At 68.3% G+C, this 113085-nt stretch carries 102 protein-coding genes and 2 pseudogenes (2 of these 104 only partly in view); 62 read left to right on the forward strand and 42 right to left on the reverse strand.

The annotated features are described in order from the left end of the window. The 3 genes from AC1Z3W_RS34910 to AC1Z3W_RS34920 all read left to right on the forward strand — a co-directional run. Positions 1 to 808: the 3' portion of a biotin--[acetyl-CoA-carboxylase] ligase gene (locus tag AC1Z3W_RS34910; RefSeq protein WP_057928559.1), read on the forward strand. 113 nt of this gene lie to the left of the window's left edge; only the last 808 of its 921 coding nucleotides appear in the window; the start codon falls outside the window, past its left edge; the stop codon is at positions 806 to 808. After that, on the forward strand, positions 805 to 1593 hold the full coding sequence (locus AC1Z3W_RS34915; RefSeq protein WP_057928560.1) for a type III pantothenate kinase: 789 nt from the start codon (positions 805 to 807) through the stop codon (positions 1591 to 1593). The genes AC1Z3W_RS34910 and AC1Z3W_RS34915 overlap by 4 nt, the downstream gene beginning before the upstream one ends. A gap of 226 nt (positions 1594 to 1819) precedes the next feature. Beyond that, positions 1820 to 2062, forward strand: a complete 243-nt coding sequence (locus AC1Z3W_RS34920; protein ID WP_057928561.1) for a hypothetical protein — start codon at positions 1820 to 1822, stop codon at positions 2060 to 2062. Between the two features lie 16 nt (positions 2063 to 2078). Here AC1Z3W_RS34920 and rfaE2 read toward each other — a convergent pair whose 3' ends face one another. The 6 genes from rfaE2 to AC1Z3W_RS34950 form a co-directional block, all read right to left on the reverse strand. Next, positions 2079 to 2564, reverse strand: coding sequence for a D-glycero-beta-D-manno-heptose 1-phosphate adenylyltransferase (rfaE2, locus tag AC1Z3W_RS34925; protein ID WP_057928562.1), 486 nt, complete (start codon positions 2562 to 2564; stop codon positions 2079 to 2081). A gap of 146 nt (positions 2565 to 2710) precedes the next feature. Beyond that, a complete protein-coding gene (locus AC1Z3W_RS34930) occupies positions 2711 to 3589 on the reverse strand; it encodes a ferritin family protein (protein WP_014895903.1) in 879 nt (292 codons plus the stop codon). A gap of 493 nt (positions 3590 to 4082) precedes the next feature. Beyond that, positions 4083 to 5309, reverse strand: a complete 1227-nt coding sequence (locus AC1Z3W_RS34935; RefSeq protein WP_057928563.1) for a patatin-like phospholipase family protein — start codon at positions 5307 to 5309, stop codon at positions 4083 to 4085. A gap of 24 nt (positions 5310 to 5333) precedes the next feature. Continuing rightward, entirely contained in the window at positions 5334 to 6101 is a 768-nt protein-coding gene (locus tag AC1Z3W_RS34940) for a PhaM family polyhydroxyalkanoate granule multifunctional regulatory protein (protein WP_124834281.1), read from the reverse strand. Positions 6102 to 6180: 79 nt separating this feature from the next. Further along, complete coding sequence (locus tag AC1Z3W_RS34945) at positions 6181 to 7008, reverse strand: enoyl-CoA hydratase/isomerase family protein (protein ID WP_483509421.1); 828 nt, start codon at positions 7006 to 7008, stop codon at positions 6181 to 6183. A 121-nt stretch (positions 7009 to 7129) separates the two neighbouring features. After that, positions 7130 to 8122, reverse strand: coding sequence for a fumarylacetoacetate hydrolase family protein (locus tag AC1Z3W_RS34950; protein WP_124834283.1), 993 nt, complete (start codon positions 8120 to 8122; stop codon positions 7130 to 7132). Between the two features lie 126 nt (positions 8123 to 8248). On the opposite strand from AC1Z3W_RS34950, the gene AC1Z3W_RS34955 reads away from it, so the two are divergent. The 5 genes from AC1Z3W_RS34955 to metH all read left to right on the forward strand — a co-directional run bounded on the left by AC1Z3W_RS34955 (position 8249) and on the right by metH (position 15175). Next, on the forward strand, positions 8249 to 9124 hold the full coding sequence (locus tag AC1Z3W_RS34955) for an IclR family transcriptional regulator (protein WP_057928567.1): 876 nt from the start codon (positions 8249 to 8251) through the stop codon (positions 9122 to 9124). 148 nt (positions 9125 to 9272) lie between these two features. Beyond that, entirely contained in the window at positions 9273 to 10562 is a 1290-nt protein-coding gene (locus AC1Z3W_RS34960; RefSeq protein ID WP_483509422.1) for a DUF3108 domain-containing protein, read from the forward strand. A 258-nt stretch (positions 10563 to 10820) separates the two neighbouring features. Then, complete coding sequence (locus AC1Z3W_RS34965; protein ID WP_006477667.1) at positions 10821 to 11078, forward strand: BTH_I0359 family protein; 258 nt, start codon at positions 10821 to 10823, stop codon at positions 11076 to 11078. A gap of 265 nt (positions 11079 to 11343) precedes the next feature. Next, a complete protein-coding gene (locus AC1Z3W_RS34970; RefSeq protein ID WP_057928569.1) occupies positions 11344 to 12411 on the forward strand; it encodes a homocysteine S-methyltransferase family protein in 1068 nt (355 codons plus the stop codon). A gap of 46 nt (positions 12412 to 12457) precedes the next feature. Beyond that, positions 12458 to 15175, forward strand: coding sequence for a methionine synthase (gene metH / locus AC1Z3W_RS34975; RefSeq protein ID WP_185734523.1), 2718 nt, complete (start codon positions 12458 to 12460; stop codon positions 15173 to 15175). Positions 15176 to 15291: 116 nt separating this feature from the next. On the opposite strand, the gene AC1Z3W_RS34980 is transcribed toward metH, so the two are convergent. Continuing rightward, positions 15292 to 15615, reverse strand: coding sequence for a DUF1840 domain-containing protein (locus AC1Z3W_RS34980; RefSeq protein ID WP_057928571.1), 324 nt, complete (start codon positions 15613 to 15615; stop codon positions 15292 to 15294). Between the two features lie 201 nt (positions 15616 to 15816). Here AC1Z3W_RS34980 and argS point away from each other — a divergent pair, with 201 nt between their 5' ends. The 5 genes from argS to AC1Z3W_RS35005 all read left to right on the forward strand — a co-directional run bounded on the left by argS (position 15817) and on the right by AC1Z3W_RS35005 (position 22102). Then, positions 15817 to 17598 carry an arginine--tRNA ligase gene (argS, locus tag AC1Z3W_RS34985; RefSeq protein ID WP_483509423.1) on the forward strand — a complete coding sequence of 594 codons (1782 nt, stop codon included), beginning with the start codon at positions 15817 to 15819 and terminating at the stop codon, positions 17596 to 17598. Positions 17599 to 17706: 108 nt separating this feature from the next. Then, positions 17707 to 18597 carry an SPOR domain-containing protein gene (locus tag AC1Z3W_RS34990; RefSeq protein ID WP_124834286.1) on the forward strand — a complete coding sequence of 297 codons (891 nt, stop codon included), beginning with the start codon at positions 17707 to 17709 and terminating at the stop codon, positions 18595 to 18597. A gap of 69 nt (positions 18598 to 18666) precedes the next feature. Continuing rightward, entirely contained in the window at positions 18667 to 19308 is a 642-nt protein-coding gene (locus AC1Z3W_RS34995) for a thiol:disulfide interchange protein DsbA/DsbL (protein ID WP_124834287.1), read from the forward strand. Between the two features lie 19 nt (positions 19309 to 19327). Further along, positions 19328 to 20101, forward strand: a complete 774-nt coding sequence (locus AC1Z3W_RS35000; protein ID WP_483509424.1) for an SDR family oxidoreductase — start codon at positions 19328 to 19330, stop codon at positions 20099 to 20101. 405 nt (positions 20102 to 20506) lie between these two features. After that, the gene (locus tag AC1Z3W_RS35005) at positions 20507 to 22102 is read left to right on the forward strand and encodes an ABC transporter substrate-binding protein (RefSeq protein WP_124834288.1); all 1596 of its coding nucleotides are present in this window, start codon (positions 20507 to 20509) and stop codon (positions 22100 to 22102) included. Between the two features lie 123 nt (positions 22103 to 22225). On the opposite strand, the gene AC1Z3W_RS35010 is transcribed toward AC1Z3W_RS35005, so the two are convergent. The 3 genes from AC1Z3W_RS35010 to AC1Z3W_RS35020 all read right to left on the reverse strand — a co-directional run bounded on the left by AC1Z3W_RS35010 (position 22226) and on the right by AC1Z3W_RS35020 (position 25444). Beyond that, the gene (locus AC1Z3W_RS35010) at positions 22226 to 22480 is read right to left on the reverse strand and encodes a DUF6429 family protein (protein WP_175826183.1); all 255 of its coding nucleotides are present in this window, start codon (positions 22478 to 22480) and stop codon (positions 22226 to 22228) included. 29 nt (positions 22481 to 22509) lie between these two features. Further along, complete coding sequence (locus AC1Z3W_RS35015; protein WP_483509425.1) at positions 22510 to 24294, reverse strand: SWIM zinc finger family protein; 1785 nt, start codon at positions 24292 to 24294, stop codon at positions 22510 to 22512. A 73-nt stretch (positions 24295 to 24367) separates the two neighbouring features. Then, positions 24368 to 25444, reverse strand: coding sequence for an MBL fold metallo-hydrolase (locus tag AC1Z3W_RS35020; RefSeq protein WP_483509426.1), 1077 nt, complete (start codon positions 25442 to 25444; stop codon positions 24368 to 24370). 341 nt (positions 25445 to 25785) lie between these two features. Here AC1Z3W_RS35020 and aceK point away from each other — a divergent pair, with 341 nt between their 5' ends. The 9 genes from aceK (at position 25786) to bioB (ending at position 36038) form a co-directional block, all read left to right on the forward strand. Continuing rightward, positions 25786 to 27612: a bifunctional isocitrate dehydrogenase kinase/phosphatase gene (gene aceK, locus AC1Z3W_RS35025; protein WP_175826166.1), complete on the forward strand. Its 1827-nt coding sequence runs from the start codon at positions 25786 to 25788 to the stop codon at positions 27610 to 27612. Between the two features lie 67 nt (positions 27613 to 27679). Further along, a complete protein-coding gene (gene can, locus AC1Z3W_RS35030) occupies positions 27680 to 28447 on the forward strand; it encodes a carbonate dehydratase (RefSeq protein ID WP_057928582.1) in 768 nt (255 codons plus the stop codon). Between the two features lie 200 nt (positions 28448 to 28647). Further along, the gene (locus tag AC1Z3W_RS35035) at positions 28648 to 29325 is read left to right on the forward strand and encodes an SDR family oxidoreductase (protein ID WP_057928639.1); all 678 of its coding nucleotides are present in this window, start codon (positions 28648 to 28650) and stop codon (positions 29323 to 29325) included. Positions 29326 to 29364: 39 nt separating this feature from the next. After that, positions 29365 to 29802, forward strand: coding sequence for a YchJ family protein (locus AC1Z3W_RS35040; RefSeq protein ID WP_057928583.1), 438 nt, complete (start codon positions 29365 to 29367; stop codon positions 29800 to 29802). A 107-nt stretch (positions 29803 to 29909) separates the two neighbouring features. Next, positions 29910 to 31175, forward strand: coding sequence for a dienelactone hydrolase family protein (locus tag AC1Z3W_RS35045; protein WP_124835482.1), 1266 nt, complete (start codon positions 29910 to 29912; stop codon positions 31173 to 31175). A gap of 536 nt (positions 31176 to 31711) precedes the next feature. Beyond that, positions 31712 to 33058: an adenosylmethionine--8-amino-7-oxononanoate transaminase gene (bioA, locus tag AC1Z3W_RS35050; RefSeq protein WP_483509427.1), complete on the forward strand. Its 1347-nt coding sequence runs from the start codon at positions 31712 to 31714 to the stop codon at positions 33056 to 33058. After that, a complete protein-coding gene (gene bioF, locus AC1Z3W_RS35055) occupies positions 33055 to 34266 on the forward strand; it encodes an 8-amino-7-oxononanoate synthase (protein ID WP_175826168.1) in 1212 nt (403 codons plus the stop codon). The genes bioA and bioF overlap by 4 nt, the downstream gene beginning before the upstream one ends. Then, the gene (gene bioD, locus AC1Z3W_RS35060; RefSeq protein ID WP_124835486.1) at positions 34263 to 34982 is read left to right on the forward strand and encodes a dethiobiotin synthase; all 720 of its coding nucleotides are present in this window, start codon (positions 34263 to 34265) and stop codon (positions 34980 to 34982) included. Before bioF ends, bioD begins: the two co-directional genes overlap by 4 nt. A gap of 36 nt (positions 34983 to 35018) precedes the next feature. Continuing rightward, entirely contained in the window at positions 35019 to 36038 is a 1020-nt protein-coding gene (gene bioB / locus AC1Z3W_RS35065; protein WP_124835487.1) for a biotin synthase BioB, read from the forward strand. A 183-nt stretch (positions 36039 to 36221) separates the two neighbouring features. On the opposite strand, the gene AC1Z3W_RS35070 is transcribed toward bioB, so the two are convergent. Together AC1Z3W_RS35070 and AC1Z3W_RS35075 are read right to left on the reverse strand one after the other, a co-directional pair. After that, positions 36222 to 36947, reverse strand: coding sequence for a copper homeostasis protein CutC (locus AC1Z3W_RS35070; protein ID WP_057928589.1), 726 nt, complete (start codon positions 36945 to 36947; stop codon positions 36222 to 36224). Positions 36948 to 37023: 76 nt separating this feature from the next. After that, on the reverse strand, positions 37024 to 38310 hold the full coding sequence (locus AC1Z3W_RS35075) for a sensor domain-containing phosphodiesterase (protein WP_057928590.1): 1287 nt from the start codon (positions 38308 to 38310) through the stop codon (positions 37024 to 37026). Positions 38311 to 38601: 291 nt separating this feature from the next. Here AC1Z3W_RS35075 and AC1Z3W_RS35080 point away from each other — a divergent pair, with 291 nt between their 5' ends. Beyond that, positions 38602 to 40269: a Na+/H+ antiporter gene (locus AC1Z3W_RS35080; protein ID WP_175826170.1), complete on the forward strand. Its 1668-nt coding sequence runs from the start codon at positions 38602 to 38604 to the stop codon at positions 40267 to 40269. 90 nt (positions 40270 to 40359) lie between these two features. Here AC1Z3W_RS35080 and AC1Z3W_RS35085 read toward each other — a convergent pair whose 3' ends face one another. Together AC1Z3W_RS35085 and AC1Z3W_RS35090 are read right to left on the reverse strand one after the other, a co-directional pair. Beyond that, the gene (locus AC1Z3W_RS35085) at positions 40360 to 43932 is read right to left on the reverse strand and encodes an indolepyruvate ferredoxin oxidoreductase family protein (protein WP_483509428.1); all 3573 of its coding nucleotides are present in this window, start codon (positions 43930 to 43932) and stop codon (positions 40360 to 40362) included. Between the two features lie 1839 nt (positions 43933 to 45771). Continuing rightward, positions 45772 to 46329 carry a sugar O-acetyltransferase gene (locus AC1Z3W_RS35090; RefSeq protein WP_124835491.1) on the reverse strand — a complete coding sequence of 186 codons (558 nt, stop codon included), beginning with the start codon at positions 46327 to 46329 and terminating at the stop codon, positions 45772 to 45774. A 478-nt stretch (positions 46330 to 46807) separates the two neighbouring features. On the opposite strand from AC1Z3W_RS35090, the gene AC1Z3W_RS35095 reads away from it, so the two are divergent. Continuing rightward, a complete protein-coding gene (locus AC1Z3W_RS35095; RefSeq protein ID WP_057928595.1) occupies positions 46808 to 47422 on the forward strand; it encodes a glutathione S-transferase family protein in 615 nt (204 codons plus the stop codon). An 82-nt stretch (positions 47423 to 47504) separates the two neighbouring features. Here the strand turns inward: AC1Z3W_RS35095 and AC1Z3W_RS35100 are convergent, their stop codons facing one another. Both AC1Z3W_RS35100 and AC1Z3W_RS35105 read right to left on the reverse strand, forming a co-directional pair. Next, positions 47505 to 48473, reverse strand: a complete 969-nt coding sequence (locus AC1Z3W_RS35100) for an ion channel (RefSeq protein ID WP_483509429.1) — start codon at positions 48471 to 48473, stop codon at positions 47505 to 47507. Positions 48474 to 48639: 166 nt separating this feature from the next. Next, a complete protein-coding gene (locus AC1Z3W_RS35105; protein ID WP_483509430.1) occupies positions 48640 to 49659 on the reverse strand; it encodes a sulfate ABC transporter substrate-binding protein in 1020 nt (339 codons plus the stop codon). A gap of 452 nt (positions 49660 to 50111) precedes the next feature. On the opposite strand from AC1Z3W_RS35105, the gene dapA reads away from it, so the two are divergent. Then, positions 50112 to 51005, forward strand: a complete 894-nt coding sequence (dapA, locus tag AC1Z3W_RS35110) for a 4-hydroxy-tetrahydrodipicolinate synthase (RefSeq protein ID WP_483509431.1) — start codon at positions 50112 to 50114, stop codon at positions 51003 to 51005. A gap of 53 nt (positions 51006 to 51058) precedes the next feature. Here dapA and AC1Z3W_RS35115 read toward each other — a convergent pair whose 3' ends face one another. The 3 genes from AC1Z3W_RS35115 to AC1Z3W_RS35125 form a co-directional block, all read right to left on the reverse strand. Further along, positions 51059 to 51439, reverse strand: a complete 381-nt coding sequence (locus AC1Z3W_RS35115) for a type II toxin-antitoxin system VapC family toxin (protein ID WP_057928599.1) — start codon at positions 51437 to 51439, stop codon at positions 51059 to 51061. Further along, a complete protein-coding gene (locus AC1Z3W_RS35120) occupies positions 51439 to 51648 on the reverse strand; it encodes a hypothetical protein (protein ID WP_057928600.1) in 210 nt (69 codons plus the stop codon). Before AC1Z3W_RS35120 ends, AC1Z3W_RS35115 begins: the two co-directional genes overlap by 1 nt. Positions 51649 to 51758: 110 nt before the next feature. Beyond that, positions 51759 to 52805, reverse strand: coding sequence for a LysR substrate-binding domain-containing protein (locus tag AC1Z3W_RS35125; RefSeq protein ID WP_483509640.1), 1047 nt, complete (start codon positions 52803 to 52805; stop codon positions 51759 to 51761). 107 nt (positions 52806 to 52912) lie between these two features. On the opposite strand from AC1Z3W_RS35125, the gene AC1Z3W_RS35130 reads away from it, so the two are divergent. Next, a complete protein-coding gene (locus AC1Z3W_RS35130) occupies positions 52913 to 54169 on the forward strand; it encodes an MFS transporter (RefSeq protein WP_483509432.1) in 1257 nt (418 codons plus the stop codon). Between the two features lie 145 nt (positions 54170 to 54314). Here the strand turns inward: AC1Z3W_RS35130 and AC1Z3W_RS35135 are convergent, their stop codons facing one another. Next, the gene (locus AC1Z3W_RS35135) at positions 54315 to 54953 is read right to left on the reverse strand and encodes a glutathione S-transferase family protein (RefSeq protein WP_057928603.1); all 639 of its coding nucleotides are present in this window, start codon (positions 54951 to 54953) and stop codon (positions 54315 to 54317) included. Positions 54954 to 55065: 112 nt separating this feature from the next. Here AC1Z3W_RS35135 and AC1Z3W_RS35140 point away from each other — a divergent pair, with 112 nt between their 5' ends. The 3 genes from AC1Z3W_RS35140 to AC1Z3W_RS35150 all read left to right on the forward strand — a co-directional run bounded on the left by AC1Z3W_RS35140 (position 55066) and on the right by AC1Z3W_RS35150 (position 58586). Beyond that, positions 55066 to 55986: a LysR substrate-binding domain-containing protein gene (locus AC1Z3W_RS35140; protein ID WP_057928604.1), complete on the forward strand. Its 921-nt coding sequence runs from the start codon at positions 55066 to 55068 to the stop codon at positions 55984 to 55986. A gap of 147 nt (positions 55987 to 56133) precedes the next feature. Then, the gene (locus tag AC1Z3W_RS35145) at positions 56134 to 56415 is read left to right on the forward strand and encodes a hypothetical protein (protein WP_483509433.1); all 282 of its coding nucleotides are present in this window, start codon (positions 56134 to 56136) and stop codon (positions 56413 to 56415) included. Positions 56416 to 56465: 50 nt separating this feature from the next. After that, positions 56466 to 58586, forward strand: coding sequence for a phosphocholine-specific phospholipase C (locus AC1Z3W_RS35150; RefSeq protein WP_483509434.1), 2121 nt, complete (start codon positions 56466 to 56468; stop codon positions 58584 to 58586). Positions 58587 to 58640: 54 nt separating this feature from the next. Here AC1Z3W_RS35150 and AC1Z3W_RS35155 read toward each other — a convergent pair whose 3' ends face one another. Beyond that, the gene (locus AC1Z3W_RS35155) at positions 58641 to 59264 is read right to left on the reverse strand and encodes an RBBP9/YdeN family alpha/beta hydrolase (RefSeq protein ID WP_057928607.1); all 624 of its coding nucleotides are present in this window, start codon (positions 59262 to 59264) and stop codon (positions 58641 to 58643) included. A 283-nt stretch (positions 59265 to 59547) separates the two neighbouring features. Between AC1Z3W_RS35155 and AC1Z3W_RS35160 the strand changes: the two genes are divergently transcribed. The 5 genes from AC1Z3W_RS35160 to AC1Z3W_RS35180 are packed head-to-tail and all read left to right on the forward strand — an operon-like array spanning position 59548 to position 62626. After that, complete coding sequence (locus AC1Z3W_RS35160) at positions 59548 to 59985, forward strand: VOC family protein (RefSeq protein WP_175826173.1); 438 nt, start codon at positions 59548 to 59550, stop codon at positions 59983 to 59985. Between the two features lie 4 nt (positions 59986 to 59989). Beyond that, entirely contained in the window at positions 59990 to 60931 is a 942-nt protein-coding gene (locus AC1Z3W_RS35165) for a 2-hydroxyacid dehydrogenase (RefSeq protein ID WP_175826174.1), read from the forward strand. Between the two features lie 30 nt (positions 60932 to 60961). Continuing rightward, on the forward strand, positions 60962 to 61894 hold the full coding sequence (locus tag AC1Z3W_RS35170; RefSeq protein ID WP_483509435.1) for a hydroxymethylglutaryl-CoA lyase: 933 nt from the start codon (positions 60962 to 60964) through the stop codon (positions 61892 to 61894). Between the two features lie 22 nt (positions 61895 to 61916). Further along, on the forward strand, positions 61917 to 62423 hold the full coding sequence (locus AC1Z3W_RS35175) for a YbaK/EbsC family protein (RefSeq protein WP_057928611.1): 507 nt from the start codon (positions 61917 to 61919) through the stop codon (positions 62421 to 62423). Next, positions 62420 to 62626 (forward strand): DUF1289 domain-containing protein, encoded by a 207-nt coding sequence (locus AC1Z3W_RS35180; RefSeq protein ID WP_057928612.1) that lies wholly within the window; start codon positions 62420 to 62422, stop codon positions 62624 to 62626. The genes AC1Z3W_RS35175 and AC1Z3W_RS35180 overlap by 4 nt, the downstream gene beginning before the upstream one ends. A gap of 245 nt (positions 62627 to 62871) precedes the next feature. Here AC1Z3W_RS35180 and AC1Z3W_RS35185 read toward each other — a convergent pair whose 3' ends face one another. Further along, on the reverse strand, positions 62872 to 63774 hold the full coding sequence (locus tag AC1Z3W_RS35185; RefSeq protein ID WP_057928613.1) for a DMT family transporter: 903 nt from the start codon (positions 63772 to 63774) through the stop codon (positions 62872 to 62874). A gap of 113 nt (positions 63775 to 63887) precedes the next feature. Between AC1Z3W_RS35185 and AC1Z3W_RS35190 the strand changes: the two genes are divergently transcribed. Further along, positions 63888 to 64379: an Lrp/AsnC family transcriptional regulator gene (locus tag AC1Z3W_RS35190; protein ID WP_057928614.1), complete on the forward strand. Its 492-nt coding sequence runs from the start codon at positions 63888 to 63890 to the stop codon at positions 64377 to 64379. A gap of 36 nt (positions 64380 to 64415) precedes the next feature. Here AC1Z3W_RS35190 and AC1Z3W_RS35195 read toward each other — a convergent pair whose 3' ends face one another. Continuing rightward, positions 64416 to 65312, reverse strand: coding sequence for an alpha/beta fold hydrolase (locus AC1Z3W_RS35195; RefSeq protein WP_483509436.1), 897 nt, complete (start codon positions 65310 to 65312; stop codon positions 64416 to 64418). Positions 65313 to 65591: 279 nt separating this feature from the next. Between AC1Z3W_RS35195 and AC1Z3W_RS35200 the strand changes: the two genes are divergently transcribed. Continuing rightward, positions 65592 to 66551: an NAD(P)H-dependent flavin oxidoreductase gene (locus AC1Z3W_RS35200; RefSeq protein WP_175826177.1), complete on the forward strand. Its 960-nt coding sequence runs from the start codon at positions 65592 to 65594 to the stop codon at positions 66549 to 66551. A 112-nt stretch (positions 66552 to 66663) separates the two neighbouring features. Here the strand turns inward: AC1Z3W_RS35200 and AC1Z3W_RS35205 are convergent, their stop codons facing one another. The 3 genes from AC1Z3W_RS35205 to AC1Z3W_RS35215 form a co-directional block, all read right to left on the reverse strand. Beyond that, positions 66664 to 67626: a LysR family transcriptional regulator gene (locus tag AC1Z3W_RS35205; RefSeq protein ID WP_057928617.1), complete on the reverse strand. Its 963-nt coding sequence runs from the start codon at positions 67624 to 67626 to the stop codon at positions 66664 to 66666. 172 nt (positions 67627 to 67798) lie between these two features. Further along, entirely contained in the window at positions 67799 to 68875 is a 1077-nt protein-coding gene (locus AC1Z3W_RS35210; RefSeq protein ID WP_057928618.1) for a porin, read from the reverse strand. Between the two features lie 367 nt (positions 68876 to 69242). Continuing rightward, positions 69243 to 69755 carry a peptide-binding protein gene (locus tag AC1Z3W_RS35215; RefSeq protein ID WP_124835506.1) on the reverse strand — a complete coding sequence of 171 codons (513 nt, stop codon included), beginning with the start codon at positions 69753 to 69755 and terminating at the stop codon, positions 69243 to 69245. Positions 69756 to 70100: 345 nt separating this feature from the next. On the opposite strand from AC1Z3W_RS35215, the gene AC1Z3W_RS35220 reads away from it, so the two are divergent. The 6 genes from AC1Z3W_RS35220 (at position 70101) to AC1Z3W_RS35245 (ending at position 77209) form a co-directional block, all read left to right on the forward strand. Then, complete coding sequence (locus AC1Z3W_RS35220) at positions 70101 to 71144, forward strand: bile acid:sodium symporter family protein (protein WP_057928619.1); 1044 nt, start codon at positions 70101 to 70103, stop codon at positions 71142 to 71144. Positions 71145 to 71480: 336 nt separating this feature from the next. Continuing rightward, the gene (locus AC1Z3W_RS35225) at positions 71481 to 73319 is read left to right on the forward strand and encodes an EAL domain-containing protein (RefSeq protein WP_483509437.1); all 1839 of its coding nucleotides are present in this window, start codon (positions 71481 to 71483) and stop codon (positions 73317 to 73319) included. A 368-nt stretch (positions 73320 to 73687) separates the two neighbouring features. Further along, positions 73688 to 74707: a LacI family DNA-binding transcriptional regulator gene (locus tag AC1Z3W_RS35230; RefSeq protein WP_057928621.1), complete on the forward strand. Its 1020-nt coding sequence runs from the start codon at positions 73688 to 73690 to the stop codon at positions 74705 to 74707. After that, a complete protein-coding gene (locus tag AC1Z3W_RS35235) occupies positions 74704 to 75984 on the forward strand; it encodes an AGE family epimerase/isomerase (protein ID WP_057928622.1) in 1281 nt (426 codons plus the stop codon). The genes AC1Z3W_RS35230 and AC1Z3W_RS35235 overlap by 4 nt, the downstream gene beginning before the upstream one ends. Beyond that, positions 75981 to 76889: a carbohydrate kinase family protein gene (locus AC1Z3W_RS35240; protein ID WP_483509438.1), complete on the forward strand. Its 909-nt coding sequence runs from the start codon at positions 75981 to 75983 to the stop codon at positions 76887 to 76889. Before AC1Z3W_RS35235 ends, AC1Z3W_RS35240 begins: the two co-directional genes overlap by 4 nt. Before the next feature lie 98 nt (positions 76890 to 76987). Beyond that, entirely contained in the window at positions 76988 to 77209 is a 222-nt protein-coding gene (locus tag AC1Z3W_RS35245; RefSeq protein WP_057928624.1) for a hypothetical protein, read from the forward strand. Between the two features lie 57 nt (positions 77210 to 77266). Here the strand turns inward: AC1Z3W_RS35245 and AC1Z3W_RS35250 are convergent, their stop codons facing one another. Together AC1Z3W_RS35250 and AC1Z3W_RS35255 are read right to left on the reverse strand one after the other, a co-directional pair. Continuing rightward, on the reverse strand, positions 77267 to 77461 hold the full coding sequence (locus AC1Z3W_RS35250; RefSeq protein ID WP_057928625.1) for a DUF2905 domain-containing protein: 195 nt from the start codon (positions 77459 to 77461) through the stop codon (positions 77267 to 77269). 11 nt (positions 77462 to 77472) lie between these two features. Beyond that, a complete protein-coding gene (locus AC1Z3W_RS35255; RefSeq protein WP_483509439.1) occupies positions 77473 to 78663 on the reverse strand; it encodes a class I SAM-dependent methyltransferase in 1191 nt (396 codons plus the stop codon). Between the two features lie 13 nt (positions 78664 to 78676). Here AC1Z3W_RS35255 and AC1Z3W_RS35260 point away from each other — a divergent pair, with 13 nt between their 5' ends. From AC1Z3W_RS35260 to AC1Z3W_RS35290, 7 genes are all read left to right on the forward strand, one after another. Further along, positions 78677 to 79420: an SDR family oxidoreductase gene (locus AC1Z3W_RS35260; protein WP_057928627.1), complete on the forward strand. Its 744-nt coding sequence runs from the start codon at positions 78677 to 78679 to the stop codon at positions 79418 to 79420. A gap of 76 nt (positions 79421 to 79496) precedes the next feature. Further along, on the forward strand, positions 79497 to 79895 hold the full coding sequence (locus AC1Z3W_RS35265; RefSeq protein WP_057928628.1) for a dihydroneopterin aldolase: 399 nt from the start codon (positions 79497 to 79499) through the stop codon (positions 79893 to 79895). Next, positions 79892 to 80887, forward strand: coding sequence for a tRNA 2-thiocytidine(32) synthetase TtcA (ttcA, locus tag AC1Z3W_RS35270; RefSeq protein ID WP_124835503.1), 996 nt, complete (start codon positions 79892 to 79894; stop codon positions 80885 to 80887). The genes AC1Z3W_RS35265 and ttcA overlap by 4 nt, the downstream gene beginning before the upstream one ends. Positions 80888 to 81020: 133 nt before the next feature. Beyond that, positions 81021 to 82382 (forward strand): bifunctional UDP-N-acetylglucosamine diphosphorylase/glucosamine-1-phosphate N-acetyltransferase GlmU, encoded by a 1362-nt coding sequence (gene glmU, locus AC1Z3W_RS35275; protein WP_057928630.1) that lies wholly within the window; start codon positions 81021 to 81023, stop codon positions 82380 to 82382. 54 nt (positions 82383 to 82436) lie between these two features. Continuing rightward, the gene (gene glmS / locus AC1Z3W_RS35280; protein WP_175826181.1) at positions 82437 to 84254 is read left to right on the forward strand and encodes a glutamine--fructose-6-phosphate transaminase (isomerizing); all 1818 of its coding nucleotides are present in this window, start codon (positions 82437 to 82439) and stop codon (positions 84252 to 84254) included. 50 nt (positions 84255 to 84304) lie between these two features. Beyond that, entirely contained in the window at positions 84305 to 84775 is a 471-nt protein-coding gene (locus tag AC1Z3W_RS35285) for a hypothetical protein (protein ID WP_124835840.1), read from the forward strand. Further along, entirely contained in the window at positions 84775 to 84993 is a 219-nt protein-coding gene (locus AC1Z3W_RS35290) for a hypothetical protein (RefSeq protein WP_124835841.1), read from the forward strand. Before AC1Z3W_RS35285 ends, AC1Z3W_RS35290 begins: the two co-directional genes overlap by 1 nt. Before the next feature lie 86 nt (positions 84994 to 85079). Here AC1Z3W_RS35290 and AC1Z3W_RS35295 read toward each other — a convergent pair whose 3' ends face one another. Beyond that, positions 85080 to 85916: an FTR1 family iron permease gene (locus AC1Z3W_RS35295; protein ID WP_057924518.1), complete on the reverse strand. Its 837-nt coding sequence runs from the start codon at positions 85914 to 85916 to the stop codon at positions 85080 to 85082. Positions 85917 to 85928: 12 nt separating this feature from the next. Then, positions 85929 to 86261, reverse strand: coding sequence for a cupredoxin domain-containing protein (locus AC1Z3W_RS35300; RefSeq protein ID WP_057924519.1), 333 nt, complete (start codon positions 86259 to 86261; stop codon positions 85929 to 85931). Positions 86262 to 86589: 328 nt separating this feature from the next. Here AC1Z3W_RS35300 and AC1Z3W_RS35305 point away from each other — a divergent pair, with 328 nt between their 5' ends. After that, a complete protein-coding gene (locus tag AC1Z3W_RS35305) occupies positions 86590 to 86790 on the forward strand; it encodes a heavy-metal-associated domain-containing protein (RefSeq protein ID WP_006754615.1) in 201 nt (66 codons plus the stop codon). A gap of 49 nt (positions 86791 to 86839) precedes the next feature. On the opposite strand, the gene AC1Z3W_RS35310 is transcribed toward AC1Z3W_RS35305, so the two are convergent. Beyond that, positions 86840 to 88330 carry an aldehyde dehydrogenase gene (locus AC1Z3W_RS35310; RefSeq protein WP_124835842.1) on the reverse strand — a complete coding sequence of 497 codons (1491 nt, stop codon included), beginning with the start codon at positions 88328 to 88330 and terminating at the stop codon, positions 86840 to 86842. Positions 88331 to 88419: 89 nt separating this feature from the next. After that, positions 88420 to 88971, reverse strand: coding sequence for a cupin domain-containing protein (locus AC1Z3W_RS35315; RefSeq protein WP_124835843.1), 552 nt, complete (start codon positions 88969 to 88971; stop codon positions 88420 to 88422). A 459-nt stretch (positions 88972 to 89430) separates the two neighbouring features. On the opposite strand from AC1Z3W_RS35315, the gene AC1Z3W_RS35320 reads away from it, so the two are divergent. The 11 genes from AC1Z3W_RS35320 (at position 89431) to AC1Z3W_RS35370 (ending at position 102299) form a co-directional block, all read left to right on the forward strand. Next, a complete protein-coding gene (locus AC1Z3W_RS35320; RefSeq protein WP_006402789.1) occupies positions 89431 to 89613 on the forward strand; it encodes a hypothetical protein in 183 nt (60 codons plus the stop codon). Positions 89614 to 89897: 284 nt separating this feature from the next. Continuing rightward, a complete protein-coding gene (locus tag AC1Z3W_RS35325) occupies positions 89898 to 90683 on the forward strand; it encodes a gamma-glutamyl-gamma-aminobutyrate hydrolase family protein (RefSeq protein ID WP_057924521.1) in 786 nt (261 codons plus the stop codon). A 29-nt stretch (positions 90684 to 90712) separates the two neighbouring features. Then, complete coding sequence (locus tag AC1Z3W_RS35330; RefSeq protein WP_057924815.1) at positions 90713 to 92050, forward strand: glutamine synthetase family protein; 1338 nt, start codon at positions 90713 to 90715, stop codon at positions 92048 to 92050. A 38-nt stretch (positions 92051 to 92088) separates the two neighbouring features. Continuing rightward, positions 92089 to 93516 (forward strand): aspartate aminotransferase family protein, encoded by a 1428-nt coding sequence (locus tag AC1Z3W_RS35335; protein ID WP_483509440.1) that lies wholly within the window; start codon positions 92089 to 92091, stop codon positions 93514 to 93516. Positions 93517 to 93578: 62 nt separating this feature from the next. Continuing rightward, the gene (locus AC1Z3W_RS35340; protein ID WP_057924522.1) at positions 93579 to 94697 is read left to right on the forward strand and encodes a polyamine ABC transporter substrate-binding protein; all 1119 of its coding nucleotides are present in this window, start codon (positions 93579 to 93581) and stop codon (positions 94695 to 94697) included. Positions 94698 to 94887: 190 nt separating this feature from the next. Next, the gene (locus tag AC1Z3W_RS35345) at positions 94888 to 96042 is read left to right on the forward strand and encodes an ABC transporter ATP-binding protein (protein WP_124833804.1); all 1155 of its coding nucleotides are present in this window, start codon (positions 94888 to 94890) and stop codon (positions 96040 to 96042) included. A 10-nt stretch (positions 96043 to 96052) separates the two neighbouring features. After that, entirely contained in the window at positions 96053 to 97039 is a 987-nt protein-coding gene (locus tag AC1Z3W_RS35350) for an ABC transporter permease subunit (RefSeq protein WP_057924816.1), read from the forward strand. Further along, on the forward strand, positions 97036 to 97875 hold the full coding sequence (locus AC1Z3W_RS35355) for an ABC transporter permease subunit (RefSeq protein WP_057924524.1): 840 nt from the start codon (positions 97036 to 97038) through the stop codon (positions 97873 to 97875). Before AC1Z3W_RS35350 ends, AC1Z3W_RS35355 begins: the two co-directional genes overlap by 4 nt. A 102-nt stretch (positions 97876 to 97977) precedes the next feature. Next, complete coding sequence (locus AC1Z3W_RS35360) at positions 97978 to 99555, forward strand: DUF3138 family protein (RefSeq protein WP_124833803.1); 1578 nt, start codon at positions 97978 to 97980, stop codon at positions 99553 to 99555. A gap of 112 nt (positions 99556 to 99667) precedes the next feature. Continuing rightward, entirely contained in the window at positions 99668 to 100972 is a 1305-nt protein-coding gene (locus tag AC1Z3W_RS35365; protein WP_483509441.1) for an NAD(P)/FAD-dependent oxidoreductase, read from the forward strand. 25 nt (positions 100973 to 100997) lie between these two features. Beyond that, positions 100998 to 102299 (forward strand): NAD(P)/FAD-dependent oxidoreductase, encoded by a 1302-nt coding sequence (locus AC1Z3W_RS35370; protein WP_124833801.1) that lies wholly within the window; start codon positions 100998 to 101000, stop codon positions 102297 to 102299. An 85-nt stretch (positions 102300 to 102384) separates the two neighbouring features. On the opposite strand, the gene gor is transcribed toward AC1Z3W_RS35370, so the two are convergent. The 6 genes from gor to AC1Z3W_RS35400 form a co-directional block, all read right to left on the reverse strand. Continuing rightward, positions 102385 to 103740, reverse strand: a complete 1356-nt coding sequence (gene gor / locus AC1Z3W_RS35375) for a glutathione-disulfide reductase (protein WP_057924528.1) — start codon at positions 103738 to 103740, stop codon at positions 102385 to 102387. 248 nt (positions 103741 to 103988) lie between these two features. Next, positions 103989 to 104213 (reverse strand): hypothetical protein, encoded by a 225-nt coding sequence (locus AC1Z3W_RS35380; protein WP_057924529.1) that lies wholly within the window; start codon positions 104211 to 104213, stop codon positions 103989 to 103991. A 379-nt stretch (positions 104214 to 104592) separates the two neighbouring features. Then, positions 104593 to 105714, reverse strand: a complete 1122-nt coding sequence (locus tag AC1Z3W_RS35385; protein WP_057924530.1) for a porin — start codon at positions 105712 to 105714, stop codon at positions 104593 to 104595. A gap of 257 nt (positions 105715 to 105971) precedes the next feature. Beyond that, positions 105972 to 106727, reverse strand: coding sequence for a YoaK family protein (locus AC1Z3W_RS35390; RefSeq protein ID WP_483509442.1), 756 nt, complete (start codon positions 106725 to 106727; stop codon positions 105972 to 105974). A 58-nt stretch (positions 106728 to 106785) separates the two neighbouring features. Then, positions 106786 to 107313, reverse strand: coding sequence for a chromate transporter (locus tag AC1Z3W_RS35395; protein ID WP_483509443.1), 528 nt, complete (start codon positions 107311 to 107313; stop codon positions 106786 to 106788). After that, complete coding sequence (locus AC1Z3W_RS35400; protein WP_124833798.1) at positions 107310 to 107924, reverse strand: chromate transporter; 615 nt, start codon at positions 107922 to 107924, stop codon at positions 107310 to 107312. Before AC1Z3W_RS35400 ends, AC1Z3W_RS35395 begins: the two co-directional genes overlap by 4 nt. A 96-nt stretch (positions 107925 to 108020) precedes the next feature. On the opposite strand from AC1Z3W_RS35400, the gene AC1Z3W_RS35405 reads away from it, so the two are divergent. Continuing rightward, positions 108021 to 108905: a transcriptional regulator GcvA gene (locus AC1Z3W_RS35405; protein ID WP_483509444.1), complete on the forward strand. Its 885-nt coding sequence runs from the start codon at positions 108021 to 108023 to the stop codon at positions 108903 to 108905. Positions 108906 to 108944: 39 nt separating this feature from the next. Here AC1Z3W_RS35405 and AC1Z3W_RS35410 read toward each other — a convergent pair whose 3' ends face one another. The 4 genes and pseudogenes from AC1Z3W_RS35410 to flgK all read right to left on the reverse strand — a co-directional run. Further along, entirely contained in the window at positions 108945 to 110249 is a 1305-nt protein-coding gene (locus AC1Z3W_RS35410; RefSeq protein WP_057924535.1) for a solute carrier family 23 protein, read from the reverse strand. A gap of 240 nt (positions 110250 to 110489) precedes the next feature. Beyond that, a complete protein-coding gene (gene flgL / locus AC1Z3W_RS35415; RefSeq protein WP_057924536.1) occupies positions 110490 to 111725 on the reverse strand; it encodes a flagellar hook-associated protein FlgL in 1236 nt (411 codons plus the stop codon). A 17-nt stretch (positions 111726 to 111742) separates the two neighbouring features. Then, positions 111743 to 112135 (reverse strand): annotated as a pseudogene (locus AC1Z3W_RS35420) (flagellar basal body rod C-terminal domain-containing protein); the annotation flags it as partial. Between the two features lie 174 nt (positions 112136 to 112309). Next, a pseudogene (gene flgK, locus AC1Z3W_RS35425) lies at positions 112310 to 113085 on the reverse strand (flagellar hook-associated protein FlgK) (its annotated part continues 592 nt past the right edge of the window); the annotation flags it as partial.

The following is a 113085-nucleotide window of genomic DNA, read 5'->3' on the forward strand; positions in this document are numbered from 1 at the left end:
CGCCGCCACCGGCTCGACCAACGCCGACGTTGCCGCCCGCCTGAAGGCGCTGCCGCGCACCGCGAACGCGTTGCCCGCGCCGCTCGTGCGCGTCGCGTTCGAGCAGACGGCCGGCCGCGGCCGGCAAGGCCGCCCGTGGTTCGCGCAGCCCGGCAACGCGCTGCTGTGCTCGGTCGGCTGCATCGTGCCGCGCCCCGTCGACGCACTCGGCGGCCTCAGCATCGCGATCGGCGTCGCGCTCGCGGAAGGGCTCGCCGCGCTGCCGCTCGATGCCCGCACGCGCGTCGCGCTGAAATGGCCGAACGACCTGCTGCTGACGGCCACGGACAACGGCACGCCGCACATCGTCGGCAAGCTTGCCGGGATCCTGATCGAAACCGTGTGGAGCACCGCCGACGCGACCGCCGTCGTGATCGGCTTCGGCATCAACGTGCGCGGCGCGGAAGCCGTCGCCGCGCAAGTCGACGCGCTGCGCGCGCGCGAAGCGACGCTCGCGAGCGGGCTGCCGCCCGCGGCACTGTCGGCCGCGTGCGCATCCGCCAACCTCACCGATACGCTCGCCGCCGCACTGAACGCGCTCACCCCTGCACTCGCGCGGTTCGGCACCGACGGACTCGCGCCGTTCCTGCCGCGCTGGCATGCGCTGCACGCGTACGCGGGACGCGAAGTCGTACTGCTCGAACAGGGCGTCGAACGCGTGCGCGGCATCGCGACGGGCATCGACGCGACCGGCCAGCTGCTGCTCGATACGCCCGATGGCATGCAGGCGATCGCGGCTGGCGACGTGTCGCTGCGCGAAGCGCAATGAGCGAACCGCATCTGCTGATCGACGCTGGCAACAGCCGGATCAAGTGGGCGCTCGCCGACGTGCGGCGAACGCTCGTCGAGACCGGCGCGTTCGGCCATACGCGCGACGGCGGCGCCGATCCCGACTGGTCGGCCCTGCCGCGCCCTCATGGCGCATGGATCTCGAACGTCGCGGGTGTCGACGTGGCCGCACGGCTCGACGCGCTGCTCGACGCCCGTTGGCCGGGCCTGCCGCGCACGACGATCCGCTCGCGGCCCGCGCAATGCGGCGTGACGAACGGCTACACGACGCCCGAGCAGCTCGGCAGCGATCGCTGGGCCGGCCTGATCGGCGCACGGGCGGCGTTTCCGGGCGAGCATCTGCTGATCGCGACATTCGGCACGGCGACGACGCTCGAAGCGCTGCGCGCGGACGGCCGTTTCACCGGCGGGCTGATCGCGCCGGGCTGGGCGCTGATGATGCGCGCACTCGGCACGCACACCGCGCAGCTGCCGACGCTGACCACCGACATCGCGAGCGGGCTGCTCGCGCTCGCTCAGGCCGAGCCGTTCCAGGTCGATACGCCGCGCTCGCTGTCGGCGGGCTGCCTGTATGCGCAGGCGGGGCTGATCGAGCGCGCATGGCGCGATCTCGGCGATGCGTGGCAGGCGCCCGTGCGGCTCGTGCTGGCGGGCGGGGCGGCGGACGACGTCGCGCGCGCGCTGACGCTGCCGCATACGCGGCACGACGCACTGATCCTGTCCGGGCTGGCGTTGATTGCCGCCGACGCGGCGGCGCAGGATTGACGGAAACCGGCCGGCATCGCGCCGGCCGCGTCGACGGATGCCCGGCTGCGGGCTTCGTCACGGGAAGGATGGAAAACGGGCGCCGCGGCTTGTGCCCACGCAGACAGCCGGCCGCACACGCGGCCCGGCCGTCCGCGAACGGTCGCCGGCTGCCACGACAACGTCCGCCATGCGGCCGGCCCGACTGAACGGCGGAACGACTGAACCACGACGAGGAGTGTCGACGATGCTGCGCTGGCTGATCGCTGTTCTCTTTCTCGCGAACCTGCTCGCGTTCGTGGCAGTGCGCGGCGTGTTCGGGCCGCTGCCGGCGGCCGGCCCGCGCGAGCCGGGCGTGCTGTCGCGGCAGGTGCGGCCCGATGCGCTACATGCGATGCCGCTCGCGCAGGCGGCCGATCAGCCCGTGATCGGCGCTCCGATCGCCGCGCCGGCCGTCACGGCCGAGCCGCTCGCGGCATCCGCGCCCTGACGGCGCGGCACGCGCATCACGACTGCTGCGCGCGCACCTTCTTCAGCAGCGCGGTGGTCGAGCGGTCGTGCTCGAACGGGATCGCGAGCGCACGACCGCCCCAGCCGCGCACGATGGCCGATTCCGGCAGCACGTCCATGTCGTAGTCGCCCCCCTTCACGAGAATGTCCGGACGGACGGCCTCGATCAGCGATACCGGCGTCTGTTCCTCGAACTTCACGACCCAGTCGACGCTCTCCAGCGCCGCGAGCAGCGCCATCCGGTCGTCCTCGCGGTTGATCGGACGGTCGTCGCCCTTGCCGAGCATGCGCACCGACGCGTCGCTGTTCACGCCAACGATCAGGCACGCGCCGAGCGCCTTCGCATCGGCAAGATACGTGACGTGGCCACGGTGCAGGATGTCAAACACGCCGTTCGTGAACACGACGGGCGAAGGCAGCGAAGCGCGCAGGGCAACCAGGGCGTCGCGGGTGATCAGCTTGCGTTCGAAGGTAGCGGACATGATGGGGATCGGATGACGTGAGCGGCGCGACGGAACACGGCGGCGCCAGATAAAAAGCCCGCCGGGTCGCCGGGCGGGCTTCATGCAGGTTCACTGCGACGATCGCAACCGGCGGAGCGTCACGCCGGCTGCGCTGCCGCGCGGCCTCAGGCCGGTTGCGCGGCCGACGACGGTCCGCTTTCGGACTGCAGGCGGCCGGTGACTTCCTTGCGATAGCGATTCAGCTCCTGTGCGGTCGCGAACGTGCGTTCGAACAGGATCGACAGGTTGTGCAGGATCCGCTCGACGACCTTCTTTTCCCACTCGCCGTCAAAGCGGATCTGCTCGTCGAGCCAGCGCTCGAGCCATTCCGGATCGGGCAGGCGCGACTGCACGGTGTCGCGCGGGAACAGCGCCTGGTTCACGTGCAGGTTGGTCGGGTGCAGCGGCTTCTCGGTGCGGCGCGCCGACGCCATCAGTACGCCGATCTTCGCGAACGCCGCACGCGCGACGTCGCCGCAGTTGTTCAGCGCTTTCTTCATGTAGCGCAGGTAAGCGCCGCCATGACGCGCTTCGTCGCGCGAGATCGTTTCGTAGATCTGCTTGATGACCGGCTCCGTGTGCCAGTCGGCCGCGCAGCGATACCAGTGGTTCAGGCGGATCTCGCCGCAGAAGTGCAGCATCAGCGTCTCGAGCGGCGGCGCGGGATCGAACTGGAAGCGCACCGCGTGCAGCTCTTCCTCGGTCGGCACCATTTCCGGCCGGAAGCGGCGCAGGTATTCCATCAGCACGAGCGAATGCTTCTGCTCTTCGAAGAACCACACGCTCATGAACGCGGAAAAGTCGCTGTCGTGCTGGTTGTCGCGCAGGAACATTTCCGTCGCGGGCAGCGCCGACCATTCTGTGATCGCGTTCATCTTGATCGTCTTCGCCTGCTCGTCGGTGAGCAGCGAAGCGTCGAACTTGTCCCACGGAATGTCCTTCTCCATGTCCCAGCGGACAGCTTCGAGCGACCTGTAAAGTTCCGGATAAAGCATGGTGTTCATGATGGTCCCACCCCTGTTCTGCGCAATGCGACTTCTCTAAACGTGACTGTTGCCGCGTAGGCGCGCGAGCGCGCTTTTTGCAGCCAAGACTTTAATTTTACGCGTGAATCCAGCCCCCGGACGCAGATTCCTCGTCCGGCAGCCGGGCGGCCGCGCCGCCGCCTTGAAGCACGCCGCGGCCCCGCTCCGCTCGAACGGAACCGGCCGCGCGTGCCTGATGTGGGGGCCGGCGCAGGCCGGCTCGGTGGCGAGCCCGCCCGGCGCCGCGCGGTTCCCGGATGGGTCCCGTGCGGCAGCCGGACCGGCGGGCTGCTCGATATGGTGTATACGGCGGCGGCCATGATATCACGCGCGCATGACGGTTCCGAGACGCGGAGCCGGTCGCGCGCCGCCCACGACGGTGCGGCGATCGGTCGCGGGCGGCCGTCGCGAAAACGCAACCAATCTGTAAGCCGCCGCCGTCTCAGGGCTGCTTCGGGCGCGGCGGCCAGCGTCAGACCCGTATTTCGCCGGCCGCGCGGCCGCCATCCGGCGGCGTGCCGGCCGCCGTCGCGCTGCCGCCGTCGGCCCGCGCGATCCAGTCCGCCAGCGTGTCGCGCTGCGCGCGCCCGTCGCGATAGCCGAGTTCGATCAGTTCGCGCGTGAACGCTTCCTCGAACAGCAGGTAGCTCGCGAACGACGCGCCGGCCGGCTGGCTGCCGCCGATCGCGCCGAGCAGCCCGCGCATCGTCGCCGGCATCTGCTTCAGGTGTTTCGCGGCGATCAGCTCGATGCGCTCGGACGGCGCGATCGCGAGCACGTCGACGTGCCGCCAGCCGCTGTCCACTTCGACCTGGTGCGGCAAGTGCTCGATCATCCGGTTGATGTGCTCGATCCGCTCGATGTCCGCGCCGATCGAGTCGAGAAACACGCTCGCGAGCACCTGCTGGCCGATCTGCGCGAGCGTCGGATAACCGCGCGCGCGCCCCGACCCGTTCGCGGCGGGAATCTCGGGGCGCGGATCGGCCGCGCCGATCACGACGATCCGGTCCGCGCCGAAGTGGATCGCCGGCGACAGCGGCGCGACCTGCCGGATCGACCCGTCGCCGAAGTACTCGATCTGCCCGTCGAGCACGAGCGGCACGGCCGGGAACACGAACGGAATGGCCGACGATGCGAGCAGGTGCGACGCCGACAGGTCGACGAGCCGCGCGGTGCGCTGCGCGCGCCGCCAGGCCTGGATCGGTTCGGCGGCCTGGTAGAAGGTCAGGTGCCGGCCGCTCGAATAGCTGAGCGCCGTGATCGAGAGCGCGTGCAGCAGGCGGCTCTCGAGCATCTGCTCGATCCGGTGGAAGCTCAGCTCGCGCTGCAGCAGGTGCGCGAGCGGCGCGTTGTCGAGCAGCCCACGCGGCGAACGGCGCGCCGCCCAGCCGAAGCTCATCGTCGCGAGCCAGCGTGCGCCCGCCGCCGCGATGCCGAGCCAGTCGGTGCGATACACGTAGTCCGCGCGCAGCGGCTCCCAGAATTCGAGCAGACGCCGCACGCCGTGCGAAAAATCGTCCGCGTGGCTCGCGATCGACGTCGCATTGATCGCGCCGGCCGACGAGCCGCATACGACCGAAAACGGCACCGTATGCCGGTACGGATCGGCCTCGCGCGAGATCTCGGCCAGCGCCTTCAGCACGCCGACCTGGTAGGCGGCGCGTGCGCCGCCCCCCATCAGAACGAGCGCGAGCCGCATGATCGACCTGCTATCCGGTTCGCGTCACGTCGAGCGCTTCGGCGGACGCGTTTCGGGCGACGAAGCGGCTGCCGCACGCGCCGCGGCCGAACCGGCCGGCTTCGCACGCTTCGCGGCCGCCTTGCGCGGCGCGGCGGCCGCGGCTGCGGCCGGTGCGGGCTGTTCCGCTCGCGCCGGCGCGGCGGCCTGAGCGGGCGGCGCATCGCCCGGCGCCGCGGACTGCGCGCCCGGCTGCGTCATCGCAAGGCTCGCGAGCTGGTTGAACTGCGCCTGCAGCAGGCCCCACCAGCCGGCCGGGTCGAACGCCTGTTGCGCGGCGTCGCCTGCCGGCGGCGCGTCCGCTGCGGCAGCGGCTGCCGCGGCGTCCGGCGCTTGCCGCACGTCGGCGCGCGGCGCGGCAGCCGCTTGCGCGGCCGCGACCGCGGCTTCCTCGGCGGCCGACATCGAGCTCTGCGCGAACGCGCCGAACGCGCGCAGCGTCGCGAGCGTCGCGCGCTGCACCTCGAGCGCCTGGATCGCGGACTGCAGCATCCCGAGATTGAGCTTGAGCCACTGCTCGACCGCGCGCAGATCGGTGATCCGCTTGTCGAGCTCCTCGACGCTCGTGAGTGGCGCCATCATGTCGGACATGCTCGACAGCGACGGCGGCAGCCCCGACGCAGCGCCGGGAAACGACGCCATCCCGCCGAACGGCGACATCCGCATCATGTCCCACATCCGGTCGAGCATGTCGGCAGGTTTGAAACCGGCAAAGCCGGCGAAAGGATTGGAGCCGGAGGCATCGGTCGTCATACGGGCATCCTGGTTGACTGGGTGAGCGAAGCGGCCGGCGCGGGTCGCGCGGCCGCCTCTGGTTCGATCATAGCGCGCGTCAGAACGGTGCGTCGCCGGGGAAGTCGGGCGGGCGCCGCTCGCGCAGCGAGCGGATGCCTTCCTGCACATCGGGCCCCGAGAAGCCCATGAATTCGAGCGCGAGCGACGTATCGAACGTCGGCCCGGCGCTGCGCAGCCAGTTGTTCAGCGCGTACTTGGTCCAGCGGATCGCCGACTGCGATCCGTGCGCGAGCCGCTCGGCCACTTCGTACGCCTTCGGCAGCAGGTCGGCCGGCTCGACCGCGAGCGACACGAGGCCGATCCGCTCGGCCTCCTCGCCGCTCACCGGTTCGCACAACAACAGGTAGTACTTCGCCTTCGCCATCCCGCACAACAGCGGCCATACGATCGCCGCATGATCGCCGGCCGCGACGCCGAGCCGCGTATGGCCGTCGATGATGCGCGCATCCTTCGCGGCGATCGAGATGTCGGCGAGCAGCCCGGCGACGAGCCCCGCGCCGACGGCCGGGCCGTGCATCGCGGACACGATCGGCTTGCTGCAGTTGATCACGTTGTAGACGAGATCGCGCGCCTCGCGCCACACGCGGGCGCGCACGTCGAAATCGTTGGCCATCGCCTCGACGAGCGCGAGATCGCCGCCCGCCGAAAAGCCCCTGCCCTCGCCGCGGATCACCGCGACGCGCGTGTCGGGATCGCGATCGACGTCGCGCCAGATGTCGGCGAGCTCGCGATGCATGCGCTCGTTCGCGGTTGCAAGGCCGCTGCGGTTCGCGCCCTCGCCGCTCATCACGATGTCGAGCACGCCATGATCGCGGCGCGTCACCTTCAGTGCTTCGTAACCGCCGTATGCGGCGAGATCGGACATGCGCAGCTCCCGGGTTCCTGAAATGTTTGAATCGAGTGTAGCCAAGCCCGCGCGGGCAAACATCAGGCGAAACCCGGCGCGCGGGCCGGGACCGGGCTTCGCGCCGGGTTTCGCGGATGCGTCAGGCCGTGCCCTCGGGCGGCGCGACCGACTGCTCGATCGCACCGAAGATCGACTTGCCGGCCGCGTCGAACATCTCGATGCGCACGGTGTCGCCGTAGCGCATGAACTCGGTCTGCGGCGCGCCGTGCTCGATCGTCTCGAGGCAGCGCTTCTCGGCGATGCAGCAGTAGCCGCGCTTCGCATCCTTGTTCGACACGGTGCCCGAGCCGACGATCGCGCCGGCACGCAGGTTGCGCGTCTTCGCCGCATGCGCGATCAACTGGCCGAAGTGGAACACCATGTCGGTGCCCGCGTCGGGCTGGCCGACCTTCCTGCCGTTCCAGTGGACGATCATCGGCCGGTGCACGCGACCTTCGCGCCATTCGTCGCCGAGCTCGTCGAGCGTCACCGCGACCGGTGCGAACGCGGTGGCCGGCTTGCTCTGGAAGAAGCCGAAACCCTTCGCGAGCTCGGCCGGAATCAGGTTGCGCAACGACACGTCGTTCACGAGCGTGACGAGCCGCACAGCCTTCAGCGCGTCGTCGGGCGTTGCGCTCATCGGCACGTCGCCGGTGATCACCGCGACCTCGGCCTCGAAGTCGATGCCCCATTCCTCGGACGGGCACACGATGTCGTCGCGCGCGCCGAGGAAGTCGTCGCTGCCGCCCTGGTACATCAGCGGATCGGTCCAGAACTCCGGCGGCATCTCGGCGCCGCGCGCGCGGCGCACGAGCTCGACGTGATTCACGTACGCGGAGCCGTCGGCCCACTGGAACGCGCGCGGCAGCGGCGCCATGCAGTTCGCCGGATCGAACGCGAACGCGTTGCGCGCGCGGCCGTGGTTCAGCGCGTCGTACAGGTCGCGCAGTTGCGGCGCGTAGAACGCCCAGTCGTCGAGGACGCGCTGCAGCGTCGGCGCGATCGCATCGGCGATCGCCGCGGTGTGCAGGTCGCGCGACACGACGATCAGCTGGCCGTCGCGCGTGCCGTCCTTCAGCGATGCAAGTTTCATGGGGTATCTGCCGTTGTAGTGACGATGGAGGGAATCTATTTTACGATGGTGAATCCGTGCGGCGCGCCACGATCGTGCGTACCGTTTTCGTCCCGACCCTTGCCGCCTTGTCGCGCCCCGTTGCCCATGCCCGCCAGCCCGCTTCCCGACGACGATCTCGCTGATTCCGACACCGACGACACCGGCTCCGGCGAGCACGGCGAAGGCGGCGAGAAGCTGCGCTCCGGCATCCAGTCGATCGAGGTCGGCTTCCGCCTGCTCGACGTGCTGACGAGCGAGCCGCGCGCGATGATGCTGCGCGACCTCGCGCAGCGTGCGGGCATGAGCCCTGCGAAGGCGCACCGCTACCTGGTCAGCTTCTCGCGGCTCGGCGTCGTGTCGCAGGATCCCGTGTCGGGCCGCTACGAACTCGGCGGTTTCGCGCTGCAGATGGGGCTCGCGCGGCTCGCGCGCGTCGACGGCGTGAAGCTCGCGCGGATCGCGCTGACCGAGTTGCGCGACCGCCTCGACCAGACGGTCGGCATCGCGGTGTGGGGCAACCAGGGCCCGACGCTCGTGCACTGGATGGAATCGAGCCATCCGGCGAAGGCGTCGCTGAAGCTCGGCGACGTGATGCCGCTGCTCGGCTCCGCGACGGGCCTGCTGTTCGCCGCGTACCTGCCGCGCAGCAAGACCGCGGCGATGCTCGAACGCGAGCTCGCCGATACGCGCCGCTCGCCGCATCACGGCGGCCCGCGCACGCTCGACGAGGTCGATGCGGTGCTCGCCGACGTGCGCGCGCATCAGGCCGCGCGCGTCGAGGGGATGCTGCTGCCGACGATTCACGCGTTCTGCATGCCGGTGTTCGATGCGGTCGGCGAACTCGCGCTCGCGATCGTCGCGCTCGGCCAGGAAGGCATGTTCGACATCGCGTGGGGCGGCGAGATGGACACCGCGCTGCGTGCCTGCGCGCAGAAACTGTCTTACGAACTCGGCTATAGTCCGGACGCGCGCGACGCCTGACACGCAAGGCCCGCGATACCCCGTGCGACACCCGTGCAGAACCCGCGCGATGCACCGCGAACGCGCGGCGCAACCGGTGGTCCGATGGTTGTGACGTGCGTTGCGCACGACCCGCCACGACCGCCTCCAACCCTGTTCCGTTTCGCCGATGCCGCCTGCCGACACCCGTTCTCGTCACGCCCTGCCCCGCCATTGGCGGCGCGCGGGCGTCGCGCTCGTCGTCGTGCTGGTACTGCACGCGCTCGCGGCGTTGTGGCTGACGCGCAACCGCGAATCGTTCACGCCGCCCCCGCCCGCCGAGATACCGGTGCAGATCGAGCTGCTGAAGCCGCAGCCGATCGAGCGCCAGCCCGCGCCGAAACCGGCCGAGCATCCGGCCGAGCCCGCGCCGGCGAAGCCGGCCCCAGCCGCACCGAAGCCAGCCCCAAAGCCCGCACCGAAGCCCGCGCCGTCGCCCGAGCCCGTCCTCACGTCGACGCAGACGGCCGAGCACGGCGAGCCGCCGCCGGCCGCGGCCTCGGCCGCGAGCGGCACGGCAGACGCATCGGGCGCGCACGCGGCATCGGCCGGCGGCGCCAGCGGTGCCGCGACGCCGGGCCCCGCGACGAGCGGCGTGAAGTTCGCGGCGCCGCCGTCCGGCGACCTGCAGTACGACACGTTCTACAACGGGATGCAGAACATGATCGGCACGATCCACTGGCGCACCGACGGACGCACCTACGACCTGTCGGTGTCGATGCCCGTGCCGTTCGTCGGCCCGTTCACGTACCGCAGCGAAGGCCGCATCGATGCATTCGGCGTCGCGCCCGACCGGTATGTGGAAAAGCGCGGCAAGCGCCCCGAGGACATCGCGATCTTCAACCGCGAGATCCGCCAGATCGTCTTCACGCGCACGCCGAACAATGCGCTGCTGCCCGACGGCGTACAGGATCGCTTCAGCATGCTGATGCAGTTGTCGGGGCTCTTGCGCGGCAATCCGTCCGCATACAAGCCGGGCGTCACGCAACAGTTCTTCGTGATCGACAACAACAGCGGCGAGACCTGGCCGATCACGGTGATCGGCGACGAGGACGTGCAAACGCAGGCCGGCATCGTCCGCGCACGCCATTTCATGCGGCTGCCGCGTCGCGACGGCGACACGCGCCGCATCGACATGTGGCTCGCGCCGTCGCTCGGCTGGCTGCCCGCGCGGCTCGTGCAGACGGAACCGAGCGGCGCGCAGATCGAGCTGCTGTGGCACGGCCGGCTCGCTCCGCCGAACGCACCGGCCGACGGCGCGACCGAAGGCGAAGGCGCAACCAACACGCCCGCCAGCGCGCCGGCTGCCGTCGCACCGGCCGCCGAGTCGGCACAACCTGCACAACCTGCACAACCGGCCGACGTGCAACCGTCCGTGCCCGCGGCTGCACCGCCGGCATCGTCGCCGTCCGCGCCGTGACGATCGGCAAATCGGCAATTTCGACCGATTAAAGCTTCTGCCAAAATGGCCGATGACACTCTTTAACAACTATTTTTAACAACTATTTCGGTACACCGGATCACAATAAGAAACGTTTGATAGACATCGGCTTCTAACCCGATACACCCCACGCAAACGGGAGAACGGGGTGTGCAGCGCAAGCCCCTTGAAACCGGCAAGGCCTGCCCCACCTACGGGACAACAAGGCCAGATGCCACTGCGAAGAGGAGTGCCGCCATGCAAATGATCTACAACAGCCCCAACTACTGCGTCGTCGAATTTGCGCCGCAGGCCGGCCACCATCTGATGAATGCCGGCGGATACGAAATCGTCGACAAGAACGCGCAGCGCGAGATCTTCATCGATGGCGAGCTCGCCGAGCGATTCCGTGCGCACGTGAAACAGCTGATCGAGGATGAACCGTCGCTCGACGAGGTGGATGAATTCCTCGGACAGTTCGACAGCCTGATGATGATGCCCGTCGTCCTGCACTGACGACGCCCGGCCCGGCGCATCGCCGGGCCATTCGCCGCGCGCTGGCGCGGCCCCGCGAGCACTCCGATCCAAGCCCCCGTCCGGTTCGCCGGGCGGGGGTTTTCGTTTGGTGCGGCCCGTGCACGGCCGGGCGCGCCTTCGTGGTGCGGACAACGCTCGCCCGCACGCCTCGCGCCGGCACCGCTGCCCGCCCCGCGCGAGGCCGGGCGGCGCACCGGCGCACCGGCTACAATGGCGGTTTTCCCGTCTTCGCCGGTCTTCCGCCATGTCTGCGACTCCTCTCGCCGCTCCCGCCCCGCTCGACGCGTCCTACACGCGCGGCGCCGAACTGCCCGCGCTGCTGAAATCGCGCATCCTGATCCTCGATGGCGCGATGGGCACGATGATCCAGCGCTACAAGCTCGACGAGGCCGCGTATCGCGGCGAGCGCTTCAAGGACTTCCCGCGCGACATCAAGGGCAACAACGAGCTGCTGTCGCTCACGCAGCCGCAGATCATCAGCGAAATCCACGACCAGTACTTCGCGGCCGGCGCGGACATCGTCGAAACCAACACGTTCGGCGCGACGACGGTCGCGCAGGCCGACTACGGGATGGAAGACCTCGTCGTCGAGATGAACGTCGAATCGGCGCGGCTCGCGCGCGAATCGGCCGCCCGCTACGCGACGCCTGACAAACCGCGCTTCGTCGCGGGCGCGATCGGGCCGACGCCGAAGACGGCGAGCATCTCGCCGGACGTCAACGACCCGGGCGCGCGCAACGTCACGTTCGACGAGTTGCGCGACGCGTATTACCAGCAGGCGAAGGCGTTGCTCGACGGCGGCGTCGACCTGTTCCTCGTCGAGACGATCTTCGACACGCTGAACGCGAAGGCCGCGCTCTTCGCGCTCGACGAGCTGTTCGAGGACACCGGCGAGCGCCTGCCGATCATGATCTCGGGCACCGTGACCGACGCCTCGGGCCGCATCCTGTCGGGCCAGACGGTCGAGGCGTTCTGGAATTCGCTGCGCCACGCGAAGCCGCTCACGTTCGGCCTGAACTGCGCGCTCGGCGCGGCGCTGATGCGCCCGTACATCGCCGAGCTCGCGAAGCTGTGCGACACCTACGTGTCGTGCTACCCGAACGCGGGCCTGCCGAACCCGATGAGCGACACCGGTTTCGACGAGACGCCGGACGTCACGTCGGGCCTCTTGAAGGAATTCGCGCAAGCCGGGCTCGTGAACCTCGCGGGCGGCTGCTGCGGCACGACGCCCGAGCACATCGCCGAGATCGCGAAGGCGCTCGCCGACGTGAAACCGCGCCGCTGGCCGAGCCAGTACAGCGACGCCGCCTGACCGACCGCCCCAACGCCCGCCCTACCTCACACGAATTCGCACCGCCATGACCGATCACATGATGCGCCTTGCCGGCCTCGAGCCGTTCAACGTCACGTCCGGGACGCTCTTCATCAACGTCGGTGAACGCACCAACGTCACCGGCTCGAAGGCGTTCGCGCGGATGATCCTCAACGGCCAGTTCGACGAGGCGCTCGCCGTCGCGCGCCAGCAGGTCGAGAACGGCGCGCAGGTGATCGACATCAACATGGACGAGGCGATGCTCGATTCGAAGGCGGCGATGGTGCGCTTCCTGAACCTGATCGCGTCCGAGCCTGACATCGCGCGCGTGCCGATCATGATCGACTCGTCGAAGTGGGACGTGATCGAGGCCGGCCTCAAGTGCGTGCAGGGCAAGGCGATCGTGAACTCGATCTCGCTGAAGGAAGGCGAGGAAGCGTTCCGCCACCACGCGAACCTGATCCGCCGCTACGGCGCGGCCGCGGTCGTGATGGCGTTCGACGAGACGGGCCAGGCCGATACCTACGCGCGCAAGACCGAGATCTGCAAGCGCTCGTACGACTTCCTCGTGAACGAAGTCGGCTTCCCGCCGGAAGACATCATCTTCGACCCGAACATCTTCGCGGTCGCGACCGGCATCGAGGAGCACAACAACTACGCGGTCGACTTCATCGAGGCGACCCGCTGGATCAAGCAGAACCTGCCGTACGCGAAGGTGAGCGGCGGCGTGTCGAACGTATCGTTCTCGTTCCGCGGCAACGACCCGGTGCGCGAGGCGATCCACACCGTGTTCCTGTACCACGCGATCCAGGCGGGGATGGACATGGGCATCGTGAACGCGGGCCAGCTCGGCGTGTATGCCGACCTCGACGCGGAGCTGCGCGAGCGCGTCGAGGACGTGATCCTGAACCGCCGCGACGATTCCACCGACCGGCTCCTCGAAATCGCCGACAAGTTCAAGGCGGGTGGCGCGAAGAAGGAAGAGAACCTCGAGTGGCGCAACCAGCCGGTCGAGAAGCGGCTCTCGCACGCGCTCGTGCACGGCATCACGAACTTCATCGTCGAGGATACGGAAGAGGTGCGCGCGAAGATCGCCGCGGCCGGCGGCCGCCCGATCAACGTGATCGAAGGCCCGCTGATGGACGGGATGAACATCGTCGGCGACCTGTTCGGCCAGGGCAAGATGTTCCTGCCGCAGGTCGTGAAGTCGGCGCGCGTGATGAAGCAGGCGGTCGCGCACCTGATCCCGTTCATCGAGGAAGAAAAGCGCCTGCTCGCGGAAGCGGGCGGCGACGTGCGCGCGAAGGGCAAGATCGTCATCGCGACCGTGAAGGGCGACGTGCACGACATCGGCAAGAACATCGTGTCGGTCGTGCTCCAGTGCAACAACTTCGAAGTGGTCAACATGGGCGTGATGGTCCCGTGCAACGAGATCCTCGCGAAGGCGAAGGTCGAGGGCGCGGACATCATCGGGCTGTCGGGCCTCATTACGCCGAGCCTCGAGGAAATGGCGTACGTCGCGTCCGAAATGCAGCGCGACGACTACTTCCGCGTGAAGAAGATCCCGCTCCTGATCGGCGGCGCGACGACCTCGCGCGTGCACACGGCCGTGAAGATCGCACCGCACTACGAAGGCCCGGTCGTCTACGTGCCGGACGCATCGCGCTCGGTGTCGGTCGCATCGAACCTGCTGTCTGACGAAGGCGCGGCGAAGTACCTCGACGAGCTGAAGTCCGATTACGAACGGATCCGCGACCAGCACGCGAACCGCAAGGCGCAGCCGATGGTCACGCTCGCCGAGGCGCGTGCGAACAAGACGAAGGTCGACTGGGCGAGCTACCAGCCCGTGAAGCCGAAGTTCATCGGCCGCCGCGTGTTCAAGAACTACGACCTGAACGAGCTCGCGAACTACATCGACTGGGGCCCGTTCTTCCAGACCTGGGATCTCGCGGGTCCGTACCCGGCGATCCTGAACGACGAGATCGTCGGCGAATCGGCGCGGCGCGTGTTCTCCGACGCGAAGTCGATGCTCGCGCGCCTGATCCAGGGCCGCTGGCTGACCGCGAACGGCGTGATTTCGCTGCTGCCGGCGAACACGGTCAACGACGACGACATCGAGATCTACACCGACGACTCTCGCTCGGAAGTGCTGCTCACGTGGCGCAACCTGCGCCAGCAGAGCGTGCGCCCGGTGGTCGACGGCGTGATGCGCCCGAACCGCTCGCTCGCCGACTTCATCGCACCGAAGGAATCGGGCATCGCCGACTACATCGGGATGTTCGCGGTCACGGCCGGCTTGGGCGTCGACGTGAAGGAAAAACAGTTCGAAGCCGACCACGACGACTACAGCGCGATCATGCTGAAGGCGCTCGCGGACCGCTTCGCGGAAGCGTTCGCCGAAGCGATGCACGCGCGCGTGCGGCGCGAGCTGTGGGGCTACGCGAGCGGCGAGACGCTCGACAACGATGCGCTGATCGCGGAAAAGTACGCGGGCATCCGCCCGGCGCCCGGCTACCCGGCCTGCCCCGACCACCTGGTGAAGCGCGACATGTTCGATGCGCTGCACGCGGACGAGATCGGGATGAGCGTAACCGATTCGCTGGCGATGCTGCCGGCCGCGAGCGTGTCGGGCTTCTATCTCGCGCATCCGGACAGCCGGTATTTCTCGGTCGGCAAAATCGGGCAGGATCAGCTCGAGGACTATGCGCAGCGGATGGCGCTGTCGCTCGACGACGCGCGCCGCGCGCTCGCACCGCAACTCTGATCCCGGAGCTGCGGCCTGCCGTCTTTTTGATCAGACAAAATAAAAAAGCCCGCATCGAGCGGGCTTTTTCGTTTGCCTTTGCAAGCTTGCGATCTGCGTCGGCCGGGCAACGAAGCTCAGAACCCCCAGTGCACGTCGGCCTCGCCGGCCTTCGCTTCGCGCAGCATCGTGAGGAAGGGTGCGACGCGCTGCGCCAGGCTCGGCGGCACTTCGTGGTGCGCGTGTTCGGCGTCATCCTCGTGGAAATGGCCGGCGTGCTCGGCACGCTCCTGCTTCGCCTGCGCGACGGCGCCTTCCAGCTTCGCGATCGCGTGGTCCAGTTCGTCGTGCGTAATGACACCGCGCTCGCCCAGCTGCTTGCCGACGAGGCCCAGCACGTATACGGCGAAATCCTTCAGCACGTCGAGATCCTGTGCCGCCTTGCTCTTGAACGTAATCATGACAATTCCCTTTTCATCTTGTTGTGCCTGCGCGGCGCGGTTGGGGGGACGCCGGCAGACCGGCGTCCGGCCTCGCGGACGCGGGGCGCCTGAGCGGCATATTAGCACCTGTTAAAATTCTGCGATCCCTGAAACGCGCGCTTAAAAAGCGCGCCGGCCGGCCGGCGTTTCCGGCCGCCACCAACGAAGCCTTCTACCAGCATGCTGCCAGCACACAAACAGACCCTCGAAGCCCTGCTCGCGGATAGCGTCACGCAGGTCGCACACGCGCTGAAAGGCGCCGACGCAGCGTTCGTCGCCCCGGCCATCACGCTGGAGCGCCCGAAGGTCGCCGCGCACGGCGACGTCGCGTGCAACGTCGCGATGCAGCTCGCCAAGCCGCTCGGCGCGAACCCGCGCCAGCTCGCCGAGAAGATCGTCGCCGCCCTCACGGCCCAGCCGGCCGCGCAAGGCCTCGTTGACGCGGCCGAAATCGCCGGCCCCGGCTTCATCAACCTGCGCCTGACGGCCGCCGCGAAGCAGGCGGTGATCGCCGCCGTGTTCGACCAGGGCCGCGCGTTCGGCACGTCGGATCGCGAAAAGGGCAAGCAGGTGCTGCTCGAATTCGTGTCGGCCAACCCGACCGGCCCGCTGCACGTCGGCCACGGCCGCCAGGCGGCGCTCGGCGACGTGCTCGCGAACGTGATCGCGAGCCAGGGCTACGCGGTGCATCGCGAGTTCTACTACAACGACGCGGGCGTGCAGATCGGCAACCTCGCGATCTCGACGCAGGCGCGCGCGCGCGGCCTGAAGCCGGGCGACGCGGGCTGGCCGGAAGCCGCATACAACGGCGAATACATCGCCGACATCGCACGCGACTACCTGAACCGCGAAACGGTCGCAGCAAAGGACGGCGAGCCGGTCACCGGCGCGGGCGACATCGAGAATCTCGATGCGATCCGCAAGTTCGCGGTCGCGTACCTGCGTCACGAGCAGGACATGGACCTGCAGGCGTTCGGCGTGAAATTCGACCAGTACTACCTCGAGTCGTCGCTGTACAGCGAAGGCCGGGTCGAGAAGACGGTCGACGCGCTGATCAAGGCCGGCATGACCTACGAGCAGGACGGCGCGCTGTGGCTGCGCACGACCGACGAAGGCGACGACAAGGATCGCGTGATGCGCAAGTCGGACGGCACGTACACGTACTTCGTGCCGGACGTCGCGTATCACGTGACGAAATGGGAGCGCGGCTTCACGCAGGTGATCAACATCCAGGGCTCGGACCACCACGGCACGATCGCGCGCGTGCGCGCGGGCCTGCAGGGCCTGCACATCGGCATCCCGAAGGGCTATCCCGACTACGTGCTGCACAAGATGGTCACCGTGATGCGCGACGGCCAGGAAGTGAAGCTGTCGAAGCGCGCAGGCAGCTACGTGACGGTGCGCGACCTGATCGAATGGTCGGGCGGCGCGGTGCCGGGCCAGGAAGCGGCCCCCGACCTGATCGACGAGGCGACCATCACGCGCGGCCGCGACGCGGTCCGGTTCTTCCTGATCTCCCGCAAGGCCGACACCGAATTCGTGTTCGACATCGACCTCGCGCTGAAACAGAACGACGAGAACCCGGTCTATTACGTACAGTACGCGCATGCACGGATCTGCTCGGTGCTCAACGAACTGAAGTCGCGCTACAACGTCGAGGCCGCGCAGCTGCCGGGCGCCGACCTGTCGCAGCTCACGAGCCCGCAGGCCGTGTCGCTGATGCAGAAGCTCGCCGAGTATCCGGACATGCTCACGCACGCGGCGAACGAACTCGCGCCGCACGCGGTTGCGTTCTACCTGCGCGATCTCGCTGGTGAATTCCACTCGTTCTACAATGCGGAGCGCGTGCTGGTCGACGACGAAGCACCGCGCAATGCGCGCGCCGCGCTCCTCGCCGCGACCCGGCAGGTGCTCGAGAATGGTCTGGCGGTGCTCGGGGTGTCCGCGCCCGCCAAGATGTAAGCAGCCCGGACCGGGCAGCGAATGGCCGCGGTAGGCGCGCCTGCCTTCGGGTGCCCGCCGCCGGATGCCGCGGCCTTTTCACGATTCTTTTTGCAGGTGACTCAAGCAATGGCACAACCACGCCGAACTTCGAAGCAATCGAAACAAGCCGGAGGGACATTTCTTGGAATCGTGCTGGGCCTGATCGTCGGCCTCGCGATCGCGGTGGTGGTGGCGCTCTACATCACGCGTTCGCCGTCGCCGTTCGTGTCGAAGGTCGCGCCGCCGCCGGCCGACAACGGCGCAAGCCAGCCGCAGCAGTTCGACCCGAACCGTGCGCTGCAGGGCAAGACGCCCGGCCAGCCGGTGCCGCAGGCCGCGCAGCCCGCGCCGCCCAATACCGCGCCCGGCCAGGCCGCGAACCAGACCCAGGGCGGCCTGCTGCCCGAACCGCAGATCGTCGAAGTGCCGCCGTCGGGCAACGCGAACGGCTCCAGCGGCTCGAGCAACACCACCGCATCGAACAATGCGTCGTCGGGCAACGGCGTCGCCGTCGCGCCGAAGCCGGCCGACAACACGCCGCCGCCGAAGAAGACGCAACAGGCGCAGCAACAGCAGCAAGGCGGCGAGGACGACCTCGCGCGCTTCGCCGCGCAGAAGCAGGCGCAGCAGGCTGCCGCGCAGAAACAGCAGCAACAGCAACTGGCCATGAACACGCCGAAGCAGTCGCCGTCCGCGACGTCCGCCGCGGCAGCGAAGCCGCCGACCGCGAACGATGCGAACACCGGCTACTTCCTGCAGGTCGGCGCGTACAAAACGGAAGGCGACGCCGAGCAGCAGCGCGCGCGCCTCGGCTTCCAGGGCTTCGAGTCGAAGGTGTCGAAGCGCGATGTCAGCGGTGTGACCTATTTCCGCGTGCGCGTCGGCCCGTTCTCGAAATTCGAGGATATGAACTCGGCCCGTCAGCGCCTGTCCGATGCAGGTGTCGACACGGCGGTGATCCGTTTCACGAAGCAGTAAGCAACCGGCCGCGCCCACGCAGAACCCGTTACGTTTCGTAACCCGAGCAACTGATTCGACGTCTACAACATGAAAAAACTGCTTAGCACGCTCCTTCTGTCCCTGGGCCTGGCCGCTGCCGGCTTCGCCCAGGCGTCGCCTGCCGCACCGGTGTCCGGCAAGGACTTCGAGGTGATGAAGTCGCCGCAGCCGGTGTCCGCGCCGGCCGGCAAGGTCGAGGTCATCGAATTCTTCTGGTACGGCTGCCCGCACTGCTACGAATTCGAGCCGACGATCGAGGCCTGGGTGAAGAAGCAGGGCAACAACATCGACTTCAAGCGCGTGCCGGTCGCCTTCCGCGATGATTTCATCCCGCACTCGAAGCTGTACTACGCAGTGTCCGCGCTCGGCATCTCGGAGAAGGTCACGCCGGCGATCTTCAACGCGATCCACAAGCAGAAGAACTACCTGCTGACGCCGCAGGCGCAGGCCGACTTCCTGGCGACGCAGGGCGTCGACAAGAAGCAGTTCATGGACGCGTACAACTCGTTCAGCGTTCAGGGCCAGGTGAAGCAATCGGCCGAGCTGCTGAAGAACTACGCGATCGACGGCGTGCCGACGGTCATCGTCCAGGGCAAGTACAAGACGGGCCCGGCTTACACGAACAGCATCGCGGGCACCGCTCAGGTGCTCGACTACCTCGTGAAGCAGGTTCAGGACAAGAAGCTCTGACCCCCGCCCGCGCGCCGGCATGACTACTCCGCTGAAGGTCTTCATCACCGGCGCGTCGAGCGGCCTCGGCCTCGCGATGGCCGAGGAATACGCCCGCCAGGGCGCCACGCTCGCCCTCGGCGCGCGCCGCACCGATGCGCTCGATGCGTTCGCGCGGCGCTTCCCCAAGCTGTCCATCTCCATCTATTCCGCCGACGTGCGCGACGCCGATGCGCTGGCCACAGCCGCCGCGTCGTTCATCGCCGCGCACGGCTGCCCCGACGTCGTGATCGCGAACGCGGGCATCAGCCAGGGCGCCGTCACGGGCCAGGGTGATCTCGCCACGTTCCGTGACGTGATGGACATCAACTACTACGGGATGGTCGCGACATTCGAGCCGTTCGTCGGCCCGATGACGGCCGCGCGCCACGGCACGCTGGTCGGCGTCGCGAGCGTCGCCGGCGTGCGCGGGCTGCCCGGTTCCGGCGCGTACAGCGCGTCGAAATCGGCCGCGATCAAGTATCTCGAGGCGCTGCGCGTCGAACTGCGCCCGGCCGGCGTCGGCGTCGTGACGATCGCGCCCGGCTACATCCGCACGCCGATGACCGCGCACAACCCGTACCGGATGCCGTTCCTGATGGACGCCGACCGCTTCGCGGCCCGCGCCGCGCGTGCGATTGCGCGGCAGCACGCGTTCCGCGTGATTCCGTGGCAGATGGGCGTCGTCGCGAAGGTGCTGCACGTGCTGCCGCGCTGGCTCTACGACCGCCTGTTCGAGAAGGCGCCGCGCAAGCCGAAGGCCGGCGCGCACTGAGTTCGCCGGGCGTCCGGCGCGCTTCTCGCGCCGGGCCCGTGCTTCATCCGCGTCGCAGCCGCACGGCTTTCTTCGTTTCAGCCGCCCCCTCGCCACTCGCCGCGCGTCGCTGTTGCGGCTGCCCTGCCAAGCCATCGCGCCCGCCGATGCGCGTTGCCCCCGCTGCCTTCACAACCGCCCGCCGTCCGACCTCCGTCGCCGCCGTCCCTCGCGCCACTGCCGCCCCAGCACGCATTCCGTCGCGAACGCAGCCGTTTATCGCTCAATTCACTGTGTTCCGGCGCCTTTTTCCACGTGCCGCTCGCTTTGACGGTATCCTATTCGCCAGCCGCGCCTGCCCCGTCCCCTACCGGGCCGCGCCCGCACCCGACACCCGGCATAAATCACAAGTCAGTGGGAGAACCCATGCACGTCAAGCTGTTCGCCGCGGCTGCGCTCGCCGCCGCCCTCGCCGCTCCCGGCCTCGTCGTCGCCAAGCCGCTCACCGTCTGCACGGAATCGAGCCCGGACGGCTTCGACGTCGTGCAGTACAACTCGCTGGTCACCACCAACGCATCGGCCGACGTGATCTTCAACACGCTCGTGTCGTACGACGAAGCCGCGAAGAAGGTCGTGCCCGCGCTCGCCGACAAATGGGAGGCAAGCGCCGACGGCCTCACGTACACGTTCCACCTGCGCCCGAACGTCGCGTTCCAGACCACCGACTACTTCAAGCCGGGCCGCTCGCTGAACGCGGACGACGTCGTGTTCACGTTCTCGCGGATGCTCGACGATGCGAACCCGTGGCACAAGGTGGCCGGCGCGAGCGGCTTTCCGCACGCGCAGTCGATGGGCCTCGTGAAGCTGGTGAAGTCGGTCACGAAAGTCGACGACAACACGGTGAAGTTCGTGCTGAACGAGCCGAACGCGACGTTCGTGCCGATCCTGACGATGGGCTTCGCGTCGATCTACTCGGCCGAATACGCGGACCAGCTGCTGAAGGCCGGCAAGCAGGTCGACCTGAACGCGAAGCCGATCGGCACCGGCCCGTTCGTGCTGAAGAGCTACACGAAGGACGCGCTGATCCGCTACGACGTGAACCCGACCTACTGGGGCACGAAGCCGAAGGTCGACCGGCTGATCTACGCGATCACGCCCGACCCGTCGGTGCGCATGCAGAAGGTAAAGGCCGGCGAATGCCAGATCGCGCTGTCGCCGAAGCCGCAGGACGTGCTCGCCGCGAAGGGCGAAAGCGCGCTGAAGGTCGTGCAGACGCCCGCGTTCATGACCGCATTCGTCGCGCTGAACACGCAGAAGAAACCGCTCGACAACGAGAAGGTGCGCGAGGCGCTGAACTTCGCGTTCGATCGCGCGACCTACCTGAAGGTCGTGTTCGACAACACGGCGACGGCCGCGAACAACCCGTATCCGCCGAACACGTGGAGCTACGCGAAGGATATCGCGCCGTATGCGTACGATCCCGCGAAGGCGAAGCAACTGCTCGCGCAGGCCGGTTTCCCGAACGGCTTCTCGACGACGATCTGGACGCGCCCGACGGGCAGCGTGCTGAACCCGAACCCGAAGGCCGGCGCGGAACTGCTGCAGGCCGACCTCGCGAAGATCGGCGTGAAGGCCGAGGTGAAGGTGATCGAATGGGGCGAGCTGATCAAGCAGGCGAAGCTCGGCCAGCATGACATGCTGTTCATGGGCTGGGCCGGCGACAACGGTGATCCGGATAACTACCTGTCGCCGCTGTTCAGCTGCAACGCGGTGAAGTCGGGCATCAACTTCGCGCGCTTTTGCGACGCGCAGCTCGACAAGCTGATCGCCGACGGCAAGTCGACCGCCGACCAGGGCAAGCGCGCGAAGCTGTATGAATCGGCGCAGAAGATCATCCATGATCAGGCGCTGTGGATTCCGCTCGGCTACCCGACCGCGGCGGCGCTCACGCGAGCGAACGTGAGCGGCTATCGCGTCAGCCCGTTCGGCCGCCAGAACTTCACGGCCGTCTCCGTGCAGTAACCGCGCATGGCGCGCAAGCGACGGCACGCTCGCCCGTCGCTTGCGGCCCGCGCGTCGCGCTGCATCACGTTTCCCAAAGGCAGCGCGACGGGTGGCGTGACGAACCCGTCGCGTGATTGGCGCTTACGATCGCTCCTCCGTTCGCGCGCCGCCCGAATCGACGAATTGCTGCCTGAAGAGCCGCGCCGCTTCCCGCAAGCCTTCATCCGTCGGGATGATGGATTTCGTCTTGTTGATCGGGTCGCCGATCAGACCGCGCTGGTGCAACCGATTCAGCACGTCCCAATCAAAGCTTTTCCATGCGCGATTGCCGTCATGCAGCGTCAAATGCAAGAGCGCGAGCACGGCATCGTCGACTGCCTGCAGATCGATATGCATTTCCATGCCCCCTCTCCTTGTCAGCCGGATCACGCGCGGAGCTTCTCGAGCAGCTTGATGAAATTGCGCTTCGCACGGTAGGTCTTGCGAATCTCTTCGAGTTCGACGTCGAATACCGCCTGCTGGCGATGCGCAGCCCGCAGCGCGCAAATTTCGCGCACGACGCCGAACGCCTCGTCGTATCGCGCACTACCCGCGCCATGGCCGAGCGCGAACGGCAGATATCGGTGATACAGCGCGATCGCGTCCTCAGGATGCGTCCTCGCCCGCGTAGCGGCCACCGTCGGCCACACGAGGGTTTCGACCGGGCCGCCCTGAAACGCGTCCCACGCTGCGTCGTCGTCCCGCTCCGCGAGCAAGAGTTTCACCAACTCGGTGCGCGGCGACGGCTCCCAGCGCCGCGCACCGGTGCCGGCCTCCCCCGGCGCTTCGCGCTTGCGGGCAAGAGACTGCAGATGGGAAATCGCGCATGCCTTCACGGTAGCGTCTCGTTTCGTCCGCTTTGCAACCTTCATCAATGCATGGAATGCGTCGGCCGTCGGATGAACCGCGAAGCGCTCCCATGCGAGTGCGTCCGCCCGATCGAACGCGCGCCGCCGCAAATGCTCGTCGATGCAGAAGCCCATCAGCCGATCGTCGTGCCGGTCCTTCATCTCGCGCATTCCGCGTTCGGCCCACGCCAGCCGTTCGTCGAAACGTCCGTGCTCCGCGCACAGTTCCGCGATCTGCGCATACCGGTACGACGCCGATAAGTCCCGTGACCAGATGTGTATCAGCGCGTCGACGTCGCCGTCGTGTTTCGCGAGCGCCTCCATCGCATGCTCGAGATTGTGGCGCACCATGTTATGCGCGTACTCGTCGCGCTTGTTCAGCGGCCGCGCGGGCAGCACGGCCCAACTTTCCTCGACGCGCTCCCGATAGCGGCCCAATCCCGCGTCGCCCAGCACCTCCGTGTAGGCCGGCAGTACATCGCTGAACGTATCCCACTGGCCGGCGGTCTGCAGGCGAAACAGTCGGTCCGCCAGCTTCACCGGATCCGGCCGTGTCTGAAGGCATGCATCGAGGTGCAGCGCAGCCAATTCGCCGATTCCAGGTGCAACGCTGCCGTCCGAGTCATCGATCTGTTCGAGGCTCGCTTCCGCGTCGGCAATCGCGAGTTCGGCCAGTTCGACGACCCGCACGGCATGGGGACCGGCCAGCTGCTGCCGCAGCATGTCCGCGAGCTCGAACAGCTGTTCTCCAAACACGTGCGCCTCGCTCCAGCCGAGCGGCCGCGACACGCGGGCCATTTGCCGGACGGCGGCGCGCAGACTCGTGATGTCACCGGCCTGCGCCGCACGCGCGTCGAACAGCAGCCTGTCGCGCAACGATCGGTCGCGCGCGGCCACGTCGAGCAGCCAGCGGCGCAGCGCCTGCTCGTCGAGCGTCTCCAGGTGGTCGCGAATCAACTCCGCGTGCGTCTTGCGCTTGCGCCGCGGCCGCGCGGGCTCGCGTTCCTCGTCGTGGAAAACCTCGTCGCCGCTGTTCTCCAGCCATGACAACGCAACCGCCACCGCATGCTTGCAAAACGCTCCGTCGTCACCGACCGGGCAATTGCATGCATAGTGCAGCATATCGTCGTTGCCGACCGCGAATTCGACGTGATAGCGATACGTGCCGCGCACGGCCGCCGACAGCTCGCCGTCGCGCTCGATCAGCCGCGAAACCGCGCCATCGCGATAGTAGGCTCGACCGCGCTCGAAGGATTTCGCGTCGGTCAGCGCCCGGATCGCCGAGAGCGTGATGAGGTCGGAGAGACTGACATTGCGTGGCATGAATCGTGGCGTACGGGGTGATTGCAACGGAAACGACGGCGATGCTCCGTCGCGCACTCGGCGGCTGGAGCGGTCAGGCCCGCGCGTAGCGAATCACGCCGTCGTCGCCCTGCTCGCGCACGAGCTCGCCCGCCAGCCACAGCAGGTTCAGGTGGGCGAGCGCCTCGCCGAGCGCGAACGTCATCTGATGGATGTCGAGCTCGCGGCGGCGGAACATGATCGGCACGATGTCGGCCGCGCTGGCCGGCTTTTCCGCGCACGCGGTACGCACTTCGTCGAGCCGCGCGTCGTGGTGCGCGCGCAGTTGCGCGATGCGCGTGCGCACGCCGCGGAACGGCTTGCCGTGCGACGGCAGCACGAGCGTGTCGGGCGCCATCGTCTCGTAGCGGCCGAGCGATTCCAGGTACAGCGCGAGCGGGTTCGCCTCCGGTTCGAGATCGAATACGGATACGTTGGTCGAGATGCGCGGCAGCACCATGTCGCCGGAGATCAGCACGCCGTCCGCTTCGCTGTAGAGCGCGCAATGCTCAGGCGAATGGCCGTAGCCGGTGACGACGCGCCACGTGCGCGCGCCGATCGTCACCGCGTCGCCTTCGCGCAGGCGCCGGTAGCGCGGCGGCACGGCCGGCACGAGATCCGAGTAGTAGCTGCGGCGGCTGCGCAGCTTGTCGAGCGCGACCGGGTCGGTCAGGCCGTGGCGCGCGAAGTGATCGGCCGCAGCCGCGCCGCCGGCGTTCGAGCCGTTGCCGGCCGCCATCAGGCAGCCGAACATGTATTCGCCGAGCGTCATCCACAGCCGCACGTTCCAGCGGCCCTGGTCGCCGCCTTCGCACAGCCAGTTCGCCAAGCCGAAGTGATCGGGGTGGCAGTGCGTGACGAGCACGCGCAGCACCGGCAGCCCGTCGAGATGCCGGTCGAAGATCTGTTCCCAGTGCGTACGGATTGCGTCCGACGAGATCCCGCAGTCGACGATCGTCCAGCCGGCCTGTCCGTCGATCTCGTCGCGCAGCAGCCAGAGGTTGATGTGATCGAGCGAAAACGGCAGCGGCATGCGCAGCCAGTGCACGCCGGGCGCGACCTCGAACGTGTCGCCCGCGGCGGGCAGCGTGTCGGCGAAGGGATAGTCGAGTTGGTGTTCCAGTGCGTTCATCGGTGGGGTGTCTCGTCGTTATCGGTGCAAATGCCGGTGCAAATGCGGGCGCGCGTGCGGATGCGCAAGCGCGCGGGCGGCAGGCCGCGGCGGGCATCGCGTCGATTCTATCGCCGTCGCGCGAAGCGCGTGCCCGGCAGGCATCGGTCGGTCAAAAAAAGTTCGTGTCAGAATCGGTTCCGTACCCATATCTTTACGCGAAGATGCACCGAACGGCATGCAACGGTGAACAACCCGCGCATTGACGGCACTCGGTGCCAAACCCCGAAAGTCATTGAAACGCCGACTTGGGCGCTAGAATGGCGAGTGCTTACAGTCCCTCTCGAACGAGCCTGCACGCGATGAATCACTTCCCCAAACTGCTGTCGTCACAGATCGGTTTCGACGTCGCGCAGACGATGCTCGAATACTTCGACCGCCACTACCGGATCTTCCGGGAAGCCGCGGTCGAGGCGAAGACGCTATACGAGCGCACCGACTGGCACGGGTTGCAGCGGCTGGCGCGCGAGCGGATCACATCGTACGACGATCGCGTGCAGGAATGCGTCGAAGTGCTGGAGGACGAATACGACGCGGAGAACATCGACGACGAGGTGTGGCAGCAGATCAAGCTGCATTACATCGGCCTGCTCACGTCGCACCGCCAGCCCGAGTGCGCGGAAACGTTCTTCAATTCGGTGTGCTGCAAGATCCTGCACCGCTCGTATTTCAGCAACGATTTCATCTTCGTGCGGCCCGCGATCTCGACCGAATACCTCGAGAACGACGAGCCGGCGGCGAAGCCGACCTATCGCGCGTACTATCCGGGCACCGACGGGCTCGCGGCCACGCTCGAGCGCATCGTCACGAACTTCCAGCTCGAGCCGCCGTTCGAGGACCTCACGCGCGACACCGGCTGCGTGATGCAGGCGATCACGGACGAATTCGGCCAGTTCGAAGAAGCGCCGAATTTCCAGATCCATGTGCTCTCGTCGCTGTTCTTCCGCAACAAGAGCGCGTACATCGTCGGCCGCATCATCAACGCCGATCGCGTGCTGCCGTTCGCGGTGCCGATCCGGCACGTGCGCCCCGGCCTGCTCGCGCTCGACACGGTGCTGCTGCGCCGCGACCTGCTGCAGATCATCTTCAGCTTCTCGCACTCGTACTTCCTCGTCGACATGGGCGTGCCGTCCGCGTATGTGGACTTCCTCTGCACGATCATGCCGGGCAAGCCGAAAGCCGAGATCTACACGTCGGTCGGCCTGCAGAAGCAGGGCAAGAACCTGTTCTACCGCGACCTGCTGCATCACCTGTCACATTCGAGCGACCGCTTCATCATCGCACCCGGGATCAAGGGTCTCGTGATGCTCGTGTTCACGCTGCCGTCGTTCCCGTACGTGTTCAAGATCATCAAGGATCACTTCCCGCCGCCGAAGGAAACGACGCGCGCGCAGATCATGGAGAAGTACCAGCTCGTGAAGCGCCACGATCGTCTCGGGCGGATGGCCGACACGCTCGAGTATTCGAGCGTCGCGCTGCCGATCTCGCGGCTCGACCATGCGCTCGTGCGCGAGCTGGAGAAGGAGGTGCCGTCGCTGCTCGAATACGAGGACGGCAACCTCGTGATCAAGCACCTGTACATCGAGCGCCGGATGACGCCGCTCAACCTGTACCTGCAGAACGGCAGCGACGCGGACGTCGAGCATGGCGTGAAGGAATACGGCAACGCGGTGAAGGAGCTGATGAAGGCGAACATCTTCCCCGGCGACATGCTGTACAAGAACTTCGGCGTCACGCGCCACGGCCGCGTCGTGTTCTACGACTACGACGAGATCGAGTACCTGACCGACTGCAACGTGCGGCGCGTGCCGCCGCCGCGCAACGAGGAAGACGAACTGTCCGGCGAACCGTGGTATACCGTCGGCCCGCACGACATCTTTCCGGAAACCTACGGACCGTTCCTGCTCGGCGACCCGCGCGTGCGGACGGTCTTCATGAAGCATCACGCGGACTTTTTCGAGCCTGCGCTGTGGCAGGCCAGCAAGGACAAGCTGCTGCAGGGCGAGTTGCCCGATTTTTACCCGTACGACGTGTCGCTTCGTTTCAGCGTGCGCTACCCCGCGCGCTTCGACGCGACACCGGACGCCGACGCCGACGACGGCGCAGGCGACGCGCAGCGCGCCGCCTGACGCACGACCGGATCCGATCGAATCGAACCCGTTATCGACCCGCTTTCCGCCAACGGAATCCACACCGATGAATACCCAAGACAATCCGCTTTCGCACCTGTTCGACAACAACGACGCCTGGGTCAAGCGCCAGCTCGCCGACGATCCCGATTTCTTCGCGCGTCTCGCCGACCAGCAGGCGCCGGAATATCTGTGGATCGGCTGCTCGGATTCGCGCGTGCCTGCGAACCAGATCATCGGCCTGCCGCCGGGCGAAGTGTTCGTGCACCGTAACATCGCGAACGTCGTCGTGCACAGCGACCTGAATTGCCTGTCGGTGATCCAGTTCGCGGTCGACATCCTGCGCGTGAAGCACATCATGGTCGTCGGCCATTACGGCTGCTCGGGCGTGAACGCCGCGCTGCACAACCGCCGCGTCGGCCTCGCCGACAACTGGCTGCACCACGTGCAGGACGTGCGCGAACGCCACGCGGCGCTGCTCGACGAATGGCCGGTCGGCGAAGCCCGCTATCGCCGCCTGATCGAGCTGAACTCGATCGAGCAGGTCGTCAACGTGTGCCGCACGACGATCGTCAACGACGCGTGGGCGCGCGGCCAGTCGCTCACCGTGCACGGGCTCGTGTACGGCGTGCACGACGGGCGGATGCGCAACCTCGGGATGTCCGTGTCGAGCTTCGACGCGCTCGGCGAAACCTACAAGCGCTGCGTCGCGGCACTGACCGCGCGCGGCCAGCATGCGCCCGACAACGACATGGTCGCGGCGGATGCCGCGCGGCTCGAAGGCGTCGCGCAGGCGGTCGCCGACACGCTGAAGCCGTGCGGCGACGCGAAGTAACCGGCACCCACGCCGACGCGGCGCGCCGCACGCGCGCCGCGCGCCACCGGCCGAACACGCATCATGACGCCGGGCCGCGCCGCCAGCGTCGCATCGCCCGACCGATACGCTGCACGCATGCGGTAGCGCGACGACGGGCATCGAACTGATCTGACACCGGCACTGCCGCGACGGCAGTGCAACGCAAAGGAGCGGCGAACATGAAAACCGTACTGATCGTCGGCGCATCGCGCGGCTTGGGGCGCGAATTCGTCCGGCAATACCGGCGCGACGGCTGGAACGTGATCGCGACCGCGCGCGACGACGCGTCGCTCGCCGCGCTGCGCGAACTCGGCGCCCACGCGCATGCGCTCGACATCGCGCAGCCCGAACAGATCGCGGCGCTCGGCTGGAAGCTCGACGGCGAACGGCTCGACGCGGCCGTGCTCGTGTCGGGCGTGTACGGGCCGCGCACCGAAGGGGTCGAAACGATCAGCGCGGAGGATTTCGACGCGGTGATGCATACGAACGTGCGCGGGCCGATGCAGCTGCTGCCGATCCTGCTGCCGCTCGTCGAGGACGCGCGCGGCGTGCTGGCCGTCGTCTCGAGCCGGATGGGCAGCATCGCGGAGGCGACCGGCACGACCGGCTGGCTGTACCGCGCGAGCAAGGCTGCGCTGAACGACGTGCTGCGCATCGCGTCGCTGCAGACGCGCCACGCCGCATGCATCTCGCTGCATCCCGGCTGGGTGCGCACCGACATGGGCGGCGCGCAGGCCGCGATCGATCCGGAAACCAGCGTGGCCGGCATGCGCCGCGTGATCGCCGAAGCCGGCGCGGACATGTCGCAGGCCAACGGCCGTTTCTTCCAGTACGACGGTGTCGAGTTGAGCTGGTAAGCCGGCATGACAATTCGGCGTCGTTAATTCACGATTCGCATGATTTTGAACCGACCTGACGCGTGCCCGTGCGGCGGCGCGTCCCCCGTTCCTGCCGGCAAGGCCCCGCCACCGCGCTATGCGGCGTGCTGCGGCCGCTTCATCGACGGCGGCGAAGCCGCACCGACCGCGCTCGAGTTGATGCGCTCCCGGTATAGCGCATACGTGCTCGGCGCGACCGACTACCTGCGCGCGACCTGGGACGCGCGCACCTGCCCGGCCGATCTCGATGCCGACCCGAATGCGCCCGACGCGCCGCGCTGGCTCGGCCTCGCGGTCAAACGCCACGCGCCGCTCGACGAACGGCACGCGGAGGTCGAATTCGTGGCCCGCTACAAGGTCGGCGGGCGCGCGTACCGGCTCCACGAGACGAGTCGCTTCACTCGCGACGAGCACGGTTTCTGGCGCTATGTCGACGGCGATGTAAGTGAGCGCTGACAAATAGTTGCTGTGTCAGACGCCGGGTAATTCCCGCATTGCACAACCTGAATTTGTCGGGCTAGGATGGCCGTCAGATTAGTCATGTTGCATGGCAGGGCTTACGAATGGCGTTCACGTTCAGCAAGGTATTGGTGGGATGGATGGCGGCGTGCGCGCTGTCGGCCGCTCAGGCCGGTACGCCGCCGAACGCAAATGTCGGCGCAGCCGCGGCCGGCGGCTCGCTCGCGCATGCCGAGCGCTTCGATTACGGCAATTCGGGCCTCCCGCAGGTCGCCGCGAACCTCAACGAGCAAATCATCAGCATTCCGGCCGATGCTTCGGGCTCCGTGATGCTCGAGGCCACGCTGTTCAAGCCGAACGGCCCCGGCCCGTTTCCGCTCGTCGTCTTCAACCACGGCAAGAACACCGGCGATCTCCATCTGCAGCCGCGCAGCCGGCCGCTCGCGTTCGCGCGTGAATTCGTGCGCCGCGGCTACGCGGTGATCGCGCCGAACCGCCAGGGCTTCGCCGGGTCGGGCGGCACGTACCAGCAGGAAGGCTGCAACGTCGGCAAGAACGGCCTCGCGCAGGCCGCCGACGTCGCCGCGACGGTCCGCTACATGTCGCGTCAGTCGTACGTCGATGCGTCGCACATCGTCGTCGCCGGCACGTCGCACGGCGGCCTCGTGTCGGTCGCGTACGGCACCGAAGCGGCGCCCGGCGTGCGCGGCATCATCAACTTCTCCGGCGGGCTGCGCCAGGACCTCTGCGACGGCTGGCAGCGCAATCTCGTCGACGCGTTCGACCAGTACGGCGCGCATACGGCCGTGCGCTCGCTGTGGCTGTACGGCGACAACGATTCGGTGTGGACGCCCGCGCTCGTCGCGCAGATGCACGACGCGTACGTGTCGCACGGCACGCAGGCGCAGTTCATCGACTTCGGCCGCTACAAGGACGACGCGCACCGGCTGATCGTCGATCGGGACGGCGTGCCCGTATGGTGGCCGGCCGTGCATGCGTTCCTCGCGGAACTGAACCTGCCGACCTCGGTGCGTTATGCGGTCGCGAACCCGCACGAACCGAATGCGACCGGCTACGCGTCGATCGATGCGGTCGACGCGGTGCCGTTCCTCGACGAGGCCGGCCGCGAAGGCTATCGCCGCTTCCTGAGCCAGCATCCGAGCCGCGCGTTCGCGGTGTCCGCCGAAGGCGCGTGGTCGTGGGCCGAAGGCGGCGACGATCCGATGGCGCTCGCGCTCGACAACTGCACGAAGCAGGCCGCGGGCGCATGCCGGCTGTACGCGGTCAACGACCGCGTCGTGTGGAACGCGAACGCGACGCAGACGGCCGACAACGGCGACGCCGATACGCGCGCGCTGGCTTCACGCTGACGCGCGGGTCGCGACGCCCGGAGCGGGTGCTTCCCGCCCCCCTTCTCCTCTCCCTTTCCTGAACGCTCGCGCGGCCCGCAGCGGCGTTCGCATGCGCGTTCACCGGGTCATGCGAGCTGTCGAAGCGCGCCCCGCTCACGACGCCCCTGAAGCCTTTTCCCGGCGCCCTTCCTGATCCTCGGCCGCGCCCGATTCCGCACACCATTCGCTGCTCGCCGCATCCGTTGCGTCGCGCCTCGCGCCCCCTTTTCCTTTCCGCCCCGATTTTTGACCCGCGCACGCCCCACGGCCCGACGATTTTTTTCTGTCGGGGGGTGTCACTCGAACGTCGTCATCTGCGGTCATTTCGATGCATCTGGCGCGTACCGTTCCGAGCACCCCGGATCTGCGCCGAACTCCCGTCCGACAAGGCTTTGCGGCGTTTGTAACCGGTAGTGCAACGTGCGGCGGAACACGCTAATCTCACCGCGTTTCCCGTCTGTCGCCGCGCGGCATCCCGTCCGATGCCCGCCGCCGTTTTACCCCCCGGAGTTGCCTTGAGTACGCCAGCCACCGACGACTGGGTCGCGCGCAGCCTGCGCGCGGTCTGGCATCCCTGCACCCAGATGAAGCACCACGAGCGCTTGCCGCTCATCCCCGTCGCGCGCGGCGCGGGCGTATGGCTGTACGATCGCGACGGCCGCCGCTACTTCGATGCGATCAGCTCGTGGTGGGTGAACCTGTTCGGCCATGCGAACCCGGACATCAACGCGGCACTGAAGGACCAGCTCGACACGCTCGAGCACGCGATGCTCGCCGGCTGCACGCACGAGCCGGCGATCGAACTCGCCGAGCGGCTGCATGCGCTCACCGCGCGCACGCTCGGCCATGCGTTCTTCGCGTCGGACGGCGCGTCGGCGGTCGAGATCGCGCTGAAGATGAGCTTCCACGCGTGGCGCAACCGCGGCCGCTCGGACAAGCGCGAATTCGTATGCGTCGCGAACAGCTACCACGGCGAGACCATCGGCGCGCTCGGCGTGACCGACGTCGCGCTGTTCAAGGATGCGTACGACCCGCTGATCCGCAACGCGCACGTGGTCGCGTCGCCCGATGCGCGCGGCGCGCTGCCGGGCGAGACGGCCGCCGATGTCGCGGGCCGCGCGCTCGACGATGTGCGGCGCCTGTTCGCCGAACGCGCGGACCGGATCGCCGCGCTGATCGTCGAGCCGCTCGTGCAATGCGCGGCCGGCATGGCGATGCACGATCCGTCGTACGTGCGCGGGCTGCGCGCGCTGTGCGACGAGTTCGACGTGCACCTGATCGCCGACGAGATCGCGGTCGGCTGCGGCCGCACCGGCACCTTCTTCGCGTGCGAGCAGGCCGGCGTCTGGCCCGATTTCCTGTGCCTGTCGAAGGGCATCAGCGGCGGCTACCTGCCGCTGTCGCTCGTGCTCACGCGCGACGACGTGTTCGCGGCGTTCTACGACGACGACACGACGCGCGGCTTCCTGCATTCGCACTCGTACACCGGCAACCCGCTCGCGTGCCGCGCGGCGGTCGCGACGCTCGACCTGTTCGCGCGCGACGACGTGCTCGCCGGCAACGCGCGCAAATCGGCCGCGATGCGCGCCGCGCTCGCGCCGCTCGACGCGCACCCGCAGGTGCGCCACCTGCGCGAGCGCGGCACGCTGTTCGCCTTCGACGTCGCGCTCGACGGCGACGCGGCGCGCGGCTTCTCGCGGCGCTTCTTCGAGCGCGCGCTCGAACGCGAACTGCTGCTGCGCCCGATCGGCACGACCGTGTACCTGATGCCGCCGTACGTGATGAGCGATGACGACATCGCATGGCTCGCGCAACGCACGCGCGACACGCTGGATGCGACGCTCGCCGAGGGGGTGCGATGAAACGATCCTCGCCTGAAACGACCACGCCGCTGCTCGACACGCTGCAGCGCGGCTTAGCCGAACTCGATGCGCAGGGGCTGCGCCGCGTGCGCCGCACCGCCGACACCGCGTGCGACGCGCACATGCGCGTCGACGGCCGCGACATCGTCGGCTTCGCGAGCAACGACTATCTCGGCCTCGCCGCGCATCCGGCGCTCGTCGCCGCGTTCGCCGAAGGTGCGCAGCGCTACGGCTCCGGCAGCGGCGGCTCGCATCTGCTGGGCGGCCATTCGCGTGCGCACGCGACGCTCGAGGACGAGCTCGCCGGCTTCGCGGGCGGCTTCTCCGACGCGCCGCGCGCGCTGTACTTCAGCACCGGCTACATGGCGAACCTCGCCGCGATGACGGCGCTGACGGCCAGGCACGCGACGATCTTCTCCGATGCGCTGAACCACGCGTCGCTGATCGACGGAATCCGGCTGTCGCGCGCGAACGTGCAGGTCTACCCGCATGCGGACATGGCCGCGCTTGCCGCGCTGCTCGACGCGTCCGACGCCGACACGAAACTGATCGTCAGCGACACCGTGTTCAGCATGGACGGCGACATCGCGCCGCTCGCCGAACTCGTCGCGCTGGCCGAGCGCCACGGCGCGTGGCTCGTCGTCGACGACGCGCACGGCTTCGGCGTGCTCGGCCCGCAGGGTCGCGGCGCGCTCGCGGCCGCCGCGCTGCGCTCGCCGAACCTGATCTACGTCGGCACGCTCGGCAAGGCCGCCGGCGTCGCGGGCGCATTCGTCGTCGCGCACAAGACCGTGATCGAATGGATGATCCAGCGTGCGCGCAGCTACATCTTCACGACGGCCGCGCCGCCGGCCGTCGCGCATGCGGTATCGGCGAGCCTGAAGGTGATCGGCGGCGACGAAGGCGATGCGCGACGCGCGCACCTCGCCGCGCTGATCGAGCGCACGCGCACGCTGCTGCGCACGACGCGCTGGCAACCAGTCGACTCGCACACGGCCGTGCAGCCGCTCGTGATCGGCAGCAACGACGCGACGCTCGCAGCGATGCGTTCGCTCGATGCGCACGGCCTGTGGGTACCGGCGATCCGGCCGCCGACGGTGCCCGTCGGCACGTCGCGGCTGCGGATCTCGCTGTCGGCCGCGCATTCGTTCGACGATCTCGCGCGGCTCGAAGCCGCACTGATCGAAGCCAGCGAGGCAGCAGCATGACCGCCCCGCTTTCCCTGTTCGTCACCGGCACCGACACCGAGATCGGCAAGACCTTCGTGTCGGCCGCGATGCTGCACGGCTTCGCGCGGCACGGCCTGCGTGCGGCTGCGCTGAAACCCGTCGCCGCCGGCGCGTATGAACGCGACGGCGTCTGGCGCAACGAGGACGCCGACCAGCTCGACGCGGCCGCGAACGTCGTGCTGCCGCCCGAGCTGCGCACGCCGTTCCTGCTGAAGGCGCCCGCCGCCCCGCACATCGTCGCCGCGCAGGAAGGCGTGACGCTCGACATCGACACGATCGTCGCAAGCCACCGCGAAGCGCTGACGCGTGCGGACGTCGTCGTCGTCGAAGGCGTCGGCGGCTTTCGCGTACCGCTCACCGACACGCAGGACACGGCCGATCTCGCGGTCGCGCTCGGCCTGCCCGTCGTGCTCGTCGTCGGCGTGCGGCTCGGCTGCATCAGCCACGCGCTGCTGACGGCCGACGCGATTCGCCAGCGCGGCCTCACGCTCGCCGGATGGGTCGCGAACCACGTCGACCCGGCCATGTCGTACGCCGACGAGAACGTCGCGACGATCCGCGACTGGCTCGCGCGCGAGCATCGCGCCCCGCTCCTCGGCCGCATCGCGCACCTGCGCCCGGCCGCCCCCGAATCCGCCGCGGCGATGCTCGACATCGCCGCGCTCGTCGATACGCTGCGTCGCGCGCAGCATTGACGCCCCGATCCCCGCATTCACGACAGGAAAACCACCATGACCCAAGCCCAGACCGCCGCCGTGCAACCCGACGCGATCCCCGTGGCCGCTCCGGCGCCGCAGCGCTGGCGCGTTGCCGACGTCGTCGCGCTGTTCGAGCTGCCGTTCAACGACCTGATGTTCCGCGCGCAGCAGGTGCATCGCGAGCATTTCGACGCGAACGCGGTGCAGCTGTCGACGCTGCTGTCGATCAAGACGGGCGGCTGCGAGGAGGATTGCGGCTACTGCTCGCAGTCGTCGCACCATGAAACGGGCCTGAAGGCCGAGAAGCTGATGGACGTCGACGCGGTGCTCGACGCGGCGCGCGCGGCGAAGGCGAACGGCGCGAGCCGCTTCTGCATGGGCGCCGCATGGCGCAACCCGAAGGAGCGCCACATGCCGGCGCTGACCGAGATGGTGCGCGGCGTGAAGGAGCTGGGCCTCGAGACCTGCATGACGCTCGGCATGCTCGAGGACGAGCAGGCGCAGCAACTCGCCACTGCGGGCCTCGACTACTACAACCACAACCTCGACACGTCGCCGGAGTTCTACGGCCAGGTGATCTCGACGCGCACGTACCAGGATCGTCTCGACACGCTCGACCGCGTGCGCGATGCGGGCATCAACGTGTGCTGCGGCGGCATCATCGGGATGGGCGAATCGCGCCGCGAACGCGCGGGCCTGATCTCGCAGCTCGCGAACCTGAACCCGTATCCGGAATCGGTCCCGATCAACAACCTCGTCGCGATCGAAGGCACGCCGCTCGAAGGCACCGCGCCGCTCGACCCGTTCGAGTTCGTGCGCACGATCGCGGTCGCGCGCATCACGATGCCGAAGGCCGTCGTGCGCCTGTCGGCCGGCCGCGAGCAGCTCGACGACGCAATGCAGGCAATGTGCTTCCTCGCAGGCGCGAACTCGATGTTCTACGGCGACCAGCTGCTGACGACGAGCAACCCGCAAACGCAGCGCGACCGCGCACTGTTCGAGCGCCTCGGCATCCGCGCGAGCCAGGCCGACGCACTGGCGGAGAACGCGTAAGCGGCGCTATCGCACTCAGCGTGCAAACGAAAAAGCCGGGGCGTGCCCCGGCTTTTTTTCGCCCGATCGTCTGCGCCGGGTTGCGCTGCGCGTTGCGAATCGCGATCTTCCCGGCGCGCCAGCACACGCCGCCGAGCCCATCGATCGCGTCCGCGCCGGCGCGCGGCTGCTTCAGCGTGCGCGTCACACGTGCGCCGCCGCGCCGTCGAGCGCCGCGCGCACGCGCTCGACGCGCGGTCCGTCGACGGGTGCCAGCACCTCGCCGCGCGGCCGCACACCCGAGCCGAAATGCACCGCGCGCACGCCAGTCGCGCGAACGAAATCGCCGACCGCATCGATCGTGAGCCCCGAGCCGGCCAGCACCGTGCAGGTCGAGCCGGCCGCCTGCCGCACCAGCCGCGTGATCGTCGCGACGGCGTCGAGCACCGACGGATGGCCGCCCGACGTCAGCACCGACGTGACGGCCGGCACGCGCAGCAGCGCGTCGAACGCGGCGTTGAGGTCGCGCGACACGTCGAACGCGCGATGGAACGTCAGGTCGCGCCCGCCCGCGGCGGCGGCGATGCGCTCGAGCGCGGCGAGATCGACGTCGCCGCGCGCATCGAGTGCCCCGAACACGACACCGTTCGCACCGGCCGCGACGGCCGCGCGCACGTCGCGCTCGATCACGCGCAGGTCGTCGGCGTCGTAGACGAACGAGCGGCTGTGTGGGCGCACGATCACGTTGACCGGAATCGGCACGGCGGCCACGACGGCCTCGATCAGGCCGGCGCTCGGCGTGAGCCCGCCTTCGGTGATCGCGGTCACGAGCTCGAGGCGGTCGGCGCCCGCGCGGGCGGCGGCCTTCGCGTCGCCGACGGTCGTGGCGATCACCTCGAGGAGGACGGAGGATGCGGCGGTTCGGTTCATCGGCGGCTCGCGAATCGTCAGGACAATTCGCGCATCCTAGTCGAGCGCCGTGAACGGCGCCAGCACGACGCCCGCGCTATGCGCCGTCGGCCTCCTCGTCCGTCCAGTCGATATCGCCGCACAGCACGTGCTGCGCATCGCCGATGCGCACGGCCACCGACAGCGTCACGCACGGCTGCGCCTCGTTGATCGACAGGTATGGGCGCGTCACCTGCACGCGCCCGGGCTCGGCGATCGCCGTGCGGAAATACGGCCGGCGCAGCCAGTTCGCGCCCTGCGCATCCGACAGCGGCGAGAAGCGCGCCTCGGCGAGCGCGCGGTCCGCCCGCAGCACGACGTTGCGGCCCGCCTGGCGGCCCCGCGCGTCGAGCAGGAAGCAGCGCGCGGCGGCGTCGAGCGCGAGGAAATTCCAGCACACCTCGTCGAGCGGCTCGCCGGCCGCCAGCCGCTCGGCCGCGCGCTCGAACGCACGCAGGTACGGGGCGAGCCGCTGCGTGTCGCGCCGCTCGCGCGCTTCGGTCTGCTCACGAAAGCGTTCGGTCAGCTCGCCGATGCAGCCGGTCGCCGTCGCGCTGTCGGGCAGCCCGGGCGCCGGCCGGCCGAAGAAATAGCCCTGCACGAAATCGGCCTCGCACGACAGCGCGATCTGCGCGTCGTGCTCGGTCTCGATCCCTTCGACGAGCACGAGCTTGCCGGCCTCGTGCAGCAGCGTGACGAGCCCGTGAAGGATCGCGGTGAGCCCCGTGCGGTGCGCCGCGTGGGACAGCATGATCCGGTCGAGCTTCACGATGTCCGGGTTCAGCTGCCAGATCCGCTCGAGATTCGAGTGGCCGGCACCGAAATCGTCGAGCGCGATCAGGAAGCCCTGCGCGCGGAATTCCCGCACGGCGTCGGCGAGCCGCTCGACGTCGTCGGCGCGCTGTTCGAGCACTTCGAGCACGATGCGGCGCGGCGGCATGCCGATCCGCTTCAGGTTCGCGAGCAGCGCGGCGGCCTGGAACGGATCGGTGAGCACGCCCGGATGCACGTTGAGGAACAGCCACTCGCGCTCGGCGCCGAGCAACGCGAAGTTCTCGAGATGCAGCGCCTGCGCGAGCCGGTCGAGCTGCAGCAGCTCGCCCCGGCGCGCGGCCTCGCCGAACACGTCGAGCGGCGACACCGCGCGGTCGAGCGCGTCATGCGCGCGCAACAGCGCCTCGTAGCCCACCGCACGCTGGTGCGACAGGCTGAAGATCGGCTGGAATACGGTCGTGAGCGTCAGGTCGCGGTGCCGCGTCACCAGGCGTTCGAGGCCGGAGCTCATCTCCCGCTCGAAACGATACGGCGACGCGGTGGCCGGGCGCTCCTGCTGCACGATCGTCATGGCTCCCTCCTGGTGGTGCGGCCGAACGCGGCGGGTGTTCGGGATGGCGCGCGCAATGTCATGTTCGAATCCTCGGATGTCCGGCCAGTGCCGGACGGTACGCAAGCATCAAGCAAGCTCCGTGCAAGGGCTGAACACCTGCGCCGCGCCAACGTGCAGCACCGCCGCACCAGCGTGGCGCAGACACCACGCACCGTTTGCGTGCATACGCACCGGCGCACTCGAGCGCAGCCGTCGCGCCGTCACGCTAAACTCCGGACGATCGTTTCATTCTCCACAATTGCCGTATCGATGGAAATCGTCTTCACAGTCCTGATCCTGCTGCTCGCCGTCGCGCTGTCCGGCGCGGTCACGCGCCTGCTGCCGTTGCGGCTTCCGCTGCCGCTCATGCAGATCGCGTTCGGCGCGATGCTCGCGTGGCCGAAGCTGAACCTGCACGTCACGTTCGATCCCGAAATCTTCATGCTGCTGTTCATTCCGCCGCTGCTGTTCGCGGACGGCTGGCGGATTCCGAAACGCGAGCTGTACCTGCAGCGCCGCGCGATCCTGATGCTCGCGTTCGGACTCGTGTTCATGACGGTACTCGCGGTCGGTTACTTCGCGCACTGGCTGATACCCGAGTTGCCGCTGCCCATCGCGTTCGCGCTCGCGGCCGTGCTGTCGCCCACCGACGCGGTCGCGCTGTCGGGCATCGCCGGCCGTGGCAGGATTCCGCCGCAGCTGATGCACATCCTCGAAGGCGAGGCGCTGATGAACGACGCGTCGGGCCTCGTCGCGCTGAAATTCGCGGTCGCGGCTGCGCTCACGGGCATGTTCTCGCTGCGCGACGCGTCGATCACGTTCGTGATCGTCGCCGCCGGCGGGCTGGCGACGGGCGCGATCGTGGCGTGGCTGTTCAGCGCGCTGTCGACGCGCTTCCTGAATGCCGAGCAGGAAGGCGATCCGGCTCCCGGCATCGTGATGACGCTGCTCGTGCCGTTCGCCGCCTATCTGTTCGCCGAGCACCTCGACCTGTCGGGCGTGCTCGCGGCCGTGTCGGCCGGGATGATGATGAACTACACGAGCTTCTCCCGCAAAAGCACCGTCGCATCGCGCGTGCGGGCCGAAAGCACGTGGGCGCTGATCGAGTTCGTGTTCAACGGCATGGTGTTCATCATGCTCGGGCTGCAGCTGCCGCACATCATCGGCCGCGCGCTGGTCGACGCACACCGCACGAGCGACGCGCTCGTCGGCCGGATGATCTTCAACGTATGCGCGATGATGCTCGCGCTGTATGCGATCCGCTTCCTGTGGGTCTGGCTGCTGCGCCGGATCGCGAGCCGCCGCGCCGCGCGCCACGGCCTCGCGGGCACGATGGCCGGCGTGCGCACGATCGCGGTGATGACGGTGGGCGGCGTGCGCGGCGCGGTCACGCTCGCGGGCGTGCTGTCGATCCCCGTCGCGCTGTCCGACGGCGCGCCGCTGCCCGGGCGCGACACCGCGATCTTCGTCGCATCGGCGGTGATTCTCGGTTCGCTGGTCGTCGCGGTGATCGGCCTGCCGCTGCTGCTGCGCGGCGTGCGCTCGACGCGCAACCCGCTCGCCGACGAGGAGCGCACCGCGCGCGCGGCCGCCGCGCAGGCCGCGATCCGCGCGATCGACTCGTCGCACGACGCGATCTCGGCCGATCTCGACGAATCGGGCGCCGCACGCTGCGCGGACATCTCCGCGCGCGTGATGGACCATTATCGCCGCCGCCTCGCCGCGCTCGCCGAGGACGGCCCGACGCCGCGCGCGCAAGCGAAGCAGACCGAAACGATGGAACTGCAGATGCGGATCGCGGCGGTGCGCGCGGAACGTTCGGTGCTCTATCGGCTGCGCAGCGAAAGCAGGATTTCCGACGAGACGCTGACGAAGCTGATCCGCGAGATCGACCTGTCGGAAACGGCGCTGTCGACGCGCAAGAAAGGGATCATCTGAGCGGCTGCGCCGCGCTGCGATGGCACGGCTTCCCGATGAAAAAACGGCGACGCGCGGGCGTCGCCGTTTTCACATCCGCGCGTGTTCGCGTTACTTCGCGACGACGACCGGAATGCCCTTCAGCATCCCCGCGCCCTTCATCTCGTCGAGCGCGTGCTGCACGGCCGCGCTCGTCGCCGCGTCGATGCCGAGTTGCAGCGCGAGCTCGCGTTCCGCACGCTTCACGCCCGCGAGGTTGCGCACCTTCACGTGACCGAAGCCGCGCACGCGGGCGTGCAGGTCGGCCAGCTGCGTGACCTGCGCAGCATTGCCGGCGGTCGTCGCCGCGAGCGCGCGCGTGAGCGTCGTCTCGTAGTCGTCCGCGAGCGCGCGCTCCATCCTGCGCTCGGCCGTGCGGCCGAACGGATCGAGCCACGTGCCGCGCAGGCTGCGCACGCGCGCGAGCGTGCCGAGCACCGGCCACATCCACTGGCCGAACACGCGCTTCTTCGGCGCGCCGCCATCGCTGCCAGCCTTCGCGACCGTCGGCGGCGCAAGGTTGAACTTCACGCGATAGTCCTGCCCCGGCACGCCTTCGAACTGCGCTTCGAGCGCCGTGCGGAACGCGCCGTCCGCATACAGCCGCGCCACCTCGTATTCGTCCTTCACCGCGAGCAGCCGGTAGAACGTCGTCGCGACCGCGCGTGTCAGCGCATCGTCGCCCTTCGCGCGCGCCGCGTTCACCAGCGCCCGGTAGCGCTCGACGTAGCGCGCGCCGCCGTATGCGTCGAGCCGCGTTTCGCGATCGGCGACGAGTTCGGCGAGCGTCTGCGGCGCGACCGGCGCGGCCGCCGTATGGCGTGCGTTCCACAATGCATCGAGGCCCGCCGCGTCGCCGGCCGCCATCCGGCCGATCGCGAACGCGAGCTTGTTCATCGGCACCGCGACGTTGTTCAGCTCGATCGCGCGCATCATCGCGGCGTGCGACACCGGCACGAGGCCAAGCTGCCACGCGTAGCCGAGCATCAGGATGTTCGCGCCGATCGAGTCGCCGAGGAATTTCGCGGCGAGCGCCTGCGCGTCGCAGCTCGACAGGTAGCCGTCGCCGGCCGCGTGATGCATCTTCTCGAGCAGCGCATCCGCGTGCAGGTCCGCGTCGGGGTTCTGCACGAACGACGCGTTCGGGATCCGGTGCGTATTGACGACGATGCGCGTACGCTCGTGACGCACCGTCTGCAGTGCCTCGGCGCTGGCGCCGACGACCATGTCGCACGCGAGCAGCACGTCGGCCTGCTGCGTGTCGATGCGCACCTGGTTCAGCCACCGGTCGCTCGACGCGATCCGCACGAACGACAGCACCGAGCCGCCCTTCTGCGCAAAGCCCATGAAGTCGAGCACCGACGCACTCTTGCCTTCGAGGTGCGCGGCCATGCTGATCAGCGCGCCAACCGTCACGACGCCCGTGCCACCGACACCCGTCACGAGCATGTCGTACGGCGCCGCGTCGAGATGCGTCGCCGGCACCGGCAGCGCGTCGACGCGCACGGCGAGCGCCGCCTCGTCGAATGCCGCGCCCGCGGCCTTCTTCAGCGCCGCGCCTTCGACCGTCACGAAGCTCGGGCAGAAGCCGTTCACGCACGAGTAGTCCTTGTTGCACGACGACTGGTCGATGCGGCGCTTGCGGCCGAGCGGCGTTTCGAGCGGCTCGACCGACAGGCAGTTCGACTGCACGCCGCAGTCGCCGCAGCCTTCGCACACCGCGTCGTTGATGAACAGGCGCTTGTCCGGGTCGGGGAACTCGCCCTTCTTGCGGCGGCGGCGCTTCTCGGCCGCACAGGTCTGGTCGTAGATCAGCACGGTGACACCCGGCGTCTCGCGCAGCTCGCGCTGCACCGTGTCGAGTTCGCTGCGGTGATGGAACGTCGTGCCGGGCGGGAACTGCCCGTGATGGCCTTCGTACTTCTCCGGTTCGTCGGACACCACGACGAAGCGCGACACGCCTTCCGCCTCGACCTGCCGCGCGATCTGCGGCACCGAGATGCTGCCGTCGACCGGCTGGCCGCCCGTCATCGCGACCGCATCGTTGTAGAGGATCTTGTACGTGATGTTCGTCTTCGCGGCGACCGCCTGGCGGATCGCGAGGATGCCCGAGTGGAAGTAGGTGCCGTCGCCGAGGTTCTGGAACACGTGCTTCGTGTTGGTGAACATCGCGTGCGCGGCCCAATCGACGCCCTCGCCGCCCATCTGGATCAGGCCCGTCGTATCGCGCTCCATCCACGACGCCATGAAGTGGCAGCCGATGCCGGCCTGCGCGATCGAGCCTTCCGGCACCTTCGTCGACGTGTTGTGCGGGCAGCCCGAGCAGAAGTACGGCGTGCGCTTCACCGCGTCGGCTTCGTTCGACAGGATTTGCGGCGCGACGAGATCGACGACGCGTTCGCGGCGATCGAGTGCCGGCTTGTGCCGCGCAAGCCATTCGGCGAACACCGGCAGGATCCGCGACGGGCGCAGTTCGCCGAGCTCGGACAGCAGGCACGCGCCCGCCGCATCGTGCTTGCCGAGCACGCGCGGGCGCGCGCCGTCCGCGCGGTTGTACAGGTAGTCCTTGATCTGCTGCTCGATGACGGAGCCCTTCTCCTCGATCACGAGCACTTCCGCCAGCCCGTCGACGAAGGTCTCGATGCGTGTCATCTCGAGCGGGTACGACAGGCCGACCTTGTAGATCCGTATGCCGGCCGCATCGAGATCGGCGACCGTCAGGTCGAGACGGCGCAGCGCTTCCATCAGGTCCAGGTGCGCCTTGCCGCAGGTGACGATCCCGACGTTCGCCTGCGCGCTCGGCGCGATCCACTTGTCGATGCTGTTGGTGCGCGCGAAATGGCGCACCGCGTCGAGCTTCGCGGCGAGGCGCGCCTCGATCGTGAGGCTCGGCAGGTCGGGCCAGCGATTGTGCAGGCCGCCCGCCGGCGGCGTGAAACCTGCCGGCGCCGGCCATTGCGTCTGCAGCGCGTCGAGGTCGACGGTCGAGCCCGACTCGACGGTCTCCGAGATCGCCTTGAAGCCGACCCATGCGCCCGAGTAGCGCGACAGCGCCCAGCCGTACAGGCCGAACTCGAGCATGTCCGCGATGTTCGACGGGTTCACGACCGGCATGTGCCACGCGATCATCGCGAAGTCGCTCTGATGCGGCATCGAAGACGACACGCAGCCATGGTCGTCGCCCGCTACCACCAGCACGCCGCCGTGCGGCGACGAACCGTACGCGTTGCCGTGCTTCAGCGCGTCGCCGGCGCGGTCGACGCCGGGACCCTTGCCGTACCACATCGCGTACACGCCATCGACGGTGCGTTCGGGGTCGGCTTCCACGCGCTGCGTGCCGAGCACCGCGGTGCCGCCGAGTTCCTCGTTGATCGCGGGCAGGAAGCGCACGCTGCTGCCGTCGAGCAGTTTCTTCGCCTTCCACAGCTGCTGGTCGACCATGCCGAGCGGCGAGCCGCGGTAGCCGCTGACGAAGCCGGCGGTGTTGAGCCCCTGCGCGGTGTCGGACGCGCGCTGCATCAGCAGCAGGCGGACCAGCGCCTGCGTGCCGGTCAGGAAGATCCGGCCGCGCGTGGCGGTCAGGTTGTCGGTCAGGCGGTAGTCGGATAGAGCGGGCGTGCCGTCGACGGGCAGGCGGGCGGTCATGGGGATGTCTCCTGATTGTGCTGTTCTGGGCCGCGCACCGAGGCGTCGGGCGACGCCGGCCGGGCGTTCGGCTGGATGGCTCTATTTTTTCGCGGGGAGACGAGAAAGTTTTTTCTCATCTTGCTCGGGCGGCCTCGGAGCGAGAAAAACTGCGCAGGTTTCGGGCTGGAATTGAGAGAGTTTTCGCGCGAGGTGTTGCGCGGCGGTTGGACGTGTGTCGGGATGGGTCGGTGAGGTGCCTCGAAATGGCGGGGATGGGCAGGAGGCGAGCCGCGGGCGCGGCCGCAGGCGCTCGCCGCCCGTGCGACAAGGGTTTGGGCCGGGGAACGGGCGCGTGCTCACCTTTCGGATGCACAGCGTTGGGATTGGTCGCGAGCGCGGGATGTCCACAATGCCGGGGGCTGCGGGCAGAGCCTGCAGGTGCGCTCACCGTTCGATTGCACAGGGTTTCGAGTTGCGTCGGGCGCCGGATGTCCACACTGCAATCGGTCCGCAGTTCCAGCGGATTCCGACATTCACCATCGAAATCCACAGCGCGAAGAGTCGGTGTCGGCAGAAGATATCCACACCGTCGGATCCCTGCCTCGTCGATGCGACGTGCGCACTCACCTTTCCGATGCACAGGATTGCAAGTCGATCGGGCGGCACGATATCCACATCTCGGTCGCCCCGCCTCGCAACGTTCCGGCGCGCTGGCACGGGTGTGGATATCGCCACCCGCGGACACGCGAAACCCTGTGAGTTTCGACGGCGAGCATCGGCACGCGACCCAACAAGGACGCCGATTCGGGTGTGGACAGATCGATCAGCGACGACTCGAAACGCTGTGAATTTCGATGGTGAGCGACGGCACGACGATCAAGCGAGGGCGCCGATTCGGGGGCGAATCCCCCGACCGACGACGACGCAAAACACTGTGAATGCCAACGGTGAGCAACGGCAAGACGATCGAGCGAGGGCATCGATTCGGGTGTGGACAGCTCGATCCATGGCCACTCGAAACGCTGTGAAATTCGACGGTGAGCGTGGGCGTGATATTGCCCGAAGGCGCCGATTCGGCGTGAACAGCGGCGCCCGCAACCCCTCGGCGACCCGCGCATCCTGATTCGCGCAGACGCGGCCGATCCTCATGCACGCGCCCTCACCGCTGGAATACACAGCACGTCGATTGGTTTCGTTGACCGGATATCCACATCGGAGCGTGGGCTCGAATGGAACGCGCAATCGCGAGTGCGGTTAGAATGCGCGACCCTCGAAACCGTGTCGACGATCGGAAACGGGCGCGCGAGCCGACACATGGGCCGAGCGGCCGCCGACGCTCACCATTGAAATACACAGCGATTCGAGTGAATTCGGCGACAAGATATCCACACCGCGATACGCTTGCGGCTCTATCGCCGATTCGCGCATGCCGTTAGAATGCGCGGCGCCGCGAATCGTGCACGATGCCCGGAAGTCCGCACCAGGCAAGCCTCACGGGCAATCGGCCGCCGACGCTCACCCTTCGAAAGCACAGCATTTTTCGTCGTTGGGAGTGGCGGTTGTCCACACGCTGCATCGCGCATGCGGCCGCATGTGGTCGCTCTCACCGGTGAAAGGCACAGCGTGTCGAGTGATTTGGGGCCGGGATATCCACAACCGGCGCCGCGCGGAAGTTCGCCGCCGGCGCATCGGCAACGCCGGCTCAAGCACCTGCCCGCGACCGGTGTCGAATGCCGGGAAGCCCCGTGGATTCAGCCTCCGGCCGCACACTCACCGTTCGCATACACAGTGTTTCGAGTGGGCGGACGGGCCGGTTGTCCACATTCACTCCGCCACGGGAGACACCCGCAAGCACCGTCACTCGGCAATCGACCGGATGATCCGCGCCGGGTTTCCGCCAACCAGCGTATCCGGCGGAACGTCGTGTGTCACGACGGAACCCGCGCCGATGACCGCGTTCTCGCCGACCGTCACGCCACCGATGATCGTCGCGCCCGCGCCGATCCACACATTGCTCCCGATCGCGATCGGCCGGCCGACGACGAAGTCGCGTCGGCGGGACGGCTCGACCGGATGGCCCGACGTGATGAGGCTGACGTTCGGCCCGATCATGACGTCATCGCCAATGTCGAGGCCGCCGAGGTCATGGAACGTGCAGTTCTGGTTGACGAACACGTTGCGGCCGATCCGCGTATCGGCGCCGCCCGTCGCATAGAACGGCGGGATCAGCAGGAAGCCGTCGTCCATCGGCCTGCCGACCAGTTCTCCGAACAATGCCCGGACTTCGTCCGCGTCGTCGAACGTCAGACGGTTGAGCCGGGCGATGATTGCCATCGCCCGCTTGAGCTCGGCGCGCATCGCGGCCGATTCCGGCGTGCGCCGGGGAATGATCGTGGTGCGATCGTCGTGCGCCATTCGTTGCTGTTCTCCGTGTGCGATCGAACCGCCATGCAACGCATGACGGCACCGCCCGATTCGCCGCATGCGAATCGCATGGCCTTGAATTCGATCATTCGGGCGACCCGCACGGGCGATCCGATTTTTCGCGTTTCGCGGGCTGCCGACGATCATCGTCCGGGCTCGTGCGGCTGGCCGCCGACACTGCTGCTGCGAAGCAGACAGGACAGTGTAGCCGCGCTCACTTCAGCCGAGCATAGGCACTTCAATTAATAACTAGTTAATCTATAACTAGTTTAATCATGAATTACCGTCGCATCTGGCTTTGCGGGAAATTCTCCGACCATTTCCATCCTGCCGAACGCACGCGTCCCGCCGCGCCGCCATCAAGCCAACTATCCGCCGCTTTCGCCGCGCGCCCCTGTCCGAACCGCTTGCGCTCGGGTACGCTTGAGCATCCACCGAACCGACACGCACACCCATACGCGGAGGCGCGATGAAGCTCTACTACTGGCCGAAAACCCGGGCATTCCGGGCACTGTGGATGCTGGAGGAAATCGGCGCCGTCTACGAGCTCGTGCCGATCGACCTGCGTTCGCACGAACAGGGCAGCGACGCGTTCGTCCAGGTCAATCCGATGGCCAAGCTGCCCGCACTCGACGACGGCAGCGAACCGTTCGCCGAATCCGGCGCCGTGCTGCTCTATCTCGCCGATCGCTGCCCGGGTGCCCGCCTCGGTATCGCACCCGACGATCCGCTTCGCGGCCGCTTCCTGCAATGGATGTTCTTCACGCCCACCTGCCTCGAGCCAGCGATGGCCGAGAAATTCACCGGCGCGTCGGGCAATCCGGTCGCCTTCGGCTGGGGCAACATCACGCGCGTGCAGCGAGCGCTCGCGCAAACGCTCGCCCACAGCCGCTGGCTCGTCGGCGACCGCTTCACCGCGGCCGACCTGCTGCTCGCCAGCACGCTGAAGATCGCGTTCGACGCGCACCTGCTGCCGCACGAAGGCGTGCTCGGCGACTATGTCGCGCGCGCCGAGGACCGCGACGGTCACCGCCGCGCGGTGGCGGTCGAACAACGCGAGGCGGCGCGCCTGCTGCATGCGTGATGCGTGAAGGCGCGGCAGCCGGCCGGGGCGGCCGCGCCCGACGGCCGGCGCCCGTTTGCGCCGTTTGCGCCGTTCGCCACCGTCATGCAGCCGGCCCGGGCGCCTGCACCGCCGTGCTCGGCTCAAGCACCGCACCCGGCGAACCGCGTTCGTCGGTATCGGCATCCACCGGCACGACCTCGTGAAAATGCGTGTAGTCGATGTGCGTGATGCCGCCTTCCTCATGCATCAGGTCGACATAGCGGTGACGCCAGCGGATGTCCGCATGCGTCCACGAGTAGCGCGCCTGCATGACCTGCGCGGTCGTCTCGTCGTAGCCCTCGATCGTGATCAGCAGCGACGCGTCGCGCGCGGCCAGCGATTCGGCCGTCTCGCCGAACAGCGGGCTCGTTTCGTCGATCACGTGCATCAGGTTCCAGCCGAGCAGGAAGATCGGATGCTCGTTGCGCACGAGCGGCAGATCGTGAATCTTGCGCAGCGTATAACCCTCGTGCGTGCCTTCGACGCGCATCAGCCGCAGTTTCACCTGCGCTTCGGCGATCACGTTCTGGCGCGCATTCGCGGCGCGCACCATCAGCGTCATCCGCCCGTTCAGCGGGCGCACGACCGCATGACGTGCGAACAGGATCTTCGCCTGCGGCCGCGAAAACCGCGCGAACACGAGGCCGGTCGCCAGCGCGATGCCCGACATCCCGATGAAGATCTCGAACGTCGCGACGAGGTGCGCGTAGACGGTCTGCGGATGCATGTCGCCGTAGCCGACCGTCGCGAGCGTCTCGACGCTGAAGAAGAACGCACCGGCGAACCCTGCCGGCGACTGGTTCGCGATCGGCGCGTGGCCCAGCAGGTAGAGCGTCGCGAAGCCGCCGTTGAGCAGCAGGAACAGGATCGCGAGCGACAGGAAGAACACGGGCCAGCTCACCGTCAACGCACGGTGATAAAGATCGCGCCAGCCGAGCGGCGGCATTCCGTACGCGATGACGGAGCGGGTGCCCGACCAGATCTTGCGGCCGCGGCGACGGGAGGTTGGGGAGGACGAATCGACGTTCATCGCGCGAGGCCTGAAGCAGGGAGGCGATGAGCGTAGCACGCGAAGGCGGCGGCCGGGAATGCACGGCGATGCGGAGCGAACCGCCGCGTGCGGCGAGAAAAAACCGGCCACATGGGCGGCCGGCCGTGCGGTCATCCCGCCTGCACGCGCGCGGCGTGCGACGTGATTACTTGCGGTCGACGATCACGCGGTCGAACGTGCCGCCGTCGGCGAAGTGGGTTTTCTGCGCGTTCGCCCAACTGCCGAAAACCTGCTCGACGCTGAACGTCTTCAGCGGCTTGAACTCCGCCGCGTGCTTCTTCAGCACGTTCGCATCGCGCGGGCGCAGATGGTGCTGCGCGATGATCTCCTGCGCCTGCGGCGTGTACAGGTAGTCGAGATACGCCTGCGCGACCTTGCGCGTGCCCTTCTTGTCGACGACCCTGGCGACGACGGCGACGGGCGGCTCCGCGAGAATGCTCGCCGACGGGTACACGGCGTCGAATTCCGCGCCCGACGCGCCCGTGTCCATCAGCGCGACTTCGTTCTCGAACGTGACGAGCACGTCGCCGATGCCGCGCTGCGTGAAGGTCGTCGTCGCGCCGCGGCCGCCCGAGTCCAGCACCGGCACGTTGCGGAAGATCGCCTTCTCGAAATCGAGCGCCTGCTGGTCGGTCGCGCCCTTCTGCTTCTGGTAGCCCCACGCGGCGAGATATGCGTAGCGGCCGTTGCCCGACGTCTTCGGGTTCGCGATGATCACCTGCACGCCCGGCTTCGCGAGATCGCTCCAGTCCTTGATCGCCTTCGGATTGCCCTTGCGCACGAGGAACACCATCGTCGTCGAGTACGGCGAGCTGCTGTCGGGAAAGCGCGCGCGCCAGTCCTTCGGCAGCAACTGACCGCGCTCGGCGAGCAGGTCGATGTCGTTCGGCTGGTTCATCGTCACGACGTCGGCCTGCAGCCCCTGCAGCACCGACAGCGCCTGCGCGCTCGACGCGCCGTGCGACTGCTTGATCGTCACGGTTTCGCCGGTCTGCTGCTTGTAGGTGGCGGCGAAGCTCGCGTTGATGTCCTTGTACAGTTCGCGCGTCACGTCGTACGACACGTTCAGGATCGACGTGTCCGCGTGCGCGACCGTTGCCGCCACGACGAGCGCCGCCGCCGCGCCCGTGTGCAGCCAGCGACCGATCCCCTTGATGCTTGCCATCGTGATATGCCCCGTTTCCAGTGGTGGTGAATGTGCGTGACGGCGCGCGTACGCGCTGTCATCGAAACGTAAGCGGGCATTCTAGCGGCCGGGCGCGGCGCGCTTTCCAATCTGTCCTGCAAAGCAAATCTTGAATCCTGCTAAACGGCGCGCGCCCCTCGCGCGGGCGCCGGATCCGGTGTTAAGATCGCCGCTCAGCCCTTTTCACGGTTCCTCCATGTCCGCTGCCCTGCGCTCGCCCTCGATCCTTGCCGCCATCGCGGCAGGTGCGCGCGCGGCCGGGCTGAAACTGAAAAAACGACTCCTCGACTGACGGGGACGTCGCGTCCCGTCAGGCGAATGCCGGACGGGATGCACGCAGGTCGTTTCTTTCTCCTTGCTCGCACGCCTCGCTCCGGCACACCGCCGGCGGAACGGTTCCTTCCCACTCCGTTTCCACCATGAGGCTTTGCATGCACACACGTTTCGAAGGTATCTGGCTGCCGCTCATCACGCCGTTCCACGACGGCGAGGTCGACCACAGCGCACTCGCGCGGCTCGCGCATCACTATGCGGCGGCGGGCATCGCGGGTTTCGTCGCGGGCGCGACGACCGGTGAAGGCGTCCTGCTCGACGCGCGCGAACAGGACGCCGTGTTCGCGACGCTGCGCGATGCGGTGCCCGGCCTGCCGATCGTCGTCGGGCTCACCGCGAGCGCGACGCACTTCGCGGCGGCCCGCGCACGCGAACTCGCCGCGCTGCGGCCCGACGGGCTGCTCGTCACGCCGCCCGTCTACGTTCGGCCCACGCAGGACGGCATCCGCCGCCACGTCGAAGCGATCGTCGACGCGGCCGACCTGCCGGTCCTCGTCTACAACATCCCGTACCGCACCGGCGTGAACGTCGAACTGGAGACGCTGCAGGCGCTTGCGCGCGACCCGCGCGTCGCGGGCATCAAGGAATGCGGCGGTACGCTCGACCGGATGAGCCGGCTCGTGCACGACACGCCGCTCGCGATCCTCTCCGGCGACGACAACCAGAACTTCGCCGCGCTGTGTGCCGGCGCGCATGGCGCGATCGCCAGCAGCGCGCACGTGCTGCCCGAATGGCACGTGCGCATTCACGCGCTGCTGCGCGACGGCCGCCTCTCCGACGCGCGGCGGCTGTCGGTCGCGCTGCAGCCGCTGGTTGCCGCGCTGTTCGCGGAGCCGAATCCGGCACCGGTGAAGGCGGTGCTGGCCGCGCAGGGATGGTGCGAGGACGGGTTGCGGCTACCGTTCGTGCCGGCGAGCGAGGGAGTGCGGGAGAGGCTGGCCGCAATTCTGGCCACGCTCGGTGCAATCGCCTGGGACATCGAGGTAGCGTAGGCCGAGACGCGACACGCGGCTCGGACATCGGGCGAATCTTCGCCCAGACTGTTTCAAACCGTCAGAACGAGAGACAGGCCGTAGTGCGCAAGCTGGGCGTCGGCCGTCACGAGTTGCAGCGGTTCATGCCGAGCCTGCGCGACGAGCAAGCGATCGAACGGGTCGCGATGGTGGTGCGGCAAATCATGCACCGCGGCCCCGTGCACGGCGCGAACCGGCAGTTCGCGCACCCCGCTTGTGCCGATCGAGCCGATCAATCTGCCCACGTCGATGCCGAGCCTACCGAGGCCGGCCTTGATGGCGGCCTCCCAGATACTCGCACTGCTGACGAAGCATTCATCTGCACCCGAGATCAGCTTGCGCGCCCGCGCACTCAGCTTCGGGTCGTTGGTCACGATCCACAAAAAGATGTGCGTATCGAGCAGCAGGCGCATCAGCGTCCCTCGAAGGCGTCCAGCAGATACTCGGGCAGCGGTGCATCGAAGTCATCCGCGATCCACGCCTGACCTTCCAGGACACCGAATCGAACGGGCGACTTCGCCGACCCGGCTGGATCGACGGGAGGCCTGTCGGCCGGGCTCGATACGTCGCCCCGTTGCGATGAGTCGATCGCAATGCCGTTGGGCAGGTTCGTGTTTTGCATGATGACCTCCGTTTCAGGTGTCCATCACTGTAGTCCCGTTCGCCTGACGGCTCCATTCGGCCGATCGGGAGATGCCGACGCATGCCGAGCCGCTGCTCCGGAACGTTTCGTCACGCCGCCAGAGCCGCCGCCTCCCCCTGCGTCGCGTCCCGCACCGCCTGCGTGACGATCCGCGCGAGCCGCTCGACGGTCGGCGTCGCCGACGACGTACGCCGCAGCAGCATCAGCGGCAGGCTCGGCAGCTCCGGCAGCCCGGACGACGCCGCGTCGAGCACGCGCACCGATGCGGGCAGCCCGTAGTGCGAGCGCACCGTCAGCCCGAGGCCGGCCGCCGCCGCGGCCCACAGCCCGGCCAGGCTCGGCGTGGTGAACGCAACGCGCCACGGCACGCCCGCGCGATCGAGTGCGTCGGTCGCCGCGCCGAAGAAGCGGCACGGCCGGTCGAACACCACGAGCGGCAGCGGCTCGCCCGACGCGCGCCTCGCACGAAGGCTCGCGCCGTCGTCCTCGGCCGCATCCGCCGGTCCGCCGCCGTCCGGCATGCCGAAGCCGCCCGCGCCCATCGCCGCGATCCACTGCATCGGCACCTGCGCGATCGCGTCGCTGGCGATACCCGCGCGCGACACCAGCGTCGCCGACGCCGGGTCGCCCCACACGAGCGCGAGATCGAGCTGGTTCGCGTCGAGCCGCTCGAGCAACTCGGCGTTGCGCGCGACGCGCGCCTCGATCCTCACCTTGGGATGCGCACGCGCGAAGCGCCCGAGCACGTCGGGCAGGATCGCTTCGCCGAAATCCTCCTGCAGGCCGACCCGCACCCAGCCGTCGAGATTCATGCCGCGCACGGCCGCGGCCGCTTCGTCGTTCAGTTCGATCATCCGCCGCGCATAGCGCAGCATCGCGTCGCCGGCGTCGGTCAGCGCGAGCCCGCGCCCGGCCTTCACGAACAGCGGCGTACCAGCCTGCTCCTCGAGCTTGCGGATCTGCGCGCTCACCGCCGACGACGAACGCGCGACGCGATCGGCAGCCTTCGCGAAGCTGCCGAGATCCACGCCCGCGACCAGGCTGCGCAACGCCGCGACGTCGAAGTTCGGCCGGGCCAGCGCGGCGTCGGGTGCCGCGAGCGACGCAGCGCCATGGGCATTGGCTTGTCCGGACATTTCAACCATCCCGTTTTATCGAACGATTCATCAAAAACTTTCCGATTTTCAGGATGAATGTAGGTCGCCACACTGACGATGTCAATTTCCGAACGGGCACTGTCGCCATGAATACATCCTGCCTCGCTTCCTCGTCCTCACCCGCGCGCGACGCACGCGGCCCGGCCCATCGCTGGCGCGTGCTTGCGGCCGGGGTCGCCGCGAACATGAGTTTTTCCGCCGCTGCGGCGGGCATTCCGACCACCGCGGTGTGGATGCGCTCGGCCTACCACCTCGACAACGGCGCGCTCAGCCTCGTGCTCGGCGCGCTCGGCTTCGGCGTCGCGCTGTCCGAGCTGCCTTGGGGAATCGCCGCCGACCGCTTCGGCGACCGCCGCGTGCTGCTCACCGGCCTCGTCGCAACCGCCGCGATGCTTGCGCTGATTGCGGCCCTGCTCGTCCCGAGCTCGTATGCGGTGCCGCCACTCATGCGCGTCGTCGCGGCGATGTGCTGCGTCGGCCTGCTCGGCGGCAGCGTGAACGGCTCGAGCGGACGCGCGGTGATGCGCTGGTTCGGCGAGCGCGAACGCGGGCTCGCGATGAGCATCCGCCAGACGGCCGTGCCGCTCGGCGGCGGCGTCGGCGCGGCGCTATTGCCATCGCTCGCATCGCATGCGGGCTTCGCCGCGGTGTACGGCACGCTGATGCTGCTGTGTGCCGGATCGGCCGCGCTGACGTGGCGCTGGCTGCACGAACCGCCCGACGCGCCGGCCGCCGCGCACCGCTCCGCCGCGCAGCAACCGCCGGCCGCGCCCGCGCGCAGCCCGCTCGCGAACGGCCGCGTCTGGCGCATCGTGCTCGGCATCGGCGCGCTGTGTGCGCCGCAGTTCGCGGTGCTCACGTTCGCGACCGTGTTCCTGCACGATTTCGGCCGGCTCGGCCTCGCCGGCATCAGCGCGGCGATGGTCGCGCTGCAGCTCGGCGCCATGGTGATGCGGGTCTGGAGCGGCCGCCATACCGATCGGCATGGCAACCGGCGTGCGTACCTGCGCGGGTCGGTCTGCGTCGCGGCCGGATGGTTCGCGCTGCTCGCGGCCGCGACCGCCGGCAGCCCGCACGTGCCGCTCGCCGCGATCGTCGCGATTCTCGTGTTCGCCGGCATCTGCGTGTCGGCGTGGCACGGCGTCGCGTACACCGAGCTCGCGACGCTCGCGGGCGCGAACCACGCGGGCACCGCGCTCGGGATGGCGAACACGATCGTCTATCTCGGGCTGTTCGCGACGCCGCTCGCGATTCCGCCGCTGCTCGCCGTCAGTTCGTGGAGCGTGGTCTGGCTCGCCGCCGCGCTGATCGCAGGCGCGACCTGGCCGCTCTTTGCGCGATAGCGACGGCGATCGTCATCGCGCGAAACACGCGGACGCCGTCGTTCATGATGCACATATCGCGACATCCGCACGCCCACGCCGTCACACCGTCACACCGTCACACCGTCATGCCGTCACGCCGTCACACCGTCATGCCGTCACGCCGTCACGCCGCCTCGCGCGCCAGCGCGCGCCGCGCGGACGGCCGCTCGGCCTCGCGCTGCGCATGCGCGGTCCACGCGGGATGCCGCGTCATGTCGAGCCCGATCGCGGCTCCCCAGCGATACAGCACCAGCAGGAACGGATCGACGATCGAATGGCCACCCGGCTCGGCCCACGTGCGGCCGTCGGCGAGCGCGGCTTCGATCGATGCGTTTGCCGCATCGATCAGGTCGCGTCCGTGCGCGCTGATCGCGCCGTGCAGCGCGGGATCGCCGATGAAGCGCCCCGGCCGCCATAGCGTGCCGTAGCCGACGCCGTGCACCCAGCCGACCAGCCAGGCGAGCCATTCGTGGCAGCGCGCCTCGCGCAGCGGATCGTCGAGCGGCAGCAACCGTGCGTCCGGATGACGACGCGCGAGATACGTGAGGATCGCGGGGGTTTCGGTCAGCACGCGCGGCTCGCCCGGAATCGCGAGCACGGGCACGCGCGCCTTCGGGTTGATCGCGAGATAGCGCGCGTCGAGATTCTGCTGCTCGCGCACGGACACGATCTCGACGTCGAACGGCGCACCGGTTTCCTCGAGTGCGATGTGGGCGGCGAGCGAACACGCGCCCGGCGAAAGATAGAGACGATATGCGTTCATGGTGGCGTTGCCCGGCGGGCCTGTTGACAGACGGCACCGAGTGTAGGAACGCACGGCCCGCGGCCGCAAACGATGAATTGTCGTGCTCGGGCATTAGTGCTACTAATGCGTGATGCGACGCATCCATCTTCCCCCGCTGCAGACGCTGCGCGCGTTCGAAGCCGCCGCGCGGCTGCAGAGCTTCACGCGCGCGGCCGACGAACTCGCGCTCACGCAGGGCGCGGTCAGCCAGCACATCCGCGCGCTCGAAGCGCAGCTCGGCTATCCGCTGTTCACGCGCGAGCGCAACGGCGCCACGCCGACACACGCCGCCCATGCGCTCGTGCTGCAGGTGCGCCAGGGGCTGAGCGTGCTCGAACGCGCGTTCGAGCCGGCGCTCGCCGTGCGCGGCCGTCAACGCGCCAGCGACGTCACGCTGAACGTGAGCGTGCTGCCGAGCGTCGCCGAGCGCTGGCTCGCACCGCGCCTGCCGCGCTTCGCCGCCGCGCATCCGCACATCGCGATCGTGCTGCATCCGGACGCTGCGCTCGCGCCGCTGCGCAAACGCGACCGCATCGACGTCGCGCTGCGCTACGGGCCGGGCACCTGGCCGGGCGTCGTCGCCGAAAAGCTGATGAACGAGACGGTCTTTCCGGTCGCGAGCCCGGCGTACCGCAATCGCGACGGCATCGTGCCGCGCGCACCGGCCGATCTCGTGCGCGCGACGCTGCTGCGCCATCCCGCGCAGCCGTGGGAACCGTGGTTCCAGGCCGCGCGGCTCGATCTCACCGAATCCGCGCGCGCGCCGCGCTTCACCGATGCGAACGCATTGATCGACGCGACGCTGAAGGGACGCGGCGTCGCGCTCGCGCGCCGCTCGCTGATCGAACCCGAACTCGCTGCCGGCACGCTCGTGCGCGTGTCGACGGTGCGCGTGACCGACGTGTACGCGCACTACGTGGTGTGGCGCCCCGATCATCCGCACGCGGCGGCGATCCGCACGTGGCTCGACTGGCTGCGCAGCGAGGTGCGGCGCAGGACGCCGCGACGCTGAAACACGGCAGCCGCGTCGTCGAAAGCATCCGGTCAGCCTCACGAAAGCCTTTCGCGATCATGCTCCAGTCGCAAACGATTCACCGAATCGTCGCATCGCATCGGCATACTCGAAAACGTTCCCGATCCGCCTGCCTGGAGAGAAGTCATGCGTTGCGCCGCCCTCGTCGTCCTATGTGCCGCCACCTTCGTCGCCGCCTGCAGCGACGACGCGCCGCACGACGCGCCCGCGACCGACGCCTCGCAGCAGGCCGGCGCATCGTCCGGCTCCGCGAGCGCGTTCAACAGCGACGCGGGCGCGAATGCCGCCGCGTCCGATGCCGCGCCGCTCGCGCCGCCCGTCGTCCACTATCCGCCCGACGATGACGACGACGCCAAAACCGCGCCGAACGCGGGCGCGTCCGGCGTCGCCGCGTCGTCGCCGCACTGATCCCGCCGCACCTGCTTCCGTCCCCGATCGCAGAACCGAGGTGAAATAACATGACGTCATCCAGCCGCCGCCGTTTCCTGCATACCGTCGCGCAATCCGCGGGCGCGGCCGTCGCGCTCAACGCGTTCCCCGAATCGATCCGGCGCGCGCTCGCGATTCCGGCCGCGCGCGGCACCGGCACGATCCGCGATGTCCAGCACATCGTCGTGTTCATGCAGGAAAACCGCTCGTTCGATCATTACTTCGGGCACCTGCGCGGCGTACGCGGCTACAACGACCGCTTCCCGATCCCGCTGCCGAACGGCAAGCCGGTGTGGTGCCAGCCGTCGAAGGAAGACCCGGCGAAACCCGTGCTGCCGTTCCGGCTCGACACGAAGACGACCAGTGCGCAGTGCCTCGGCGCGCTCGACCACTCGTGGGCGAAGACCCACGCGGCGATCGACGGCGGCCGCTACGACCAGTGGCCCGCGAACAAGACCGACATGACGATGGGCTATCACGTGCGCGAGGACATCCCGTTCCACTACGCGCTCGCCGATGCGTTCACCGTGTGCGACAACTATTTCTGCTCGCTGCCGGGCCCGACGCACCCGAACCGTTCGTACCTGATGACGGGGACGGTCGACCCGACCGGCAAGTTCGGCGGCCCGCTGCTCGACAACGCCGACTACGTCGACGGCGACCTGCCGCCCGCGTATCAGCTGCTGTCGTGGACGACCTTCCCCGAGCGGCTCGAGGCGCACGGCGTGTCGTGGCAGATCTACCAGCAGGGGCTGACGTGGGCCGACCCGTACAACGGCAACTACGGCACGAACATCCTGCAGAACTTCACGAACTTCATCAACGCGAAGCCGGGCTCGCCGCTGTACCAGCGCGCGCAGACGGTGCGCACGCTCGACAACCTGAAGGACGACGTGATCAACGACCGGCTGCCGCAGGTGTCGTGGCTGCTGCCGCCCGCCGTGTTCTCCGAGCATCCGAAATACACGCCCGCGTACGGCGCGAACTACACGTCGCAGATCCTCGACGCGCTGACGTCGAATCCGGACGTGTGGGCGAAGACCGTGCTCTTCATCATGTACGACGAGAACGACGGCTTCTTCGATCACGTCGTGCCGCCGCAGCCGCCGACATCCGCCGCGCAGGGCGCATCGACCGTGACGACCGACGGCGAGCTGCACACCGTCGTGAACCCCGGCCGCGGCGGCAGCTACACCGCCGACGGGCTGCCGTACGGCCTCGGGCCGCGCGTGCCGATGACGGTCGTGTCGCCGTGGTCGAAAGGCGGCTTCGTGTGCTCGCAGGTGTTCGACCACACGTCGGTGCTCCGCTTCATCGGCGAGCGCTTCGGCGTCGACGAGCCGAACATCACGCCGTGGCGCCGGAGCGTCTGCGGCGACCTCACCGCCGCGTTCGACTTCCGCTCGTCCGACGCCTCGTTCCCGTCGCTGCCCGATACGAGCCAGTACCGTTCGATCGCCGACCAGCAATGCACGTCGCAACCGGCGCCGACGGTGCCCGCGACGCCGTCGCCGATCGACCCGCAGGAACCCGGCGTGCGGCCGGCGCGCGCGCTGCCTTACGAGCTGCATGTGAACGCGAGCATCTACGGCGGCAACACGCTGCGCATCGAGTTCGCGAACCGCGGCAACCAGGGCGCGCACTTCCAGGTGTACGCGACGAACCGCACCGACGGCCCGTGGCGCTACACGGTCGGTGCGCGCCGCGTACTGCACGCGGACTTCGACCTGACGGAAACGAACGGCGTGTATGCGTTCTCGGTGTACGGGCCGAACGGTTTCGTGCGCATGTTCGCGGGCAACGTGTCGGCCGCGGCCGCGCACCGCCGCAACCACGCGCAGCCGGAGGTCAAGGCCGGCTACGACATCGCGAACGGCAACCTGTACCTGAAGCTGCGCAACCACGGCGCGGATCACGTCACGCTGACGCTGGTCGACAACGCGTACGGCGCGCCCGCGCGCCACGTGACGCTGCACGGCGGCGACGAACATGTCGAGCAATGGGCGCTCGCGTCGAGCCACCACTGGTATGACGTTACGGTGAGCGACGGCGCGAACGGCACGTTCTCGCGCCGCTTCGCGGGCCACGTCGAGAACGGCCGGTCGAGCTACTCCGATCCGGCCGCGGTGCACCCCGTCTCCGCGTCGTAAGCACGGCGGCACGACGGCGCGCGGCAGCCGCCGCGCAGCGCGTGCCCGTGAACGTCAGATCGCGTGCGCGAGCGCGCGGTCGACGCGCGCGGCGTCGAAGCCGTCGTCCGCGTCGCGAAAGCGCAGCGGCGCCGCGCAATGCACCAGCGTGTCGATGAAATACTTCGCGCGCGGCCACGGCCCGAAGCCGGCCGCGGTATTGATGTGTCCCGCATCGCCGAGGTTCACGAACGCGCTGCCGAGCCGCTGCGCAAGCGTGCGCGCATCGGCGAGCGGCATCCACGGATCGGTCTCGCTGCCGATCACGATCGACGGCACCGCGAGCCGGCGCGCGTCGAACGGCCCGGCAAACGCGAATTTCTGCGGACTGGCCGGTGCGGCGAGCAGCACGCCCGCGACGTCGGCCGCCTGCGGCCATTGCGCGAGCGCATGCGCGGCCGCGAGGCAGCCGAAGCTGTGCGCGGCCAGCACGAACGGGCCGCGCTCGCGGTCGAGCAGCGCGCGCACCGACTGCGCCCAGCGTGCCAGATCGGGAGCGTCCCAGTCGGCCTGTTCGACCCGCAGCGAACGCGGGAACTGCCGCTCCAGCCAGGTCTGCCAGTGGGCGCCTTCGCTGCCGTGCAGGCCCGGAACGGTCACGAGCCGCGGCGGCCACGCCGATTTGCTGCATGCGCGCATGATTGCCCTCGCTTGCTTTGCTTGGAGACGAGATTCGATTGTGGCGCGCCGCCCTCGGCGGCCGAACCAATATTTCGTGCTTTGCTTTTGAGCGGGACGGCCATCCGGGGACGGCCACCGGGTACAGCCACCGGGGCAGCCCCCGCCGCAGGCCGCACGGCGCGGGCCGGCGGCCTCGCGGCGGCGCAATGCGCCGCGAAACCGTAGAATGTGGGCTTCCCGCTTGCCATGCATCGGATCGAACCCGGCCGCCGCGCCGGTTCCGATCGACAGGAGACGCCCGATGTCCGCTACGCCCGCCGGCGCGCTGCGCCCGTTCCATCTCGCCTTTCCCGTGTCGAGCCTCGCCGACGCGCGCGCGTTCTACGGCGGCCTGCTCGGCTGCCCGGAGGGCCGCAGCTCGGAGCACTGGGTCGACTTCGACTTCTTCGGCCACCAGCTCGTCGCGCACCTTGCGCCGCACGAGACCGGCGCAAGCGCGGTGAACCCGGTCGACGGCGACGACGTGCCCGTGCGCCATTTCGGCGTCGTGCTGTCGATGGACGAATGGCATGCGCTCGCCGACAAACTGAAGGCCGCGCAGACGCGCTTCGTGATCGAGCCGCACATGCGCTTCAAGGGCGAGGTCGGCGAACAGGCGACGATGTTCTTCCTCGATCCGTGCGGCAACGCGCTCGAGTTCAAGGCGTTCGCCGACATCGGCCAACTGTTCGCGAAGTAAGCGCATGAAGATCCTGTTCTACTCGCCGCACCAGGAAGCCGGCGCATGGCGCGACGCGATCGCGCAGGCGCTGCCCGAGGCCGAGCTGCGCGCGTGGCAACCGGGCGACACGGCCGCCGCCGACTACGCGCTCGTATGGCGCGCGCCGCGCGAGCTGTTCGCGCCGCGCGACGGGCTGCGCGCGATCTTCAATCTCGGCGCGGGCGTCGACGCGCTGCTCGCGCTCGACCGCGCGCATCCCGGCACGCTGCCGCGCGACGTGCCGCTGGTGCGCCTCGAGGATTCGGGCATGGCGCAGCAGATGATCGAATACGTGACGCACGCGGTGCTGCGCTACCTGCGTCGCTTCGACGAATACGAAGCGCTGCAGCACGAGCGCCGCTGGACAGTGCTCGAACCGCATCCGCGCGCGCGCTTCACCGTCGCGGTGCTCGGTCTCGGCGTGCTCGGCGCGCAGGTCGCGCGCTCGCTTGCCGCGCTCGGGCTGCCGGTGCGCGGCTACAGCCGCAGCCCGAAGCAGCTCGACGGTATCGAAACCTTCGCGGGCGGCGATGCGTTCGACGCGTGCATCGACGGCGCGAAGGTGCTCGTGAACCTGCTGCCGAGCACGCGCGATACCGACGGGATCCTGTCGGCACGGACCTTCGCCAGGCTCGCGCCGGGCGCGTACGTGGTGAACGTCGCACGCGGCGCGCATCTCGTCGAAGCCGACCTGCTCGATGCGCTCGCGAGCGGCCAGGTCGCCGCGGCGACGCTCGACGTGTTCCAGCACGAGCCGCTGCCGGCCGATCATCCGTTCTGGCACGCGCCGCGCATCACGATCACGCCGCACAGCTCGGCCGAGACGCTGCGCGACGAAGCCGTCGAGCAGATCGCCGGCAAGATTCGCGCATTCGAGCGCGGCGAGCGTATCGGCGGCATCGTCGACTACGCGCGCGGCTACTGAATTCCGCCCTACACAAAACTGGAGACAACCATGACGTTCCCCACCGCCGTCAAGATCGTCGAAGTCGGCCCGCGCGACGGGCTGCAGAACGAAAAGACCTTCGTGCCGACCGACGTGAAGATCGCGCTCGTCGACCGGCTGTCGCGCGCCGGTTTCCGCAATATCGAGGCCGCGTCGTTCGTGTCGCCGAAATGGGTGCCGCAGATGGCCGACGGCGCGGACGTGATGGCCGGCATCGAGCGTCGCGCGGGCACCGTGTACTCGGTGCTCACGCCGAACCTGAAGGGCTTCGAGAACGCGCTCGCCGCACGCGCCGACGAAGTGGTGATCTTCGGCGCGGCGAGCGAGGCGTTCTCGCAGCGCAACATCAACTGCAGCATCGCCGAGAGCATCGCGCGCTTCGAGCCGGTCGCGAAGGCCGCGAAAGATGCCGGCCTGCGGCTGCGCGGCAGCGTGTCGTGCACGCTCGGCTGCCCGTACCAGGGCGAGGTGCCGGTCGCCTCGGTCGTCGACGTGGTCGAACGCTTCGCCGCGCTCGGCTGCGACGAGATCGACATCGCCGACACGATCGGCGTCGGCACGCCGAAGCGCACGCGCGAAGTGCTCGCGGCCGTCACGCGCGTGTTTCCGCGTGAACGGCTGTCGGGCCACTTCCACGACACCTACGGCCAGGCGCTCGCGAACATCTACGCGGCGCTGTTCGAAGGGATCGAGATCTTCCACGCGTCGGTCGCGGGCCTCGGCGGCTGTCCGTACGCGAAGGGTGCGACCGGCAACGTCGCGACCGAGGACGTGCTGTACCTGATGCAGGGCCTCGGCATCGACACCGGCATCGACCTCGCGCAGGTGGTCGCCGCCGGCGACTTCATCTCGAACGCGATCGGCCGCGCGAACGTGTCGCGCGCCGGTCGCGCGTTGCTCGCCAAGGCGCAGAGCACGGCCGACGCGCCGAGCTGCGTCTGACCCGACATTGACGGATTACTCCATGACGACACCCGCTTCATTCGACGCTCTCCCCGATTCCGCGCGACGCGTCGCGCTGCTGCTGCGCGAACGCGGGCATGAGAAAGGGATCGTGATGCTCGCCGAGACCGGCAAGACCTCCGCCGAGGCTGCGGCCGGACTCGGCTGCTCGGTCGCGCAGATCGCGAAGTCGATCCTGTTTCGCCGTGAATCGGACGGCCTGCCGGTACTCGTCGTCGCAAGCGGCACGAACCGCGTCGACGAGAAGAAGGTCGCCGCCCAGGTCGGCACGGTCGGCCGCGCCGATGCGAAGTTCGTGCGCGACAACACCGGCTACGCGATCGGCGGCGTCTGCCCGATCGGTCACCTCGTCGAACCGGTCACGCTGATCGACGCCGACCTCCTCGCGCTCGACAGCCTGTGGGCAGCCGCCGGCCATCCGCACGCGGTGTTCAACCTGTCGCCGCAGGAGCTCGTCACGCTGACGGGCGCGCCGGTCGCCGACATCGCGCTGCGCAACGACGCATGAGCGCCGTGCCGGTATCGGTCGGGACGGTCGCGTCGCCGTGCACCGACGTATGCAGGATCGACCCGCGTACCGACTGGTGCGCGGGCTGCCTGCGCACGCGCGACGAGATCAAGGGATGGCGCGCGTCGGACGACGACGCGAGACGCGCGTTGCTGGCGCGGCTCGACGCGCGGCGGCGCCTGCTCGCCAGGAGCGGCGCATAAAAAAATGCCGTTCGGCCTGTCTGGCGAACGGCATGAGATCGGAATCCTGTGAACGTGATCAACGTCACAGCCCGCATCATACGAGCGACGCTGCAGCATCGCATCGGGTGTTTCCCTACAACTTCTTACAGCATGTTTCGTGCGCAATCGGCGTTCCCGGATGCGGCGCTGACGGGCGTCGGCGCCGAGCCGCACGGCAGGCCGTAGCGGCAAGCCGTAGCGGCAAGCCGAATCGCACGACCGTTTCAGTTGCCGACCGCCGCGCGGCGCGCGGGCACGATGCGCCAGCCGAGGTTCACGCCGGCCGCCGCGAGCAGGATCAGGAGCGCGCCGAGCACCTGCGTCCACGCGAGCGTCTGCCCGAACGCGACGCGATCGACGATGATCGCGACGACCGGATAGACGAACGACAGTGCGCCCGTCATCGCGACCGGCAGCTTCTGGATCGCACCGTACAGCAGCACATACATCAGACCGGTGTTCACGACCCCGAGCACGACGAGATCGAGCCACTGCGCGGCCGTCGCGGGCAGCGTGCCGAAGTGCGCGAACGGCGCGAGCAGCACAATGCCCAGGCCGGCCTGCAGCAGCGCGAGCAGATGCGGCGGCGTGCCCTTCAGGTGCTTCGTGACGATCGACGACACGGCGTACAGGAATGCCGCGCCCAGCGACAGCGCGACGCCTTCGAGATATTCGCCGGGTACAGCGAGCACCGCCGGCTCGACCCGCACCACGCACACGAGCCCGATGAAGGCGAGCGCGAGCCACGCGATCGTCGAGGCGCCGACCCGTTCGCGGAACACGATCGCGCCGAGCGCAACGAGCATGAACGGCTGCGTGTTGTACACGGCGGTCGCCATCGAGATCGACGCGCGCGAATACGCGGCGAACAGCAGCAGCCAGTTCGCGACGATCGCGACGCTGCCGAGCGTCGCGAGCGCGAGCATGCGCGGCGAAAACAATGCGCGGCGCAGGAAGCCGAGCGCCGCACAGACGATCGCGAGCGTCGCGGCGCCGAACAGGCAGCGGAAGAACACGACGTTGGTAAGCGGTTGCTGCGACGACATCACGAGCCAGCCGATCGTGCCGGACATCATCATCGCGACGACCATCTCGGCGGCACCGCGGCGGATTTCGTTCGAGGCCATCATGGACTCCGTTTGACGAGAGGAGATGACTTCGATTCTAGGAACTTGCTTTCCGCGCATCCACGACTAAACTGAAGCGAAACAATCGATTCACCTTCGAAAGCAAAGCGATCATGTCGAAACGCCTTTCCCCGCCCGCCGTCGCGTCGCTGGACGCGACCGACCGCGCGATCCTCGCGGCGCTCGCCGAGGACGCGCGCATCGCCACCAGCGAACTGGCGCGGCAGATCGGGTTGTCGGCGCCCGCGACCGCCGACCGCGTGCGGCGGCTCGAAGCGCAGGGCGTGATCGCGGGCTTCACCGTCGAGCTCGACCCGCGCGCGCTCGGCTACACACTGCAGGCGATCGTCCGCGTGAAGCCGCTGCCGGGGCAGTTGCATCTCGTCGAGGAGGTGTTGCGGCGGATCCCGGAATTCGTCGAATGCGACAAGGTGACCGGCGAGGACTGCTTCATCTGCCGGCTCTACCTGCGCTCGATCGAGCACCTCGACGACATCCTGTCGAAGGTGACGGAGCGCGCGGAAACGAGCACGGCGATCGTGAAGTCGACGCCCGTGCCGCGCCGCCTGCCGCCCCTCGTCGAAGACGATGCCGCGCGCCGCTGACCGTCGGCGCGCGCCACCCGCTGCGGCCAGCGCCGCTCACGCGGCCGCGTCGCGCGCTTCGAAGAACGCGAGCAGCTCGTCGATCAGCGCGACGGGCGCCTCTTCCGGAATGTAGTGCCCGCACGCGAGCGCGCGGCCGCTGACGTCGCGCGCGACGCGCCGCCATTCGTCGAGCGGATCGAAGCAGCGGCCGACGATCCCGTTCTCGCCCCACAGCACGCGCAGCGGGCACGCGACCTTGTTGCCGCGCTCGAGATCCGCGCGGTCGTGTTCGAGATCGATCGTCGCCGACGCGCGGTAGTCCTCGCACATCGCATGCACGGCGCCCGGCTGCGCGAGCGCGGCGCGATACGCGGCGAGCGCTTCCGGCTCGAACGGCGCGAGCCCGGCGGAACGATTGCCCATCACGCGCTCGATGTATGCATCGGTGCGGCCTTCGATCAGCGTTTCGGGCAGCGGCGCCGGCTGGATCAGGAAGAACCAGTGGAAATACGCGGTCGCGAACGCACGATCGGTTTGCTCGTACATCGCGAGCGTCGGCGCGATGTCGAGCAGCATCATCCGCTCGACGGCCGCCGGATGATCGAGCGCGAGCCGGTGCGCGACGCGCGCGCCGCGATCGTGCGCGCATACGTGGAATTGCGCGAAGCCGAAATGCCGCATCACGGCGACCTGGTCGGCCGCCATCGCGCGTTTCGAATACGGCGCGTGCTGCGCGTCGCTCGGCGGCTTGCCCGACGTGCCGTAGCCGCGCAGGTCGGTCGCGATCACCGTGAAGTGATTCGCGAGCGTCGCGGCGACGCGATGCCAGATCATGTGGGTCTGCGGATGGCCGTGCAGCAGCAGAAGCGGCGGCCCCGCGCCTCCTTTGACACCGAAGATGTCGGTGTCCTGCACCGTCACGCGAAACGGTACAAACGCGTCGAACGACATGGTTTCTTTCTCGTTGGCTTGTTATGGCGGATATTGTAGGAGCGCCCGGCCGACTGCTGCGCGCGGTAGATGCCCGAATGCGTAGAAAGAGAACACTCACTCGATTGTCGCCACACCGCGCAGCTTGCTAAGCTCGCGTAGAATCGCACGACCGTTCGCATCAATATGAACGCATCGCTGCGCCGCTACACTCGAAGCACCGTTCGACCGCCAAGCATGCATGCCGGCGCCGGCGCGATCGCGCCGGGTCCGGCCGCCCCTCGAGACTGGAGACATCACATGGCATTGCCCGCCGTCCTGCAGAACCTGACGCTGCCCGTCATCGCGTCGCCGATGTTCATCGTCAGCTACCCCGAACTCGTGCTCGCGCAATGCAAGGCGGGTATCGTCGGATCATTCCCCGCGCTCAACGCCCGTCCGGCCGAACTGCTCGACGAGTGGCTCACGCAGATCCAGTCCGAGCTCGCGGACCACAAGGCGAAGCACCCGGACGCGGTGATCGGCCCGATCGCGGTCAACCAGATCGTCCACCAGTCGAACGTGAGGCTCGAGCATGACGTGCGCGTGTGCGTCGAGCACAAGGTGCCGATCTTCATCACGAGCCTGCGCGCGCCGGCGCGCGAGATCGTCGACGCGGTGCACAGCTACGGCGGCATCGTGCTGCACGACGTGATCAACCTGCGTCACGCGCAGAAGGCGCTCGAAGCCGGCGTCGACGGGCTGATTCTCGTCGCGGCCGGCGCCGGCGGCCACGCGGGCACGACCTCGCCGTTCGCGCTCGTCGGCGAAGTGCGCCAGATGTTCGACGGCCCGATCGTGCTGTCCGGCTCGATCGCGAACGGCGGCTCGATCCTCGCCGCGCAGGCGATGGGCGCCGACTTCGCGTACATGGGCACGCGCTTTATCGCGACGCAGGAAGCGCACGCGGTCGAGGACTACAAGCACGCGATCCTCAACGCGAAATCGTCCGACATCATCTACACGAACCTCTTCACCGGCGTGCACGGCAACTACATCCGCGAGAGCATCGAGAAGGCCGGCCTCGATCCGGACGCGCTGCCGGAATCGGACAAGTCGAAGATGAACTTCGGCGGCGACAAGGCGAAGGCATGGAAGGACATCTGGGGCGCCGGCCAGGGCGTCGGCCTGATGGACGACCTGCCGAGCGTCGGCGCGCTCGTCGAGCGGCTGAAGCGCGAGTACGACGACGCGAAGGCACGGCTCGGCATCGCCCGCTGAAGCAGGCGGCGGGTTGCTCCACCGCCGCGCCTGATGCCGGCCCCAACAAAAAAGCGCGAACCGCACACGGCTCGCGCTTTTTTCGTGTCCACCCGCGGACGGCCGGCGCCGCTCAGCCCGCGCGCTTGATCCGCGTGATCGGCAACACGCGCAGGCGCGACTCGATCGACGGGCACAGCGACTGCCCTTCGAATCGCGCGGCGAGGAAATCGACGAACGAACGCACCTTCGCGGACACATGGCGGCGGCTCGCGTACACCGCATAGATCGGCGCCTCGTGCGGCGGCACGGAGTCGAGCAGCACCGGCACGAGCCGGCCGGATTCGATGTCGTCGCCGACCACCTCGGTGCCGAGCAGCGCGATGCCCGCGCCCGCGAGCACGGCCGCGCGCAGCCCTTCGAGATGGTTCACGATCAGGTTGCCGTTCAGGCTCACGCGCGACGCGGCGGCCGCGTCGATCACCAGCGAATCGAGCATCGTCGAATTCGAATCGCGGCGCAGATAGTTGTGGTGCGCGAGATCGGCAATCGTCTGAGGCGTGCCGTGCTTCTCGAGATACGCGGGCGACGCGACCAGCAAGATGTGCGCGGTCGCGATCTGCCGTGCGACCAGCGACGACGATTTCAGTCCGTTCGGCGCCGCGCGCACCGCGACGTCATAGCCTTCCTCGATCAGGTCGACCACGCGATCGGACAGCGTCATGTCGACGGTCACGTCCGGGAACCGGCCTGCATAGTCGGTGACGGCCTGCATCACGTGCCGCAATCCGAACGCGGACAGCGACGTCACGCGCAGGCGGCCCTGCGGCACGACGCTCGCGGCGCCGACCGCCTGTCCGGCTTCGTCGAGTTCCGACAGCGCCTGCACGAGGCGCTCATAGTATTCGCGTCCCGCCTCGGTCGGCGCGACACGTCGTGTCGTACGATGCAGCAGCCGCGCGCCGAGCTGCTGCTCGAGATGCATCACGTGCTTGCTCGCCATCGCGGCCGACATCTGCATGCGCTCGGCCGCGCCGACGAAGCTGCCCACTTCGACGACGTAGCGAAACACATTCATGCTGACGAGGGTATCCATCGAACTAGCTCGCAATTCCTGGGAATCATGCAATTACGAGATAGGGTAACAAAGGCGAGGAAACAAAAAGGTCAACAAAAGCAAAACGGCGCCGCGGATGGCGGCGCCGTTTTGGGGCGGAAAGCCGGCAGGCGGGACGCGCGCGGAATGCGCGCCCCCTGCGAACGAATCGTCAGAACTTCGCGCGGATGCCTGCGCCGAACGTGTTGCCGCTCGACAGGCCGCTGATGTGGTCGTTCATGTACGCGGCGTAGACGTCGGTGCGCTTGGACAGCGGATAGTCGTAGCCGACGGCCCAGGTCTGGCGCGTCTGGTCGAGGCCGCCCGCGTCGCGCGAGTATGCGTACGACGCCATCGCGTTGCCGACGCCGAGCGGCACCGACACGCCGCCCTGCGCGGTGTTCACGTGCCAGCTGCCCGCGACCTGGTCGTTCTTCGTATACATATACTGGCCGAACAGCTTCACGTACTTCAGGTCGTAGGTCGCGCCGACCAGGCCGATGCCCTGGCTCTTCATGCCGGTCACGAGCGAGCTCAGGTCCTGCGGGCCGTTGTTGAAGTTCACGTACTGGTAGACGGCGGTCGCCGCGAACGGGCCGTTCGCGTAGTTGAACTGCGCGCTCCACTTCTTCGAGCGGTTGTCGCCGGCCGTGTTGCCGAGCGCGTACATCGCCGCGAAATTCAGGCCGCCGAACGAAGGCGACGTGTAAGACAGCGCGTTGTTCCAGCCCGAATCGCCGACCGCGCCCTGGTCGCTCGGATAGGTCGGGAACGTGCCGAGGCCGAGGAACACGTGGTACACCATCGGCGAGAAGGTGTACGAGTCGTAGAACGGGTTGAACAGGATCGTCGACAGGAACAAGTGCGTCGTCAGGCGGCCCGCCGTCACCGTGCCGTACGGCGAGCTGACGCCGACGTACGCGTTGCGCGCGAAGAACGTGTCGCCCTGGAAGCGGCCGAACTGGCCGTTCTGCGCACGGAAGAAGCTTTCCATCGTGAAGATCGCCTTGTAGCCGCCGCCGAGATCCTCTGCGCCGTGCAGGCCCCAGTACGACGTCGACATCCCGCCGCCCGACACGTTCCATGCGCGATTGCCGCCCGGGAACTTGGTTGCGCCGACCCATTCGTCGACCTGACCGTAGAGCGAAACGCTCGACTGCGCGTGGACGGGTGCGGTTGCCGCCACGCAGGCGGCCGCGGCGATCAGCTTGACGGACGTGCGCGACGCACGGCGAGCGAATGCTTTCATGGGATCTCCAGGTTTTGTCGAATAGTCGATAAGTGGCGCGAGCGTTGTTTTTGGAGCCGATTGCTTGCGTCGTATGGGGCGCAGCCATCTTTACGGATCATTTGTCCGGTCAAAATTGCGCGCACTTATTGCGGGTATAGCGACGGCATTAACTTCGCGAAATCGACACGTGACCGGGCGCGCGTCAGCGGCCCCGCGCGGAGCGGGCACGCGACCGGACGGCCGCGGGGCGCGCGCGTGCCGGGCGCGAAAGATAGCGCAATGCTGCGGGAAAATCAGCGGAAATCTGCGCGCGACTGTGGCGAATTCGCATCACAGCCGGCGGGGGGAACGAACGCGCGGGGCGCTCGGCGAACGCGCAGGGCGCTCAGTTTCGGTAGAACGGGGAGAAAAACGGCGAGTGGGAAGGTTCTTCCTGCGCGCGAGGCGGCGGCATCGGACGGCCGCCGCGCTCCTCGTTGTAGCGCGCGACGTCGGCGCGGATCGAGCCGGCACGCAGCGGCACGTTGCCGCCGCCGGGTGGCCGCGGCATCTGGCGGGAGTCGGCACTGATCGGGCGATACGGGCTCTGCGCGGCGTAATGGCCGTACGACGGCGTCGGCCGCAGCCCCCAGCGGGAACCGTAGCCGCTCACGCCGCCGGCACGCGCGCCGGCACCGCCCGGCGGCAGTGCCCTGCGCCAGACCGGCGCGTTGCCGGCCGGCCGGCCATAGGCGTGCATGTCGCCGCCACCGAAACCGTGACTGAAACCGTGACCGAAGCCGTGGCCGCCGAACGCCTGGCCGCCGTGCGGCGGTTGCGCGAGCGCGAGCGGCACCAGCAGCGCGCCGAGCACGCCCGCCACCCATCGTCCGACCTTCAGTTTCACCCGTTCCGTCATCATTCAGTGCCTGTTACCGCTCGCCGCCGGCCGTTTCCAGCCAACGCAAGCCTTTCAGCAGTAATTTATGAGCGGTCCGAAACGGTGTCGAGCCAAAAAGTGTTAGGTCGCGGGCATCGGTGTAACACCATGTTACTGCTAGGTTTTTTCACTTCATGGCGCAATCGTGGCAGAACATTCTTCTGCCATTTTGCGCAACAGCGGGCCGCCGCGGACGCCCGCTGTTGCATGCAATCGATTCATCAATTGATTCACACAATGAATTTGTGTATTGAATAGTCAATCGGGACAATATCGGCTTCGCGCGCGAGGTGCGCGCCCGCCGTTTCCGAATCGAGTTTCCCGATGGCCCGTCCCCGTTTCCTTCCCGACAACTTCACGCTCGCGCTCGTCGGCACCGTCGTGCTCGCGAGCCTGCTGCCGTGCCGCGGCCCGGCCGCCCATGCGTTCAACTGGGCGACCAACATCGCGGTCGGCCTGCTGTTCTTCCTGCATGGCGCGAAGCTGTCGCGCGAAGCCGTCGTCGCGGGCGCGACCCACTGGCGGCTGCATGCGGTCGTGCTGCTCAGCACGTTCGCGCTGTTCCCGCTGCTCGGCCTCGCGCTGAAGCCCGTGCTGCAGCCGCTCGTCACGCCGACGCTCTATGCCGGCGTGCTCTTTCTGTGCACGCTGCCGTCGACGGTCCAGTCGTCGATCGCGTTCACGTCGATCGCGAAAGGCAACGTGCCGGCCGCCGTGTGCGCGGCGTCTGCGTCGAGCCTGCTCGGGATCTTCGTGACGCCGGCGCTCGTCGGGCTGATGATCACGTCGCAGTCGGCCGCGGCCGCGTCGCCGTGGAGCACCGTCGGCAGCATCGTGATGCAGCTGCTCGTGCCGTTCATCGCCGGCCAGCTGCTGCGGCCCGTGATCGGCGGCTGGATCGACCGCAATCGCGGCGTGCTGCGCTTCGTCGACCAGGGCTCGATCCTGCTCGTCGTCTACGTCGCGTTCAGCGAGGCCGTAAACCAGGGGCTGTGGCACCAGATTCCGGCGCGCGCGCTCGGCGGCCTGCTGGTCGTCAACGTCGTGCTGCTCGTGATCGCGCTGGTGCTGACCACGGTCGTCAGCAAGCGGCTCGGCTTCAACCGGGCCGACCAGATCACGATCATTTTCTGCGGATCGAAGAAGAGCCTCGCGGCCGGCGTGCCGATGGCGAAGGTGATCTTCTCCGCGCAGGCGGTCGGCGCGATCGTGCTGCCGCTGATGCTGTTCCACCAGATCCAGCTGATGGCGTGCGCGGCGCTCGCGCAGCGCTGGGGCGCGCGCGACATGAGCGGCGAGCGTGACGGCGAGAGCGCCGCGGCCGGGACGGCGCGCACGCAGGGTGCGCTGAACGCGGGCAAGCACTGACGCGGGAGGGCGCGGCCGGCATGGCTGGCCGCCGCTGGGTATTCGCCGGTCTGCTTCCGTCCCGCGGCTCTCGGCTCTCGCCCTTCCGCCCTTCCGCCCTTCCGCCCTTCCGCCCTTCCGCCCCTCCGCCTTCCCGCCTTCCCGCCTCAGCCTCAGCCTCAGCCTCAGCCTCAGCCTCAGCCTCAGCCTCAGCCTCCACCACCGCGCCGCCGCGTCCCTTCAGCCCGCCGCGGCGCATGCACCAGAAACGTGCATCGCGTCACGAAATCTTCATTCAATTCTCTGCACGCGCTGCCGTTAAAGTCGGGCGTCCCATCGTCTCTGCCGTCCTCGTCAATGCCCGCGCCCCATCCCGATTCGTCCGCCGCCCCCACCACGCGCCTGATCGCGGAGCGCGCGCTCGCCGCCGTGTTCCAACCGATCGTCGACCTCGGATCCGGCACGGTCGTCGGTTACGAAGGCCTGATCCGCGGCCCGCGCGGCACCGATCTCGAGCCGCCGGCCGCGCTGTTCGCGCAGGCCGCCCGCGACGGCACGACCGTCGCGCTCGAACAGGCGGCCGCGCTCACGTGCCTCGACGCGTTCGCGGCACTCGGCTGCGACGGCAAGCTGTTCCTCAACTTCAGTGCGGGCACGATCGAGCAACTCGCGCGCGAACGCGAGCGCGCGCGGCAGCTGCTCGGCCGCGCACGGGTCGGCGCCGAGCGCATCGTGATCGAGCTGACCGAGCAGACCGCGATACCGGACATCGCGCGCATCGAGCCGGCAGTCGCGTCGCTGCGCGACGCGGGCATCCAGTTCGCGCTCGACGACTACGGCACCGCGAACGCGAGCATGAACCTGTGGCTGCGCCTGCATCCGGACGTCGTGAAGATCGACCGCTTCTTCATCCACGACATCGCCCGCGACCCGCTCAAGTTCGAGGCGGTCAGGGCGATGCAGCACTTCGCGCAGGCGAGCGGTGCGCAGCTGATCGCGGAAGGCATCGAGAACGCGTGCGACCTGATGGTCGTGCGCGACATGGGCATCTGCTGCGTGCAGGGCTTCCTGCTCGGCCGGCCGAACGCGCATCCGCCGCGGGTCGTCGCGCCGGCCGCGCGCGACGCGATCCGCACCCCGCACATCGCGGTGTTCCCGGGCGCCACGCGCACCGTGCGGCCGGCCGGCACGATCGCGGCGAAGATGCTGGTCCCGGCGCCCGCGCTGCCGCGCGATGCGAGCAGCAACGACGTGCTGGACCTGTTCAACCGGATGCCGGGCCTGCACGCGGTCGCGCTCGTCGAACGCGGGCGGCCGGTCGCGCTCGTGAACCGGCGCGGCTTCATGGACCGCTTCGCACTGCCGTACCACCGCGAGGTGTTCGGCAAGAAGCCGTGCCTGCAATTCGCGAACGACGCGCCGCTGATGATCGACAACGCGACGACGGTCGAACAGCTCGCGATGCTGCTCGCAAGCCACGACCAGCGTTATCTCGCGGATGGTTTCGTGATCACCGAACACGGCCGCTACGTCGGGCTCGGCACCGGCGAGAGTCTCGTGCGCGCGGTGACCGAAGTGCGCATCGAGGCCGCGCGTTACGCGAATCCGCTGACCTTCCTGCCCGGCAACATCCCGATCAGCGCGCACATCGACCGCCTGCTGGAGCGCGACGCCGGTTTCCACGCGTGCTACGTCGACCTGAACCAGTTCAAGCCGTTCAACGACCAGTACGGCTACTGGCAGGGCGACGAAGTGCTGAAGTTCGCGGGCACCGTGCTGGCCGGCGTGTGCGATCCGCAGCGTGACTTCCTCGGGCACGTCGGCGGCGACGATTTCCTCGTGCTGTTCCAGCGCGACGACTGGCGCACGCGTGCGGCCGACGCGATCGCGCGCTTCAACGACGGCGCGCAGCGCTTCTACACGCAGGCCGACCGGCTGGCGGGCGGGCTGCGCGGCGAGGACCGCCACGGCAACCCCGCGTTCTTCGGTTTCGTGACGATGGCGATCGGCGCGGTTGGCGTGCCGGCCGGTGCGAACGGCGCGATGCGCTACGGCAGCGACGAGATCGCGTCGCTTGCGGCGCTCGCGAAACGGCGCGCGAAACAGCAGCCGGGCGGGCTCGCGGTCGTCGATCTCGACGCGGGCCGCGCGGCGCTGCGGGAGCGCGGCGAGCCGCCGCACGCGGCGGCGGGCTGAACGGCGGGCGGCAACCGACCGCAGGCAGGCTGCCTGCAGCAGACGGGCCGTCGGCTGCCCGAACAGCATCGACGGTGCGGCCCTTCCCGCGCCCCTGGCGCCCCGATCGACGGTGACGGACTGTCGAGCGTCCGCCCTTTGCGTCGAACATCCGGCCCGCCCATGTGACGCGCCGCCTTCCGGGCCCCTTTCCGCGCGATCACCTTGCCTTTTCCGCGATTTGTTTAGTATTTTTAGTAACGGCGTTTTCGCAGATTAGCGCGTAAAAAACCCATTATTTCCGGGTATTCCCCGGCTATCCAGCCCTAATTAGGTACTGCGTTTTACTATACAATCGCCGTCACCCTAAACAAATCGGATCCCGAACGATGGGCACCACCATTCGCGACGTTGCGCGGGCGGCAGAGGTCTCGATCGGCACCGTCTCCCGCGCGCTGAAAAACCAGCCGGGCCTGTCCGAAGCCACGCGCGCGCGCATCGTCGAAATCGCGCAGCGGCTCGGCTACGACCCGGCCCAGTTGCGTCCGCGCATCCGCCGGCTTACCTTCCTGCTGCATCGCCAGCACAACCGCTTTCCCGCCAGCCCGTTCTTCTCGCACGTGCTGCACGGCGTCGAGGACGCGTGCCGCGAGCGCGGCATCGTGCCGACGCTGCTCACGGTCGGCCCGAACGACGACGTGCTGCGCCAGATGCGCCCGCACGCCCCCGACGCGATCGCGGTGGCCGGCTTCATCGAGCCCGAGACGATCGAGGCGCTCGCCGCGACCGGCCGCCCGCTCGTGCTGATCGACCTATGGGCGCCCGGCCTGCGCTCGGTGAACATCGACAACGCGACGGGCGCGGCGCTCGCGATGCGCCATCTGCTCGCCACCGGCCGCTCGCGGATCGCGTTCATCGGCGGATCGGCCGCGCACTACAGCATCGCGCAGCGCGCGATCGGCTACCGGCGCGCGTTCTTCGAGGCCGGGCGGCTGTTCGATCCTGCGTACGAAGTGACGATCGACGCCGGGCTCGACCCCGACACCGGCGCCGCGCGCGCGATGCAGCAGCTGCTCGATGCGCCGGGCCCGCGCCCCGACGCCGTGTTCGCGTACAACGACGCCGCCGCGCTGGCCGCGCAGCGCGTGTGCATCGCGCGCGGCGTGCGGATTCCGGAGGAGATCGCGATCGTCGGCTTCGACGACATCCCCGCCGCCGCGCACGCGAACCCGCCACTCACGACGCTCGCCGTCGACAAGGAAGCGCTCGGCCGCCGCGGCGTCGAACTGCTGCTCGCGGAAGCGCCCGAGCACACCGAGATCTCCCTGCCCGTCGAGCTGATCGTGCGGGCCAGCAGCCAGCCCGCCGGCTCGCCGGCATTCGATACCGCCACGGTCACCGAATCATGAACATGCCCCCGGTCCAATCACGCACGGCCACGCCGGCCAACCACGCGCAAGCGGCACCGTTCGTCGCGAGCTTCCGCGATCCGTCGTTCCTGCTGTCGCACATCGAGGACACGCTGCGCTTCTACGCGACGAACGCGTTCGACCCGACGGGCGGCTTCTACCACTACTTCCGCGACGACGGCAGCATCTACAACCGCACGTCGCGGCACCTGGTCAGCAGCTGCCGGTTCGTCTTCAACTACGCGATGGCGTACCGGCATTTCGGCGATCCGCGTCATCTCGACCATGCGCGCCACGGGCTGCGCTTCCTGCGCGACGCGCACTGGGATGAAGCGCTGCAGGGCTACGACTGGGAACTCGACTGGCGCGACGGCGCAAAACGCGCGACGCTCGACGGCACGCGCCATTGCTACGGGCTTGCGTTCGTGCTGCTGGCCGCCGCGCATGCGACGATGGCCGGCATCGACGAAGCACGCGCGCTGATCGCGTCGACCTACGAGCTCGCGGAGCACCGCTTCTGGGATGCGGCCGCGGGCCTCTACGCGGACGACGCGACGCCGAACTGGAACGTGTCGTCGTACCGCGGCCAGAACGCGAACATGCACATGACGGAGGCGCTGCTCGCGGCCTACGAGGCGACCGGCCACCTCACCTACCTCGACCGCGCGGAGAAGCTCGCGACCCACGTCACGCAGCGCCAGGCCGCGCTGTCGGGCGGCCTCGTGTGGGAGCACTACCATGCGGACTGGTCGATCGACTGGGATTACAACAAGGAAGACAGCTCGAACATCTTCCGTCCGTGGGGCTTCCAGCCCGGCCATCAGACCGAATGGGCGAAGCTGCTGCTGATCCTGGAGCGGCACCGCCCGCTCGACTGGCTCGCGCCGCGCGCGGCCGAGCTGTTCGACGCGGCGCTCACGCACGCGTGGGACGCCGATCACGGCGGCCTCTGCTACGGCTTCGGCCCCGACTTCACGATCTGCGACCACAACAAGTATTTCTGGGTGCAGGCGGAAACCTTCGCGGCGGCCGCGATGCTCGGCGCGCGCACCGGCAGCGAGCGCTTCTGGGACTGGTACGACGAGATCTGGCGCTACAGCTGGGCGCATTTCGTCGATCACCGCTACGGCGCGTGGTACCGGATCCTCACCTGCGACAACCGCAAGTACAGCGACGAGAAGAGCCCGGCCGGCAAGACCGACTATCACACGATGGGCGCGTGCTACGACGTGCTCGCGACCCTCGCGCGCGCGGCGCGCAGCGAGCCGACGCAATGAGCGGCGGCATGTTTCCGGCATTCGTGTCGGCGGGCGACATCCTGACCGACATGGTGCGCGTGGGCGACGCGCAGTGGACGTCGGTGCCGGGCGGCGCCGGCTGGAACGTCGCGCGCGCGGTTGCGCGGCTCGGCATGCCAAGCGCGCTCGCGGGCGCGATCGGCGAAGACTGCTTCTCCGACGTGCTGTGGCGCACCAGCGATGCGGCCGGGCTCGATCTGCGCTTCCTGCAGCGCGTGCCGCGTGCGCCGCTGCTCGCGATCGTCCACGAGACGCGGCCGCCTGCGTACTTCTTCATCGGCGATGCGAGCGCGGATCTCGCGTTCGACCCGGCGCGGCTGCCGGCCGGCTGGGCCGAACACGTGAAATGGGCGCACTTCGGCTGTATCAGCCTCGTGCGCGAACCGCTCGCGGGCACGCTCGTCGCGCTCGCGGCCGAGCTGCACGCGCGCGGCGTGAAGATCAGCTTCGATCCGAACTACCGGAACCTGATGACGGCCGCGTACCAGCCGACGCTCGCGAAGATGGCCGACCTCGCCGACCTGATCAAGGTATCCGACGAGGACCTGCGTCACCTGTTCGGCGGCGACGGCCCCGACGCGATCGCCGCGGTGCGCGCGCTGAATCCGCGCGCGGCCGTATTCGTCACGCGCGGCGCGCAGGCGGCGACGCTCTACGCGGACGGCGACATGCTCGAGGCGAGCCCGCCGCGCGTCGAGGTGGTCGACACCGTCGGCGCGGGCGACGCGTCGATCGGCGGCATGCTGTTCAGCCTGATGGCCGCGCCGCAACGGTCGTGGCGCGAACATCTGGCGTTCGCGCTCGCGGCGGGCGCCGCGGCATGCCGGCATACGGGCGCGCATGCGCCGACGCTCGACGAGGTCGTCGCGCTGCTCGAATGGTGACGGCATGATGACGGCGCGCTGATCGGTCGCCGATTAGCGGCGCTGTACATGCTGCGCCGCAGTGCTACGATGAAGTGTCCTATTGCGGGAGAGGCACGATGGACACGAACACGTTCACGAAAGGCATCTACACGGCCAAGGCGCATACGCAGCACGCCGCCAACGGGCAGTTCCAGGGCTACGTGATCCTCGCCCGGGACGATGGCGACGATACGGAGAACGTGCGCTACGACGTCCACACGACGAGCCCGAGCGAGGAAGAGGCGTTCGACGAAGCGAAGGCGCTCGCGCACCGGATCCTAGGCGAAATCGAACTGTAGTGCGCCGGGCCATCACGCACGCGCCGCGGTCCGACCGCGACGCGCCGCATTCGCGGCTCAGAGCAGCCGCGCCACCATCGACACCAGCATCGTCAGCACCAGCGTCGACATGAACGGGAACGGGTAGCGCCGTCCGCCGAGCGTCAGCGTGACGTCGCCCGGCATCCGTCCGATGCCGAACTTGCCGAGCCACGGCCAGCAGCGCGTCAGGATCATCACCGCGACGAACGACGCCATCAGCCAGCGCAGCATCCCGGCCCCCGTCAGAGCGCGTGCGAGCGGTCGCCGCGCGCGAACGCGTCGAGCGTGCCGTCGATCCCGCGCGAGAACGCGATCACCTTGAACAGCTCGCCCATCTCGGCTTCCGAGATCAGCTTCTGCACCGCGTTCGCGGCCGGCAGGAACTGGTGGATGTCGGACGGATCGATCGCGGCCAGCGCGTCGGTGATGCCCGCGTTCAGCAGGAAGCGCGCCTGCGACGTGTAGCCGAGCAGGTCCGCTCCGGTGGCGACGCCCGCGTCGTAGATGCCGGAGAATTCGACGTGCGCGGTAATGTCCTGCAGCCCCGGGTACAGGAATGCGTCGTCGTGCGCGTGGTGCCGGTAGTGGCACATGAGCGTGCCGCGGTCGCGCTGCGGATGGTAGTACTCGTGCGCGGGAAAGCCGTAGTCGACGAGCAGCACCGCGCCGCGCGAGAGCATCGTGCATACGGTGCGCGTGAACGCCAGCGCGGCTTCATGCGTCTCGGTCACGTAGCCGTCGTCGACCTCGAGCGTCGCGAGCACCGGCGGCAGGCCTGCCGCGCCGGCGGGCCGGTCGTCGAACACGAACGCGTGCTGCGCGTCGAGCGCGACGCCGCGCTCGAGCCACGCGCCGTCCGCCTTCGCGAAGAGGCGCACCGGCATCGCGTCGAGCACCTCGTTGCCGACCACGACGCCGTCGAAGCGCTCGGGCAGCGCGTCGAGCCAGCGCACCTTGCCGGCGAGCGCCGGCGCGGCGGCCGCGATCGTGTCGCGCTGCCGTTCGCGCAGTTCGCCGGACAGGTCGACGATCAGGTATTCGTCGAGCTCGACGCCGAGCGCATCGAGCGCCGCGAGCAGCCCGGCCGCGAGCTTGCCCGTGCCCGCGCCGAATTCCATCACGCGGCGCGTGCCGCTCGCCGCGAGCGCGTCCGCGACGGGATTCGCGAGCGTCTGCGCGAACAGCGGCGACAGCTCCGGGGCCGTCACGAAGTCGCTGCCGTCGTCGGCGCGGCGCCCGAACTTGCGCGCGCCGCCGCTGTAATAGCCGAGGCCGGGCGCGTACAGCGCGCGCTCCATGAAGCGGTCGAACGGCAGCCAGCCGCCGGCCGCCGCGATCTCGTCGCGCAGTTGCGCGGCGAGGGTTTCGGACTGCGCAAGCGCGTCAGGGCCGGGAGCCGGTAAACTAGCGGGTTCGTGAGCTTTCGGGTTCATCCCGGCATTGTAAATGACCGTTTCAGCCGATACGTCGCCCCCGCGCATCGCGCTCGTCGCAGGCGCGCTGGGCAGCGCTTCCGACGCCGCGTCGCTCGGTCGTGCGCTCGCGACCGGATTCGCGCAGCGAGGCTGGGACGTCGCGCTGCAGCGCAGCCCCGGCGCGCCGCGCGCGGCCGCCGACGCGCTCGTCGCCGAAGTCGCCGCACGGGGCCGCCGCGCAGCCGTGCTCGATGCCGATCTGGCCCTGGAAGCCGACGCTGCCGCGCTCGTCGCCGCGTGCGTCGAGGCACTCGGCCGGCCCACTTGCGTGGTGTTCGTCAGCGCATGCGCGGGCACCGACGACGCGCACACGGTTGACGGCGCATCGCTCGCCGGCGCACTCGCGCGCAACGTGACGGCGCCGCTCGCGCTGGCCCGCGCGCTCGCCGATGCGACGCCCGACGCCGCGCGCGGCAACGAATCGCTGCGCGCGTGCGCGATCCACGTACTGGATCAGGCCCTGTTTCACCCGGCGCCCGCGCAGTTGTCGCACGCGCTGATGCAGGCCGCGCTGAACCGCGCGACCTCGGCGTTGGCGCTGGCGCTCGCGCCGAAGGTGCGCGTCGCGGCGCTCGTGCGCGGCCACGCGGCGCACGCGAACGACATCGCGGCGGCGGCCTGCTATCTCGCGAGCGCGCCCGGCGTGACGGGCGCGACGCTGACCGTCGACGGCGGCGAGCACCTGGTGCCACCCGCCGCCGGCCCGAATGAATGAACCGCGCGAGCGCGCGGCCTGATGCCGCCGCCCGCGCCGCTTTGCGTGCGCGCACGCCAATTTGACTGGAACGACCATGTTTTCCGCTCTCCTGCACCCCCGCCTCGCGGACTGCCGCAGGCTCTACCTGCGCGACTACGAGGTGCACATCAACATCGGGGCCTTCGAACACGAGAAGCGCGGCGAGCAGCGCGTCGTCATCAACGTCGACCTGTTCGTGCCGCTCGCGCTGTCCACCCCCGTCGACGACCGGCTGCATGAAGTCGTCGACTACGACCTGATGAAGCAGAGCGTCGCGCAGAGCGTGGCGCGCGGCCACATCCACCTGCAGGAAACGCTGTGCGACGCGATCGCCGCGCACCTGCTGGCGCACGACGCCGTGCGCGCGGTACGCGTCTGTACCGAGAAACCGGACGCCTATCCGGACTGCGATGCCGTCGGCGTCGAAGTCTTTCGCATCAAGGACGAGGCATGAACGCCCCCCACATGAACGACACGACGGCCGACGCGGCCGCCATCGAAGCCACCGCCGCCGACACCGGCCGCCGCGCGCTGACGCGCCGCGAGCAGAAGGAAGCGTACGAGAACAACAAGCTGTTCAAGCGGATCGTGCGCCAGGTCGGCCAGGCGATCGGCGACTACAACATGATCGAGCAGGGCGACAAGGTGATGGTGTGCCTGTCGGGCGGCAAGGACAGCTATGCGATGCTCGACGTGCTGCTGCGCCTGCGCGAGCGCGCGCCGATCGACTTCGACATCGTCGCGGTCAACCTCGACCAGAAGCAGCCGGGCTTTCCGGAGCACGTGCTGCCCGAGTACCTGACGCAGGTCGGCGTGCCGTTCCACATCGAGAACCAGGACACCTACAGCATCGTCAAGCGGCTCGTGCCCGAGGGCAAGACGACCTGCTCGCTGTGCTCGCGGCTGCGCCGCGGGATCCTGTACCGCGTGGCCGGCGAGCTCGGTGCGACCAAGATCGCGCTCGGCCACCACCGCGACGACATCCTGCAGACGCTGCTGCTCAACATGTTCTACGGCGGCAAGCTGAAGGGGATGCCGCCGAAGCTGCAGTCGGACGACGGCAGGAACGTCGTGATCCGCCCGCTCGCGTACGTGAAGGAAACCGATCTCGAGAAATACGCGGCGCTGCGCGAATTCCCGATCATCCCGTGCAACCTGTGCGGCAGCCAGCCGAACCTGAAGCGCGCGGAAATGAAGGCGCTGATCCGCGAATGGGACAAGCGCTTCCCGGGCCGCGTCGACAACATGTTCAGCGCGCTCGCGAACGTCGTGCCGTCGCACCTGATGGATACGACCCAGTTCCCGTTCGCGTCGCTGCGCGCGACCGGCGTTGCCGATCCGCAGGGCGACATCGCGTTCGACGAGGAGCCGTGCGCGTCCGGCGACGACACCGCCGCACCGGGCGCCGCCAAACCGATCTCGATCGTCCAGTTCGACGACCTGTAAGCAGGGCCCGAACACTCGCCGGCGCGGGGCGCAAGCCCCCTTTTCCAGCGCTGTCGCCCCGCCGCGACAGGCCCGGAACGCCAGGGGCCGCATGCTAAAATGATCGGCTACGAACTCCTCTGACAAGCTCGCCATGAATATCGTGATTTTGGCGGCAGGCACCGGCAAGCGCATGCGTTCCGCGCTGCCGAAAGTGCTCCATCCCCTGGCCGGCAGGCCGCTCCTCTCCCACGTCATCGCCACCGCGCGCACGCTGCAGCCGTCGCGGCTCGTCGTCGTCGTCGGTCATGGCGCCGAGCAGGTCCAGGCCGCCGTCGCCGCGCCCGACGTCCAGTTCGCGGTGCAGGCCGAACAGCTCGGCACCGGTCATGCGGTGCGCCAGGCGCTGCCGCTGCTCGATCCCGCGCAACCGACGCTGGTGCTGTACGGCGACGTGCCGCTCACCCGCGCATCGACGCTGCAGCGTCTCGTCGACGCCGCACGCGAAGGCCGCTACGGGATTCTGACCGTCACGCTCGACGATCCGACCGGTTACGGCCGCATCGTGCGCGACGCATCCGGCTTCGTCACGCGCATCGTCGAGCAGAAGGACGCGTCGCCCGAGCAGCTGAAGATCGCCGAGATCAACACCGGCATCATCGTCACGCCCACGGCGCAGCTGTCGATGTGGCTCGGCGCGCTGAAGAACGAGAACGCGCAGGGCGAGTACTACCTGACCGACGTCGTCGAGCTCGCGATCGAGGCCGGCTTCGAGATCGTCACGTCGCAGCCCGACGAAGACTGGGAAACGCTCGGCGTGAACAGCAAGGCGCAGCTCGCGGAGCTCGAGCGCATCCATCAGCGCAACGTCGCCGATGCGCTGCTCGTCGACGGCGTCACACTCGCCGATCCGGCGCGCCTCGACGTGCGCGGCACGCTGCGCTGCGGCCGCGACGTGTCGATCGACGTGAACTGCGTGTTCGAAGGCAACGTGACGCTCGCCGACAACGTGACGATCGGCGCGAACTGCGTGATCCGCAATGCGTCGATCGGCACCGGCACGCGCATCGACGCCTTCACGCACATCGACGGCGCCGAGCTCGGCGCGCACACCGTGATCGGCCCGTACGCACGGCTGCGCCCGGGCGCGCAGCTCGCGGACGAAGCGCACGTCGGCAACTTCGTCGAGGTGAAGAACGCGGTGATCGGCCACGGCTCGAAGGCGAACCACCTGACGTACATCGGCGACGCCGACATCGGCGCGCGCGTGAACATCGGTGCGGGCACGATCACCTGCAACTACGACGGCGCGAACAAGTTCCGCACCGTGATCGAGGACGACGTATTCGTCGGTTCGGACACGCAGCTCGTCGCGCCGGTGCGCGTCGGCCGCGGCGTGACGATCGCGGCCGGCACGACGATCTGGAAGGACGTCGCCGAGGGCGTCCTCGCATTGAACGAGAAGACGCAGACCGCGAAAAGCGGCTACGTCCGCCCGGTCAAGAAGAAGAGCTGAACCTTTTGCGGGCGCCCGGACGGCGCCCGCGTCGACTTACAGGATTGACCACTCATGTGCGGCATTGTCGGCGCAGTTGCGCAGCGTAATATCGTTCCGGTGCTGATCGAAGGATTGCGGCGCCTCGAATATCGTGGCTACGATTCGTGCGGCGTCGCCGTGCTCGAGCCGGGCGCGCCGAAGCGTGCGCGCAGCGTCGCACGCGTTGCCGATCTCGACACGCAGGTGCGCGAATCGCACCTGGAAGGCACGACCGGCGTCGCACACACGCGCTGGGCGACGCACGGCGCGCCCGTCACGCACAACGCGCACCCGATCTTCTCGTCGAACGCGCTCGCGCTGGTGCACAACGGCATCATCGAGAACTTCGAGACGCTGCGCGAAGCGCTGCGCGCGAAGGGCTACGAATTCGTGTCGCAGACCGACACCGAAGTGATCGCGCACCTCGTGCACAGCCTGTATCGCGGCAACCTGTTCGAAGCCGTGCGCGAAGCCGTGCAGCAGCTGCACGGCGCGTATGCGATCGCGGTGACCCACAAGGACGAGCCGCACACCGTCGTCGGCGCGCGCCAGGGTTCGCCGCTCGTCGTCGGCCACGGCGACGGCGAAAACTTCCTCGCATCCGACGCACTGGCGCTGGCCGGCAGCACCGACCGCTTCACGTTCCTCGAGGAAGGCGACGTGTGCGAACTGTCGCTCGACGGCGTGAAGATCGTCGATCGCCACGGCGCGCTCGCGCAGCGCGAGATCCGCGTGGTCAGCGCATACGGCGGCGCGGTCGAACTGGGCCCGTATCGCCACTTCATGCAGAAGGAAATCTTCGAGCAGCCGCGCGCGATCAGCGACACGGTGCCGCAGACCGAAGCGTTCGACGCGACGCTGTTCGGCGATGCGGCACCCGCCGCGTTCGCGGACATCGACAGCCTGCTGATCCTCGCGTGCGGCACGAGCTACTACTCGGGCCTCACCGCGAAGTACTGGCTCGAATCGATCGCGAAGATCCCGACCCAGGTCGAGATCGCGAGCGAATACCGCTACCGCGAGTCGGTGCCGAACCCGCGCCAGCTCGTGCTGGTGATCTCGCAGTCGGGCGAGACGGCCGACACGCTCGCCGCGCTCAAGCACGCGCAGTCGCTCGGCCACACGCACACGCTGGCCGTCTGCAACGTCGCGACGAGCGCGATGGTGCGCCTCACCGAGATGCAGTTCCTGACGCACGCGGGCACCGAGATCGGCGTCGCGTCGACCAAGGCGTTCACGACCCAGCTCGTCGCACTGTTCGTGCTGGCCGCGACGCTCGGCAAGCTGCGCGGGCATGTCGACGCCGCGCAGGAAGCGGAATTCCTGAAGCAACTGCGCCACCTGCCGGCCGCGCTGAACAGCGTGCTCGCGCTCGAGCCGCAGATCATCGCGTGGTCGGAGGAATTCGCGCGCAAGGAAAACGCGCTGTTCCTCGGCCGCGGGCTGCACTACCCGATCGCACTCGAAGGCGCGCTGAAGCTGAAGGAAATCTCGTACATCCACGCGGAGGCCTATCCGGCCGGCGAGCTGAAGCACGGGCCGCTCGCGCTCGTCACGGAAGCGATGCCGGTCGTCACGGTCGCGCCGAACGACACGCTGCTCGAGAAGCTGAAGTCGAACATGCAGGAAGTGCGCGCGCGCGGCGGCGAGCTGTACGTGTTCGCCGACGCGGATACGCAGATCGTCAACGACGACGGCCTGCACGTGATCCGGATGCCGGAGCATTACGGGCAGCTGTCGCCGATCCTGCACGTCGTGCCGCTGCAGCTGCTCGCGTATCACACCGCGTGCGCGCGCGGCACCGATGTCGACAAGCCGCGCAACCTCGCGAAGTCGGTGACGGTGGAGTAAGCAATCGGCGCAGCGCAGTCCGGCGCGCCGACGAGACTGACGGAGAGACCATGGTAAGACTGTTTGGATGCGGATTGCTGGCGCTGACCTGCGCGTCGACGGGTTGGGCGGCCGAGCACTACGTCGAAGTCTGGAACCCGCCCGAGGCGCGGCTGCCGGCGGCACGCACGCCAGATGCCCGTACGCCGGCCGCGCGCACGGGTGCCGACGCGCATGCCGGCAGCAAGGCCGTGGAAAAGCGCGCGAGCGTGCAACCGAAGGCCGCGGTCAAGCCGCACAAGCGCCGCGTCGCGCAAGCGGTGAAAGCCGCGCCGCGTCGTGCGCCCGCCGCGACGGTCGAGGCGCCGGTCGCACCGCGCCCGGTCGCGCAGCCCGCGCCGGGGCGGCTGACGGTGATGCAGCCGGCCGCGCCCGACACGCCGCACGCGCTCAACTTCTCCGATATCCCGAGGCAATACACGCCGGACGGCAACGTGCTGCGCGTCGGCACGGCCAACCGTTCCGCGGAGGTGACGCGATAATGGAAGCACAGACCTATCACGGCTACCAGATCTGGGGCCATGCGATCCTGCAACAGGACGAGATCATGCAGCCCGAACGCTTCGCGGCGAGCGGCACGATCACGCAGAACAACCGGCTCGTCGAGGCGTCGGGCGTGCTCGGCGTGTTCGATACCGAGGACGAAGCACGCGATGCAGGGCTCGAATGGGCCCGCGCGTGGATCGACAGCCATCGCTGAACGGCCGCGCGCGGCCTGCGCGCGAACCGTCAACGCAAAGAAAAGGGGCGTCCACGACGCCCCTTTTTGCATTCGCCCCCGCCCGCTCAGGCGACGGGACGCGGCGGCGGCACGGCCGTCCGGGGCCGGCCGACGAGCCGCGTGAGCACGACGATCGCGACCAGCGTGACGACGTACGCGGCGATCTGGATTCCCGCCGGACGCGCGGTATAGCCAATCAGCGTATGCAGCGCCTTGCCGACGATGCTCGATTCCTTGAGCAGCCACGACGTGTCCCAGACCGTATCGCCCCACGACGGCACGAGGCCCGCCGCGAGCAGGAAGCCGGCGCACTGGCTCGCCATCCCCGCCGCGAGCAGCACGATCAGCGCATTGGTGACGGAGAACAGGCGCTTCAGCGGAATCTGCAGCAGGCCCGCATACATCGCGTAGCCGAGCCCGGCTCCGCCGAGCACGCCGAGCAGGCCGCCTGCGATCATCTGCGGCGTCTGACCCGGATCCCCCGCCGCGATGCCGTACAGGAACAGCACGGCCTCGGAACCTTCGCGCAACACCGCGACGCCGACCACGATCGCGAGCCCCGTCAGCGGCCGGCTGCCTGCCGCGACGGCCCGCCCGACCTTGCCCATGTGCAGCGCCATCTCGCGGCCGTGACTGCTCATCCAGATGCAGTGCCACGCCAGCATCAGCGTCGCGACGAACATCACGCCCGCGTTGAAGACTTCCTGTCCCATGCCGGACGCCCACTGCGAGATCACGTCGGCGAACGCGGCGATCAGGCCGGCGCCGATCACGCCGCCGACGAGCCCGCCGCCGACCCACCAGCCGCGCCGCGGCACGCCCTTCGTGGCGGCCATCACGATCGAGACCACCAGTGCGGCCTCGAGCACTTCACGAAAGACGATCAGGGCGGTAGACAACATGGTGGTTTCCGCTTACTTGACGCTCAGGTGCGTTTTCGACTGCGCTTCGTGATACTCGTCGTGGAACTCGTAGGTGCCGGCCTTCAGCGGCCCGACGAGAATCTCGACCGACTTGCCGGCCGGCACGACCTTCTCCGCCTTGAAGTCGTCGCTTTCGAATTCCGCGGGCGTCGCATCGAGGTTCTTCACGACGAACTTCACCTTCTTGCCGGCCGGGATCGTCACGCCATCGGGCGAAAACTTGTGGTCCTTCAGGGTCAGGTTGACGACATCGTCGGCAGCGAATGCGGACGTTGCGGATGCGCCCAACAGGGCCAGTGCGAAGCCAATGGCGAAACGAGTCATGTTTGTAGCTAAAGAAATATCGAGGGGAATCGATACTAAGATCGATTCGCATTTTCACCTCCAAGTACCCTTACTCGGATCATGGAGATCGTGCGTCATCGATCCGACGCATACCTTCTCGCACAAGGCTCTGCCAGATTTCGCCGACAATGCGCGAACGTCAATCGGGAAAAGTTCGGGCTGACGCACGCAGGCGAATCGCGATTCGTCTGACATCAGTCTTACAAGCAGTGGCTGCGATACGGTTCGCGGCGAACGCGCTTGACCTTCCCACCATGGCAAGCTTCATGCTGAACCTATTCGTCGATCATCAACCGAGGAGAACACGATGGAATTCGAAGTCCAGGACATGACCTGCGGCGGCTGCGCCAACGCCATCACCCGTGCCGTGACGGCGGCCGACCCCGCCGCGAAGCTCGACATCGACGTGGCTGCGAAGACGGTCAAGGTCGAATCGGCGCAAGGCGCCGAGCGCGTGCAATCGATCATCGAAGCCGCGGGCTTCCACCCCGCACTGCGCTCGGCCTGACGCACGCAGGCGCAGCGCCCGCCGGCACTGCGCCCGTGCACCGGCCGCGTCAGCGCAGCCGGATCAGCGTCGACTTCAGCTCGGTGTACTTCTCGAGCGCGTGCAGCGACTTGTCGCGGCCGTTGCCCGACTGCTTGTAGCCGCCGAACGGGAAGTTCATGTCGCCGCCTTCGTCGTAGCAGTTCACCCACACCGTGCCCGCCCGCAGCCGGCGCGACACCTCGTGCGCAGTCGCCAGATCCGACGTCCACACGGCCGCCGCGAGCCCGTACTCGGTATCGTTCGCGATCCTCACCGCCTCGTCGACCTCGTCGAACACGATCACCGACAGCACGGGACCGAAGATCTCCTCGCGCGCGATCTTCGCATCGGGCTTCACCTCGAACACCGTCGGCTCCACGTAGAAGCCGCCCGATTCCTCGTTCACGCGTGCACCGCCCGTGACGAGGGTGCCCTCCTTGCGCCCGGCGTCGATGTAGCCGAGCACGCGCTCGAGCTGGATCCCGTCGACGATCGCGCCCATCGATACCGACGGATCGAGCGGGTTGCCCGGCACGTACGCACGCGCGGCCGCGACCAGCTTCTCGACGAACGCATCCTTGATGTCGCGATGCACGAGCAGGCGCGAGCCGGCCGTGCACATCTCCCCCATGTTGTAGAAGATCGCGCCGGCCGCGGCCTGCGCGGCGCGGTCGAGATCCGGGCAGTCGGGCAGCACGATGTTCGGCGACTTGCCGCCGAGTTCGAGCCACGCGCGCTTCAGGTTCGACTGCGCGGCGTACTGCATGATCAGCTTGCCGACCGCGGTGGAACCCGTGAACGCGATGCAGTCGACGTCGCGATGCAGCGCGAGCAGCTTGCCGGGCTCGCCCGCGCCCGGCACGACGTTGAACACGCCGGCCGGGATGCCGGCCTCGATCGCCAGCTGCGCGACGCGGATCGCGGTCAGCGGCGACTTCTCCGACGGCTTCAGCACGACGCTGTTGCCGGCCGCGAGCGCCGGGCCGAACTTCCATGCGGCCATCAGGATCGGGAAATTCCACGGCACGACGGCCGCCACCACGCCGACCGGCTCGCGCGTGACGAGGCCGACGAGATGATGATCGGCCGGCGCGACTTCGCCGCCGACCTTGTCGATCGCTTCGGCGAACCACTCGACGCAATACGCGGCGCCCGGCACGTCGACCGTCGTCGTGTCGCCGATCGGCTTGCCCGCGTCGAGCGTCTCGAGCAGCGACAGCTCATCGAGATGCTCGCGCATCAGCGCGGCCCAGCGCAGCAGCACGGCCTTGCGCGCGCGCGGGTTCAGTGCGGCCCACACGCCGGCGTCGAACGCGCGGCGGGCGGCCGCGACTGCTGCGTTCACGTCGGCTTCGCCGCAATCGGCCACCTTCGCGAGCACGCGGCCGTCGATCGGGCTCACGCAATCGAACGTCTTGCCGCCATGCGCGTCACGCGACGCGCCGTCGATGAATGCGCGCCCTTCGATCTCGAGCGACGCCGCCTTGTCCTGCCATTCAGCCAAAGTCAACTTGTTCATCAGGATGCCTCAATGGTTGTGGCATTCGCGCTGCGGCACGCCGCGCAACGGCAACACTGCCGGCGGCGAATGCGGTGACGCGCGGTGGGTCAGAAGGTCGCCGGCGAATTGGCCGACACGACCTCGCAGAGCTGTTCCGCGCTGGGATTGCGAAAACGGTGCGGCAAGCGGCTTTCGAAGTAGTAGCCGTCTCCGGGGTCGAGCAGCCAGGTCGCGCCGTCGACGGTCAGCTCGAGCCGGCCCGACACGACCACGCCACCCTCGTGCCCCACGTGCACGAGCATCTCGGCGCCCGTATCGGCGAGCGGCTGATAGACCTCGCGCATGATGCACATGTTGCGATCCTTCACGCCCGCGCCGACCAGGTGAAACGCGAGCGCGTCGTTGCCGAGGTTCGGCATCTCGTCGCGGCGCGACACGACCGAGCGCGATTCGACCAGCTCGAACGTGAAGAACTCCGCGAGACTCATCGGGATGCATTCGAGCAGTTTCTTCAGCGAGCCGACCGACGGGCTCACGCGCCCCTGTTCGATCAGCGAGATCGCGCCGTTGGTCACGCCGGCCCGCTTCGCGAGTTCGCGCTGCGACAGGCCATGCTTGTTGCGCACGAAACGCAGGCGCTCGGCGACTTCGGTGGACATCGATTCGGTTTCGGGCACGATAGTAGCGCGGTGAAAAAGTGAAGCGGCGTGTTGGGGCAGCCGTTGAATATTCTAATCACTTTATGCCGCGCATCAGCGGGGAAAACCCTGAAAGGCGTTCGAAATAATGAACACCCTGCGAGCCATTCCATTTACGAATCTTTTGTTCGCAGTGCTGCGGGAAAGCCCTGACACGGGACCGTCAAAAAACATTTGACGCCGTTTTTGGCTCGTATATGCTGGCTCTCAGGTCAGCGTCATCGGCCATTCATCGGCACCAAAAAACGTTATCGCAACGCAAAAATTGATGCCGATCGATGTAAATGACGCAAACCTGACACCTCGATTATTTTAAACGCCCAGCGCGCCGAAACGATCAGGTGTTCAATACTTTCAACAAACCAGTCGAGTGTAATCGTGAGAGTCCGTGGCCCTCTGGTGAGGTGGGATCGAGGCGATGTGCGAAGTTTGCGCAGCGCCGCTCCCGCTTCCGATGGCAGTTGCGGCTGGCATAGTCCTCGCCTGCTGCACCTGTCGATCTACACCATCCTGTCCCGTCGTTCCGTTCGGCGTCACAACGCCGTTTCCGCACGCGCATTCGTGGCCGTCGATACCGACGAAGTCGCGTCGCTGCTGCCATAGCGCCTCTCCTCCTTTTCTCGTCGTTCGTTTCAGCTGCCTGTTCGTTAGCCGCGTCTTCCGCGCGGTGACGGAACGCGTTCGCGCATCGATTGCCGCGTCGCGCATCGCAACGAAACGAGCGACGGCCTGACCGTCGCGCACAGCGCGGGCCGCCACGCGACCCCGTCGTGCCCATTCACCAGCGGCCCCGGCGCTCTGCGCCTGGCTGCGGGGCCCTGTCGTGCCTGCGTTTTGCACGTTCCTGCGCAACGTACGCCAAGCCCTATGGATAACTGATTGACGTCATGGAAAGGAAACCCCTCGTCGGCATCACCGCCGACTTCACGCAAATCGGCGCACATGCGTCGCACACGGTCGGCGACAAGTACGTCGCGGCGATCGTCGACGGCGCGCACGCGCTCGCGATGGTGCTGCCCGCGCTCGGCGATCGCCAGTCGGTCGACGACGTGCTCGACACGGTCGACGGCCTGCTGTTTACCGGCAGCTACTCGAACGTCGAGCCGCACCTGTATGGCGGCGAGCCGAGCGCGCCGGGTACGAAGCACGATCCCGCACGCGACGCGACGACGCTGCCGCTGCTGCGCGCGGCGATCGTCGCGGGCGTGCCCGTGCTGGCCGTGTGCCGCGGCTTCCAGGAGCTGAACGTCGTCTGCGGCGGCACGCTGCACCAGCGCGTGCACGAAGTGCCGGGCCTCGCCGATCACCGCGAGGACGACGATGCGCCGATGGACACGCAATACGGCCCCGCGCACGTCGTGCGCCTGACGCCCGGCGGCGTGCTGCACACGCTTGCCGGCGGCCGCGACGACGTGCACGTGAACTCGCTGCACAAGCAGGGCATCGCGCAGCTCGGTTCCGGCCTCGCCGTCGAAGCCGTCGCGCCGGACGGCCTGATCGAGGCCGTCAGCGTCGTCGATGCGCCGGCCTTCGCGCTCGCCGTGCAATGGCATCCGGAATGGCGGCATGCGCATGACCCGCTGTCGAGCGCGATCTTCCGCGCCTTCGGCGACGCATGCCGCGCGCGCCGCAACGCCCGCACGCGCGCCACGGCCGCCGCCGCGCTCGCCTGAGCGCGCCGACCCACATAACGAGAACAGACATGCAAGACATCGAAGACTTTCTGAAGCAGCACCGGATCACCGAGATCGAAGCGATCATCCCCGACATGGCCGGCATCGCGCGCGGCAAGATCACGCCGCGCAACAAGTTCACGTCCGGCGAATCGATGCGCCTGCCGCAGGCCGTGATGGTGCAGACCGTCACCGGCGAATATCCGGAAGACGGCACGCTGACCGGCGTGACCGATCCCGACATGGTGTGCGTGCCCGACACGTCGACCATTCGCCTGATCCCGTGGGCCGTCGACCCGACCGCGCAGGTGATCCACGACTGCGTGCATTTCGACGGCTCGCCGGTCGAGATCTCGCCGCGCTACGTGCTGCGCCGCGTGCTCGATCTCTACAAGGCGAAGGGCTGGAAGCCGGTGGTCGCGCCGGAGCTCGAGTTCTACCTGGTCGACATGAACAAGGACCCGGACCTGCCGCTGCGTCCGCCGGTCGGCCGCACGGGCCGCCCCGAGACGGGCCGCCAGTCGTATTCGATCGAGGCCGTCAACGAATTCGATCCGCTGTTCGAGGACATCTACGAGTACTGCGAATCGCAGAACCTCGACATCGACACGCTGATCCACGAAGTCGGCGCCGCGCAGATGGAGATCAACTTCATGCACGGCGACGCGCTGTCGCTCGCCGACCAGGTTTTCCTGTTCAAGCGCACGGTGCGCGAGGCGGCGTTGCGCCACAACATGTACGCGACGTTCATGGCCAAGCCGATGGAAAACGAGCCGGGCTCCGCGATGCACGTGCACCAGAGCATCGTCGACGAGGAAACGGGCCGCAACCTGTTCACGTCGCCGGAGACGGGCGGCGCGACGTCGCTGTTCTACAACTATCTCGCCGGGCTGCAGAAGTACACGCCGGCACTGATGCCGATCTTCGCGCCGTACATCAACTCGTACCGCCGGCTGTCGCGTTTCATGGCCGCGCCGATCAACGTGCAGTGGGGCTACGACAACCGCACGGTCGGCTTCCGCATCCCGCACTCGGGCCCGGCCGCACGCCGCATCGAGAACCGGATCCCCGGTGTCGACTGCAACCCCTACCTCGCGCTGGCGGCGACGCTCGCGGCCGGCTATCTCGGCATGACACAGCGCCTCGAGCCGACCGAGCCGCTCGTCAGCGACGGCTACGACCTGCCGTACGGACTGCCGCGCAACCTCGAGGAAGGGCTCACGCTGATGGCCGCGTGCGAGCCGCTCGGCGAGATTCTCGGCCACAAGTTCCTGAAGGCGTATTTCGCGCTGAAGGAAACCGAATACGAAGCGTTCTTCCGCGTGATCAGCTCGTGGGAACGCCGTCATCTGCTGCTGCACGTATAAGCGCGCGCGCCAACGCATTACGGAAATACGGAGGAAACATGAGTTACCGCAACGAATCCGCGTGGATCCAGCCCGCCGCACCGGCGGCCCGCACGACACAGGCACGCTCGACCGCCGAATACCGCGCGCTCGACGCCGCGCACCACATCCATCCGTTCTCGGACATGGGGGCGCTCAATTGCGCGGGCAGCCGCGTGATCGTGAAGGCCGACGGCGTCTACCTGTGGGACTCGGACGGCAACAAGATCATCGACGGGATGGCCGGCCTCTGGTGCGTGAACGTCGGCTACGGCCGCAAGGAGCTCGCCGACGCCGCGTATCGCCAGCTCCAGGAACTGCCGTTCTACAACACGTTCTTCAAGACCACCCACCCGCCGGTGATCGAGCTGTCGGCGATGCTCGCCGAAGTCACGCCCGAAGGCTTCAACCACTTCTTCTATTGCAACAGCGGCTCGGAAGGCAACGACACCGTGCTGCGTCTCGTGCACCAGTACTGGCGCGTGCAGGGCAAGCCGCAGAAGAAGTATGTGATCTCGCGCAAGAACGGCTACCACGGCTCGACGATCGCGGGCGGCACGCTCGGCGGGATGGGCTACATGCACGAGCAGATGCCGTCGAAGGTCGAGCACATCGTGCACATCGACCAGCCGTATTTCTTCGGCGAAGCGCAAGCCGGCGAGACGCCCGAGGCGTTCGGCCTCGCCCGCGCGCAGCAGCTCGAAGCGAAGATCCTCGAGCTCGGCGCGGAGAACGTCGCCGCGTTCATCGGCGAGCCGTTCCAGGGCGCGGGCGGCGTGATCTTCCCGCCGTCGACGTATTGGCCGGAAATCCAGCGGATCTGCCGCAAGTACGACATCCTGCTGGTCGCCGACGAAGTGATCGGCGGGTTCGGGCGCACCGGCGAATGGTTCGCGCACCAGCACTTCGGCTTCGAGCCGGACCTGATCACGATGGCCAAGGGCCTGACGTCGGGCTACGTACCGATGGGCGCGGTCGGCATTCACGAGCGCATCGCGCGGCCGATCATCGACCACGGCGAATTCAATCACGGCCTCACGTATTCGGGCCACCCGGTCGCCGCGGCCGTCGCGGTCGCGAACCTGAAGCTGCTGCGCGACGAAGGGATCGTCGAGCGCGTGAAGACCGACACGGGCCCGTACTTCCAGGCGCTGATGCGCGAGACCTTCGCGCGTCATCCGATCGTCGGCGAAGTGCACGGTCACGGGATGGTCGCGAGCCTGCAGCTCGCCGAAGCGCCGGCCGAACGCCGCCGCTTCGCGAACGGCGGCGACGTCGGCACGATCTGCCGTGACTTCTGCTTCAACGGCAACCTGGTCATGCGTGCGACTGGCGACCGGATGCTGCTGTCGCCGCCGCTCGTGATCTCGCGTCAGGAAATCGACGAACTCGTATCGAAGGCGAAGAAGGCCGTCGATGCGACCGCCCAGCAGCTGGGCCTTTCGTAACGGCTTTGCCTACAGGCGTGCGGCGGGCGCCGCACGCCACCATCATCCAGGGGAATTCCACCATGCGTTCCAGCGTTCTTCGCCAAGCCTGTTCCGTCGCGGCCCTTGCCGCCGCGGCCGCGTTCACGTCGGTCGCCAGCCCGTCGGCGCATGCCGCCGACGAGTTGAACGTCTACAACTGGTCCGACTACATCGCACCCGACACGATCCCGAACTTCCAGAAACAGACGGGCATCCACGTCAAGTACGACAACTACGACAGCGACGACACGCTTCAGGCGAAGCTGCTTGCCGGCAGCTCGGGCTACGACATCGTCGTGCCGACGTCGAACTACATGGCCAAGCAGATCCAGGCCGGCGTGTACCAGAAGCTCGACAAGTCGAAGATTCCGAACCTCGCGAACCTCGATCCGCTGCTGATGAAGATGATCTCGGACGCCGATCCGGGCAACCAGTACGGCGTTCCCTGGGCCTACGGCACGGACGGCATCGGCTACAACGCGCAGGCGGTGAAGAAGGCGCTCGGCGACAAGGCGCCGGTCGACAGCTGGGCACTCGTGTTCGACCCGGCCAACATGGAAAAGCTGAAGGGCTGCGGCGTGTCGTTCCTCGACCAGGCCGTTGACGTGTTCGCGGCCACGTTGCAGTACATGGGCAAGAATCCGAACAGCACCAACCCCGGCGACTACCAGGCTGCATTCGAAGTCCTGAAGAAAGTCCGTCCGTACATCACCCAGTTCAACTCGTCCGGCTACATCAACGACCTCGCGAACAACGACGTGTGCGTCGCGCTCGGCTGGTCGGGCGACATCGGCATCGCGCACCGCCGCTCGGCGGAAGCGAAGCGTTCGTACGACATCAAGTTCGCGAACCCGAAGGAAGGCGGCCTGCTGTGGTTCGACGTGATGGTGATCCCGAAGGACGCACCGCACCCCGAGGCCGCGCTGAAGTGGATCAACTACGTGTCCGATCCGAAGGTCAACGCGGCGATCACCAACACGGTGTTCTACCCGACCGCGAACAAGGCCGCGCACCCGTTCGTCACGCCGGCCGTCGCGCAGGACCCGACCGTCTACCCGCCTGAGGACGTGCTGAAGAAGATGGTGCTGATGAAGCCGATGCCGGCCGACATCCTGCGCCTCGAGAACCGTCTGTGGGCGCAGCTGAAGACGGGCCACTGATCGCGAACCCTCGCGGCGGCGCAGGCATCGGCTGAACGCCTGCCCGCCCGGGATCCGCGGACATTCCGTCCGCCCGCGCGCACCGCGCGCCCTGTTCCATCCGGCACGAGCCGTTGTCCGCGAGTCGCGTTGCGCGCCTCGCGCGGGAACGCTCACGCCTGCAATCCGTGAAGAACGAATGGTGACTCCCATGCAATCGATACCCTCTTCCGCTGCCGCACGCCATACCCAACCGGCCGCCGTGGCCCGTTCGAAGAACGACGCGTTCGTGCGCATCGAAAACGTCGTGAAGAAGTTCGGCGACAGCACGGCCGTCGACAACGTGAACCTGACGATCGCGAAAAACGAGCTGTTCGCGCTGCTCGGCAGCTCGGGCTGCGGCAAGTCCACGCTCCTGCGCATGCTCGCGGGGCTCGAGACGGCCACCTCCGGCAAGATCTTCGTCGACGGAGAAGACCTCGCGTCGCTGCCGCCGTACCGCCGCCCGGTGAACATGATGTTCCAGTCGTACGCGCTGTTCCCGCACATGTCGGTCGAGTCGAACGTCGCGTTCGGGCTGAAGCAGGAAGGCACGCCGAAGAGCGAGATCAAGGAACGCGTGGCCGACGCGCTCGCGCTCGTGCAGATGAGCAAGTACGCGAAGCGCAAGCCGCACCAATTGTCCGGCGGCCAGCAGCAGCGCGTCGCGCTCGCCCGCTCGCTCGTCAAGCGCCCGAAGCTGCTGCTGCTCGACGAGCCAATGTCCGCACTCGACAAGAAGATCCGCCAGAAGACCCAGCTCGAACTGGTGAACATCATCGAGAAGGTCGACGTGACCTGCGTGATGGTCACGCACGACCAGGAAGAGGCGATGACGATGGCGAGCCGCCTCGCGGTGATGAGCGAAGGCAAGATCGTGCAGATCGGCACGCCGGGCGAAGTGTACGAATACCCGAACAGCCGCTTCTCGGCCGAGTTCATCGGGTCGACGAACCTGTTCGAAGGACGCGTGGTCGAGGACGAGCCCGACCACATCTTCGTCGAGAGCGACGACCTCGAAGCGCGCATGTACGTGAGCCACGGCGTGACCGGCCCGCTCGGGATGCCGGTCGGCATCTCGGTGCGGCCCGAGCGCGTGCAGGTATCGCGCGAGAAACCCGGTTCGCATCACAACTGGGCGCGCGGCGTCGTGACCGACATTGCCTACATGGGCAGCTACTCGCTGTATCACGTGCGTCTGCCGAGCGGCAAGACGGTGGTGTCGAACCTGTCGAGCTCGCACCTGATGCACGACGGTGCGCCGTCGTGGAACGACGACGTGTTCGTGTCGTGGTCGCCGGCCAGCGGCGTCGTGCTGACGCAGTGAGGGCGACATGATGAGAACCTCCGCTTCCACTTCGTCCGCCCCGGTGTCGACGGGCACCGCAAGCGCCGGCGCCGGCCGCGCCCGCCGCAGCCGCTTCGCCGCGCTGTCGCGCTTCCTGCCGTCGGGCCGCAGCGTCGCGATCGGCGTGCCGTTCCTGTGGCTGACGATCTTCTTCGCGCTGCCGTTCGTGCTGGTGTTCAAGATCAGCTTCGCCGACCAGGTGATGGGGATCCCGCCGTACACGTCGCTCGTCGAGTTCAAGGACGGCGTCGTGCACTTCGCGCTGCAGCTATCGCACTACGCGTTCCTGCTGCAGGACGACCTGTACATCGCGACCTACCTCAGCTCGCTGAAGATGGCCGCCGTGTCGACGGTGCTGTGCTTGCTGATCGGCTACCCGATGGCGTACTACATCGCGCGCTCGGAGCCGGCGCGACGCAACGTGCTGATGATGGCCGTGATGCTGCCGTTCTGGACGTCGTTCCTGATCCGCGTGTACGCATGGATCGGCATCCTGAAGGACGACGGCCTGCTGAACCACGCGCTGATCGCGCTGGGCATCATCCACACGCCGCTGCGCCTTTATCACAGCGACGCGGGCGTCTACATCGGGATGGTCTATTCGTACCTGCCGTTCATGGTGATGCCGCTCTACGCGCACCTCGTGAAGATGGACCTCACGCTGCTCGAGGCCGCATACGACCTCGGTGCGAAGCCGTGGGTCGCGTTCACGCGCATCACGCTGCCGCTGTCGAAGAACGGGATCATCGCCGGCAGCCTGCTGGTGTTCATCCCGGCGGTCGGCGAGTACGTGATTCCGGAGCTGCTCGGCGGCGCCGACACGCTGATGATCGGGCGCGTGATGTGGGATGAGTTCTTCAACAACATGGACTGGCCGATGGCGTCCGCGGTGACGGTCGCGATGGTGCTGCTGTTGCTGGTGCCGATGGCGCTGTTCCAGTACTACCAGGTCAAGGAACTGGAGGAAGCGAAATGATCAAGCCGAGCAAACCGCTGTCGACGGGCGTTCTCGCCTTCGGCTTCCTGTTCCTGTACATCCCGATCATCAGCCTGGTCGTGTACTCGTTCAACGAGTCGAAGCTGGTGACGGTGTGGTCGGGCTTCTCGCTGAAGTGGTACGCGGCGCTTCTGGAAGACGACGAGCTGCTCACCGCCGCGTGGCTGTCGCTGAAGATCGGCCTCTTGACGGCCACCGCGTCGGTCGTGATCGGCACGTGGGCGGGCTTCGTGCTCGCGCGCTTCGGCCGCTTCAAGGGCTTCACGCTGTACACGGGGATGATCAACGCGCCGCTGGTGATTCCGGAAGTGATCCAGGGGATCTCGCTGCTGCTGCTGTTCGTCGCGCTGGAGCAGATGTTCGGCTGGCCGAAGGGGCGCGGGATGGTGACGATCTGGATCGGTCACGTGATGCTGTGCGTGTCGTACGTGGCGATCATCGTGCAGTCGCGCGTGAAGGAGATGAACAAGTCGCTGGAGGAAGCGGCGCTGGATCTGGGCGCAACGCCGCTGAAGGTGTTCTTCGTCGTGACGCTGCCGCTGATCTCGCAGGCGCTGCTGTCGGGGTGGCTGCTGTCGTTCACGCTGTCGATCGACGACCTGGTGCTGTCGGCGTTCCTGTCGGGGCCGGGCTCGACGACGCTGCCGCTGGTGGTGTTCTCGCGCGTGCGGCTCGGGCTGAACCCGGAGATGAACGCGTTGGCGACACTGTTCATCACGGCGGTGACGATCGGCGTGATCGTCGTGAACCAGATGATGATCGCGCGCGAACGGCGTCGGGTGGCCGACATGAAGGCCGCGTTCGCGGCGGCATGAAGCCCCGCTTCCCCATCCCTCGATAACAAGACCGGCGCGCCGCGCGATGCGGCGCGCCAACCGAAACGCACATTGACAAGCGCACGACTAGGAGAATCCGCAATGAAGAAGAAACTGATCTGCCTGCTGGTGGCCGGCGCGTTGCCGGGCATCGCGCTGGCCGGCTCGACCTCCGCCGAAATCAAGGCACTGCAGGCGCAGGTTGCCGCGCTGCAGAAGCAGATGAAGGCGATGCAGGCGCAGCTCGCCGCGAAGCCCGGCGGCGCCCCGGTCGCGCAGGCCGGCACGACGGCCGGCGGCAAACCGGTGATCGTGGCCGCCGATCCGTCCTCGCCGGACTACGGCCGTGCCCAGGCCGCGCTGACCAACGACGAAGTCAGCGACATGAAGCAGCAGATCGCGAACCAGCAGCTGAAGGTCGACTCGCTGACCGACGCGGCCAACACCGGGCCGCTCGCCGGCCTGTCGGTCACGGGCTACATCGACCCGACCTACATCTATAACCGCGCGGCCGGCACGTCGTCGTTCCTGTTCGCGAACCACGAGAACGCGTACAACTACTTCAACAGCACGTTCGGCGACCTCTACCTCGACATCAAGAAGACCTTCGGCGTCGGCCCGATGGCGCCGTCGGCCGAGATCACGCTGATGCCGAACCGCGGCAACGGCATCACGCTGCTGCAGAACTCGCGCGGCTCGATCACCGACAACCTGCTGAACACCGCGGTCGTCAACGTACCGATCAGCGCGACGACGACGCTCGTCGCCGGCCTGATCCCGAGCTTCGGCGGCTACGAGGTGCAGCAGTCGAACCAGATGCTCACGCTCACGCACAACCTGCTGTACGACTTCTCCGATCCAGGCAGCTACGTCGGTGCGGGCGCGAACTACACGAAGGGTAACTGGGCGTGGAAGTTCTTCCTCGGCAACGAGCAGTACCGCACGTACGGCTCGGTCACGCAGACGGGCACCAACGCGCTCGGCGATCCGATCACGACCAGCAACAAGGTGCCGACCTTCACCGGCCGCGTGGACTATACGTGGTCGAGCGCGCTCGACATCGGCGGGTCGTTCAACATCGGCCGCCAGACGCTGCCGAGCGCGATCGACCCGACGACCGGCAACGTGTCGTACGGTGTGGGCGGCGCCGCGCCGAACGCATACGGCACGTTCTTCTTCGCGGAAGCCGATGCGACCTACACGCTCGCGGACATCCAGTACAACGCGGAACTCGACTACGGCCAGCAGCAGCATGCGGCGTACAACGGCGGGCTCGCGCAGTGGTACGGCCTGTCGCTGCTCGCGCACCGCAAGTTCAACGCGCCGGTGGTCGGCCGCATGGGCGTGACGCTGCGCTACGATGCGCTCGTCAACAGCAAGAACGGCGGCGGCGGTGGCGGCATCGCGCTGAACGGCAACGGGATGGATCCGTACAACGGCTTCGGCGTCGATGCGGACTGCCTCGCGACGTCGAAGGCGAACGGCGGCCTGGGCTTCGACTGCAAGGGGGCGATCCGCCAGGACGTCGCGCTCGACCTGCTGTTCTATCCGACCCAGCAGATCACCGTGAAGGTCGAATACCGGCACGACTGGGCGAACAACAAGGTGTTCCTGCGCAACGACGGTTCGTACGGCAAGTCCAACGACCTGCTCGCAACGCAGTTCATCTATTCGTTCTGATGCAGGCCGCGCGGAATGCCGTGCCGCAAGCATGGCGTCCCGCGCCGTTTCACCCGGCCGGCTCGCGGTGCATCGCGCACCGGCGCCGGCCATCTTCGAGGGAGCCGGTTTGATGACGCAGTCTTTCACCCGCCGTGCCGATGCGCTCGCGCGCGACTCGTACTACGAAGCGACCGCCACGCGGCCGGCAGCCGATGACCCCGTGCTGGAGGATGCGATCGACGTCGACGTGTGCGTGATCGGCGCGGGCTTCGCGGGCCTGTCGACGGCGCTCGACTGCCGTGCGCGCGGGCTGTCGGTCGCGGTGATCGACGCGCACCGGCCCGGCTGGGGCGCATCGGGCCGCAACGGCGGCCAGGCGATCACGGGCTTCGCGAAGGACGAGGCGATCGAGCAACAGCTCGGCGCCGCCGGCGCACGCGCCGCGTGGTCGCTGTCGCTCGACGGCGTCGCGCTGATCGCCGAGCGGATCGCGCGCTACGGGATCGACTGCGACTTCACGCGCGGCTACCTGACGGTCGCGACGAAGCCGCGCCGCATCGACGACCTGCGCGCATGGATGGAGGCCGCGCGTTCGCGCTGGGGCCATCCGTCGCTGTCGTGGCTCGACACCGGCGCGATCCGTGCACGCATCGCGTCGTCCCGCTATCTGGCGGGCGTCTACGATCCGCTGTCGGGCCACCTGCATCCGCTCAAGTACTGCCTCGGCCTCGCCGACGCCGCGCGCCGCGAAGGTGTCGCGCTCCATGCGCATACGCCCGCGCTCGACGTCGTGCGCGGCGCCCGGCCGGTCGTGCGCACGCCGTCGGGCGAAGTGCGCTGCCGCTTCGTCGTGTCGTGCTGCAACGCCGGCCCCGGCGGCATACTGCCGGCCGCCACCGCCGCGCGCATCGCGCCGATCGCGTCGACCATCATCGCGACCGAACCGCTCGGCCGCGCACGTGCCGATGCGCTGATCGCGCAGCGCGAAGCCGTGTGCGACAACAACTTCTTCCTCGACTACTTCCGGCTGTCGGCCGACCACCGGATGCTGTTCGGCGGCCGCGCGAACTCCGCGGGCGCGTCGCCCGACACGCTCGCCGAAACGATCCGGCAGCGCATGGTCGGCGTGTTTCCGCAGCTCGCCGACGTGCGCGTCGAGCACGCATGGGGCGGCTTCGTCGACGTCACGCGCAATCGCGCGCCCGACTTCGGCGCGCGCGATCCGAACTTCTTCTACGTCCAGGGCTTCAGCGGACACGGCGTCGCGCTGACCGGGATCGCCGGACGCACGATCGCCAGCGCGATCGCGGGCGACATGGGCGCGTTCGACCTGTTCGCGCGGCTGCGCCACCGGCGCTTTCCCGGCGGCGACGCGTGGCGGCAGCCTGCGCTCGAACTCGGGATGCTGTACCACCGCGTGCGCGAGCTGTTCTGAGCCCACTTCCTTCGCGATCCTTATCATGCAGACATTCGCCAACCAGCCGCACGCCGCGTCGTACTACGCGGCGAGCGCCAACGATACGACCCGCCATGCGCCGCTCGCCGGCGCGACCACCGCCGACGTGTGCGTGATCGGCGCGGGCCTCACCGGCTTGTCCGCCGCGCTCAACCTCGCCGAGCGCGGCCATTCGGTGACCGTGCTCGAGGCGTCGCGGGTCGGATGGGCGGCAAGCGGGCGCAACGGTGGCCAGCTGATCGGCGGCTTCGCGTGCGACATCGATACGTTCGGCAACTTCATGCCGGAAGGCGACGTGAAGCGGATCTGGGACATGGGGCTCGAAACGCTGTCGCTCGTGAAATCGCGCATCGCGAAGCACGACATCGACTGCGCGCTCGTGCCCGGCTACCTGACCGCCGCGAACACCGAGCGCGACGCGGATGCGCTGAAGCGCTGGCGCGACGAGGCTGCGAAGCGCTTCGGCTACGAGCGCCTGCATTTCGTCGAAGCGGACGCGCTCGGCGACTACGTACAGTCGGCGCGCTATCGCGGCGGCCTGTACGACCCCGACAGCGGCCACCTGCATCCGCTGAACTACACGCTCGGGCTCGCGCGCGCGGCGACCGATGCCGGCGTGCGGATCCACGAGGACAGTTGCGTCACGCGCGTGCGCGACGTCACGGGCGGTCATGTCGTCGAAACGGACCAGGGGCAGGTGCGCGCGCGCTTCGTCGTGCTCGCGTGCAACACGTATGTCGGCACGCTCGCGCCTGCGCTGTCGAAGAAAATCATGCCGGTCGGCACCTACGTGATCGCGACCGAGCCGCTCGGCGAAGCGCGCGCCGCCGCGCTGATGCCCGCGCGCGCGGCCGTCTGCGACAGCCGCTTCGTGCTCGACTATTTCCGGCCGGCGCCCGACACGCGGCTCGTGTGGGGCGGCAAGGTCAGCTATTCGACGCGGCCGCCGCGCAATCTCGCCGACGCGATGCGCGCGGACATGCTGAAGACGTTCCCGCAGCTCGCGGACGTGAAGGTCGACTACGCATGGGGCGGCTTCGTCGACATCACGATGAACCGCGCGCCGCATTTCGGGCGCGTCGCGCCGACAATGTATTTCGCGCAGGGTTTCTCGGGGCATGGCGTGAACACGACCGCGCTCGCGGGCAAGCTGATCGCCGAGGCGATCGACGGCCAGGCGAGCCGCTTCGACCTGTTCGACAAGGTCCGGCATCGCGACTTCCCCGGCGGCGCGACGCTGCGCACGCCTGCGCTGGTGCTCGCGATGAGCTGGTACCGGCTGCTCGACGCGTTCGGCGTGCATTGAGCAGGCGGCACGGCCGCCCCATGCGAAACGGCCGCGCTCGCGCGCGGCCGTCTCCCTTTTACCCGGTGCGACGGCACGGTTCCCGCTACTCGACCACCTTTTGCCGCATCGTCACGAACTCCTCGGCCGCGGTCGGGTGAATGCCGATCGTGTCGTCGAACTGCGCCTTCGTCGCGCCCGCGCGAATCGCGATCGCGATGCCCTGGATGATCTCGCCCGCGTCGCGGCCGACCATGTGCGCGCCGACCACGCGCTGGCTGTCGCGCGCGACCACGAGCTTCATCAGCGTGCGTTCGTCGCGGCCCGACAGCGTGTGGCGCAGCGCCTTGAACGACGTGCGGTAGATGTCGAGCTCGCCGTACACGCCGCGCGCATGCGCCTCGGTGAGCCCGACCGTCGCGACCTCGGGCTGGCTGAACACGGCCGACGGCACCCATTCGTGATCGGTCGCGACGCGGCGCCCGCCGAACAGCGTCGCCGCGAGCAGCGCGCCGTCGCGCGTCGCGACCGGCGTGAGCTGCGGCCGCGACGTCACGTCGCCGATCGCATGGATCGATTCGACCGACGTCGCCGAATACGCATCGACCGCGATCGCGCCGCGCGCGTCGAGCAGCACGCCCGCGCGTTCGAGCCCGAGCCCTTCGACGTTCGGCACGCGGCCCGTCGCATAGAGCACCGCGTCGTACGGCCCGTGCTGTGCATCGCCGACACGCACGGAGAGCGTGCCGTCGTCCGCGCGCGCGATCGACTCGACCACCCCGCGCGAATGGATCGCGACGCCCTGCTTGGTCATCTCGTCGGTCAGGAATTGCCGCACGTCGTCGTCGAAACCGCGCAGGATCTTCTCGCCGCGATAGAAGAGATCGACATGGCTGCCGAAGCCGTTGAAGATGCCCGCGAACTCGACCGCGATATAGCCGCCGCCGACCACCGCGATGCGCTCGGGCCGCTTCGCGAGCGACAGCGCCTCGCGCGACGTGATCACGTGTTCGATGCCCGGCCGCGGCGGCAGCGACGGGCGCGAGCCGGTCGCGATCGCGATGTGGCGCGCGCGGATCGTGCGATCGCCGACGGCGACCGTATGCGCGTCGACGAGCGTCGCGCGCCCCGCGTGCATCTCGACGCCGGATTGCCGCAGCAGGTTGATATAGATGTCGCTGAGCCGGTTGATCTCGCGATCCTTCGCGGCGATCAGCGCCGGCCAATCGAGCGTGCCGGCGCCGAAGGTCCAGCCGAAGCCCTTCGCGTCCTCGAGCTCGTGCGGATAGTGCGATGCGTAGACGAGCAGCTTCTTCGGGATGCAGCCGCGCAGCACACAGGTGCCGCCGATCTGCTCCTCTTCCGCTATCCCGACGCGTGCGCCGTATGACGCCGACATCCGGGCGAGCCTCACGCCGCCGGAGCCGGCCCCGATGACGAACAGATCGTAGTCGAAATCCATCGCAAGCCCTCATCGTTGTTCAGCAGTTCGGATGACGGCACGATAGCAAGATTCCGGAATTCGTGCGGAGCGTGGCGCCGCAGCGCGCGCTCATAAAAAACGGCGAGAGACGTCGCCTCTCGCCGGTCAAACCGGCTGCCGGGTGTGCCATGCGTCACCGATCGACCACATGCCCGGCCTGCCGGCCGCGCGGCACCGGTCCGCCCGGGCACGCGAACGGCGCACCCGCGGCGGAACCAGCGCCATGCTCAGGCCTGCGACGTGTCGCTGCCGTCCGTCGCCTGCGTATCGTCTGCCTGCGGGGGCTGCTCTTCCTTCTTCTCGAGCATGCCTTCGATCGCTTCGGCGCCCTTGAAGCCGGCGATGGCCGCCGCCGCCTTGGTCAGCAGGCCCGCATCCGGATCGACCTTCTCCGCTGCCTCGACTGCCGCCACGGCGCCAGCGATTTCACCCACGGTGTTCAGGATACCCATTGTCATCCCCTTTCAAGAAAATCGTGAGCGCATCGTCCCACGAAAAAAAACCGGCAGACCGTGTTTGTCATCACCGGATACACAAGTTACGCACCAGGCCGGTCGCACGCAAAACGCGCGCCGGAACGACGCCCGCGCGCGTGCTGCGGCACACTGCGGATCATCCACGCAGCGTAGCGGAAACGCCTCGCGCGCACTGTCAAAGTATGTTCCGGATTGCCGACGGAACGCTTACGGACAGGCCGTTTCCGATGGAGTGATCGCTGAATGGTCGTTCGCGCGCTTGAAGCTCGCGTGACGAAAAAAAGAGGCTCCCGCGGGAGCCTCTTCGATGCGCGCCGAGCCGGAGCCGGAGCCGGCACATGCGTTCCGATTTTCGTCAGAAGATATTGCGCAGGCCGATCGCGATGCCGGTCTGGTTGCTGCGGCCCGGCAGCTCGACGTTCGCCGCGCCGTTCGTCTTGTTGAAGTCGACGGTGCCGTAGACTTCCGTGCGCTTGCTCAGCGCGTATTCGGCGATGCCGACAATCGCGTAGCGGTTGCCGCTCGCGAGCGTGCCGTTCGCGGTCATCGCGTTGCGCATGTGGTCGTAGTAGAACGCGCCCGTCAGCGTCAGCGGCGTGCTGACCTGCCAGCTCACGCCCGCGAACGGACCGTCGTCGATCCGGCCCGTGCCCTTCGCGACCGGGATCGACTGCTGCGCGAGCAGGCTGTCGACGAAACCGGTGTCGTCCTTCGAGCGCAGGTAGCCCGCGTAGACCTTCGCCTTGCTGAACGCATACACGACGTTCGCGTGGTAGATCGTCTGCTTGCGTGCGGAGTTGTCGCTGTTCTGCTGCGCGCCGGCCGCGATGCTCAGCGGCCCCATCACGTACGACAGCGACACGCCCCAGGCATTGCCCTTGCCGAGCGAGCCCGGGATCTGGCCCGAGAAGCCACCCGCGCCGGTCGATTCGTAGTTCGTGCCCGTCGAGTACATCGCCTTCGCGGTCAGGCCCGCGAACTTCCCCGTGTACTTGATCTGGTTGTCCGCATACAGGCCGCCGCCCAGCGCGACCGGCAGCCACGCGTTTTCGAGGTAGTTGCCGACCGTCAGCGGATCGTAGGTGTCCGACAGCAGGTCGAACAGCGGGGTCTTCTGGCGGCCGAGGGTCACCGTGCCGTACGGGCTCTGCAGGCCGACGTACGCCGCGCGGTTGAACAGGCGGCCGCTGTCGGCGAACGCGCCGTTCTGCAGGTTCACGCCGCTCTCGAGGTTGAACACGGCCTTCAGACCGCCGCCGAGGTCTTCCGTGCCGTAGATGCCGAAGCGGCTGTTGGTGATCGCGCCGTTGGTCATCGACAGCAGGCCGTCGTTCTTGGCGTTTGCGTTGGTCAGGTACCGGATGCTGGCGTCGGCGACGCCCCAGAGCGTGACCGAGCTTTGTGCGGCTGCGTACTGGCTGGCGAAGGCCAGGGCCGCGCCCCCTGCGATGGCTGCGAGTCGGGTGGTCTGCTTCATGAGCTTTCCTTTTTGTGGGTGTCTCCATTCATGGCCGGCCGCGTGCGCAGCCGGGTGGCGATCGAGCACGCTCATGGCGCGCGCGATGTGGGCTGAATCATAAGACGAGTGCGCGTGCTGAAAGAAATTGAAACGCGTGGTAAGGCGCGATTGTCGCCCGGCAACAACGTTTCCCGCGCCGGGCTTGCCTCTCGCGCTGCGGATGCGGGGCGCGGCGACGGCGGAAAACGGGTCGGTGCTGTAAGGATCGGCGCGCGTCAGGTCGGCCGCGGCTTCCCGCCGTCAGGAGTGCTGCCATTGCTGCCCGCGCCGCCCGCGCCCCCCCTGCTGTCGCTTCCCCCGCCCGCGCGCCGCCACGCCCGCCGCACGATTTCCGCGAACGCACCGACGAGCAGCAGCACCGCGCCCCACAGCGCGACGTCCGGCACGAGCCGCGTGACGAGGCCGCCGACCACCGCGCCGGCCAGGAAGCAGAAGCTGATCGTCGCGAGCAGCGCCGAGTCGTGCAGCGCACCCGCGTCGTAGCGCGGAATCAGGCCGACGAACAGCTTCTGCGCGGCACGCCACAGGTTGCCGGTCGTCATCACCGACGTGTACGACAGTTCCTCGAGATGGGTGAATGACAGCGTCTGCAGCGTCGCGACGAACGAGATGCCGGGAATCAGCCACGCGCTCGACGCGCCGACGAGCCCGCTCGCGGCAATGCCGAGAAACGCGATCTCGACGATCAGGCTCGCGAACGCGGTGTGGCGCATCCAGCCACGCTGCGCGGCGAGGCCGAGCAGATGCGCGACGAACACCGCAACCACGAAGCCGCCGAGCGGCGGCACGTGATGCAGCGCGGCCGCCCATTCACCGGCCGACAGGTTGATGCCGAGCAGCGCGACGTTGCCGGTCATCGTGTTCGCGAACACGTGACCGTGGCCAACATAGGTGTACGCGTCGAGGTAGCCGCCGGACAGCGTGAGCAGCGCGGCGACGGCGAGGTTGCGGCTGGCGCCGTCGAGATCCATCAAGCCTCCCGTGAAGAGTCGCGCCAGTATCGCGCACGGGAGGCCGGTCGTGCGCCGCTCACTGACCGATGCCGGTGAGCCCGATAACCGCACCGGCCGCGAGCAGCCACAGCGGATGGATGCGCGTGCGCCACGCGAGCGCCGCGCAGGCGGCCGTGATGCCCCACTGGATTGCCGAACGGTTCGACGCTTCCGAGATCAGCACCGCGCTGGCCGCGACGAGCCCGGCCGTAACCGGCATCAGCCCCTGCTGCACGTAGCGGCGCCACGGCCGGTCGCGAAAGCGCTCCCACGCATGCAGCGCGAGCACCGTGACGACCGACGACGGCCCGAACTTCGCGATCGACGCGACCAGCAGCCCGGACCAGCCGGCCACATGCCAGCCGACCAGCGACACGATCATCATGTTCGGTCCCGGCGCCGCCTGCGCGAGCGCGAACAACGCGGTGAACTCGTGCGCGCTCATCCAGTGAAGCACGTCGACCACCTGCCGCTGCATCTCCGGCAGGATCGTGTTGCCGCCGCCGAACGCGAGCAGCGACAGCTGGCTGAAGATCGTCGCGATCGCGATCAGCGTGTCGTTCATGACCGGCCTCCGTCGCGTGCGGCGGTGCGCTGCGATGCCGGCGTCTCGCGGCGCCGCGACGCGAACCAGATGCTCACGGGCGTCAGCACCAGCATCGTGGTCAGGAGCGGAATGCGCAGCACCGCGATCGCGACGAACGCGAGCGCCGCGATGCCGGCCGCGGTGCGCGGCGCCTGCAGCAGCGGCTTCGCGACCTTCACGGCCATCGCGACGAGCAGGCCCGCGGCCGCGGCGGCGAGCCCGCCGAACAGGTGCTGCACGCGCGGATCGCCCTGCGTCTTCGCATACAGCACGCCGAGCGCGACGACCACGAGGGTGGGGCCCGCGATCAGCCCGAGAATGCCGGCGAACGCGCCCGCGACGCCGCGAAAGCGCATGCCGACGGCAACCGACAGGTTGATCACGTTGCCGCCCGGCAGGAACTGGCACAGGCCGAGCAGATCGGTGAATTCGTCGGCGGACAGCCATTTGCGCTCGTCGACGATCGTGCGCCGCGCGAACGGCAGCGCGCCGCCGAACGACATCAGGCCGAGCGACAGGAAGCCGGTGAACAGCTCGGCGAGGCCGATCCGGCGCGGAGACGCGGCAGGCGGCGGAGAAACGGATTGCATGGGGCTCCTCATCAAACGGTGCCCCGAGGTTACCGCCGTTCGGGATGCCGGCAAAACGATTTTATCGGCGCGTCCTTGTGATCTAAAATCACAAGCATGGCACGCGACCTCCCACCTTTTTCCGCGCTTCGGGCCTTTGAAGCAGCGGCACGACATGAAAGCTTCAGCGCCGCCGGCGACGAGCTGCATGTGACTCACGGTGCCATCAGCCGGCAGATCGCCGGCTTCGAGGCGTGGCTCGGCAAGCCGGTGTTCCACCGCTACGGCAAGCGCGTGAAGCTCACCGACGAAGGCCGCCGCTACCTGGACACCGTGCGCGCCGCGTTCGACAGCATCGCGCTCGCCACCGAGCAGCTGCGCAACACCGGTGCCGCACGTGTGCTGCGCATCAATGCGCTGCCGACCTTCGCGATGAAATGGCTGCTGCCGCGCCTGTCGCGGTTCCAGCGCGACGTGCCGAACGTCGAGCTGAAGCTGTCCACGTCGAACGCGCCGCTCGACGCGCTCGACGGCTTCGACGTCGCGATCCGCCGCGGCCCCGGCCACTGGCCGAACTGCACGAGCGGCCACTTCCTCGACGAAAGCGTGATTCCGGTCTGCAGCCCCGCGCTGCTCAAGCGCGCGCCGATCACCCGCGCGGACGATCTCGCACGGCACGTGCTGCTGCATTCGGATACGCGGCCGGAAGGCTGGCGCGACTGGTTCGCGGCGGCCGGCATGGCGATGAAGGGGCGCAAGCGGCAGTCGTTCGACCACTTCTACCTGGCGCTGCAGGCGGCCGTCGACGGGCTGGGCGTCGCGCTCGGCCCGCTGCCGCTGATCGACGACGAGCTTGCGAGCGGGCGCCTGGTGATGCCGCTCGACGGGCCGCGCATCGCGACGCGCAGCTACTGGTGGATCGCGCCGCGCGCGCCGGCCGACGATCCGCTCGTCGCGCAGTTCTGCGCGTGGCTGCAGGCGCAGTCGAATACCGGCGCGTAGGTCCGCACCGGCGGGCGGCATTGCACCGCCCGCTCCCGCTCACACCACCGGGCCCGGTTCCTTCTCCTTGCGCAGGAGCGCGTACAGGATGATCGCGCCGAACGTCGCGGTGCCGATCCCGCCGAGCCCGAAGCCGCCGAACTTCAGCGAGAAGTCGCCGGCACCGAGCACCAGTGTGACCGCCGCGACGATCAGGTTGCGGTTGTCGGAGAAGTCGACCTTGTTGACGACCCAGATCCGCGCGCCCGTCACCGCGATCAGCCCGAACACGACGATCGACACCCCGCCGAGCACCGGGCCCGGAATCGTCTGGATCACCGCGCCGAACTTCGGCGAGAAGCCGAGCCCGATCGCGATCAGCGCGGCGATCGCGAACACCAGCGTCGAATAGATCCGCGTGACGGCCATCACGCCGATGTTCTCCGCGTAGGTGGTCACGCCCGTGCCGCCGACGCTGCCCGACACGATCGTCGCGAGCCCGTCGCCGATGAACGCGCGACCGACGTAGCGGTCGAGATTGGTCCCCGTCATCGCGCTGACGGCCTTGATGTGGCCGAGGTTCTCCGCGACCAGGATCACCGCGATCGGCGCGAGCATCAGCATCGCGTGCGGATCGAAGACCGGCGCGCGGAAGCTCGGCACCCCGAACCACGCGGCATGCGCGACGATCGCGAAATCGATCGGCTTGCCGAGACCCATCCCGTTGGTCGCGATCGCGTAGATCGCATAGGCAATCAGGAGCCCGACGAGGATCAGCAGGCGCTGCATCATCCCACGCGCGAACACCGCGACGCCGCCGACGCACAGCACCGTGACGAGCGCCATCACCGAGTCGAAGGTCGATGCCGACACGCCCTTGACCGCGATCGGCGCAAGGTTCAGCCCGATCACCGCGACCACCGCGCCGGTGACGACGGGCGGCATCAGCGTCTCGATCCAGCGCGTGCCGATCGCCTGCACCAGCGCGCCGAGCGCGACGTACACGACGCCGCACGCGATGATCCCGCCGAGCGCGACCGGGATGTTCGGGTTCGGGCCGCTGCCGCCGTAGCCCGTCACCGCGATCACGAGGCCGATGAACGCGAAGCTCGAGCCGAGGTAGCTCGGCACGCGGCCGCCGACCAGCACGAAGAACAGCAGCGTGCCGATGCCCGACATGAAGATGCACAGGTTCGGGTCGAAGCCCATCAGCAGCGGCGCGAGCACGGTCGAGCCGAACATCGCGACGACGTGCTGCACGCCCATCGCGACCATCTGCGGCCACGCGAGGCGTTCGTCGGGGCCGACCACGCGCGACGCGCCGGTCGATTGCACCCGCCAGCGCGGGAAGTAGGAATCGGACATGGGAAAAGGGCTCCTGTCGAACGCCGGCTGCGGACGGTGCGCCGGTCTGGAATCTGGCGCGAGTTTACGGAGCGGAAATGGGGCTGGCAAGCGCGAACCGCCGGGGCGACGGCGGTGCCCGCGGGGCTGGCACCCGGGCGGCACGATAGCGCCGGCGAAGGCCGACAGCCACCGACAGCGCTTAACCGGCGCACTGTGTGATGTAAGCGAGCGCTCACACCGGGCAGTGCGCCGCGGGTGTCACGGATTGATGTACTGGAACAGCGACAGGTTCTGCAGTTGCGCGTAGGCCTTCTGCGCGCCTGACAGCGCATTCTGCATCTGCAGGAACTGGCTGATCGTCGACACCATGTTGGTGCTGGTCAGGTCCGCCAGGTCGCTGCTGACCTGCACGGTATTGGTCTGGTTCACGGCCTGCATTGCCTGGATTTCGTGCTCGCGGCCCCCGACCGACGCCTGCACGGTGAGGATGTTCGTCATCGTGTTGTTCAGCTTCGTCGTGCCGGTCGTCATCGCGTTCGTCAGCGCGGCCGAGGCGGCCGTATCGCTGCCGATCGGTATTTTCAGCGCGGCGATCATCGTGTCGAGCGACGCGAACACGTCGGTGCCGGCCTGCGGCGCGGGCGTCACCGTGAACGTGTCGCCCAATGCCGGCGTGCCCGATACCGGCACCGTCAGGCCGTTGCCGAGCGCGATCGCGGCACCGTCCGAGTACGGCTGGGGTGCGGTCTGGCTCGATGGCCCGATCGTGTTGTCGGTGACCGTATAGGTCGGCGCGGTCGACGTGCCGCCGAACGTGATCGTGAACGGGTGCGCGTTGGTGGCCGCCGACGGGTTCGTGATCGATACCGCGCCGATCGTACCCGTGCCCGTATTGCCGGTGCCCGCGGCCGGCACGGGCTGGCTGCCGAGCATCGGCACCGACAGGAACACGCTCGTGCCGCTGTCGCCCTGCGCGATCGAGCGCGTGTCGGCGATCTGCACCTGGCGCGCGCCACTGTCGCCGCTGTAGGTCACGCCACCGCCCGCGGCATCCGCGAACGGCGCCGTGGTCGACTGGAAGCCCGCGAACAGGTAGTTGCCCGCGCCGTCCGTGGTGTTCGCGAGCGTCAGCAACTGGTTGCGATAGCCCTCCAGCTGCGTCGCGAGCGCCGACCGGTCGCTGTCGGCCAGCGAACCGTCGCCGGCCTGCATGACGATCGTGTGCATGCTGTTCAGCAGGTTGTTGACGCTCGTCAGTGCCTGATCCTCCTTCTGCAGCGACGACAGCGCGACGTTCTGGTTCGCGGAGTACTGCGAAAGCGTCGCCGACGTCATCGACAACTGCACGGCCTGCGCCGCACCGACGGGGTTGTCGGCCGGGGTCGACAGGCTCACGCCGCTCGAGATCTGCTGATACAGCTGCGCGAGCTGCGCCTGCTGGTCGCTCATCTGCGCGACGTTCATCTGGTAAAACTGGGCAGTGGAAATCCGCATCGCTTCTGTCCCCGGAATCAATTGAACAGGCCGAGCACGGTCTGGAACAGCGTCGCCGCCGTCTGGATCACCTTCGCGTTCGCCTGGTAAAGCTGCTGATACTGCATCAGGTTCGCCGCTTCCTCGTTCTGGTTCACGCCGGACGCCGACTGCTGCGCGGTCGTGATCTGGCCGACGAGCGAGGTCTGCGCGGCGCTCGACGACTTCAGCTGGCTCGCCGTGTTGCCGATGCCGTTCACGTAGCTCGCATAGGCGCCGGTCAGCGTGGTCGAGCCGTTGCCGAACGACTTCGAATTGACGAGCTTCGACAGCGCGAGCGCGTTGCTGCCGTCGTTCGTGCCACCCGTGTTCGGCGCGACCGCAAACGTGTCGCCGGCTGCCGGCGCGCCCGACACCGTCACCGCGACGCCCGCCGTCAGCGTGATCGGCGAACCGGTCTGGAACGGCTGCGCGCCCGACGTGGTCGGCGGCACGGCCGTGTTGTCGGTGACCGTATAGGTCGGCGCGGCCGACGTGCCGCCCATCGTGATCGTGTAGTTGTGTGCGTTGACCGCGGCCGATGCGCTCGTGACAGACAGCGAGCCGATCGTGCCGGTGCCCGTGTTCGTCGTGCTCGCCGACGACGCGTACGGCGACGCCGCCGCGATCGCCGAGCCGGCCGACGTCGCGAGACCGAAGCCGTTCAGCGCGTCGCGCGTCGGCAGCACGGTGAACTGATCGCCGGCCTTCATCGCGCCGGACGGCACCGAGAAATTCAGGCCGCCGAGCGAAACCGGCATCGGGCCGGCCATCTGGCCGACCACCGTGCTGGTCGCGCGGTCGGTGAGCGTGTAGTGGGTCCCGTCGAACGACAGCGTGTAATCGCTCGTCGTGGGCTGCGACGCGTTCGCGAACGACACGGACAGCGTTGCGTCGCCGGTGTTGCCCTGGTTCGAATAGACGGTCGGCGTGCCGGTCGTAAAGAGATTGCCGCCGGGGTTGCCCGACAAGTCGAGGCCGAGCGCGTTCTGCGCGTTGACTTGCGCGGCGAAGCTCGTCGCGATCGCGCCGAGCTGCGCCTCGGCCGGGTCGAGCGTCTGGCTGCGGAACGCGAGCAGGCCGCCGAGCGTGCCGCCTGACAGCGACGCATCCGGCAGCGCCTGGTTCGGGCCCTGCGGGTTTGCGCCGGCGATCCCCTGCGACACGACGGTCAGCTCGCTCGGATCGGACGGCGACGTGACGGTCGCGAGCTGGTAGCTCTTGTCGGCGAGGACGAGCGGCTGGCCGCCCGCGAGGAACACGCTGTAGCCGCTGTCGCTGCGCACGACCTGCACGCCGGCGAGGCTCGACAGGTTCGACACCGCGAGGTCGCGCTGGTCCA

The sequence above is a fragment of the Burkholderia sp. 10_S31 genome, assembly GCF_056930375.1.

Bases quoted from the DNA above. Each gene is read 5' to 3' on its own strand.
- AC1Z3W_RS34915 (WP_057928560.1), top strand. From the start codon at position 805: ATGAGCGAACCGCATCTGCTGATCGACGCTGGCAACAGCCGGATCAAG.
- AC1Z3W_RS34920 (WP_057928561.1), top strand. From the start codon at position 1,820: ATGCTGCGCTGGCTGATCGCTGTTCTCTTTCTCGCGAACCTGCTCGCG.
- rfaE2 (WP_057928562.1), bottom strand. From the start codon at position 2,564: ATGTCCGCTACCTTCGAACGCAAGCTGATCACCCGCGACGCCCTGGTT.
- AC1Z3W_RS34930 (WP_014895903.1), bottom strand. From the start codon at position 3,589: ATGAACACCATGCTTTATCCGGAACTTTACAGGTCGCTCGAAGCTGTC.
- AC1Z3W_RS34935 (WP_057928563.1), bottom strand. From the start codon at position 5,309: ATGCGGCTCGCGCTCGTTCTGATGGGGGGCGGCGCACGCGCCGCCTAC.
- AC1Z3W_RS34940 (WP_124834281.1), bottom strand. From the start codon at position 6,101: ATGACGACCGATGCCTCCGGCTCCAATCCTTTCGCCGGCTTTGCCGGT.
- AC1Z3W_RS34945 (WP_483509421.1), bottom strand. From the start codon at position 7,008: ATGTCCGATCTCGCCGCATACGGCGGTTACGAAGCACTGAAGGTGACG.
- AC1Z3W_RS34950 (WP_124834283.1), bottom strand. From the start codon at position 8,122: ATGAAACTTGCATCGCTGAAGGACGGCACGCGCGACGGCCAGCTGATC.
- AC1Z3W_RS34955 (WP_057928567.1), top strand. From the start codon at position 8,249: ATGCCCGCCAGCCCGCTTCCCGACGACGATCTCGCTGATTCCGACACC.
- AC1Z3W_RS34960 (WP_483509422.1), top strand. From the start codon at position 9,273: ATGCCGCCTGCCGACACCCGTTCTCGTCACGCCCTGCCCCGCCATTGG.
- AC1Z3W_RS34965 (WP_006477667.1), top strand. From the start codon at position 10,821: ATGCAAATGATCTACAACAGCCCCAACTACTGCGTCGTCGAATTTGCG.
- AC1Z3W_RS34970 (WP_057928569.1), top strand. From the start codon at position 11,344: ATGTCTGCGACTCCTCTCGCCGCTCCCGCCCCGCTCGACGCGTCCTAC.
- metH (WP_185734523.1), top strand. From the start codon at position 12,458: ATGACCGATCACATGATGCGCCTTGCCGGCCTCGAGCCGTTCAACGTC.
- AC1Z3W_RS34980 (WP_057928571.1), bottom strand. From the start codon at position 15,615: ATGATTACGTTCAAGAGCAAGGCGGCACAGGATCTCGACGTGCTGAAG.
- argS (WP_483509423.1), top strand. From the start codon at position 15,817: ATGCTGCCAGCACACAAACAGACCCTCGAAGCCCTGCTCGCGGATAGC.
- AC1Z3W_RS34990 (WP_124834286.1), top strand. From the start codon at position 17,707: ATGGCACAACCACGCCGAACTTCGAAGCAATCGAAACAAGCCGGAGGG.
- AC1Z3W_RS34995 (WP_124834287.1), top strand. From the start codon at position 18,667: ATGAAAAAACTGCTTAGCACGCTCCTTCTGTCCCTGGGCCTGGCCGCT.
- AC1Z3W_RS35000 (WP_483509424.1), top strand. From the start codon at position 19,328: ATGACTACTCCGCTGAAGGTCTTCATCACCGGCGCGTCGAGCGGCCTC.
- AC1Z3W_RS35005 (WP_124834288.1), top strand. From the start codon at position 20,507: ATGCACGTCAAGCTGTTCGCCGCGGCTGCGCTCGCCGCCGCCCTCGCC.
- AC1Z3W_RS35010 (WP_175826183.1), bottom strand. From the start codon at position 22,480: ATGCATATCGATCTGCAGGCAGTCGACGATGCCGTGCTCGCGCTCTTG.
- AC1Z3W_RS35015 (WP_483509425.1), bottom strand. From the start codon at position 24,294: ATGCCACGCAATGTCAGTCTCTCCGACCTCATCACGCTCTCGGCGATC.
- AC1Z3W_RS35020 (WP_483509426.1), bottom strand. From the start codon at position 25,444: ATGAACGCACTGGAACACCAACTCGACTATCCCTTCGCCGACACGCTG.
- aceK (WP_175826166.1), top strand. From the start codon at position 25,786: ATGAATCACTTCCCCAAACTGCTGTCGTCACAGATCGGTTTCGACGTC.
- can (WP_057928582.1), top strand. From the start codon at position 27,680: ATGAATACCCAAGACAATCCGCTTTCGCACCTGTTCGACAACAACGAC.
- AC1Z3W_RS35035 (WP_057928639.1), top strand. From the start codon at position 28,648: ATGAAAACCGTACTGATCGTCGGCGCATCGCGCGGCTTGGGGCGCGAA.
- AC1Z3W_RS35040 (WP_057928583.1), top strand. From the start codon at position 29,365: ATGATTTTGAACCGACCTGACGCGTGCCCGTGCGGCGGCGCGTCCCCC.
- AC1Z3W_RS35045 (WP_124835482.1), top strand. From the start codon at position 29,910: ATGGCGTTCACGTTCAGCAAGGTATTGGTGGGATGGATGGCGGCGTGC.
- bioF (WP_175826168.1), top strand. From the start codon at position 33,055: ATGAAACGATCCTCGCCTGAAACGACCACGCCGCTGCTCGACACGCTG.
- bioD (WP_124835486.1), top strand. From the start codon at position 34,263: ATGACCGCCCCGCTTTCCCTGTTCGTCACCGGCACCGACACCGAGATC.
- bioB (WP_124835487.1), top strand. From the start codon at position 35,019: ATGACCCAAGCCCAGACCGCCGCCGTGCAACCCGACGCGATCCCCGTG.
- AC1Z3W_RS35070 (WP_057928589.1), bottom strand. From the start codon at position 36,947: ATGAACCGAACCGCCGCATCCTCCGTCCTCCTCGAGGTGATCGCCACG.
- AC1Z3W_RS35075 (WP_057928590.1), bottom strand. From the start codon at position 38,310: ATGACGATCGTGCAGCAGGAGCGCCCGGCCACCGCGTCGCCGTATCGT.
- AC1Z3W_RS35080 (WP_175826170.1), top strand. From the start codon at position 38,602: ATGGAAATCGTCTTCACAGTCCTGATCCTGCTGCTCGCCGTCGCGCTG.
- AC1Z3W_RS35085 (WP_483509428.1), bottom strand. From the start codon at position 43,932: ATGACCGCCCGCCTGCCCGTCGACGGCACGCCCGCTCTATCCGACTAC.
- AC1Z3W_RS35090 (WP_124835491.1), bottom strand. From the start codon at position 46,329: ATGGCGCACGACGATCGCACCACGATCATTCCCCGGCGCACGCCGGAA.
- AC1Z3W_RS35095 (WP_057928595.1), top strand. From the start codon at position 46,808: ATGAAGCTCTACTACTGGCCGAAAACCCGGGCATTCCGGGCACTGTGG.
- AC1Z3W_RS35100 (WP_483509429.1), bottom strand. From the start codon at position 48,473: ATGAACGTCGATTCGTCCTCCCCAACCTCCCGTCGCCGCGGCCGCAAG.
- AC1Z3W_RS35105 (WP_483509430.1), bottom strand. From the start codon at position 49,659: ATGGCAAGCATCAAGGGGATCGGTCGCTGGCTGCACACGGGCGCGGCG.
- dapA (WP_483509431.1), top strand. From the start codon at position 50,112: ATGCACACACGTTTCGAAGGTATCTGGCTGCCGCTCATCACGCCGTTC.
- AC1Z3W_RS35115 (WP_057928599.1), bottom strand. From the start codon at position 51,439: ATGCGCCTGCTGCTCGATACGCACATCTTTTTGTGGATCGTGACCAAC.
- AC1Z3W_RS35120 (WP_057928600.1), bottom strand. From the start codon at position 51,648: ATGCAAAACACGAACCTGCCCAACGGCATTGCGATCGACTCATCGCAA.
- AC1Z3W_RS35125 (WP_483509640.1), bottom strand. From the start codon at position 52,805: ATGTCCGGACAAGCCAATGCCCATGGCGCTGCGTCGCTCGCGGCACCC.
- AC1Z3W_RS35130 (WP_483509432.1), top strand. From the start codon at position 52,913: ATGAATACATCCTGCCTCGCTTCCTCGTCCTCACCCGCGCGCGACGCA.
- AC1Z3W_RS35135 (WP_057928603.1), bottom strand. From the start codon at position 54,953: ATGAACGCATATCGTCTCTATCTTTCGCCGGGCGCGTGTTCGCTCGCC.
- AC1Z3W_RS35140 (WP_057928604.1), top strand. From the start codon at position 55,066: ATGCGACGCATCCATCTTCCCCCGCTGCAGACGCTGCGCGCGTTCGAA.
- AC1Z3W_RS35145 (WP_483509433.1), top strand. From the start codon at position 56,134: ATGCGTTGCGCCGCCCTCGTCGTCCTATGTGCCGCCACCTTCGTCGCC.
- AC1Z3W_RS35150 (WP_483509434.1), top strand. From the start codon at position 56,466: ATGACGTCATCCAGCCGCCGCCGTTTCCTGCATACCGTCGCGCAATCC.
- AC1Z3W_RS35155 (WP_057928607.1), bottom strand. From the start codon at position 59,264: ATGCGCGCATGCAGCAAATCGGCGTGGCCGCCGCGGCTCGTGACCGTT.
- AC1Z3W_RS35160 (WP_175826173.1), top strand. From the start codon at position 59,548: ATGTCCGCTACGCCCGCCGGCGCGCTGCGCCCGTTCCATCTCGCCTTT.
- AC1Z3W_RS35165 (WP_175826174.1), top strand. From the start codon at position 59,990: ATGAAGATCCTGTTCTACTCGCCGCACCAGGAAGCCGGCGCATGGCGC.
- AC1Z3W_RS35170 (WP_483509435.1), top strand. From the start codon at position 60,962: ATGACGTTCCCCACCGCCGTCAAGATCGTCGAAGTCGGCCCGCGCGAC.
- AC1Z3W_RS35175 (WP_057928611.1), top strand. From the start codon at position 61,917: ATGACGACACCCGCTTCATTCGACGCTCTCCCCGATTCCGCGCGACGC.
- AC1Z3W_RS35180 (WP_057928612.1), top strand. From the start codon at position 62,420: ATGAGCGCCGTGCCGGTATCGGTCGGGACGGTCGCGTCGCCGTGCACC.
- AC1Z3W_RS35185 (WP_057928613.1), bottom strand. From the start codon at position 63,774: ATGGCCTCGAACGAAATCCGCCGCGGTGCCGCCGAGATGGTCGTCGCG.
- AC1Z3W_RS35190 (WP_057928614.1), top strand. From the start codon at position 63,888: ATGTCGAAACGCCTTTCCCCGCCCGCCGTCGCGTCGCTGGACGCGACC.
- AC1Z3W_RS35195 (WP_483509436.1), bottom strand. From the start codon at position 65,312: ATGTCGTTCGACGCGTTTGTACCGTTTCGCGTGACGGTGCAGGACACC.
- AC1Z3W_RS35200 (WP_175826177.1), top strand. From the start codon at position 65,592: ATGGCATTGCCCGCCGTCCTGCAGAACCTGACGCTGCCCGTCATCGCG.
- AC1Z3W_RS35205 (WP_057928617.1), bottom strand. From the start codon at position 67,626: ATGGATACCCTCGTCAGCATGAATGTGTTTCGCTACGTCGTCGAAGTG.
- AC1Z3W_RS35210 (WP_057928618.1), bottom strand. From the start codon at position 68,875: ATGAAAGCATTCGCTCGCCGTGCGTCGCGCACGTCCGTCAAGCTGATC.
- AC1Z3W_RS35215 (WP_124835506.1), bottom strand. From the start codon at position 69,755: ATGACGGAACGGGTGAAACTGAAGGTCGGACGATGGGTGGCGGGCGTG.
- AC1Z3W_RS35220 (WP_057928619.1), top strand. From the start codon at position 70,101: ATGGCCCGTCCCCGTTTCCTTCCCGACAACTTCACGCTCGCGCTCGTC.
- AC1Z3W_RS35225 (WP_483509437.1), top strand. From the start codon at position 71,481: ATGCCCGCGCCCCATCCCGATTCGTCCGCCGCCCCCACCACGCGCCTG.
- AC1Z3W_RS35230 (WP_057928621.1), top strand. From the start codon at position 73,688: ATGGGCACCACCATTCGCGACGTTGCGCGGGCGGCAGAGGTCTCGATC.
- AC1Z3W_RS35235 (WP_057928622.1), top strand. From the start codon at position 74,704: ATGAACATGCCCCCGGTCCAATCACGCACGGCCACGCCGGCCAACCAC.
- AC1Z3W_RS35240 (WP_483509438.1), top strand. From the start codon at position 75,981: ATGAGCGGCGGCATGTTTCCGGCATTCGTGTCGGCGGGCGACATCCTG.
- AC1Z3W_RS35245 (WP_057928624.1), top strand. From the start codon at position 76,988: ATGGACACGAACACGTTCACGAAAGGCATCTACACGGCCAAGGCGCAT.
- AC1Z3W_RS35250 (WP_057928625.1), bottom strand. From the start codon at position 77,461: ATGCTGCGCTGGCTGATGGCGTCGTTCGTCGCGGTGATGATCCTGACG.
- AC1Z3W_RS35255 (WP_483509439.1), bottom strand. From the start codon at position 78,663: ATGAACCCGAAAGCTCACGAACCCGCTAGTTTACCGGCTCCCGGCCCT.
- AC1Z3W_RS35260 (WP_057928627.1), top strand. From the start codon at position 78,677: ATGACCGTTTCAGCCGATACGTCGCCCCCGCGCATCGCGCTCGTCGCA.
- AC1Z3W_RS35265 (WP_057928628.1), top strand. From the start codon at position 79,497: ATGTTTTCCGCTCTCCTGCACCCCCGCCTCGCGGACTGCCGCAGGCTC.
- ttcA (WP_124835503.1), top strand. From the start codon at position 79,892: ATGAACGCCCCCCACATGAACGACACGACGGCCGACGCGGCCGCCATC.
- glmU (WP_057928630.1), top strand. From the start codon at position 81,021: ATGAATATCGTGATTTTGGCGGCAGGCACCGGCAAGCGCATGCGTTCC.
- glmS (WP_175826181.1), top strand. From the start codon at position 82,437: ATGTGCGGCATTGTCGGCGCAGTTGCGCAGCGTAATATCGTTCCGGTG.
- AC1Z3W_RS35285 (WP_124835840.1), top strand. From the start codon at position 84,305: ATGGTAAGACTGTTTGGATGCGGATTGCTGGCGCTGACCTGCGCGTCG.
- AC1Z3W_RS35290 (WP_124835841.1), top strand. From the start codon at position 84,775: ATGGAAGCACAGACCTATCACGGCTACCAGATCTGGGGCCATGCGATC.
- AC1Z3W_RS35295 (WP_057924518.1), bottom strand. From the start codon at position 85,916: ATGTTGTCTACCGCCCTGATCGTCTTTCGTGAAGTGCTCGAGGCCGCA.
- AC1Z3W_RS35300 (WP_057924519.1), bottom strand. From the start codon at position 86,261: ATGACTCGTTTCGCCATTGGCTTCGCACTGGCCCTGTTGGGCGCATCC.
- AC1Z3W_RS35305 (WP_006754615.1), top strand. From the start codon at position 86,590: ATGGAATTCGAAGTCCAGGACATGACCTGCGGCGGCTGCGCCAACGCC.
- AC1Z3W_RS35310 (WP_124835842.1), bottom strand. From the start codon at position 88,330: ATGAACAAGTTGACTTTGGCTGAATGGCAGGACAAGGCGGCGTCGCTC.
- AC1Z3W_RS35315 (WP_124835843.1), bottom strand. From the start codon at position 88,971: ATGTCCACCGAAGTCGCCGAGCGCCTGCGTTTCGTGCGCAACAAGCAT.
- AC1Z3W_RS35325 (WP_057924521.1), top strand. From the start codon at position 89,898: ATGGAAAGGAAACCCCTCGTCGGCATCACCGCCGACTTCACGCAAATC.
- AC1Z3W_RS35330 (WP_057924815.1), top strand. From the start codon at position 90,713: ATGCAAGACATCGAAGACTTTCTGAAGCAGCACCGGATCACCGAGATC.
- AC1Z3W_RS35335 (WP_483509440.1), top strand. From the start codon at position 92,089: ATGAGTTACCGCAACGAATCCGCGTGGATCCAGCCCGCCGCACCGGCG.
- AC1Z3W_RS35340 (WP_057924522.1), top strand. From the start codon at position 93,579: ATGCGTTCCAGCGTTCTTCGCCAAGCCTGTTCCGTCGCGGCCCTTGCC.
- AC1Z3W_RS35345 (WP_124833804.1), top strand. From the start codon at position 94,888: ATGCAATCGATACCCTCTTCCGCTGCCGCACGCCATACCCAACCGGCC.
- AC1Z3W_RS35350 (WP_057924816.1), top strand. From the start codon at position 96,053: ATGAGAACCTCCGCTTCCACTTCGTCCGCCCCGGTGTCGACGGGCACC.
- AC1Z3W_RS35355 (WP_057924524.1), top strand. From the start codon at position 97,036: ATGATCAAGCCGAGCAAACCGCTGTCGACGGGCGTTCTCGCCTTCGGC.
- AC1Z3W_RS35360 (WP_124833803.1), top strand. From the start codon at position 97,978: ATGAAGAAGAAACTGATCTGCCTGCTGGTGGCCGGCGCGTTGCCGGGC.
- AC1Z3W_RS35365 (WP_483509441.1), top strand. From the start codon at position 99,668: ATGACGCAGTCTTTCACCCGCCGTGCCGATGCGCTCGCGCGCGACTCG.
- AC1Z3W_RS35370 (WP_124833801.1), top strand. From the start codon at position 100,998: ATGCAGACATTCGCCAACCAGCCGCACGCCGCGTCGTACTACGCGGCG.
- gor (WP_057924528.1), bottom strand. From the start codon at position 103,740: ATGGATTTCGACTACGATCTGTTCGTCATCGGGGCCGGCTCCGGCGGC.
- AC1Z3W_RS35380 (WP_057924529.1), bottom strand. From the start codon at position 104,213: ATGGGTATCCTGAACACCGTGGGTGAAATCGCTGGCGCCGTGGCGGCA.
- AC1Z3W_RS35385 (WP_057924530.1), bottom strand. From the start codon at position 105,714: ATGAAGCAGACCACCCGACTCGCAGCCATCGCAGGGGGCGCGGCCCTG.
- AC1Z3W_RS35390 (WP_483509442.1), bottom strand. From the start codon at position 106,727: ATGGATCTCGACGGCGCCAGCCGCAACCTCGCCGTCGCCGCGCTGCTC.
- AC1Z3W_RS35395 (WP_483509443.1), bottom strand. From the start codon at position 107,313: ATGAACGACACGCTGATCGCGATCGCGACGATCTTCAGCCAGCTGTCG.
- AC1Z3W_RS35400 (WP_124833798.1), bottom strand. From the start codon at position 107,924: ATGCAATCCGTTTCTCCGCCGCCTGCCGCGTCTCCGCGCCGGATCGGC.
- AC1Z3W_RS35405 (WP_483509444.1), top strand. From the start codon at position 108,021: ATGGCACGCGACCTCCCACCTTTTTCCGCGCTTCGGGCCTTTGAAGCA.
- AC1Z3W_RS35410 (WP_057924535.1), bottom strand. From the start codon at position 110,249: ATGTCCGATTCCTACTTCCCGCGCTGGCGGGTGCAATCGACCGGCGCG.
- flgL (WP_057924536.1), bottom strand. From the start codon at position 111,725: ATGCGGATTTCCACTGCCCAGTTTTACCAGATGAACGTCGCGCAGATG.